Origin of the sequence: Streptomyces sp. NPDC047042, assembly GCF_040644035.1 — a bacterium.
Taxonomy (GTDB): Bacteria; Actinomycetota; Actinomycetes; order Streptomycetales; family Streptomycetaceae; genus Streptomyces.
Genome location: NZ_JBEYVP010000017.1, coordinates 113,155 through 219,608 on the forward strand (window position 1 = coordinate 113,155; position 106,454 = coordinate 219,608).

Annotated in this window: 95 protein-coding genes, 1 tRNA gene and 4 pseudogenes; 40 read left to right on the top strand and 60 right to left on the bottom strand. The window is 69.9% G+C overall.

Translation table 11 applies throughout. The features are described from left to right. Positions 1-76 precede the first annotated feature (76 nt). From ABZ855_RS21230 to ABZ855_RS21245, 4 genes are all read right to left on the bottom strand, one after another. On the bottom strand, positions 77-904 hold the full coding sequence (locus tag ABZ855_RS21230; RefSeq protein WP_360809119.1) for a glycoside hydrolase domain-containing protein: 828 nt from the start codon (positions 902-904) through the stop codon (positions 77-79). A gap of 150 nt (positions 905-1,054) precedes the next feature. Beyond that, on the bottom strand, positions 1,055-2,536 hold the full coding sequence (locus tag ABZ855_RS21235) for a protein kinase (RefSeq protein ID WP_360809121.1): 1,482 nt from the start codon (positions 2,534-2,536) through the stop codon (positions 1,055-1,057). A 62-nt stretch (positions 2,537-2,598) separates the two neighbouring features. Then, positions 2,599-3,225 (bottom strand): hypothetical protein, encoded by a 627-nt coding sequence (locus tag ABZ855_RS21240; RefSeq protein WP_360808954.1) that lies wholly within the window; start codon positions 3,223-3,225, stop codon positions 2,599-2,601. A gap of 188 nt (positions 3,226-3,413) precedes the next feature. Next, complete coding sequence (locus ABZ855_RS21245) at positions 3,414-5,951, bottom strand: N-6 DNA methylase (protein WP_360808956.1); 2,538 nt, start codon at positions 5,949-5,951, stop codon at positions 3,414-3,416. 386 nt (positions 5,952-6,337) lie between these two features. Between ABZ855_RS21245 and ABZ855_RS21250 the strand changes: the two genes are divergently transcribed. Further along, the gene (locus tag ABZ855_RS21250; protein ID WP_360808958.1) at positions 6,338-7,213 is read left to right on the top strand and encodes a hypothetical protein; all 876 of its coding nucleotides are present in this window, start codon (positions 6,338-6,340) and stop codon (positions 7,211-7,213) included. A 39-nt stretch (positions 7,214-7,252) separates the two neighbouring features. Here ABZ855_RS21250 and ABZ855_RS21255 read toward each other — a convergent pair. After that, positions 7,253-7,564, bottom strand: a pseudogene (locus tag ABZ855_RS21255) (N-acetyltransferase); the annotation flags it as partial. A 57-nt stretch (positions 7,565-7,621) separates the two neighbouring features. Then, the gene (locus tag ABZ855_RS21260; protein ID WP_360809123.1) at positions 7,622-8,344 is read right to left on the bottom strand and encodes an HNH endonuclease family protein; all 723 of its coding nucleotides are present in this window, start codon (positions 8,342-8,344) and stop codon (positions 7,622-7,624) included. 220 nt (positions 8,345-8,564) lie between these two features. Between ABZ855_RS21260 and ABZ855_RS21265 the strand changes: the two genes are divergently transcribed. Beyond that, positions 8,565-8,759 carry an Rv0909 family putative TA system antitoxin gene (locus ABZ855_RS21265; RefSeq protein WP_360808960.1) on the top strand — a complete coding sequence of 65 codons (195 nt, stop codon included), beginning with the start codon at positions 8,565-8,567 and terminating at the stop codon, positions 8,757-8,759. Positions 8,760-8,906: 147 nt separating this feature from the next. On the opposite strand, the gene mfd is transcribed toward ABZ855_RS21265, so the two are convergent. From mfd to ABZ855_RS21280, 3 genes are all read right to left on the bottom strand, one after another. Beyond that, entirely contained in the window at positions 8,907-12,437 is a 3,531-nt protein-coding gene (gene mfd, locus ABZ855_RS21270; protein WP_360808962.1) for a transcription-repair coupling factor, read from the bottom strand. A gap of 408 nt (positions 12,438-12,845) precedes the next feature. Next, positions 12,846-13,076 (bottom strand): hypothetical protein, encoded by a 231-nt coding sequence (locus ABZ855_RS21275; protein ID WP_360808964.1) that lies wholly within the window; start codon positions 13,074-13,076, stop codon positions 12,846-12,848. A 188-nt stretch (positions 13,077-13,264) separates the two neighbouring features. Next, complete coding sequence (locus tag ABZ855_RS21280; RefSeq protein ID WP_360808966.1) at positions 13,265-13,735, bottom strand: hypothetical protein; 471 nt, start codon at positions 13,733-13,735, stop codon at positions 13,265-13,267. A gap of 288 nt (positions 13,736-14,023) precedes the next feature. On the opposite strand from ABZ855_RS21280, the gene ABZ855_RS21285 reads away from it, so the two are divergent. Continuing rightward, positions 14,024-15,124 (top strand): hypothetical protein, encoded by a 1,101-nt coding sequence (locus ABZ855_RS21285; RefSeq protein WP_360808968.1) that lies wholly within the window; start codon positions 14,024-14,026, stop codon positions 15,122-15,124. A gap of 118 nt (positions 15,125-15,242) precedes the next feature. Here ABZ855_RS21285 and aspS read toward each other — a convergent pair whose 3' ends face one another. The 3 genes from aspS to ABZ855_RS21300 form a co-directional block, all read right to left on the bottom strand. Beyond that, positions 15,243-16,553, bottom strand: a complete 1,311-nt coding sequence (gene aspS, locus ABZ855_RS21290; protein ID WP_360808970.1) for an aspartate--tRNA(Asn) ligase — start codon at positions 16,551-16,553, stop codon at positions 15,243-15,245. A 615-nt stretch (positions 16,554-17,168) separates the two neighbouring features. After that, positions 17,169-17,372, bottom strand: coding sequence for a DUF397 domain-containing protein (locus tag ABZ855_RS21295; protein ID WP_360808972.1), 204 nt, complete (start codon positions 17,370-17,372; stop codon positions 17,169-17,171). Continuing rightward, positions 17,369-18,199, bottom strand: a complete 831-nt coding sequence (locus tag ABZ855_RS21300) for a helix-turn-helix transcriptional regulator (protein ID WP_360808974.1) — start codon at positions 18,197-18,199, stop codon at positions 17,369-17,371. Before ABZ855_RS21300 ends, ABZ855_RS21295 begins: the two co-directional genes overlap by 4 nt. A 206-nt stretch (positions 18,200-18,405) precedes the next feature. On the opposite strand from ABZ855_RS21300, the gene ABZ855_RS21305 reads away from it, so the two are divergent. Continuing rightward, positions 18,406-18,888, top strand: coding sequence for an ATP-binding protein (locus ABZ855_RS21305; protein ID WP_360809124.1), 483 nt, complete (start codon positions 18,406-18,408; stop codon positions 18,886-18,888). 87 nt (positions 18,889-18,975) lie between these two features. Here ABZ855_RS21305 and ABZ855_RS21310 read toward each other — a convergent pair whose 3' ends face one another. Then, positions 18,976-21,564, bottom strand: a complete 2,589-nt coding sequence (locus ABZ855_RS21310) for an FtsX-like permease family protein (protein ID WP_360808976.1) — start codon at positions 21,562-21,564, stop codon at positions 18,976-18,978. Further along, entirely contained in the window at positions 21,561-22,379 is an 819-nt protein-coding gene (locus ABZ855_RS21315; RefSeq protein ID WP_360808978.1) for an ABC transporter ATP-binding protein, read from the bottom strand. Before ABZ855_RS21315 ends, ABZ855_RS21310 begins: the two co-directional genes overlap by 4 nt. Positions 22,380-22,826: 447 nt before the next feature. On the opposite strand from ABZ855_RS21315, the gene ABZ855_RS21320 reads away from it, so the two are divergent. After that, entirely contained in the window at positions 22,827-24,365 is a 1,539-nt protein-coding gene (locus tag ABZ855_RS21320) for an MFS transporter (protein ID WP_360808980.1), read from the top strand. Positions 24,366-24,388: 23 nt separating this feature from the next. Here ABZ855_RS21320 and ABZ855_RS21325 read toward each other — a convergent pair. Beyond that, a pseudogene (locus tag ABZ855_RS21325) lies at positions 24,389-24,773 on the bottom strand (hypothetical protein); the annotation flags it as partial. 53 nt (positions 24,774-24,826) lie between these two features. On the opposite strand from ABZ855_RS21325, the gene ABZ855_RS21330 reads away from it, so the two are divergent. Beyond that, positions 24,827-25,183, top strand: coding sequence for a hypothetical protein (locus ABZ855_RS21330; protein WP_360808982.1), 357 nt, complete (start codon positions 24,827-24,829; stop codon positions 25,181-25,183). Positions 25,184-25,214: 31 nt separating this feature from the next. On the opposite strand, the gene ABZ855_RS21335 is transcribed toward ABZ855_RS21330, so the two are convergent. The 3 genes from ABZ855_RS21335 to ABZ855_RS21345 form a co-directional block, all read right to left on the bottom strand. Further along, entirely contained in the window at positions 25,215-26,111 is an 897-nt protein-coding gene (locus ABZ855_RS21335) for a cellulose-binding protein (protein WP_360808983.1), read from the bottom strand. A 183-nt stretch (positions 26,112-26,294) separates the two neighbouring features. After that, positions 26,295-29,537, bottom strand: coding sequence for an SUKH-4 family immunity protein (locus ABZ855_RS21340; protein ID WP_360808985.1), 3,243 nt, complete (start codon positions 29,535-29,537; stop codon positions 26,295-26,297). An 8-nt stretch (positions 29,538-29,545) separates the two neighbouring features. Continuing rightward, positions 29,546-30,589, bottom strand: a complete 1,044-nt coding sequence (locus ABZ855_RS21345; protein ID WP_360808987.1) for an SMI1/KNR4 family protein — start codon at positions 30,587-30,589, stop codon at positions 29,546-29,548. 353 nt (positions 30,590-30,942) lie between these two features. Here ABZ855_RS21345 and ABZ855_RS21350 point away from each other — a divergent pair, with 353 nt between their 5' ends. Further along, complete coding sequence (locus ABZ855_RS21350; protein ID WP_360808989.1) at positions 30,943-31,596, top strand: YwqJ-related putative deaminase; 654 nt, start codon at positions 30,943-30,945, stop codon at positions 31,594-31,596. 60 nt (positions 31,597-31,656) lie between these two features. Beyond that, entirely contained in the window at positions 31,657-32,151 is a 495-nt protein-coding gene (locus ABZ855_RS21355; RefSeq protein WP_360808991.1) for an SUKH-3 domain-containing protein, read from the top strand. Between the two features lie 98 nt (positions 32,152-32,249). On the opposite strand, the gene ABZ855_RS21360 is transcribed toward ABZ855_RS21355, so the two are convergent. Then, on the bottom strand, positions 32,250-33,566 hold the full coding sequence (locus ABZ855_RS21360) for a histidine kinase (protein WP_360808993.1): 1,317 nt from the start codon (positions 33,564-33,566) through the stop codon (positions 32,250-32,252). A gap of 167 nt (positions 33,567-33,733) precedes the next feature. On the opposite strand from ABZ855_RS21360, the gene ABZ855_RS21365 reads away from it, so the two are divergent. The 4 genes from ABZ855_RS21365 to ABZ855_RS21380 all read left to right on the top strand — a co-directional run bounded on the left by ABZ855_RS21365 (position 33,734) and on the right by ABZ855_RS21380 (position 37,354). Then, positions 33,734-34,606, top strand: coding sequence for a hypothetical protein (locus ABZ855_RS21365; protein WP_360809126.1), 873 nt, complete (start codon positions 33,734-33,736; stop codon positions 34,604-34,606). An 11-nt stretch (positions 34,607-34,617) separates the two neighbouring features. Continuing rightward, a tRNA-Gln gene (locus tag ABZ855_RS21370) sits at positions 34,618-34,688 on the top strand. Positions 34,689-34,805: 117 nt separating this feature from the next. Beyond that, complete coding sequence (gene glmU / locus ABZ855_RS21375; protein ID WP_360808995.1) at positions 34,806-36,254, top strand: bifunctional UDP-N-acetylglucosamine diphosphorylase/glucosamine-1-phosphate N-acetyltransferase GlmU; 1,449 nt, start codon at positions 34,806-34,808, stop codon at positions 36,252-36,254. Positions 36,255-36,373: 119 nt separating this feature from the next. Further along, entirely contained in the window at positions 36,374-37,354 is a 981-nt protein-coding gene (locus tag ABZ855_RS21380; RefSeq protein ID WP_319212320.1) for a ribose-phosphate diphosphokinase, read from the top strand. Here ABZ855_RS21380 and ABZ855_RS21385 read toward each other — a convergent pair. Then, a pseudogene (locus tag ABZ855_RS21385) lies at positions 37,353-37,448 on the bottom strand (pentapeptide repeat-containing protein); the annotation flags it as partial. The gene ABZ855_RS21380 and the pseudogene ABZ855_RS21385 overlap by 2 nt on opposite strands. A gap of 172 nt (positions 37,449-37,620) precedes the next feature. Between ABZ855_RS21385 and ABZ855_RS21390 the strand changes: the two are divergent. The 4 genes from ABZ855_RS21390 to ABZ855_RS21405 all read left to right on the top strand — a co-directional run bounded on the left by ABZ855_RS21390 (position 37,621) and on the right by ABZ855_RS21405 (position 40,364). After that, positions 37,621-38,205, top strand: a complete 585-nt coding sequence (locus ABZ855_RS21390) for a 50S ribosomal protein L25/general stress protein Ctc (RefSeq protein ID WP_360808997.1) — start codon at positions 37,621-37,623, stop codon at positions 38,203-38,205. An 81-nt stretch (positions 38,206-38,286) separates the two neighbouring features. Beyond that, positions 38,287-38,889, top strand: coding sequence for an aminoacyl-tRNA hydrolase (gene pth / locus ABZ855_RS21395; RefSeq protein WP_319212324.1), 603 nt, complete (start codon positions 38,287-38,289; stop codon positions 38,887-38,889). Positions 38,890-38,981: 92 nt separating this feature from the next. Beyond that, positions 38,982-39,500 (top strand): hypothetical protein, encoded by a 519-nt coding sequence (locus ABZ855_RS21400; RefSeq protein WP_360808999.1) that lies wholly within the window; start codon positions 38,982-38,984, stop codon positions 39,498-39,500. Between the two features lie 123 nt (positions 39,501-39,623). After that, positions 39,624-40,364, top strand: coding sequence for an LPXTG cell wall anchor domain-containing protein (locus ABZ855_RS21405; protein ID WP_360809001.1), 741 nt, complete (start codon positions 39,624-39,626; stop codon positions 40,362-40,364). Positions 40,365-40,474: 110 nt separating this feature from the next. On the opposite strand, the gene ppc is transcribed toward ABZ855_RS21405, so the two are convergent. Next, positions 40,475-43,216, bottom strand: a complete 2,742-nt coding sequence (gene ppc, locus ABZ855_RS21410; RefSeq protein WP_360809002.1) for a phosphoenolpyruvate carboxylase — start codon at positions 43,214-43,216, stop codon at positions 40,475-40,477. A gap of 326 nt (positions 43,217-43,542) precedes the next feature. On the opposite strand from ppc, the gene ABZ855_RS21415 reads away from it, so the two are divergent. From ABZ855_RS21415 to ABZ855_RS21425, 3 genes are read left to right on the top strand one after another with little or no spacing between them, the layout of a single operon-like run. Next, complete coding sequence (locus ABZ855_RS21415; protein ID WP_319212332.1) at positions 43,543-44,556, top strand: fatty acid desaturase; 1,014 nt, start codon at positions 43,543-43,545, stop codon at positions 44,554-44,556. Further along, the gene (locus ABZ855_RS21420; protein WP_360809005.1) at positions 44,553-45,230 is read left to right on the top strand and encodes a TetR/AcrR family transcriptional regulator; all 678 of its coding nucleotides are present in this window, start codon (positions 44,553-44,555) and stop codon (positions 45,228-45,230) included. The genes ABZ855_RS21415 and ABZ855_RS21420 overlap by 4 nt, the downstream gene beginning before the upstream one ends. 57 nt (positions 45,231-45,287) lie before the next feature. After that, a complete protein-coding gene (locus ABZ855_RS21425; RefSeq protein ID WP_360809006.1) occupies positions 45,288-45,536 on the top strand; it encodes a type II toxin-antitoxin system prevent-host-death family antitoxin in 249 nt (82 codons plus the stop codon). Here ABZ855_RS21425 and ABZ855_RS21430 read toward each other — a convergent pair. Continuing rightward, the gene (locus ABZ855_RS21430; RefSeq protein ID WP_360809008.1) at positions 45,526-45,894 is read right to left on the bottom strand and encodes a VOC family protein; all 369 of its coding nucleotides are present in this window, start codon (positions 45,892-45,894) and stop codon (positions 45,526-45,528) included. The genes ABZ855_RS21425 and ABZ855_RS21430 overlap by 11 nt on opposite strands. Beyond that, positions 45,891-46,730 (bottom strand): trans-aconitate 2-methyltransferase, encoded by an 840-nt coding sequence (locus ABZ855_RS21435; protein WP_360809010.1) that lies wholly within the window; start codon positions 46,728-46,730, stop codon positions 45,891-45,893. The genes ABZ855_RS21430 and ABZ855_RS21435 overlap by 4 nt, the downstream gene beginning before the upstream one ends. A gap of 89 nt (positions 46,731-46,819) precedes the next feature. Between ABZ855_RS21435 and ABZ855_RS21440 the strand changes: the two genes are divergently transcribed. Then, positions 46,820-47,317 carry a MarR family transcriptional regulator gene (locus ABZ855_RS21440; protein ID WP_319212342.1) on the top strand — a complete coding sequence of 166 codons (498 nt, stop codon included), beginning with the start codon at positions 46,820-46,822 and terminating at the stop codon, positions 47,315-47,317. Between the two features lie 27 nt (positions 47,318-47,344). Here the strand turns inward: ABZ855_RS21440 and ABZ855_RS21445 are convergent, their stop codons facing one another. After that, on the bottom strand, positions 47,345-48,118 hold the full coding sequence (locus tag ABZ855_RS21445) for a response regulator transcription factor (RefSeq protein WP_360809012.1): 774 nt from the start codon (positions 48,116-48,118) through the stop codon (positions 47,345-47,347). Positions 48,119-48,413: 295 nt separating this feature from the next. Between ABZ855_RS21445 and ABZ855_RS21450 the strand changes: the two genes are divergently transcribed. Continuing rightward, positions 48,414-48,878, top strand: coding sequence for a GNAT family N-acetyltransferase (locus tag ABZ855_RS21450; RefSeq protein ID WP_360809128.1), 465 nt, complete (start codon positions 48,414-48,416; stop codon positions 48,876-48,878). A 17-nt stretch (positions 48,879-48,895) separates the two neighbouring features. On the opposite strand, the gene ABZ855_RS21455 is transcribed toward ABZ855_RS21450, so the two are convergent. Together ABZ855_RS21455 and ABZ855_RS21460 are read right to left on the bottom strand one after the other, a co-directional pair. Beyond that, positions 48,896-49,522: a Uma2 family endonuclease gene (locus ABZ855_RS21455; protein WP_360809014.1), complete on the bottom strand. Its 627-nt coding sequence runs from the start codon at positions 49,520-49,522 to the stop codon at positions 48,896-48,898. 88 nt (positions 49,523-49,610) lie between these two features. Then, positions 49,611-50,258, bottom strand: a complete 648-nt coding sequence (locus ABZ855_RS21460) for a TetR/AcrR family transcriptional regulator (RefSeq protein WP_360809016.1) — start codon at positions 50,256-50,258, stop codon at positions 49,611-49,613. A 51-nt stretch (positions 50,259-50,309) separates the two neighbouring features. Here ABZ855_RS21460 and ABZ855_RS21465 point away from each other — a divergent pair, with 51 nt between their 5' ends. Next, the gene (locus ABZ855_RS21465; protein WP_360809018.1) at positions 50,310-51,185 is read left to right on the top strand and encodes an SDR family NAD(P)-dependent oxidoreductase; all 876 of its coding nucleotides are present in this window, start codon (positions 50,310-50,312) and stop codon (positions 51,183-51,185) included. 170 nt (positions 51,186-51,355) lie between these two features. Here ABZ855_RS21465 and galK read toward each other — a convergent pair whose 3' ends face one another. From galK to ABZ855_RS21540, 15 genes are all read right to left on the bottom strand, one after another. Next, on the bottom strand, positions 51,356-52,546 hold the full coding sequence (galK, locus tag ABZ855_RS21470; RefSeq protein ID WP_360809020.1) for a galactokinase: 1,191 nt from the start codon (positions 52,544-52,546) through the stop codon (positions 51,356-51,358). Positions 52,547-52,590: 44 nt separating this feature from the next. Further along, the gene (gene galE, locus ABZ855_RS21475) at positions 52,591-53,556 is read right to left on the bottom strand and encodes a UDP-glucose 4-epimerase GalE (protein WP_360809022.1); all 966 of its coding nucleotides are present in this window, start codon (positions 53,554-53,556) and stop codon (positions 52,591-52,593) included. Then, entirely contained in the window at positions 53,556-54,614 is a 1,059-nt protein-coding gene (gene galT, locus ABZ855_RS21480) for a galactose-1-phosphate uridylyltransferase (RefSeq protein WP_360809024.1), read from the bottom strand. Before galT ends, galE begins: the two co-directional genes overlap by 1 nt. A 184-nt stretch (positions 54,615-54,798) precedes the next feature. Next, entirely contained in the window at positions 54,799-55,503 is a 705-nt protein-coding gene (locus tag ABZ855_RS21485) for a response regulator transcription factor (RefSeq protein ID WP_360809026.1), read from the bottom strand. Between the two features lie 249 nt (positions 55,504-55,752). Then, positions 55,753-57,417: a PQQ-binding-like beta-propeller repeat protein gene (locus ABZ855_RS21490; RefSeq protein ID WP_360809027.1), complete on the bottom strand. Its 1,665-nt coding sequence runs from the start codon at positions 57,415-57,417 to the stop codon at positions 55,753-55,755. 73 nt (positions 57,418-57,490) lie between these two features. Further along, positions 57,491-59,755: a PQQ-binding-like beta-propeller repeat protein gene (locus ABZ855_RS21495; protein WP_360809029.1), complete on the bottom strand. Its 2,265-nt coding sequence runs from the start codon at positions 59,753-59,755 to the stop codon at positions 57,491-57,493. A 358-nt stretch (positions 59,756-60,113) separates the two neighbouring features. After that, positions 60,114-61,925 carry an ABC-F family ATP-binding cassette domain-containing protein gene (locus ABZ855_RS21500; protein ID WP_360809031.1) on the bottom strand — a complete coding sequence of 604 codons (1,812 nt, stop codon included), beginning with the start codon at positions 61,923-61,925 and terminating at the stop codon, positions 60,114-60,116. 129 nt (positions 61,926-62,054) lie between these two features. Beyond that, positions 62,055-62,531, bottom strand: a complete 477-nt coding sequence (locus tag ABZ855_RS21505) for a hypothetical protein (protein ID WP_360809033.1) — start codon at positions 62,529-62,531, stop codon at positions 62,055-62,057. 83 nt (positions 62,532-62,614) lie between these two features. After that, positions 62,615-64,615, bottom strand: coding sequence for a nitrate- and nitrite sensing domain-containing protein (locus ABZ855_RS21510; RefSeq protein WP_360809035.1), 2,001 nt, complete (start codon positions 64,613-64,615; stop codon positions 62,615-62,617). Positions 64,616-64,760: 145 nt separating this feature from the next. Next, positions 64,761-65,540 carry an MHYT domain-containing protein gene (locus ABZ855_RS21515; RefSeq protein ID WP_360809037.1) on the bottom strand — a complete coding sequence of 260 codons (780 nt, stop codon included), beginning with the start codon at positions 65,538-65,540 and terminating at the stop codon, positions 64,761-64,763. A 282-nt stretch (positions 65,541-65,822) separates the two neighbouring features. Beyond that, entirely contained in the window at positions 65,823-66,938 is a 1,116-nt protein-coding gene (locus ABZ855_RS21520; RefSeq protein ID WP_360809039.1) for an N-acetylmuramoyl-L-alanine amidase, read from the bottom strand. A gap of 280 nt (positions 66,939-67,218) precedes the next feature. Further along, a complete protein-coding gene (locus ABZ855_RS21525) occupies positions 67,219-68,112 on the bottom strand; it encodes a 4-(cytidine 5'-diphospho)-2-C-methyl-D-erythritol kinase (RefSeq protein ID WP_360809041.1) in 894 nt (297 codons plus the stop codon). Next, positions 68,109-69,062, bottom strand: coding sequence for a 16S rRNA (adenine(1518)-N(6)/adenine(1519)-N(6))-dimethyltransferase RsmA (gene rsmA / locus ABZ855_RS21530; protein WP_360809043.1), 954 nt, complete (start codon positions 69,060-69,062; stop codon positions 68,109-68,111). Before rsmA ends, ABZ855_RS21525 begins: the two co-directional genes overlap by 4 nt. 52 nt (positions 69,063-69,114) lie before the next feature. Then, positions 69,115-69,900, bottom strand: a complete 786-nt coding sequence (locus ABZ855_RS21535) for a class I SAM-dependent methyltransferase (RefSeq protein ID WP_360809045.1) — start codon at positions 69,898-69,900, stop codon at positions 69,115-69,117. Further along, positions 69,897-70,802: an alpha/beta hydrolase gene (locus tag ABZ855_RS21540; RefSeq protein ID WP_360809047.1), complete on the bottom strand. Its 906-nt coding sequence runs from the start codon at positions 70,800-70,802 to the stop codon at positions 69,897-69,899. The genes ABZ855_RS21535 and ABZ855_RS21540 overlap by 4 nt, the downstream gene beginning before the upstream one ends. A 97-nt stretch (positions 70,803-70,899) precedes the next feature. On the opposite strand from ABZ855_RS21540, the gene ABZ855_RS21545 reads away from it, so the two are divergent. Beyond that, positions 70,900-71,796, top strand: coding sequence for a LysR family transcriptional regulator (locus ABZ855_RS21545; protein ID WP_360809130.1), 897 nt, complete (start codon positions 70,900-70,902; stop codon positions 71,794-71,796). A 6-nt stretch (positions 71,797-71,802) separates the two neighbouring features. Here ABZ855_RS21545 and ABZ855_RS21550 read toward each other — a convergent pair whose 3' ends face one another. Next, entirely contained in the window at positions 71,803-72,087 is a 285-nt protein-coding gene (locus tag ABZ855_RS21550) for a hypothetical protein (protein WP_360809049.1), read from the bottom strand. An 87-nt stretch (positions 72,088-72,174) separates the two neighbouring features. Here ABZ855_RS21550 and ABZ855_RS21555 point away from each other — a divergent pair, with 87 nt between their 5' ends. Both ABZ855_RS21555 and ABZ855_RS21560 read left to right on the top strand, forming a co-directional pair. Next, on the top strand, positions 72,175-72,366 hold the full coding sequence (locus tag ABZ855_RS21555; RefSeq protein ID WP_360809051.1) for a hypothetical protein: 192 nt from the start codon (positions 72,175-72,177) through the stop codon (positions 72,364-72,366). After that, a complete protein-coding gene (locus ABZ855_RS21560; protein ID WP_360809053.1) occupies positions 72,363-72,935 on the top strand; it encodes a DinB family protein in 573 nt (190 codons plus the stop codon). Before ABZ855_RS21555 ends, ABZ855_RS21560 begins: the two co-directional genes overlap by 4 nt. Before the next feature lie 4 nt (positions 72,936-72,939). Here ABZ855_RS21560 and ABZ855_RS21565 read toward each other — a convergent pair whose 3' ends face one another. After that, entirely contained in the window at positions 72,940-73,137 is a 198-nt protein-coding gene (locus ABZ855_RS21565) for a DUF397 domain-containing protein (protein WP_360809056.1), read from the bottom strand. Positions 73,138-73,204: 67 nt separating this feature from the next. Here ABZ855_RS21565 and ABZ855_RS21570 point away from each other — a divergent pair, with 67 nt between their 5' ends. Then, a complete protein-coding gene (locus ABZ855_RS21570; protein WP_360809132.1) occupies positions 73,205-73,585 on the top strand; it encodes an ATP-binding protein in 381 nt (126 codons plus the stop codon). Between the two features lie 14 nt (positions 73,586-73,599). On the opposite strand, the gene ABZ855_RS21575 is transcribed toward ABZ855_RS21570, so the two are convergent. The 4 genes from ABZ855_RS21575 to rsmI all read right to left on the bottom strand — a co-directional run bounded on the left by ABZ855_RS21575 (position 73,600) and on the right by rsmI (position 77,478). Further along, positions 73,600-74,931 carry a ubiquitin-like domain-containing protein gene (locus ABZ855_RS21575; protein ID WP_360809134.1) on the bottom strand — a complete coding sequence of 444 codons (1,332 nt, stop codon included), beginning with the start codon at positions 74,929-74,931 and terminating at the stop codon, positions 73,600-73,602. 140 nt (positions 74,932-75,071) lie between these two features. After that, a complete protein-coding gene (locus ABZ855_RS21580; RefSeq protein ID WP_360809058.1) occupies positions 75,072-75,950 on the bottom strand; it encodes a TatD family hydrolase in 879 nt (292 codons plus the stop codon). Positions 75,951-76,028: 78 nt separating this feature from the next. After that, the gene (locus ABZ855_RS21585; protein WP_360809060.1) at positions 76,029-76,418 is read right to left on the bottom strand and encodes a hypothetical protein; all 390 of its coding nucleotides are present in this window, start codon (positions 76,416-76,418) and stop codon (positions 76,029-76,031) included. A gap of 175 nt (positions 76,419-76,593) precedes the next feature. Then, on the bottom strand, positions 76,594-77,478 hold the full coding sequence (gene rsmI, locus ABZ855_RS21590; RefSeq protein WP_360809062.1) for a 16S rRNA (cytidine(1402)-2'-O)-methyltransferase: 885 nt from the start codon (positions 77,476-77,478) through the stop codon (positions 76,594-76,596). 62 nt (positions 77,479-77,540) lie between these two features. On the opposite strand from rsmI, the gene ABZ855_RS21595 reads away from it, so the two are divergent. From ABZ855_RS21595 to ABZ855_RS21605, 3 genes are all read left to right on the top strand, one after another. Next, entirely contained in the window at positions 77,541-79,283 is a 1,743-nt protein-coding gene (locus ABZ855_RS21595; protein WP_360809064.1) for a phospholipid carrier-dependent glycosyltransferase, read from the top strand. Between the two features lie 148 nt (positions 79,284-79,431). Then, positions 79,432-81,063, top strand: a complete 1,632-nt coding sequence (locus tag ABZ855_RS21600) for a penicillin-binding transpeptidase domain-containing protein (RefSeq protein WP_360809066.1) — start codon at positions 79,432-79,434, stop codon at positions 81,061-81,063. A gap of 96 nt (positions 81,064-81,159) precedes the next feature. Continuing rightward, a complete protein-coding gene (locus tag ABZ855_RS21605) occupies positions 81,160-82,851 on the top strand; it encodes a penicillin-binding transpeptidase domain-containing protein (RefSeq protein WP_360809068.1) in 1,692 nt (563 codons plus the stop codon). A gap of 167 nt (positions 82,852-83,018) precedes the next feature. On the opposite strand, the gene ABZ855_RS21610 is transcribed toward ABZ855_RS21605, so the two are convergent. After that, a complete protein-coding gene (locus tag ABZ855_RS21610) occupies positions 83,019-83,366 on the bottom strand; it encodes an SsgA family sporulation/cell division regulator (protein WP_360809070.1) in 348 nt (115 codons plus the stop codon). 170 nt (positions 83,367-83,536) lie between these two features. Between ABZ855_RS21610 and ABZ855_RS21615 the strand changes: the two genes are divergently transcribed. The 6 genes from ABZ855_RS21615 to ABZ855_RS21640 all read left to right on the top strand — a co-directional run bounded on the left by ABZ855_RS21615 (position 83,537) and on the right by ABZ855_RS21640 (position 88,547). Then, positions 83,537-84,616: an energy-coupling factor ABC transporter permease gene (locus ABZ855_RS21615; RefSeq protein ID WP_360809072.1), complete on the top strand. Its 1,080-nt coding sequence runs from the start codon at positions 83,537-83,539 to the stop codon at positions 84,614-84,616. A gap of 1 nt (position 84,617) precedes the next feature. Continuing rightward, a complete protein-coding gene (gene cbiQ / locus ABZ855_RS21620) occupies positions 84,618-85,379 on the top strand; it encodes a cobalt ECF transporter T component CbiQ (protein WP_360809074.1) in 762 nt (253 codons plus the stop codon). Next, a complete protein-coding gene (locus tag ABZ855_RS21625) occupies positions 85,376-86,167 on the top strand; it encodes an ABC transporter ATP-binding protein (protein WP_360809076.1) in 792 nt (263 codons plus the stop codon). The genes cbiQ and ABZ855_RS21625 overlap by 4 nt, the downstream gene beginning before the upstream one ends. A 28-nt stretch (positions 86,168-86,195) precedes the next feature. Further along, positions 86,196-86,672: a MarR family transcriptional regulator gene (locus ABZ855_RS21630; RefSeq protein WP_360809078.1), complete on the top strand. Its 477-nt coding sequence runs from the start codon at positions 86,196-86,198 to the stop codon at positions 86,670-86,672. A 229-nt stretch (positions 86,673-86,901) separates the two neighbouring features. Beyond that, a complete protein-coding gene (locus ABZ855_RS21635) occupies positions 86,902-87,306 on the top strand; it encodes an organic hydroperoxide resistance protein (protein ID WP_360809136.1) in 405 nt (134 codons plus the stop codon). Positions 87,307-87,365: 59 nt separating this feature from the next. Further along, positions 87,366-88,547: a serine hydrolase domain-containing protein gene (locus ABZ855_RS21640; RefSeq protein ID WP_360809138.1), complete on the top strand. Its 1,182-nt coding sequence runs from the start codon at positions 87,366-87,368 to the stop codon at positions 88,545-88,547. 6 nt (positions 88,548-88,553) lie between these two features. Here the strand turns inward: ABZ855_RS21640 and ABZ855_RS21645 are convergent, their stop codons facing one another. Then, positions 88,554-88,832, bottom strand: coding sequence for a DUF1876 domain-containing protein (locus ABZ855_RS21645; protein WP_360809080.1), 279 nt, complete (start codon positions 88,830-88,832; stop codon positions 88,554-88,556). A gap of 323 nt (positions 88,833-89,155) precedes the next feature. On the opposite strand from ABZ855_RS21645, the gene ABZ855_RS21650 reads away from it, so the two are divergent. Both ABZ855_RS21650 and ABZ855_RS21655 read left to right on the top strand, forming a co-directional pair. After that, positions 89,156-90,649 (top strand): metallophosphoesterase family protein, encoded by a 1,494-nt coding sequence (locus tag ABZ855_RS21650; RefSeq protein WP_360809140.1) that lies wholly within the window; start codon positions 89,156-89,158, stop codon positions 90,647-90,649. Positions 90,650-90,669: 20 nt separating this feature from the next. Next, a pseudogene (locus tag ABZ855_RS21655) lies at positions 90,670-90,750 on the top strand (RidA family protein); the annotation flags it as partial. Positions 90,751-90,761: 11 nt separating this feature from the next. Here ABZ855_RS21655 and ABZ855_RS21660 read toward each other — a convergent pair. The 5 genes from ABZ855_RS21660 to ABZ855_RS21680 all read right to left on the bottom strand — a co-directional run bounded on the left by ABZ855_RS21660 (position 90,762) and on the right by ABZ855_RS21680 (position 93,568). Next, complete coding sequence (locus ABZ855_RS21660) at positions 90,762-91,037, bottom strand: hypothetical protein (protein WP_360809082.1); 276 nt, start codon at positions 91,035-91,037, stop codon at positions 90,762-90,764. 153 nt (positions 91,038-91,190) lie between these two features. Then, entirely contained in the window at positions 91,191-92,042 is an 852-nt protein-coding gene (locus ABZ855_RS21665) for a DMT family transporter (protein ID WP_360809083.1), read from the bottom strand. After that, positions 92,039-92,524 (bottom strand): YbaK/EbsC family protein, encoded by a 486-nt coding sequence (locus tag ABZ855_RS21670; protein ID WP_360809085.1) that lies wholly within the window; start codon positions 92,522-92,524, stop codon positions 92,039-92,041. The genes ABZ855_RS21665 and ABZ855_RS21670 overlap by 4 nt, the downstream gene beginning before the upstream one ends. Positions 92,525-92,534: 10 nt before the next feature. Further along, a complete protein-coding gene (locus tag ABZ855_RS21675) occupies positions 92,535-92,726 on the bottom strand; it encodes a DUF397 domain-containing protein (protein WP_360809087.1) in 192 nt (63 codons plus the stop codon). Continuing rightward, the gene (locus ABZ855_RS21680) at positions 92,723-93,568 is read right to left on the bottom strand and encodes a helix-turn-helix transcriptional regulator (protein WP_360809089.1); all 846 of its coding nucleotides are present in this window, start codon (positions 93,566-93,568) and stop codon (positions 92,723-92,725) included. Before ABZ855_RS21680 ends, ABZ855_RS21675 begins: the two co-directional genes overlap by 4 nt. 175 nt (positions 93,569-93,743) lie before the next feature. On the opposite strand from ABZ855_RS21680, the gene ABZ855_RS21685 reads away from it, so the two are divergent. Then, positions 93,744-94,649, top strand: a complete 906-nt coding sequence (locus tag ABZ855_RS21685) for a hypothetical protein (RefSeq protein WP_360809091.1) — start codon at positions 93,744-93,746, stop codon at positions 94,647-94,649. Between the two features lie 101 nt (positions 94,650-94,750). Here the strand turns inward: ABZ855_RS21685 and ABZ855_RS21690 are convergent, their stop codons facing one another. Together ABZ855_RS21690 and ABZ855_RS21695 are read right to left on the bottom strand one after the other, a co-directional pair. After that, positions 94,751-97,006, bottom strand: a complete 2,256-nt coding sequence (locus ABZ855_RS21690; RefSeq protein WP_360809092.1) for an MMPL family transporter — start codon at positions 97,004-97,006, stop codon at positions 94,751-94,753. A 171-nt stretch (positions 97,007-97,177) separates the two neighbouring features. Beyond that, positions 97,178-97,783, bottom strand: coding sequence for a TetR/AcrR family transcriptional regulator (locus ABZ855_RS21695; protein WP_360809094.1), 606 nt, complete (start codon positions 97,781-97,783; stop codon positions 97,178-97,180). 225 nt (positions 97,784-98,008) lie between these two features. On the opposite strand from ABZ855_RS21695, the gene ABZ855_RS21700 reads away from it, so the two are divergent. Then, the gene (locus tag ABZ855_RS21700) at positions 98,009-101,344 is read left to right on the top strand and encodes a S41 family peptidase (protein ID WP_360809096.1); all 3,336 of its coding nucleotides are present in this window, start codon (positions 98,009-98,011) and stop codon (positions 101,342-101,344) included. 178 nt (positions 101,345-101,522) lie between these two features. Here ABZ855_RS21700 and ABZ855_RS21705 read toward each other — a convergent pair whose 3' ends face one another. The 4 genes from ABZ855_RS21705 to ABZ855_RS21720 all read right to left on the bottom strand — a co-directional run bounded on the left by ABZ855_RS21705 (position 101,523) and on the right by ABZ855_RS21720 (position 105,254). Continuing rightward, complete coding sequence (locus ABZ855_RS21705; RefSeq protein ID WP_360809098.1) at positions 101,523-101,759, bottom strand: hypothetical protein; 237 nt, start codon at positions 101,757-101,759, stop codon at positions 101,523-101,525. Between the two features lie 92 nt (positions 101,760-101,851). Then, on the bottom strand, positions 101,852-102,727 hold the full coding sequence (locus ABZ855_RS21710) for an SDR family oxidoreductase (RefSeq protein WP_360809100.1): 876 nt from the start codon (positions 102,725-102,727) through the stop codon (positions 101,852-101,854). Then, on the bottom strand, positions 102,724-103,683 hold the full coding sequence (locus ABZ855_RS21715; protein ID WP_360809142.1) for an alpha/beta hydrolase: 960 nt from the start codon (positions 103,681-103,683) through the stop codon (positions 102,724-102,726). The genes ABZ855_RS21710 and ABZ855_RS21715 overlap by 4 nt, the downstream gene beginning before the upstream one ends. A gap of 50 nt (positions 103,684-103,733) precedes the next feature. After that, complete coding sequence (locus ABZ855_RS21720) at positions 103,734-105,254, bottom strand: NAD(P)/FAD-dependent oxidoreductase (RefSeq protein WP_360809102.1); 1,521 nt, start codon at positions 105,252-105,254, stop codon at positions 103,734-103,736. Positions 105,255-105,426: 172 nt separating this feature from the next. Between ABZ855_RS21720 and ABZ855_RS21725 the strand changes: the two genes are divergently transcribed. Further along, positions 105,427-106,056, top strand: coding sequence for a MerR family transcriptional regulator (locus ABZ855_RS21725; protein WP_360809144.1), 630 nt, complete (start codon positions 105,427-105,429; stop codon positions 106,054-106,056). Positions 106,057-106,454 lie beyond the last annotated feature (398 nt).

The window sequence follows — 106,454 nt, forward strand, 5'->3', positions numbered from 1 at the left end:
CAAGCCATTCGACCAACGATTCACCGGGACTTCGGGCACCGCCCGCTCCGGGCGGCCTCGGGCCTCGGGCCTCGGCTCAGCCGGTGATCGCCACCGGTGCGTCCCACGCGTCACGGTCCACGGTGATCGTGTACCCGTTGCGCGTCTCCTTGCTGTTGACCATGTACTGGTGGGCCCGGCTGTGGTTGGTCCACTGTGTGGCGCCGAAGGGCCAGTCCGCGGTGGTGGTGTTCTGCTTGTCCCACAGCGCGTACCACATGTTGCCCGGCAGGTTGGTGCGGTCGGTGGCCTGGGCGATCGCCTTCGCGCTGGAGCTGGTGAAGCCGTAGTAGCCGGAGCGGTACGTCTTGGCGTTCAGTGTCTTGGTGAAGGCGCGTACGTACGTCAGTACGGCGTCGTTGCACGCCTTGTTCGTGATGTCGTACGCCTCCATGTCGAGGTAGACCGGGCTGCCGGCCTTCATGCCGAGCGCCGAGGCCTTGGCGACCGCGTCCGCCGCGTCCGTCGCGCCGAGGGAGGCGGCCGTGGCGGCGGTGAGCTTCTCGGGGCTGGAACCGGTCTGGCAGGACGGCTGGGCGCCGACGTACAGGGGGATGAGTTTCCAGCCCTGCGCGCTGACCGACTTCACCCAGGACGCGGTGAGGTTGGGCTGGGCGCAGCCGCGGTTCTTGCCGCCTATGTAGACGGCGGCGGCGCCGTAGAGGCCGCCGTGCCAGGCCTTCATCGCGGCGACGGAGGGCGCGGTGCAGGTGTCGAACGCGCGGCCGGTGTAGGTGCGCTGGGCGGGCCAGGTGGTGGCGGCCATCGAGGACTGCGCGGCGAGTCCGGCCCCGGCGACGACGGCCGCACCGGCCACCGCCCAGGCGATGTACCTGCGCTTCTTGGACTGCCGGTGACTGGACACCACGTGAAACCCACCCCTGGTATGCGACATGACGTTTTTGAGACATGAATTTGAGACACGAAGCAGGTCGCAACGTAACCGGCGCCGTACCCCTGTTCGGGAAAGGTCGGCCCCGCGGACCCACAAGATTCACTCAAGGCACGGCAAACCCTAGCCGCGCACCTGTCCCAGCCACTCCAGGGTGCGTCGGATCTCCGCTGCCAGCGGATGGCCGGGGCCGCGCAGGCGGTCCACGTCGTGGAGGAGGCGGGCGAGGGTGTCGCGGGCGGCGTTGCGGTCGCCGAGGGCGAGCAGGAGGTGGCCGATACGGCGGCGGACGTCGAGGGAGAGTTCCGGGTCGCCGGCGACGTACTGGTTCTCGTAGTACGGCAGGAGGGCGCGATATTCGGCGAGGGCCGCCGCGGGTTCGCCCAGCTGTTCGAGGCATTGGGCGGCGTCGTAGCGGAAGCGCAGCGACTGGGGGTCGGCCTGGCCGGCCTCGGCGGCGCGTTCGTCGGCGAGGCGGCGCAGTTCGGGCAGGGCGCGCCGGTACTGGCCGTCGTCCATGAGGGTGGCCGCGTACTGCTTGCGCAGGGTGCGGACGACCGGGGAGTGCTCGCCGTGCTGTTCGGCGGCGGCGGGCAGGATCGCGCCGAGGATGTCGACGGCCTGGGTGATGCGGCCCTCGCCGAGGAGGCGCTTGACCTCGTCGACGGCTCGGGCGACGTCGGGCCGCTCGGCTGCCGGGGCGGCCGTCGGCTGGGGTGCGGGGGTGCGGGCGCGGTCCGGCCAGGGGGCGTGCGGGCGCAGGAAGGGGCGGGTGGGGTCGAGGGGCGCGCCGGTGGGCATACCGCGCGCCGGGAGGAGCAGCGCCAGATGCTCGTACACCTCCTGCGCGGAGGCAGGCCGGTGCTGCGGGTCCTTGGCGAGCAGTCGCAGGACGAGCGCTTCCAGTGCCTCGGGCACCTCGGGTCTGAGGCGGCGCACGGGCAGCGGCGGTTCGTAGAGGTGCCGGTGGAGCACCCCGAGGGCCGTCGAGCCGGAGAACGGCACGTCTCCGGCGAGGAGTTCGTGGAGGAGTACGCCGAGTGCGTACAGGTCCGTGTAGGGGCCGACCGCGCCGCCCATCGCCTGCTCGGGGGCCATGTAGGCGGGCGAGCCGATGGGTGAGCCGGTGTGGGTGAGGCGGGTGGTGTCGGTGTCCATGACCGAGGCGACGCCCAGGTCGAGGACGGTGACCGTGCCGTCCTGCTTCACCATCACGTTGCGCGGCTTGAGGTCGCGGTGGACGATCGGCACGGCGTGCACGGCGCTCAGCACGGCGCACAGTTGCGCGGCCACGGCGACCGCCCACTGCCAGGGGTACGGGTCGTGTTCGGCGAGGTGGTCGGAGAGGTCGGCGCCGTCGACGTACTGCATGACGAGGAACAGTTCCTCGTCATCGCTGCCCGCGTCGTGCACGGTGACGAGCCCGGGGTGGTCGACCTGGGCGGTCACCCGGCACTCACGTACGAAGCGGCGGCGCAGTTCGTCGGCCTCCTGGCCCGCGACCTTGTCCGGGCGCAGCAGCTTGACCGCGACGCGCCGGTCCAGCCGCTGGTCGTACGCCGTCCAGACCTGGCCCATGCCGCCCTGTCCGATGAGCGTGGACAGTTCGTACCGGTCGGCGATGACGCGGCCCGTCGAGGCCGACGCCGACGCCGATGCCACCACGCTCACCGTCCGCCCCCGTGCTCGCCGTTGCCGTTGCCGTTGCCACTGCCGTTGGTGTCGTGCTTGCGCAGGTAGTCGCTGAGCTCGTCGAGTTCGGCGCGCACCTGGTCGATACGGGCGTGCGTGGGGCGCTGGGGCTGGGGTTGCGGCTGGGGTATCGGCGTGTGGGGCATGGGGGGCTGCGGCCCGGACTGCATGTTCGCGTACGGCGACGGCGACGGCGCCGGGTAGCCGTACCCGGGGGGCGGGGGCGTGCTCCCGGGCTGGGGCTGGGGCTGGGGCTGGGCGTAACCGGCGTACTGGCTGCGGCGGTTGTCCGGTCGTATGTCCATGATCAGGAAGTAGGCGCCGGCCACGGCGCCCAGGAGCATCACGACGGCGAGGGCGATGTCGCCCTTGGGGTCGTTCTCCTCCACCGTGCCGACCACGGCGAAGCACACGACGGCCAGCGGCAGGCTCAGCCAGGCCGCCGCCCAGTTGAACCACCGGCCGCGCAGGATGGCGACTCGGAACAACGGCAGGCACGCCAGAACGCCGCACGAGAGGAAGGCGGCGACGGTGAACAGCACGCGCAAGGTGATGACAGTGCCCGCGCTGCGGGTTGGCGGCGGCGCGCCGGGGCCGTACATGACTGCTCCTGGACCGGGTGGTGCCAACAGGGGACGGGCGTACGAGTGACAGGTTCGACGTAGGAGTTCGAGCGTATAGCCCGACACCGACAACAGGTCCGGGTTGTACCGAACCGTTGTCAGCGAGGTGCCGACGCGGCGTCAGCGGGACATCGGCCGGGACATCGGCCGGGGCGTCTGTCGGGGCCTCAGTCGGGGGCGACGCTTCCGTCCGTCAGCCCGTCGTACATGCCCCGCACGAGTTGTCCGCCGAGCCGGTTCGCGTGGCGCAGGGCCGCCTCGAACTCGGCGAGTGCCCTGAACCGTGTGCCGTAGCGCCGCTGGTCGTCCAACGGCAGCCGGGGCAGCTGCAGCCGGCGCACGTCGAGCCGGGTCGCGGTGGAGGCGTAGCTGCTGGCCTGCCGGTTGTTGGCGCTGCCGCGCAGGAAACCGGCGAGGAACCACGGGTCGAGGGCGGCCGGATCGGGCCGCAGGAGGACGAGGCTGCGGCCGAGCACGGCTCCCGCCGTCGCGTCGTCGACCACGCGCGCGACGGACCCGCCGCCCAGCACCGGCACGACGACATCCCCCGCCGCCACCCGCACGGCCTCCTCGTCGCTCTCGGGCAGCGTTCCGGAGGGAGCGGTTCCGGCAAGGACGTCGCTGTCGGTGAGCACGGGCACACGCGCGTTGCCGCCGTTTCCGCCCGTACGCATCACCAGGGCGCCCCCGCGCGCGAGTTCCCCGATGGTGATGAGGGGCCAGCGCCCCGGCCGGCCGGCCTCGGCGGGTCCGGAGGGGGCGGCGGGCGCGGGCGGGGTGAGGTCTGCGGTCAGCCGCAGGGTCTCGCCGAGCTGCTCCCGCACGTCGCTCAGGTGTTCGCTGTCGCCCACGGTGGCGGGCGGGAGGTGACGGGCGGGGGCGAGATCGACGTCGTCGTCGAGAAGCTCGATGACGGGCACGGCGCGCGCCACCCCCGGCTGTTCGACCGCCGTACCGGCCCGCTCGAAGGGCCGCCAGGCGTCGAGCACGGCGGCCCGCACCGCCTCCCAGTCGAGCCCGCCGCGCCCGCCCTGTCCACCGTTCTCGGGGACCGTCCCGGTGTCGACGAGCAGCACCTCCGGCTGCGCCGACGCCTTGTCCGGCCGCCGCAACACCCACAGGTGCAGCGGGATGTTGTACGGGGGTGCCGCGCCGACGGGCAGCGCGATCACCGCCCGCAGCGCACCGCGCCGCAGCAGATCGGCCCGGATCCGCCGCCCCGAACGCCGGGAGGCCGCAGCCGGCGGCATCAGCAGTACGGCGGTGCCGCCGTCCCTGAGCCGGGCGAGCGCATGCTGCACCCAGGCCAGCTCGGACTCGTTGCGGGCCGGAAACCCGTACTCCCAGCGGGCGTCGTACGCGAGTTCGTCATGCCCCCAGTTGCGCTCGTTGAACGGCGGATGACAGAGGACGACGTCGGCCCTGAGCCCCGGATACGCGTCACCGCGAAGGGTGTCCCCCACCGCCGTTCGCACCACGTTCCGCCCCTGCAGCGCGAGCCGGAGCGCGGTGAGCGCGGCCAGCTCCGGCGCACTGTCCTGCCCGTACAACTCCCGCTCGGAGTCGTCCCGTTCGGCTTCTCGAGCCCCGCGTGCCGGAAGGGCCCGCAGCAGCGCGCCGGTGCCACAGGCGGGGTCGAGCACGGTACGCGCCGGCCCGGCGAGCTCCCCCATGAGCCGGGCCAGCTCGGCCGGGGTGAGCGTGTACTGCCGCGGGTTGGCATCGAGATGCCGCCCGACCAGGAACTCGTAAGCCTGCCGCGCCCCCATCTCGGCGGCAAGCTCGGCGACACCCCGGAGGAGGGGGACGGAGGGGAGGAGCTGGGGGCCGGTGGGGGTGGTTACGGCGGGGGCGGCAGGGGTGGCGGGAGTCGCGGGGGCGGTGTTTGCGGGGGGTACCGCCTGTCCTGGGGGTGCCGCGTGTACGGCGGAGGCGGCCGGGGTGGTGTGCACAGGGGGTGCCGCGTGTACGCCGGAGGCGGCCGGGGCGCTGTGAACCCCGGTCGGGCTGTGTACGCCGGGTGGAGCGGGGGCGGTGTGAACCCCGGACACGGCGGGGGTGCTGTGAACCCCGGACACGGGAGGAGAGGCGTGAACCCCGGCCTCGGGAGCGGAGGTGTGAACCCCGGGCGGAGTGTTCACGGCTCCCGGCGCATTCACATCCTGCGGCCCATTCACAGCCGCCTCGCCCCGCCCACCCGGCGGAGTGTGAACCCCTCGAACACCAGCCGCACTGTGAACACCCTGTGCGACACCGCCCGTGTGAACTCCCCGCACAGCAGGCGAGCTGTGAACACCCCGCTTCCCGGCGATGCCGAAGCGCGGCGCGATCACCTGTTCCAGCTCGGCGGGCAGGCGGGCGGCTACGCGTTCGTCGGAGACGGCGCCGAGCTCCAGCCAGACGGTCGGGCGGTCATGGATCAGTAGCAGGACGCAGCCCGCGTGGACGAGGGCGGTCGCCGGGCCCTCGGGGTGACCGACGAGTTGCTGCCAGACGCGTTCACGGAGGGGTACTTCGGCGAGTTTCCCCTGGCGGCGGAGCCAGGACTCGACTTCGGCCAGGGCGAAGGCGGGGCTGGCCTCGGTGCCGCCGACCGGCTTGGGGAAGTCGGCGTGACGGCGACGCCAGTTGCTCACGGCGGCGCGTCCGACGCCCGCGAGCCGTGCGATTCCGGCGGCGGTCACTTCCGTGGCGTTGTCCTGCACGCGCCGCGCTCCCCTCGTCCCGTGCGTGACTCGCGGCGTTCCCCGTACGGCTCTGGTCAGCCGCACTCAGCCGTGGTCGCACACCCTTCGTTCACATGTGGCGCCGAGCATACCGGCGTGCGCAAGATCTGCGCATTCACGGCGTGTACCGATAGCGACACGTGAATCGTGTTGACTCGGTTCACACGTTCTGCTGTCATTGACCCAGCGAACAGGATCGACCGGGGATCCGCCGGAAACAGCCGGTTCCCCTCTCGCCTCCCAGCCGGATGGTGGTGGCGCAGCACAGGGGACTGCGCCACCACCACCCACCACCCGCCATCTCCGCCCACACACCACCGACCCCCACCCACACGCCACCACCACCGCAACCCGGAGGAACCGTCATGCGCCGAAGCACTCTTGCCGCCCTCTGCCTCACCGCCGTCACCCTCACCGGAGTCGTCGGCTGTCAGTCGAGCGAGAACACGGCCTCCGACAAGGTGGCCGACAAATCAACCGGTACGACGACAACTGGTACGACAGCCGGTACGACAACCGGTAAGGCAGCCGGCGGGACGGCCGGCGCCAAGACGGCGGACGACTCGGCCGCCAAACCGAAGGACCCGTTCGCCGGGCTCACCGCCGGCGAGATAGCCGACCGGGCGCTGACGGCGACGTCGGGTGCCTCGTCGCTCCGGATGACGGGCACCGTCCCGGACGACGAGAGCGGCGGCACCATCCACATCGACATGGCCCTCGACAAACGGGGCGACTGCGCCGGATCGATGAGCCTGAACGGTCAGGGCAACGCCGACCTCGTGAAGTCCGGCTCCACGCTCTACATGCGGTACGACGAGAAGTTCCTGCGTGCGCAGAGCGAGGGTTCGTCGAAGGAGGAGACCGACGGGGTGGTGGCCCTGCTCGCCGGGAAGTGGACCAAGATGTCCGCGACCGGCTCCGACGCCAAGGACATGGCGGGCTTCTGCGATCTCGACGAAGTGCTCGCCGAGTTCAAGGACGCCGGTTCCGGGGCCGGTTCCCAGGTGACGCGCGGTGCGACAACGACCGTCGGCGGTGTGCCTGCCGTCGTCGTCACGGAGAAGGACGGCAAGGACACGACCACGATATACGTCGCCGGCGAGGGCAAGCCCTATCTCCTCAAGGTCGACAGCAAGTCCAGGAAGGACCCGGGGACCGTCACCTTCAGCGACTACGACAAGCCCGTCTCGGCCCAGAAGCCCAGCGGAGAGATCCTCGACCTGGATGCCCTGGGCGGCTGAACCCGGCCGCTGGACCAGCGGTCGAAGCTGGACCAGCGTTCAAAGGACGTGCCGCATCCACACGTTGGGCTCCACATAAACCCCGTACCCCTGTTCCAGGTCACACCGCACCGGAGTCAGCGCCCCCGGCACCTCCACCTCGCCGGTGCGGTCGAAGGGCAGGCCCGTCCAGGCGCGCCACTCCTCCAGTGAGGCCGCGACGCACATCGACGCCGGCGCCATGGCGACGATGGTGGCGCCCGCCCGGGCGTGCACGCGCAGCCACGGGTCGTGGGGCAGTCCGTCCTCGCGCACCCGGTACGCGTACTCGGCGATCGGTGTCCGCGGCTCCAGGTGCTTGGCGCTCGGCCGGCGAGCACGAGGACGAGGACGAGGACGAGGTCATCCACCCCGCCGACGCCGACCCCCTCAGTTCGCGTGGAACCGCGCGGGCGCGTTGGTCGGGTTGCCGCCGGTGGGGAGTTTCTGGCCGCCGCATCCGGACAGGACCTTCTTCATCGCGGCCTTCTCCGCCGCCGAGACCCACAGTTCGTACTTCTTCTTCACGGCGACCTGGTTGGCGACATACGCGCAGCGGTACGCCTTGTTCGGCGGCAGCCAGGTGGCCGTGTCGCCGTCGCCCTTGCTGCGGTTGGTGCTCGCGTCGACGGCACGAAGGTTGAGCGGGTCGTTGGCCAGGGCTATGCGTTTGCTGGCGTCCCAGTACTTGGCGCCCTTCTGCCAGGCGTCCGAGAGCGCGACGATGTGGTCTATGTCGACCTCGCTGCGGCCCCGCGTGAACTCGACGTCCTTGCCGCTGTACGGGTCGGGCTTCAACTCCCCCGCGGCCACCTTGCAGTCGCCGCTGCGGAACCGTACGTCGACCAGGTCACGCTTGAGGATGTCGTCGCGGGTGTCGCACTTGTTCGAGTCGGTGTCCGCCCAGGCGCTGCCGAACCGGTCCCGGGAGTACCCGGTCTTGGGCGCCCGCCCCTTCACGGCAAGCGAGTCGACGGCGGCGAGCGCCGCACCCCCGCCGCCCCCTCCCCCACTGCCACCGGCTCCCCCGGCCCCGCCGCTCGCGCTCTCCCCGGACCCGGCGGACCCGCCGGACCCCAGGTTCTCACCGCTGCACCCGCCGACACCGAGCATCACCACGAGTACGGCGGCGGCGACGCCCCCACCCCTCAGACTCACCACGTCACGTCCCTCCCCTGCCGCCCCGTTCACGTCAACGCCTGCGGATTTCCGCTGGTCGACAGGCTAGCGGGCGACAACTTTCCCTCACAGGGGCGCCCACCGGCGCTCAAGGGGCGTATGTCGCATACCGGGCGTATCGTCGGTGCTGACTCACCTCCGGAAGGAGCTCTGGATGGGCATCTTCGACAAGTTCAAGGACCAGATGCGCGGGAAGGCGGGCCACAAGGCATCGGACGCCGCGGAGAAACAGGTCAACCAGAGGACGGGCGACAAGTACACGAGCCAGGTCGACGACGCGCAACAGAGAGCCGAGGGCGCGATGGGCATGGACCGCGACCGCGATCGCGACAGGCCCGAACAGACGTAACAGCCCCGGAGGCCTCTCGTGGGTCTTCGCCGGCCTTCGCCGGCCTTCGCAGACCTTCGCAGGCGAGGGAAGCCGCCCACAGCCCCGAACGGGCCGCGGGCGGCTTCCCCTTACTACTCTCCGCCCCTCACTGCTTACTCCGGGCGCTCACGACCCCAGGATCGACGTCAGGAACTCCCCGGTCCAGCCCAGCAACTCCCGTCCGACCAGCGGCTTTCCGCCCACCTTCGCCGTCTTGGGGCGCGGTACGAGGATCTGGTGCGCGGCGGGCTTGATGACGCTGCCCGGGTACAGGCGCTTGAGGCGCAGCTCCTGCGACTCCCTCAACTCCACCGGTGCGAAGCGGATGTTGGTGCCCTGGAGCACGATGTCGCCGACTCCGCAGGCCCGTGCGAGCATCCGCAGCCCCGCCACGAGCAGCAGGTTCTCGACCGGCTCGGGCAACTTGCCGTAGCGGTCGACGAGTTCCTCGCGTACGGCCTTGATGTCGGCCTCGGTGTTGGCGGAGGCGATGGCGCGGTAGGCCGCGAGGCGCAGGCGCTCGCCGGGGGCGTAGTCGTGCGGGACGTGGGCGTCGACGGGGAGTTCGATCTTGACCTCGAGCGGCGGTTCCTCCTCCACTCCGCCGTCCAGCGAGGCCCGGTAGTCGGCGACGGCCTCGCCGACCATCCGTACGTAGAGGTCGAAGCCGACGCCGGCGATGTGGCCGGACTGTTCGCCGCCGAGGAGGTTTCCGGCGCCGCGGATCTCGAGGTCCTTCATGGCGACGTACATGCCGGCGCCCATCTCGGTGTGCTGGGCGATGGTCGCGAGCCGCTCGTGGGCGGTCTCGGTCAGGGGCTTCTCCGGCGGGTACAGGAAGTACGCGTACCCGCGCTCCCGGCCACGCCCGACCCGCCCGCGCAGCTGATGGAGCTGTGACAGACCGAAGTTGTCGCCGCGCTCGACGATGAGGGTGTTGGCGTTGGAGATGTCGATGCCCGACTCGACGATCGTGGTCGACACGAGGACGTCGTACCGCTTCTCCCAGAAGTCGACGACGACCTGCTCCAGGGCCTGTTCGGACATCTGGCCGTGGGCGGTGGCGATCCGCGCCTCGGGGACGATCTCGCGCAGCCGGGCCGCCGCGCGGTCGATGGACTCGACGCGGTTGTGGATGTAGAACACCTGGCCCTCGCGCAGGAGTTCGCGGCGGATCGCGGCGCCGATCTGCTTCTCCTCGTACGGTCCGACGAAGGTGAGCACCGGGTGGCGTTCCTCGGGCGGGGTGGTGATGGTCGACATCTCACGGATGCCGGTGACCGCCATTTCGAGCGTACGGGGAATGGGTGTGGCGGACATGGTCAGCACATCCACGTTCGCGCGCAGCTTCTTGAGCTGCTCCTTGTGCTCGACGCCGAAGCGCTGTTCCTCGTCGACGATGACGAGCCCGAGGTCCTTGAACCTGGTCTCGGAGGAGAACAGCCGGTGGGTGCCGATGACGACGTCGACCGAGCCCTCGCGCAGGCCTTCCAGGGTGGCCTTCGACTCGGCCTCCGTCTGGAAGCGGCTCAACGCCCGTACGTTGACCGGGAATTGGGAGTAGCGCTCGCCGAAGGTGCCGAAGTGCTGCTGGACGAGGAGAGTCGTGGGGACGAGCACAGCCACCTGTTTGCCGTCCTGGACGGCCTTGAACGCGGCCCGGACCGCGATCTCCGTCTTGCCGTAGCCGACGTCGCCGCAGATCAGGCGGTCCATCGGGACCGTCTTCTCCATGTCGTCCTTGACCTCGGCGATCGTGGTCAACTGGTCGGGCGTCTCGGCGTAGGGGAAGGCGTCCTCGAGTTCGCGCTGCCAGGGCGTGTCGGGCCCGAAGGCGTGCCCGGGGGCCGCCATGCGGGCGCTGTACAGCTTGATGAGGTCGGCGGCGATCTCCTTGACGGCCTTCTTGGCGCGCGCCTTGGTCTTCGTCCAGTCGGCGCCGCCGAGGCGGTGGAGGGTGGGGGCCTCGCCGCCGACGTACTTGGTGATCTGTTCGAGCTGGTCGGTGGGGATGTAGAGGCGGTCGCCGGGCTGACCGCGCTTGGCCGGCGCGTACTCCACCACCAGATATTCGCGGGTGGCGCCCTGTACGGTCCGCTGGACCATCTCGATGTAGCGGCCCACGCCGTGCTGTTCGTGCACGATGTAGTCGCCGGTCTCGAGGGTGAGCGGGTCGATGGTCTTGCGGCGCCGGGCGGGCATGCGGGCGCCGTCCTTGCCGGCGGCCTTCTGCCCGGACAGGTCGGTCTCGGTCAGCACGGCGAGCTTGAGCTTCGTGTCGACGAACCCGAAGTCGATCGAGCCGCACGCCACATGCACGACGGAGGGGGCCAGGGAGACCAGGTCGGCCTCCAGGCGGGCGGCGATGCCCTCCCCGCCGAGGACCTCGACCGTACGGGCGGCGGGGCCGTGGGCCTCGGTGACGAACACCGCGCGCCAGCCGTCCGCGAGCCAGCCCTTGGTGTCGGCGAGGGCCTTCGCGGTGTCGCCGCGGTAGGTCTCGGGCGCGTGCATGCCGAGCTTGAGCGTGTCCGCGTCCAGCTCCTCGTCGGCGGCGAACGGCGAGACGGACCACCACATCATGTCCAGCTCGCGCGCCCGGTCCCGTACGTCGGCGATGGACCACAGGGAGGCCGCGCCGACGTCGATGGGTGCTTCGCCGCCGCCCGCGGTGGCCGCCCAGGAGGCCTGCAGGAACTCCTGGCTGGTCGCCACCAGGTCGGCGGCGCGCGTCCGCACCCGCTCCGGGTCGCACACGACGGCCATGGAACCCTTGGGCAGGACGTCGAGCAGTAGTTCCATGTCGTCGACGAGTACGGGGGCGAGGGACTCCATGCCCTCGACCGCGATCCCTTCGGCGATCTTGCCGAGCAGCTCGCCGAGCTCCGGGTGGGCCTCGGCGAGCGCGGCGGCCCGCTCGCGCACCTCGTCGGTGAGCAGCAGCTCGCGGCAGGGCGGCGCCCACAGCCCGTGCTCGGCGACCTCGAGGGAACGCTGGTCGGCGATCTTGAAGTAACGGATCTCCTCGATGTCGTCGCCCCAGAACTCCACCCGCAGGGGGTGCTCCTCGGTGGGCGGGAACACGTCGAGGATGCCGCCGCGTACGGCGAACTCGCCGCGCTTCTCGACCAGCTCGACGCGCGAGTACGCGGCGGCTGCCAGCGCCTCGACGACGCTGCCCAGGTCGGCGGTCGAGCCGGTGCGCAGCGAGACCGGCTCCAGCTCGCCGAGCCCCTTGACCTGCGGCTGGAGTACGGAACGCACGGGGGCCACGACGACGGAGACCGGGCCGGTCTCCGGGTCGTCGGCGCTGGGGTGGGCGAGGCGGCGCAGTACGGCGAGGCGGCGGCCGACGGTGTCGCTGCGGGGCGAGAGGCGCTCGTGCGGGAGGGTCTCCCAGGCGGGGTACTCGGCGACCGTGTCCGGGGGCAGCAGTGATCTGAGGGCGGCGGCGAGATCCTCGGCCTCACGGCCGGTCGCGGTCACGGCCAGCACCGGGCGCCCGGCCTCCCGGGCCAGCGCGGCGACCGCGAAGGGGCGGGCGGCGGGTGGTCCGACCAGGTCGACGTGCATACGGTTGCCGTCACCGGCGGCCTTGATCGCTTCCGCGAGGGCGGCGTCCTTGACGACGACGTCGAGCAGACCGTGCAGGCTCATGAGGGGGCTTTCGTGAGGGTTCGGTCAGGGGGCTGGGCAACGCGAGCCGCCCGACACGTGTGACGGGCCGGGGGTGTCCAAGGGTACGACGCCACGCGGACGCGCGCGGCGCCTGTGGACAACGTGCGCCCCGCCGCCCCTGGGCGCCACTCGGACAGTGACCTCAAGCAGCGATCCGAGACGGTGAACTCAGAGGGTGAAACTCACGGGTCGTACGCACGATGGCGAGCCTTCCCGGCGCGGTCCGGCCCGGCGCGAAGCCCTGCGGGTGCATGGCCTACCGGCGGCCGCCGACCCCGACGCCGGCGGCCCCCTCCACAGCGCGCCTGTCCCATTGTCGCTGGTCATCGATGCATCTTCCATGATCGGGGCGAGGGGATGTCCAACGCTGGGCGGAAGGCTATGTGTTCAGGCGCTCAGCGACGGGTTCGCCTGGGCGCAGTGGAAGCAGAGGTCGATGCCTTCGGGCTTGGCGGTTGTCAGCGTTCCTGTCACCAGTGCAACGTGTGCACAGTGCGAGCATTTGTCTACCGGGGGCTGGGCCGGCAGAGAGAAGGGGACATCGGGGAGTTCGGGGGCGGAATAGGAGCGCTCGAGGATGTCGGTGACGTAGTAGTCGGCGGCTAGCTCGCCAGGCATTTTCGTCGTGCAGAACAGGCATCGCACCTGAGGGCCCACGACCAGGGCGGAGACGCGGCAGATGGGGCATTGCACAGTGACATCAGGATGCGCTCCAGTTCGCCCCTGATTTCGTTACCGCGCTTCTTCACAAATTTCTGGATGGCAGCCAGCCCGTAGCGGACCGGCTCCATGCTCTCCTCAGCCTCCTACAGCTGGTCTTCAGGGAGGTGGGGAAGGAGGTGCTCGTCGAGAAAGTTGATCAAGAAGTTGAGTACGTTGCCGGCGTTGGCTTCGACCGCTTCAGCGGAATGCTCCAGGCCGTAGTGCTGGAGCATGTTGCGTGTCTTGGTCAGACTATTGATCGCCGTTCTCGAGCCGATCTTGATCCCGACTACGCGGTCCAGGCGGTCGAGGGCTTCCTCCATGCTGCAGCTTTTGAAGTTGCCTGAGCGGAACACTGCGAGGTTCGCGGTAGCAGGGTTTTCAAGGACCTGACTCCAGTGCTCGTGCGTGAGCCGTGCCTTGAGGAGCACCTCGGTCGCGGCGTGAAGGTGCAGCACGCCGTACTTGAGGTCCTCGTGGCTGAGCTCGTTGGCGCCCTTTCCCAGGTGGCCCACGACACTGCGGAGAAAGTCGATCCCGTTGGTCACCGGGGTGAAACGGATAGTTGTGGGCACAGCTCTCCCTTGCGGCGTGGTCGGGCTCGTCACCCCACTGTATTGGCGGGATCTACTCCTCGTATCGGCCGAGTTGGCAGTCCCACGCCGCCGCTGTGTGACGGGTGCTCGTCAACTTTCCCAATCCCGCTGGTCGCCGACGTACCACGCGGTCAGGGTGCCCTGCACGACGGCTGTCCGGGCGCCCCAGCCCGCCGAGCAAGTCCGGTGCCCGCGAACCCGAAACGCGCGTGCCCCGGCTGGGCTGCCCCTCTATCCTGGCCTGTTGCCCACCTGGAGGTAGACGCCATGGCCGCCCTGACAGACCCGCTCACCGAGGAGCAACGGCTCCTCCTCGACATCGCGTGGACGACGTTTGTCGAACACGAGCGCTTCCCCAACTTTTTCCACGTCGCCTACCGCATGCGCAAGCACGGCCACGACGCCGCGAAGGTCCTCTACAGCTTCCCCGTGATCGGCCACGACCAGGTCTCAAACGGCTACCGGGCCGTTGGATGGTGGGGGCACGGCTTCAACCCGCAGTCCGACGGGCCGGTGTACCTGACCATGGCCGGGCTCTACCACCTACAGCACGACCAGATGGCCCGCGATCTTGCCCGCGGTCTGCTGACGTACATGCAACAGATGACCTGGGAGCAGGACAAGATCCTCGACAGCCCCTTCGACATGCCCGTCATCGACGTGAACCTCGTCGACGTCCTCAAGGACATCGACGGCGCCGGTCCCCTCGTGGAGCGCATGGCGCAGATCGCCGACCGCGAGTGGCCGGGCATACGCTTCAACAGGACGACCCTTACCGGCCAGCTCGGCGCATTGCATGCCGCCGACTGCGACAGCCTCGACTTCTACCTCGCCGCTATCGCCGACCACCTGTCGCCGCCCGCGCCGCCGGAGGCGCTGTCCTTCACCGAGCCGCGCGCGTTGTTGCGCGCGCTGAGCTTCCTCGACGTCACCTACGAGCTGGTCGTTGGCGAAACCTTGGTCGTCCCGCCGCCCATGGACCGCTCCAGCCTCCTCGCCCTGGACGTCGACCACGAAGCGGCCTACAACTCCGGGCTGGTCGTCCTGACAGACATCCTGCGCGACTTCAAGGTGCCCGGCCACACCCCGGGCTCGGGCCTGTTGCGCCTGGAGAAACATCTCGCGGACAAGTTGCCCGCGCTCGACCGCGACGCGGTGCACCAGGCCGTACAGCTCCTGGACCAGATCCGTGTCATCCGCAACTCCGCCATCCACCCCAAGCCGCGGCCGGAACTCGCCGTCGCTCACCATGCACTTGGGTTGCACTTCCCGGTCCGCGACTTCACCGGCGCCTGGGACAGCGTCCGCGCGCACGCCGAGCGGGCCGTGAACAACCTGCAGGAGGCGATCCAGTCTGCCAGGCCCTGACGGCAGCCGCAGCGGGTGCGAGGGGCGAGCGGCTATACCGCCTGGGCACCGACCTGACCGGCAGCTTGCTCACAGTACAAGTACCCGTCCCGTGTCGTGGGACGCAGCCACAACCGGGTTACGGAGTAAGCCGGTTCGGCCCGCGGAACAGGAAGGTCGCCTCGCGAATCGAGTCCAGGCCGAGCATGACCATCAACACCCGGCCGAGGCCCATGCCCAGGCCCCCGTGCGGCGGGCACCCGTACCGGAACGCGTTCAGGTAGTCCTGCATCGGCTCGGTGCTCATGCCCTTCTCGGCGGCCTGCTTCAGCAGCACGTCGTACCGGTGCTCGCGCTGCGCGCCGGTGGTGACCTCCAGACCCTTCCAGAGCAGGTCGAAGCTCCAGGTCACACTCGGGTCGTCGGCGGGCCGCATGTGGTAAAAGGGCCGGATGCCGACCGGGTAGTGCGTGATGAACACGAACTCATGACCGGTGGCCTCCTTGATGTGAGCCGAGATGGTCCGCTCGCCCTCCGGGTCCAGGTCTTCCCTGACCCCTGCGGGGTCCCAGCCGCCCTTGCGCAGGATCTCGTGCGCGTCGGCCATGGTGATGCGGGGAAAGGGCGTCGTGGGCACGGTGACCTCGACGCCAAAGCGCTCGGCGATCGCCTCACCGTGCGCGTCGGCGACCTTGGCGATCGCGTGGGCGAGCATCTGCTCCTCGAACGCCATCACGTCCTCGACCCCGTCGATCCAGGCCAACTCCATGTCGACGCCGGTGAACTCGGTGGCGTGCCGGGAGGTGAACGACGGCTCGGCGCGGAAGACCGGCCCGATCTCGAAGACCTTCTCGACGCCGGCCGCGATTGCCATCTGCTTGAAGAACTGCGGCGACTGCGCCAGGAAGGCGCTGCGGCCGAAGTAGCCGAGCTTGAAGACCTCCGCCCCGGACTCCGAGGCGGTGCCCATGAGCTTGGGCGTGTGCATCTCGGTGGCACCCTGCGCGTAGGCGTATTCGCGCATGCCCTGCTCCAGGGTGGTCTGCACGGCGAACATCAGCTGGGTAGCGGAACGCCGGCGCACATCGAGGAAGCGCCAGTCCATCCGCTGCTCCAGACCGGTGTGCTCGTCGATCGGCAGCGGCGTGGCGGCCAGGTTCAGGACCTCAACCGCCTCGGGGACGATCTCCAGGCCACCGAGCTTGACCTGGGCCGCGTCGACGACGCGGCCGGTGATCCTAACGGCGGACTCGGATGTGAGGGCTTCGAGCTGGGCCTCCAGCGGCCCGCCGTCACGCTTGTGGGTCACCTGCACCATGCCGGTGCTGTCCCGCACGATGACGAACTGCATCTTTCGCTGCAGGCGGAGGGTGTTCACCCATCCGCAGACGTAAATGGTACGGCCGACGTGTTCTCGCAGGTCGGAGACGTGTACGCGGCTGTGGATCATTGCGGTCCTCCGAGGGACATCGTCATGATCCCTTGGGAGTGCGGGCGAGAAGGGCAACTCGCGGTACCACCGCACTTTCGCCGCCACAGAGTGGCGGCCTCATTCAGGCCCGGTGACGGGGGCCGGCCGGCGGGGCATTGGACCACCAAAGCGGGGGTCGTTCCTCCCCGCGCTCAGGAGGGTCTTCACCTCGGGGCGCGAGGCCGCCTTCCCAGCTACCGGCGGCTCTCTCTACTCACGCGATCCGTGGCTACTCGTCTCCGTCGACGCGTTGCCAGCAAGATACGGAGCGTGCGGCAACGGTGGCAATCAAGAAAACCCATTCGTGAGCGGACCTGCGCACGGACATGCGGTCGCGCAGCTACTCAGCGAGGTAACGGGAGGGCGTTCCCTGGATCCCTCCGACCTCGCCCCCCCCCCCACGAGCAGGCCCACCCTGGTCGAGAGGCACGCCATCAAACTGATCTCCTCGGCCCTCGGTACTCGCTGAGAAGATCGAAGCCACTCAGGCCGCGGTATTCCCGCTCGCCGTCAAGTACGGTATCGACCCGACCTCGCCCGAGGACGTACGCAGGGCCCTCGGCAAGCGCACGCCCGCCGAGGGCCCTGCCTCTGTCAGGATGCCGCGAAGTCGACGAACCCGATCCAGGCCGTGGGTTGTACGGCCAGTGCGGTACGGGTTGTGTCCTTTGAGTCGCGGACGTGGACGCTGGCGGGGCGGACAGCGACCTCGACGCACTCGCCGCCTTCCTCACTGCTGTAGCTGCTCTTGCGCCATACCAACTGGCCTATGTGTGGCTGATGTACGTGCGCGTTCATGGCTCTCCCAGCAACTTCTCTACGTACGCCAATGATTCACGAGGAGTCAGGGCCTGCGCCCGGATGATCCCGTACTTGGCCTCCAGCGCGCGGACGCGTTCCCGCTCCGTCTGCAGGCGGCTCACGTTCTGTACCTCGGCGTACGCGATCCTCCGTCCTTCCTTCGTTTCGATCAAGGTGAAGGGCCCAGCCATACCAGCGTTCTCCTCACGGTCGAGCGGCATCACCTGGATCTCGATGTTCCGCCGCTCCCCCATCAGGAGAACGTGCTCAAGTTGGCCACGCAGGACGCCTCGTCCTCCGATGGGACGCCTCAACACGGCCTCATCGATGACAAAGCTGGCCAGGGGCGCATCACGGCCGGACAAAATCTCCTGCCTGGCCAGGCGCGCGGACACTCGCTGCTCGATCAGCTCGTCATCCATAGGTGGTCGCATCATCATGAAAATGGCCCGCGCATACTCCTCGGTCTGCAAGAGCCCAGGCACTGCCTGGTTCGCGTACACATGCAGCTCAATGGCCTCCGTCTCCAACCGTGCCGCATGCCGGAAGAACGCCGGATACTGAGCCCGAGCCACCTCCTCCTTGCTCGCGCTCAACACCCCACCCGCGTCGAGCACTTCATCGGCGCGGTCGATGAACCTCGGCGGCGGAACACGTCTCCCCTGCTCGAACGACGCGATCGTCGAGGCCGAGTACCCGGTCAGCGAACCGAGCTGCGCGCGGTCCATGCCCGCCCGCTCCCGGAACAGCTTCAACTGCCGCCCGAACACGCACAGAATGCCCGTCCCGACCTCGTACTCCGGCTGCTGAACCTCGTCGTCCACGCCGCGACTCCTCCCGTACGACCACCACAGCCACCGGACTCGGCCCGCCCAACGCACAGCCCGGGAACCGGTCACGCCCAACACCACGTACAAGCGCACCGCCCACGTGTACAGCCCGCACCCGTCAGCGCATCGCTCCTGGCCAACGCTACGCAGAGTCCGCGACCGTTGACCGCATGAAGTCAGCAACTCCCCTGAACGGGCATATGCCACAGCACCCCGCGCCCGAACGCGAGTTCACCATGCGCTTCACCTCAACCCCACGCGGAGCCCGCCTCGCCCGCCGACTCGTCTCGCACCGCCTGAACGACTGGGGCCACCCCTACACCACCCCGGTCAACGAGACACTCACCCTCATCACGGCGGAACTCAGCGCCAACGCCGTACGCCACGGACACGTCCCCGGCCGGGACTTCCATCTTCAACTCACCCTGGCCGAGGGCATGTTCCGCATCGAGGTGACCGACACCCGAGCCGAGAATCAGGTCCCATCCACTCCCCAGGCCCCCGACTCCGCGTCCGAGTCCGGCCGAGGCCTGCTCCTCGTCGCCGCCCTCGCGGACGACTGGGGTGTCGCCCCTCGCCCGGCCGCCCCCGGCAAGACGGTATGGGCGCAGCTGCGCGTACCGACCGGCGGCCAGGCGCGCCTGCACCGCCATCCAGGACAGGACAAGCGGCGGCCCCGGTGAGCATCAAGAACGCTCACCGGGGCCGCCGCTCCCCCGTGTTCCCCTGTTTCCCCGTCCCCCGTTTCCCGTTCCCTCCCCTCGGGTCAATCAGTCCGTAGCGATGGCGTTCAGCACGTTCATCCGCCCCGCCCTGAACGCCGGCACCAGTGCCGCGAACAGGCCCACGAACGCCGACCCCACGAACACCCCGCCGATCGTCACCCACGGGATCTCCAGGACGTTCAGCCCTTCCAGCGCCAGCAGCTGCTGGGCCGTCGCGCCCCAGCCCATTCCCAGGCCGAGGCCGAGGAGCGCGCCGAAGAGGGCGATCACGACCGACTCCATGCGGATCATCCGGCGCAGCTGCAGCCGCGACAGGCCGATGGCCCGCATCAGGCCGATCTCCCGGGTCCGCTCCACCACCGACAGGGCGAGGGTGTTGACGACGCCGAGGACCGCGACCACGATCGCCAGGGCGAGCAGGCCGTAGACCATGTTCAGGAGCTGGCCGATCTGGTCCTTCAGTTCCTGCTTGTAGTCGCTCTGGTCGCGCACCTGGTACTGCGGGTACGGGTCGAAGGCCTTCTTCAGCGCCGCGTACGCCGCGTCCTGCTCGCCCTTCTTCGCCGAGGCGAACAGCAGGCTGCTCGGCGGGACCTTGTCGGCCGGCAGGTACTTCTCCATCGTCGCGATGGACAGGTACCGCGAGCCCTTGTCGATCGCCACGTTGTCGTCCGTGATCGCGGCGACCTTCAGCTTCGCCGTCGAGCCGCCCTTGAAGGCGACGGTCATCGTGTCGCCGACCTTCACACCGTGGTCGGTGGCGTACCCGGAGCCCACCGACATCGCGTCGTCCCCGTACGCGGCGCTCAGCGTGCCCGCCGTCGTGGCGCGGCGCAGGTCGGAGGCGTACGTCGGGTCCGCGGCCGTCAGTTCGGTCTTCTCGGCCTTCCCGGCGGGCGGGGTCAGGGTGACCTCGACCTCCTTGTAGCGGGTGACGTGGGTCAGGCCGGGCGTGCCGCGCATCGCCTTCTCCGCCTGCGGCACGATCCGCTGGTTGCCCTGGACGATGAAGTCCGCGCCGACCGACTTGTCCAGCTCGCTCGTCGCGGAGGCGACCATCGACGAGCCGACCACCGACAGACAGGCGACCAGGGCGAGGCCGATCATCAGGGCCGCGCCGGTGGCACCCGTACGGCGCGGGTTGCGCAGCGCGTTGCGCTCGGCGAGCCGGCCGACCGGGCCGAAGCCCCGCAGCAGCAGGGCGCTGAGCACCCGTACGACGACGCCCGCGAGGAGCGGGCCGATGATCACGAACCCGAGGAGCGAGAGCACGACGCCCGCGCCGAGGACCAGCGAACCGTCGCTCGCCTTGTCGGCGGTGGCCGCCAGATAGAGGGCGAAGCCGCCCGCTCCCGTCAGGACGAGGCCGATGAGACCCCGTACGAGGCCCGCCTTGCCGTCGGCCGGGGTGCCGGCGTCGCGCAGGGCGGCCATCGGGGAGACCTTGCCCGCGCGCCGGGCCGGGAGGTACGCGGCGAGGACGGTGACGACGACACCGAGGACCAGGCCGATCACCGGGGTGGTCGCCTTGACCGTGAGATCGTCGGTGGAGAGGTTCATGCCGGCCATCGCCATCAGCTTCATCAGGCCGATCGCGATACCGACCCCCGCGGCGACACCGAGAACCGACCCGACGAAACCGAGCAGCAGCGCCTCCACCAGCACGGACCGGTTGACCTGCTTGCGCGAGGAGCCGATCGCCCGCATCAGGCCGATCTCGCGGGTCCGCTGGGCGACCAGCATCGAGAAGGTGTTGATGATCAGGAAGATGCCGACCAGGAACGCGATCCCGGCGAAGCCGAGCATGGCGTACTTGATGACGTTCATGAACTGGCCGACACCCTCACGGTTCTCGTCGGAGAACTCCTTCTGCGTCTGCACCTTGAAGCCGCCGGTGGCGGAAGCGGCATCGGTGGCCGTCAGGGCCTGCGTCACGTTCCGCTTGAGCTGCGTGTCGGTGACCCCGCTCGCCGCCGTCACGTTGAGCTGGGTGAACCGGCCTGTGGCGCCCAGGAGTTCACGCTGCGCGGTGGCCGTGTCGAAGTAGACGACCGCAGCACCCGGGTTGGTCACCTTGAAGGTGGCGATGCCGACGATCCGCGCCCTGATGTCACCGGTCTGCGCGATGGTACGCAGCTCGTCGCCCATCTTCAGGTGATGCTTGTCGGCGGTGTCGGCGTCGACCATCACCTCGGTCGGCCCGCGTGGCGCGTGACCGGAGGTGATCTCCATCGAACGCAGGTCGTTGCGCGTCCAGTTGCCCGCGATGGTCGGAGCCCCGGTACTGGACCCCATGTTCTCGTTCTCACTGTCGACGACGGTCACGTTCATCGAACTGACCGCGCCCTCCGCCGACTTGACGCCCTCAGCCTGCTGCGCCTGCGCCAGCACGGACGCCGGCAGCGACTCGGGCACCCCGTTCTGCGGGGTGTCGTCGGCCTTGGCCGCCTTCGGCGACACGGTGACGTCGGAGGCGGTGGCCGAGAACAGCTTGTCGAACGTCGTGTTCATGGTGTCGGTGAAGACAAGAGTGCCGCACACGAAGGCCACCGACAGCAGCACGGCCACCGCCGACAGGGCCATCCGGCCCTTGTGCGCGAAGAAGTTGCGCATCGAGGTCTTCAGCACAGTCATGACGTACGCCCCCGCGCGTCGAAGTTGGGGGTCTGGGGGTGTCCCCCAGAAAAGCGCCGCATACGGTCGAGGACGCTGTCGGCGGTCGGCCGGAACATCTCGTCGACGATCCGTCCGTCGGCCAGATACAGCACCCGGTCCGCGTACGAGGCGGCCACCGGGTCGTGCGTGACCATCACGATGGTCTGGCCGAGCTCGTCCACCGAGCGGCGCAGGAAGCCCAACACTTCCGCGCCCGCACGGGAGTCGAGGTTCCCGGTCGGCTCGTCACCGAAGATGATCTCGGGCCGCGCCGCCAACGCCCTTGCCACGGCGACGCGTTGCTGCTGACCGCCGGAGAGCTGGTTGGGCCGGTGCTTGAGCCGGTCCTTCAGCCCGACGGTCTCGACGACCTGCGCCAGCCACCCCTTGTCCGGCTTGCGGCCGGCGATGTCCATGGGGAGCGTGATGTTCTCCAGCGCGCTGAGCGTCGGCAGCAGGTTGAACGCCTGGAAGATGAACCCGATCCGGTCCCGGCGCAGTTGCGTCAGCTTCTTGTCCTTGAGCCCGGTGATCTCGGTCTCGTCGAGGTGGATCTGCCCGGACGTCACGGTGTCGAGTCCGGCGAGGCAGTGCATGAGCGTGGACTTGCCGGACCCCGAGGGGCCCATGATCGCGGTGAACTGCCCCCGCGCGATGTCCACGTCCACCTGGTCCAGGGCGACGACGCGGGTCTCACCGGACCCGTACGCCTTCACGACCTGCCGCGCCCGCGCGGCAACGGCCGTACGCCCTCCAGTGCCCCCGTGCCTGGTGATGGTCACAGCCGATGTCACGGTATGTCTCCTAAGTCGGTCGGTGCGGAAGCGCACCGATGCCTGCTGATGCCGATGCCGATGCTGATTCCGATGCGGATGCGGATGCGTTGTCCTGCGCCGCGTGTCCTGCGCCTGCGCTGTGCTGCCCTGTGCTCTGCGTCTGAGTCTGCTGGTGGGAGGGGGTCCGGGTCTCTGGTGCCCGGCCCCGTCTTCTCCGGGGGTAAACCCCACCCCCCGAGGTCGGGAACGCCGTCCCCAGCGGCGTAAAGCCAGGTTAAGGAGGGTGGGGGTCCCGTCTCGTCCTCCGTCGGTACGAACCCTCCCCGAGCCGTAGTACGGAGGTACCCCTAGGGGCTGTCCACCTCTGGATGGAGTGCGTCTCGGGGTTGCGTCCACCCGCGCCCCGCCGACGCTCCACCCTCCCCCCTGTCCTGAGCTGGTGGCAGAGTGGTCGCCGACAGATAGATGCAGGGGGAAAGGAACCCGGTGGGCAGCAGCAGCCGCCGTACGAGACCCGCGCCGCGCGACGCGGAGCAGCAGCGCACCGGGACCCGGAAGCGGGGGGCGGTCGTCGCCGCCCTGATGCTCTCGATGGCGCTGGCCGCGCTCGACTCCACCATCGTGTCGACCGCCGTACCGCAGATCGTCGGCGACCTCGGCGGCTTCTCCGTCTTCTCCTGGCTGTTCTCGGGCTACCTCCTCGCCGTCACCGTCACCCTCCCCGTGTACGGCAAGCTCTCCGACACCTTCGGCCGCAAACCGGTCCTGATCGCGGGCAGCGCCCTGTTCCTCGCCGGCTCACTGCTGTGCGCCCTGGCCTGGAACATGGGCGCGCTCATCGCGTTCCGGATCATCCAGGGCCTGGGTGGCGGCGCCCTCCAGGGCACGGTCCAGACCCTCGCCGCCGACCTCTACCCCCTCGATCAACGCCCCAAGATCCAGGCCAAGTTGTCGACGGTATGGGCGACCGCGGCGGTGGCGGGCCCCGCGGTGGGCGGAGTGTTGGCCGGCTATGCCGACTGGCGCTGGATCTTCCTCGTCAACCTCCCCATCGGCGCGGTGGCGATGTGGCTCCTCGCCCGCCACCTCCACGAACCGCAGCGTGACACCTCCGGCCCCCGCCCGCGCGTCGACTGGGCGGGCGCGCTCGCGGTGTTCGCGTGCGGCGGCGTCCTGCTTACGGCCCTCGTCCAGGGCGGCGTGGCCTGGCCCTGGCTGTCCTGGCCGTCAACCGCCTTCTTCGGTACGGGACTTGCGCTGGCGTTGCTCGTCGTCGTGATCGAACGCCGGGCGGCGCAGCCGATCATCCCCGGCTGGGTGTGGCGGCGCCCCACGATCGCGGCGGTCAACCTGGCGCTGGGCGCGCTGGGCCTGCTGATGGTGGCCCCGACGGTGTTCCTGCCGACGTACGCCCAGTCGGTCCTCGGCCTGGCCCCCATCGCCGCCGGATTCGTGCTGTCCGTATGGACGTTGAGCTGGCCGGTGTCGGCGGCACTGAGCCAGCACGTGTACCGGCGGATCGGCTTCCGCGACACCGCGCTGCTGGGCATCGGCGCGGCGGCCCTGATCCTCCTCGCGTTCCCCTTCCTCCCCTACCCGGGCTCCCCCTGGCAGCCCACCCTCCTGATGCTGCTGCTCGGCGGCGCCCTCGGCCTCTTCCAACTCCCCCTGATAGTGGGCGTCCAGTCGACGGTCGGCTGGTCGGAACGCGGCACGGCGACAGCGTCGGTGCTCTTCTGCCGCCAGAGCGGCCAGACGATCGGCGCGGCCCTGTTCGGCGCGGTGGCCAACGGCGTACTCGCGTCCCGACTGGGCGGCGCGAGCGACCTGGACACGGTGACCCGCGCCCTGGACGCGGGCGCCGCCCCCGAGGCGACCCGCCGCGCGATCGCGGACGCCGTGCACGCGGTGTACTTCGGAGCGGCGGGGGCGGCGGCACTGGCGTTCGTGGCCCTGCTGGTACTGGCACCGCGCCGCTTCCCGGTCCTCGACAACCCCCAGTAGTACCCAGTAGTACCCAGCAGTACTCACGCCTGGATCACGCAGAACAGGTCGGCGGCGGCGTGGACATCGGTGAGGTCCTCGATGGTACGGAGGTTGTCGCACCGCGCCTCGAGGACCGATTCCCCCTCAGCGACCCGTGGGGTGCCGACGGACACGCCGAAGACCCGGAAGCCCAACCGGTGCTTGGCGGCGTTCCAGCCGCGCGTCCATTCCTCCGTGACACCACAGTCGTCGTCAGTGATCAGCAGTTCCCCGGCCGCCGACAGCAGCGTCTGGTAGCTGGTTCCGCCGCCGAGGAAACTCTCCGCGAATCGAGCACCCGGGCAATCTCCGCGGGCCCTCGTACATGGAGTGCGAGGTGTCCACGCACGCGATGACGGCCCCCTGGCCGGTGCGTTCCTCTCGCCGGTAACGTCCGGGCTCCCGACCGACCGGACGTACCAGGGGAAGCGATCATCAACATGACCAGCCGGCAGCCATCGACCACCACCCTGTGGCGCCCCACCGGCCCCAAGGAGCTGGACCTGGTCCGCGAGCTGCAGTGGCGTGCGTGGCCGCCCCGGCTCCCGGAGCAGCCGATCTTCTACCCCGTCCTCAACGAGGACTACGCCATCCGGATCGCGCGGGACTGGAACGTGAAGCACGACGGCGCCGGGTTCGTCACCCGGTTCGAGGTCGACTCCGCCTTCCTGAGCCGGTATCCCGTCCAGCAGGCCGGTGGGCGGACGATCCTCGAACTGTGGGTTCCCGCCGAGGAACTGGACGACTTCAACGCCCACATCCTCGGCGAGATCCAAGTGGTGCACGAGTTCCGCTGAGTTCGTCGGGACGCCGGTACCCTTCCTGCGCTCACTCCGCCGCCGCACGCCCCGTGAGCGTCGTCAGGCTGCTGCGCACATGGTCCATGTGGGCCTGCACGTCGTCCCACTCCTGCCCGTGCTCCCGCAGTACGCGTTCGGTGTCGCGCGCGATGCGGTCCTCCTGGGCGCGGGCCTCGGCGAGGACCTCGGCGGCCCGCACCCGCGCGTCGTCGTCGATCCGCCGCACCGACTCCTCGGCCTCCGCGAACGCCCGCTTCGCCTCGGACAGCGCCGCCTCGGCAGCCGCCACCCGCTCCATGTGCCGTACGTCCAGGGCGACTTCACGCTCGGCTACGAGCCGTTCCTGCGCCGCCCACCGCTCGGCGTACTCCTTCTCCTGCTCGGCGAGCAGCCCCGAGGTCCGCAGCCGCATCTCCCGCAGCGCGGCCAACGCCTCCCCCCGCCCCTCCTTGACCTCCCGCCGGGCACCGATGCGGAGCTCGTCGGCCTCGGCACGCGCGGCGAGCAGCCGCTGCCGGGCACGTTCCTCGGCCTCCCCGCGTACGGTGTCGGCGGCGGCCTCCGCGGCCTCCCGCAGGGCGCCCGCGCGGGCCTCGGCCGCCTCGACCAGTTCCCGCGCCTCACTCCGCCCCCGCTCCCGGACGGCGCCGGCCTCCTCGGTGCCCAACTCGAAGAGCTGCCGGGCGCGTTCACCGAGACTCTCGTACGTCTGCGGGGCGAGCCGCACGACCACCTCGCCCAACCGCTCCGACTCCGCCTCCATCTCCCTGGCCAGCACGGTCAGCCGCGCCGCCCGCTCCCAGGCGGCGTCCCGCTCCGCGGAGAGCGCGGCCGCATACGCGTCGACCTGATCGGGCCGGTAACCACGCCCCCGTCCAGCCACGAAACCGGCCACGAAACCGTGCGCCATCGCTGCGCTGCTCATCCTGCAACCCCTCTCCGCGTACGAAGTAATGATTTCGCGCACATCTTGATGGATTGGGATGAAATGTGCCTACCGCGACACTCCGGGCCGAGTCACGGCCGACACGAGCCAAGACGAGGAGACGCACGCGAAAAGGGGGCCGGTGACCACGCCGGTCACCAGCCCCCTCCCCTGAAACGGCCGCTACAGCAGCCCGTCCCACATCTGCTCCAGCAGCACCGACCACCAGCTCTCCGAAGAGCCGAGCGCCGCCGGGTCGAGCGAGGCCAACTGGGCCTGGAAATCGACGGTCCAGCGGCCCGCCTGCTCCTGGTTCAGGCCGTAGCGCAACCGCCACATCCGACCGAGCAGCGCGAGACACCGCGCGAACTCCGGCAGCCCCGTGTTCACGAACTGCGGCGCTACGGGCGCCCCGCCCGGCCCCGCCTCCACGGGCACCGCGACGATGTTCGCCGTCCCGTACTGCACGCAGAGCGCCTTGCCGAAGTCGCTGCCCATCACGAGGTACGACCCCGCATCCGACGCCGGACGGACCCCACGCTCCTGCGCCAGCTCGGCAAGCGTCGGCACCGGCCGCCCCGGCTGGGCCTGCGCCCAGAAGAACGGTCCCATGTCGGCGGGCAGCCCCGCGACGACCAGGGTGTGCGCCACGATCGGCGGGACCCCCTGCCGCGACACCGCCGCCTGATCGAACCGGAACACCCCAGGACCGAACGCGGCGGCCATCTCCTGCGCGATCCCCTCCGGCGGGATCGGCGGCGCGGCCTGCACGGGCGGCAACGGCACCCGCACCGGCCCCGGACGCGCGGGACCATCCGCGACCTGATGCAACTCGCCCTGATGCGCGAGGAGTTGAGCCACACCCTGCTGACGGCTCGCGTGATCCGTGCCGTAGAGAGCGATGCTCGTGATCCGGGCGTTCGGCCACTGCTCACGGATCATGCGCGCGCAGTACGCCCCCGGCAGCTCACAGCTCTCCAACTCCGTGTGCAGCTCGAGAACCTGGTCCGGCGGAATGTTCATCGCCCGCAGCTCATGGAAGATCTGCCACTCCGGATGCGGCATCCCCGGCGCGGACCGCCGGATCACCTGCTGCTCGGACCCGTCGGGCGCCCGATACCGAAGCACGGCCTGATAACCGGGCCCGACCGTGGGCTGCCCCGGCGGGGGGTAACCGTAGGACGGGGGCTGGGGAGCGTGGGGGACATGGGGTGCGGAATGCGCCGGCGGAGCGGACATTCCGGGGGCGTGAGGAGGAGCCGGAGGCCCGGCGAGGTTGGGCGTGGGCGGCGGCGGGAAGCTGGGCGCGGACGCGGACTGGGCGGACGCCGGAAACCCTGGGGGCGCCAGACCGGGGGCGGGCCTACCGGGGGTCGCCTGACCGCCAGGGCCGGGCAGGGGACGGCCGCCGGGAGGCATGGGGGGTTGAGGCACGTTCGGGGGCGTGCCCGGGGAACCAGGAACACCCGGAACTCCTGGTACACGGGCCCCCGGGGGAGGCGGGGGCACTCCCGGGCCGACGACAGGGGGACCGGCCAGCACGGTCTCGGCGCGGTGCACACCGTCGGGGCCCCCGGGAACGCCGGGAGCACCGGGAGCACCGGGAGCACCGGGAGCACCGGGAGCACCGGGAGCACCGGGAGCGGACGGAACTCCGGGCGCATTGGGCACGCCCGGCGCACCGGGCACGCCGGGCGCACCCGGAGGCTGCGGAGCACGCGGAGGCAGCGGGGCACCCGGGGCGCCAGGCGGACGGGGCACGTTGCCGGGGCCGCCGCCCTGATTGGGGCTGGCGAACATCGTCTCGGCCTGGTGCACACCGTCGGGAGAGTCACCCCCGGGCGAGTTGGGAATGCCCGGCGGGTGCGGCGCACCCGGAGCACCGGGCGGCTTCGGCGCACCCGGCACCTGAGAAACCCCGGGCACTCCAGGCCGACCAGGCACACCCGGCGCCTGACCCGCCCCCGGAACCCCGGGAGCCGCCGGAGGCTGAGGCACACCGGGCACACCGGGCACACCGGGCGCACCGGGTGCACCGGGCCCACCGGGCGCACCGGGCCCACCGGGCGCACCGGGCCCACCAGGTGCCCCGGGGCCGCCGAGCTGACCAGGCCCACCAGACCCACCGGGACCACCGAGCCCACCAGGCGCACCGGGACCACCCAGCCCACCAGACCCACCGGGACCACTGGGACCACTGGGACCACCCAGCCCACCAGACCCACCGGGACCACCGGGACCACCAGGCGCACCAGACCCACCGGGACCACCAGGCGCACCGAGGCCCCCAGGCCCACCGACCCCACCCGGCCCGGCGAACATCGTCTCGGCCCGATGAACTCCCTCAGGAGACGCGCCCCCAGCCGAGTTGGGAACGCCGGGTGGCGGATTCACCGCACCAGGACCGGCACCCCCGTCCGCCCCGACCCCATCCGGCCCAAACCCCGACACGAACTGCGTAGGCACATACCCACCCGCAGAACCGGAACCAGAACCAGAACCAGGAGCAGAACCAGATCCAGGAATCGGCCCCGGCCCCGCCGGAGGCGGCGCAACTCCCGCACGCGCACCCGGAGTTCCCGGCGCCCCCGGCGGAGGCGGAGCGCTCGCACCCCGGGCGCCACGCGGCGGCGGCGCCTTGCTGGTCGCCGCGTCGGCGATCTCACCCGCGTTGGGCGCGAGCGCCCGCCCCGGCGGACCGGCCGCCCCCTGCGGATACCCGTACGCGGGCCCACCCGCCCCCTGCGGATACCCGTACGCCGAACCCGGCCCCGATTCATCCCGCGAGCGCGGAACGTCCTCGCTCAGCGGCGGTGCGAACACGGTCGCCGGCAGCGGCACGGAAAGGTCCTCACCCGCGTCCACACTGGTCGTGTCAGTCCCGGCCCAGGGCGTGACCCTCGCGGCCGAAGACGCCACGGAAACCGAAGGAGACGGGGAGGGCACGCCGGCCGAGTCGGACGGAGCCCCGGCCCCGCCACCACCAGCGCCCGCACCCCCGCCATCGCCCCCGCCATCGCCACCGTCGGCGCCACCCGCCCGCCGATCGGCAATCCCCAGCTTGTCCGCCGCCTCCTGCAACCACTCCGGCGGAGTCAGCAGAAACGACGTCTGGTTCAGGTCGACCCGCGCCGGAGGCGCCGGCACCGCGTCCTCGACGGCCGCCGAACGGCCGTACTCCTCCTCGTACCGGCGAATCACCTCACCCACCGGCAGAGCCGGCCACAGCGTCGCCTCACCGCTGTCCCGGGCGAGAACGAGCCGCTGCGCGCCACCGTCCGAACGCGGACCCTCCGCACGGTCCTCCGCCCAGACCACGAACCCCAGCTCGAACTCCCGCACCCGCACCTCCCGGTGCTGGTACGACGGCACATCCCCGTTGACCCACTCCTCGGCACGCTCCTGCGCCTGCGCGAAAGTCACCATCGGTCAGTTCACTCCCCCACCGAAGCCACAGCGGACGCCGACGCCGACACAGACGCCGAAGACACCGCAGAGGCGGCCCCCACCGGAATCGCCCGCGCGAACCCGCCGTCCACCATCAGGTTCGCCACCGTCTCCAGCTCCGGCGGATTACCCGCGAGCCGCGACAGGAACTCGTCGAAGTCGTCACCGCACGGCAACAGCAACCGCTCCACCCGGTCCGCCGGCGGCCACGTCGGATCGACGTCCCGCGCGTCGTCGTACGCGCAGAACCACACCGAACCCGGCCGCTCACCCTTCACCTTCACGGCCAGCAGACCACCCTGGACGAAACCGACACCCAGATAGTCCTTGGTCAGGTGGTCGCGCAGACACTTGTTGACGTACACGAGGTCATTGACCGCCGCCTCGTCCCGCACCGTGAAGAACGGCTGGTCCACCAGCAGCCCCAACTCGGCGTCGAGCGCCGCACCCACCGGCGCACACCCGCCCGCCGCCTTCAAGAACGACCGGTACGCCCCCGGCAGCCGGTACCCGAGATCCTCCTCGACCCCCTGCACCTGCTGCTCGGTCACCGCCACCGCCGACTTCGGCAACGCGAAATGCGCGGGCCGCGTCTCCTGCAGCGGCCGCGTACCCCGCTTGAGCTGGTCGACGGCCGACGTCGCGATCCCGCCGTGATGCCGCAGCAACGCCTTCACCTCGACCGGAACAAGCTCCAACCGCCGCCCGCCGGCTACGTGGTGCCAGGTCCAGCCGTGCGGAGTCGCCACCGCCGACACCGTGTCCCACAACTCGTGCCCCGACGCGGCCAGCGCCGCGTTCGCCGACACGTAGTCCGTCAACCGCAGCTCGTCGACCCCGAAGCCCTCCGGCGGCTCGGCGATCTCCGCCACCGCACGCGCGTAGAGCGAAAAATCGGGATAGCCGCCCTCGTCGACCCGCACCCCTCTCGGATGCCGAGTGGCCCGAACCGGATCCGGGAAGTGCACGACCTGCCCGGCATAGGCCGCGTTCGGCGGCACGGCTCGCTGCCCGAGCCGACCTGTCGTCATGGCGGTTGCCCCCTGCGGCGCTCTATAAGGCCCGTACGTCAGTACGACCCGCACGTCTGTCACATCACGTCACGCCGCATCACCCCCGTACCACCTGCCAGCACATCAGTACGGACAGCGGCCCGAACAGCACTGCGGATCGCGATTGCCCGACAGCCTATGCGGTACGCCGACACCGGTCACCGGCGCCAGCCACCGGCCCCCCGCTTCCGTGACCAGCCGTCACCCTGCCGTGACGGTACGGCGAAGCCCTGGCGTGTCACAGCGCCCCAGCTACCGCACCAGCCACGCCATTTGGCACTCTGTGTCCGCCGGGAAGACGCACGGGGGAGGCACCGGAGGGGATGACGATCATGAACGGGACACAAACAGGGCCCCACACGGGAAGGCCCGCAGAACGACCGACAGCAGGCACCACAACAACACCCACACCCGGAACACCCCACACAACAGGGCCCTCCGGAACACCCGCCACACCCACAACACCCAGCACGCCCAGCACACCCAGCACGCCCGGCAGACCCGGCGGCGGCGACCCACGCGTCGGCTGGAGCAGCAGCGACACCCCCCACACCCCCACCCTCCGCCACCGCCGCGACGGCATACTCCCCACCGTCGCCGCCGCCCTCTCCGTACGCGGCACCACCCTCACCGGCACAGCAGCCCGCACCGACCAACCACCCACCCTGCACCCCCTCGTACAGGACTTCCTCGACACCCTCACCAGCACCCAACGCGACCGCTCCACCGGCCGCTGCGCCGAGGCACTCCTCATATCACGGCAAATCACCCTCGCCGACGAAGCCCGCAGCCGCCGCGCCGCCCGCAAACCCATGACCAACGGCGAAGCCCGCCGAGCACTCAAACAAGCCAAACTCACCACCCGCCGCATCCGCGAGGACGGCGACCCCCTCCACGGCAGCTTCGCCCCACCCTGCCGCTCCTGCACAGCACTCAGCGACCACTTCGGCGTCCGCATAGTCGACCCGTCAGCCCCCACCCGCTGACACACCACACCGCCCCACACCGCCCCACACCGCTCCACGACCCCGACGATCGAAGCGCACATGCACACCGACCGCACCTCCACCACCCGCTTCCCCGTAGCCGTCGACGCCGCACTACGCGCCGCCGGCTGGCAACCAGGCCGCTGGGACATAAAACAAGCCGAAATCTGGGCCGACGCCCTACGCGGCCACATCTCCCCCGCCGGCCACCGCCACGCCGTCTTCCCCGCCGCAGTCGAAGCCTGGGCCGAATTCGGCGGCCTCCACATCACACCCCCCGGCCCCGGCCGCCAGGTCGCCCCCACAGCCCTCCACTTCGACCCCCTCTACGGCCTCCACCTCGCCCGCACCCTCGCCGACCTCGGCCGCGCCCTCGACACCGACGTCTGCCCCCTCGGCGAAGAACCCGAAACCCAGTCCCTCCTCGCCATCGACACAGCAGGCCACATCTACGCCCTCGACCACACCGGCGACTGGTACCTCGGCCCCACAATCGACCACGCCCTGACCACCCTCATCACAGGCATGGAACCCACCCGCCTAACAGCCCCCTGACGGACCGCAGGGCCCGAAGGGCCCAAAGGGGCGCGGGGAACTGCGCGACCAGCCCCCACCGGACCCGCAGACAAACAAACCCCCCACCCAGCGGAGCGTCACGCCGGGATCACCGCCGACACCCGAAACCCCCCCGCCTCCGTCGGCCCCGACACAAAAACACCCCCCAACGCAGCAACCCGCTCCTTCATCCCCAACAACCCATTCCCACCCGAAGGAAACCGCACCTCAGCCCCCAAAACAGCCTCCGGCGGCGGCTCGTTCTCCACCTGCATAGCCACCTCATCACCCCGATGAGCCAACCGAACATGCGTCTTCGCCCCCGCCGCATGCTTATGCACGTTCGTCAACGCCTCCTGCACCACCCGATACGCCGTCTGCTCCACCTCCGCCCCGTACAACCGCACATCCCCCTCCACCGACAGATCAACAACCATCCCCGCAGCCGCCGACTGCCCGATCAACTCCTCCAACTCCGACAAACAAGGCCCATCCCCCACACCCTGACCCTCACCATCGGCAACACGAGAAGCAGCCACCGCCGCAGCAACCCCCACCGCCGCCAACGGCACCCCCTGCACCCGCCGCTCCAACCCATCCCCCGACCGCAAAACCCCCAGCATCTCCCGCAACTCCGTCAACGCCTGCCGCCCCATATCCCCCACCAAAGCCGCATTCCGCACAGCCTTCTCAGGATCCTTCCGGGCAACAGCCTGCAAAGCCGCCGCATGCACCACCATCAGACTCACCCGATGCGCCACGACGTCATGCATCTCACGAGCAATACGCGTCCGCTCCTCATTACGCGCCCACTCCGCCCGCTCCTCCGCCCGCTCCGCCAACAACTGAAGCTCCCGCTCCAAACTGTCCGCCCGCTCCCGCAAACTCTCCATCAACCGCCGCCGCGCCCCCACATACAGCCCGAGCAGCACCGGCGGCGCCGTAACCCCCAACGACGCGGTGATGGCCACGATCGGAACCAACCAGTCCCCGATCTTCAGCCCACCGTCCGCGACCCCCTGATGCGACCGCACGAACGTCACAATGAGCGTCCCCACCATCGCCATCCCCGCCAGCGCCCCGATGATCCGCCGCGGCAGCTCGGACGCCGCGAGCGTGTACAGCCCGACGATCCCCATCAGATAGCCCATCTGGGCCGGCGCCACAGCGATCGAAACAAGCACGACGGCAATCGGCCACCGCCGCCGCAACAACAACACCGACCCGGCGACAAGCCCGAACACGATCCCCACCGCCAACGGAACACCCGCGTCCCGCGCGAACCGGATCCCCTCCCCCGCGCACTCCCCGGCGGACACCAGCGCGAGCCCCGCATCCAGCCCCGCACTGCGCCACCTGGTCCACCACCACGGCCCGGTCAAGGCCGCGGTGTGCTCTTCCCCCGTAGTGGTCATGCGTCCAGCCTACGTTCGGCCGCACCCGGTTTTCCGGCGAGTTTCGACGACTGGCCTACACCACAGGCCGCGATCAAACAGATTCGAAACTTGCCGGAATCCCTCGAACTGCTGAATCGGACACCGTTCGACCCCGGAAGCGGCGATTCCGCCAGGAGGGTTTGCCCATGGAACATGCATGTGGCAAGTACGCGGACTTCGAGGGGCTGCGGGAGCAGGCGCTGGCGTTGCGACGGGACGGGCTGAGCCGCCGCCAGATCCGCGACCAGCTCCGCGTCCACAACAACGACATCCTCAACCGCCTCCTGGAGGGCGAGCCGCCCCCGGAATGGACGAAGCGCCCGAACGCGAAGGACGACCTGCGCCACCGGGCGAGGGAACTCCGACTCCAGGGGTGGACGTACGACCGGATCCAGATGGAGCTGGGGTGTTCGAAGAGCTCGATCTCGCTCTGGGTACGGGATCTGCCGAAGCCGGAACGGACGCGGACTCCGGAGGAAGCTTCAGCAATCGCAAAGCGAGGTTGGGAAGTAACGCTGCGGAAGCGGGAGGAGGAGCGGCAGAAGACCAAGCAAGCCGCAGCCTCCGCCATCGGCGAACTGTCCGACCGCGACCTGTTCATCGCAGGCGTCGCCCTCTATTGGGCCGAGGGCACGAAGGACAAGCCCCACGCCCGACGCGAGCGAGTCACATTCGTCAACAGCGATCCCAACGTGATCAGCCTCTTCCTGGCCTGGCTCGACCTTCTCGAGGTCGAACGGGAACGCATCAGGTACCACGTGATGATCCATGAGTCGGCCGAAGTAGAAGCGGCCGAGAAGTACTGGGCAGAGCTGGTTCAGGCCGACCGCAGCGCGTTCGGCAAGACGGCCCTGAAGCGACACAACCCCAAGACGGTGCGCAAGAATACGGGCGCCAACTACCGGGGCTGCCTTGCACTCACCGTGCGGCAAAGCTCTGAGCTGTACCGTCGCATCGAAGGCTGGTGGTACGGCATAGTAGGGGGCGCAACCAAGCCCGATTCCGAGAATCGGGCATAAAGGGCGAACTATCCCGGGTCGTCTAAAGGCAGGACAAATGGTTTTGGTCCATTGAATGAGGGTTCGATTCCTTCCCCGGGAGCCCTACCAGAGTGGGCCCTGACTGCACAGTCAGGGCCCACTCTCATGTCCCCCACGAAACCCCCCGGTATCCTGCGGATGTCCACCCCACCCCCTCCGCAGCCGAAGGGCACCACCCGTGAGCGCCAATCGCCCCGCCGCCGTAGTCGTACTCGCAGCGGGTGAGGGCACCCGTATGAAGTCGGCCACACCCAAGGTCCTGCACGAGCTCTGTGGCCGTTCGCTGGTGGGTCATGTGCTCGCCTCCGCCCGTGAGTTGGACCCCGAGAACCTGGTCGTCGTCGTGGGTCACGCCCGTGAGCAGGTCACCGCCCACCTGACGGAGACCGACCCCGACATCCGTACCGCCTTCCAGGCCCAGCAGAACGGCACGGGTCATGCCGTTCGGATGGGGCTGGAGGAGCTTGGCGGGGCCGTGGACGGGACGGTGGTGGTCGTCTGTGGCGACACCCCCCTCCTCACCGGGGCGACCCTCCGTGCGCTCGCCGGCGCGCATTCCGCCGACGGCAACGCGGTGACCGTGTTGACGGCGGAGGTGCCGGACGCGACGGGGTACGGGCGGATCGTGCGGGACGGCGGGTCGGGTGCTGTGACGGCGATTGTGGAGCACAAGGACGCGACCGACGCGCAGCGGGCGATTCGTGAGATCAACTCGGGTGTTTTCGCGTTCGACGGGCGGTTGCTCGCGGACGCGTTGGGGAAGGTGCGGACGGACAACAGTCAGGGTGAGGAGTACCTCACCGACGTGCTCGGGATTCTGCGTGAGGCGGGGCATCGGGTCGGGGCCTGTGTGGCGGCCGATCACCGGGAGATCGCGGGGATCAACAACCGGGTGCAGTTGGCGGAGGCGCGTCGGATCCTCAATGAGCGACTGTTGACCGAGGCCATGCTCGCCGGGGTGAGCGTGATCGACCCGGCCAGTACATGGGTCGATGTGACGGTCACCTTTGAGCAGGATTCGATCGTCCACCCGAACACGCTGCTGCAAGGGTCCACGCATCTCGCGGAAGGTTCCGAGGTGGGGCCCAATTCGCGGCTTAAGGACACTCGCGTGGGCGCCGGGGCGCGGGTGGACAACACCGTCGCGGACGGTGCCGTCGTGGGGCCGCAGGCGACTGTGGGGCCGTACGCCTACCTACGTCCTGGAACCCGTCTTGGTGTGAAGTCGAAGATCGGTACGTACGTGGAGACGAAGAACACGTCGATCGGTGATGGTACGAAGGTGCCGCATTTGTCGTATGTGGGGGATGCGACGATCGGTGAGTTCACTAACATCGGTGCGGCTAGTGTGTTTGTGAATTATGACGGGCAGGACAAGCATCACACCGTTGTCGGGTCGCACTGCAAGACGGGTTCGGACAACATGTTTGTGGCGCCTGTCACGGTCGGGGATGGTGCGTATACCGCGGCCGGCTCTGTGATCACGAAGGATGTGCCGCCCGGTTCGTTGGCTGTGGCCCGAGGCCAGCAGCGGAATATCGAGGGTTGGGTGGCTCGTAAGCGGCCGGGTAGCGCGTCGGCGAAGGCGGCTGAGGCGGCTTCTCGGGAGCAGGGCGAGGGAAGCTGACCGGAAACGGGTAGGTCGGACTCGGGCTACCGTGATAGGTGCACACCCGCACACCCCCAGCTGAGCAGGCCTGTCAGGGCTGATCACGGCTGAGACACCACCTCTGAGGAGACAGTGCTGTGACCGGGACCAAGACGACCGGGGAGAAGAAGATGATGTTCTTCTCCGGCCGCGCCCACCCCGAGCTTGCCGAGGAGGTCGCCCAGCAGTTGGGGGTCGGGGTTGTCCCGACGAAGGCCTTCGATTTCGCGAACGGTGAGATCTACGTTCGTTACGAGGAGTCGGCGCGTGGCGCGGACTGTTTCGTGATCCAGAGCCATACGGCTCCGATCAATCAGTGGATCATGGAGCAGTTGATCATGATTGACGCGTTGAAGCGGGCTTCGGCTCGTTCGATCACGGTGATCGTGCCGTTCTACGGTTATGCGCGGCAGGACAAGAAGCATCGTGGGCGTGAGCCGATTTCGGCGCGTCTGGTGGCTGATCTGATGAAGACGGCGGGTGCGGACCGGATTCTGACCGTGGATCTACACACGGATCAGATCCAGGGTTTCTTCGACGGTCCGGTCGATCACCTGTTCGCGTTGCCGCTGCTGGCGGACTATGTGGGCGCGAAGGTGGACAAGGGCAAGTTGACGGTTGTGTCGCCGGACGCGGGTCGTGTGCGGGTGGCGGACCGTTGGTGTGACCGGTTGGGTGCGCCGCTGGCGATTGTGCACAAGCGGCGTGACAAGGATGTGGCGAACCAGGTGACTGTCCACGAGGTCGTGGGTGAGGTCAAGGGTCGTGTGTGTGTGCTGGTGGACGACATGATCGATACGGGTGGGACGATCGTGGCGGCGGCGGACGCGTTGTTCGCGCATGGCGCGGAGGATGTCATCGTGACGGCGACGCATGGTGTGTTGTCGGGTCCGGCGGCTGATCGGTTGAAGAACTCGCGGGTGAGTGAGTTCGTGTTCACGAACACGTTGCCGACGCCGGGTGAGCTGAGTGCTGATCTGGACAAGATCAAGGTGTTGTCGATCGCGCCGACGATCGCGAGTGCGGTGCGTGAGGTGTTCGAGGACGGTTCGGTGACGAGCTTGTTCGACGAGCACTGAGGTTCGTGCGACTGAGGTTCGTGCGACTGAAGTTCGTGCGACTGAGGTCGGTCCGTTTTCCCGTTTCGCGGGATCTGGTGGATCGCTTCTGCATGATCGATTTTTCTGCGGCCTCTCCCGCCGAGTACTCTGTCCGAGTTGCTCGGCGAGGGAGGCCGCGCCCGTGTGATCACGGGGTGGTTGTCCGTTATCGACGCGCTCTTCGTAGCAGGCCGTTCGTGGCCGGGTGACCTGTCCGTCTCTCACCTGTACGAGGAGTGCACAGCATGTCCGAGGTAAAGCTCGCCGCCGAGACCCGCACCGAGTTCGGCAAGGGTGCGGCGCGTCGCATCCGCCGCGAGGGCAAGGTTCCCGCGGTTGTCTACGGCCACGGTGCCGACCCCGTCCACATCGCGCTTCCGGGTCACGAGCTGCTGCTCGCGCTGCGTACGCCGAACGTTCTGCTGACCCTGGACCTCGAGGGCCGCTCCGAGCTGGCGATTCCGAAGGCTGTGCAGCGCGACCCGCTGAAGGGTTTCCTCGAGCACGTCGACCTGCTGACCGTGAAGCGCGGCGAGAAGGTCACCGTCGAGGTCTACGTCCACACCGAGGGTGACCTGGCGCCGGGTGCGTACCTGCTCGAGCACGTGCTGAGCACGCTGACCGTCGAGGCCGAGGCGACGCACATCCCCGAGTCCGTCACGGTGTCCATCGAGGGCCTGGAGGCCGGTGCCTCCATCCTCGCCAAGGACATCCCGCTGCCCTCGGGCACGACGCTGGCGATCGACGAGGACGCGGTCGTCCTCCAGGTTCTCGCCGCGCAGGCGGAGGAGGCCCCGGCCGACGCCGAGGCCGAGGGCGCCGAGGCCTGATTTCCCCGGAGTCTTTGTTCGGCGGCCGCCGCTCCCACCAGGGGCGGCGGCTGTCGCGTATCCAGGAAGAGCTGAGGAGAGATGGACGTGACGACCGACGCGGGCGCCCCCTGGCTGATCGTGGGGCTCGGCAATCCCGGGCCGGAGTACGCGATGAACCGGCACAACGTGGGGTTCATGGTGGCCGATCTGTTGGCGGCGCGGATCGGTGGGAAGTTCAAGCGGGCGGGCAAGGCTCAGGCGCAGGTGGTCGAGGGGCGTGTGGGGCCGGTGGGTCCGGCGAACCGGCGGGTGATTCTGGCAAAGCCGATGTCGTTCATGAACCTGTCGGGTGGGCCGGTGAACGCGTTGCGTGAGTTCTACAAGGTGCCGCTGGATCGTGTGGTGGCGGTGCATGACGAGCTGGACATCGATTACGGGGTGTTGCGGCTGAAGCTGGGTGGCGGTGACAACGGTCACAACGGTCTGAAGTCGATGACGAAGGCGATGGGCGCGGATTATCACCGGGTGCGGTTCGGGATCGGGCGTCCTCCGGGTCGTATGCAGGTGGCGGATTTCGTGCTGAAGGACTTCTCGTCGGTGGAGCGCAAGGAGTTGGACTTCTTCGTGGACCGGGCGGCGGACGCGGTGGAGTGTCTGGTGACGGAGGGGTTGGAGCGGGCGCAGGGCGCGTACAACTCCTGAGCACGGAGAGTGACGGGGGTGGTGGGGGAGATACGTGGGTACAACTGCCGACTTTGTCGGGCAGGAGTTGACCGATCGCAGGACCATGGCCAATGATCCCGGCCATGCCGGCCACCGCTCATCGTCGTAAGTCCGCGTCCTTGGCGCCGCGGCTGGGGCGTCTTGGGCGGTGGGGGCGGTTTGTGGTGATGGGTGCGGTCGCGGTGCTGATTCTGATCGCGGGTGTGTGGGCGTCGTGGGGGACGGCGCAGCATGTGGTGCTCAGCAAGGGGCGTGAGCAGGGCACGATGACGGTGGCGTCGTGCGACGACGATAGGTGTACGGGTCCGTATCGGCCGGTGTCGGTGGGGTCGAGGGCGCGGGAGCGGGTGGTCCTGGACGCGTCGGTGGGGGCGCGGGAGGGCCGGACGTACACGGTTGTGGTGAAGCCGGGTACGAGTGATGTGGTGCGTTCGGGGCCGGCGGGGATGTTGTACGCGTGGGTTCCGCTGGGTGGGGGGTTGTTGCTCGCGTCGGTGGTGGTGGCGGGTGGTTTGGGGCTGACGCGGGTGGGGTGGGCGATGGCTGGTTCGGGAATCGCACTGCTGACGGCGGCTTTTGTGGCTCTTTGAGCCGGTTTCGCTGTGAAGAATCGGTGCGTTGCCTGGCTGTGATTGACCGCAGGTCAGTCGGAAGTGGAAGCTGAGCCGCCCCCTCCACATCTTCTCCGCTCGATTCTCGAAGATGGACTGCCCATGCGTACCCTCATCCGCGCCGGCGCGTTGACCGCCGGTGTTTCGGCCATGTTGTTCCTGGGACCGGCCGCCCACGCTCTGTCCCTCGCCACGCCTCATGGTGACAACGGCACCGTCAAGATCCATGACGCCACCACCGGCGAGGAGCTGCACCAGAACGAGCCGCACGTCTGCGCCTTCTACCTCGATGCCTTCGGTTTCGACTCGGTCCAGGAGGTCGACTGGCACATCGAGGCGTGGGCCCCGACCGAGGGCGGGACGGTGAAGTCCGGCGAGATCACTCTGGACGACCAGGGTCATGGTCGTACGGAGGACCTGTCGCTGCCGGACGGGCACTACAAGCTGTTCTGGAAGTTCGAGGGCGAGAACGGCGCCGCGAAGCACAAGGTGTTCTGGACGGACTGCGAGGACTCCGCGTCGCCCTCGCCCTCCGAGAGCAACGGGGGTGGCGGCGCGACGCCGTCCTCGTCCCCGTCGCCCTCCTCGACCGTCTCGGCCTCCGCTTCGCCGACGGACACGGAGGGGGTGACACCGTCGCCGAGTTCGTCCGGGGAGGGTTCCGGCCCGGCGGTGGACACGTCCGCGTCGGCGTCGGCGTCCCCGTCGGGGCAGGGTGGCGCGGGTGATCTCGCGGAGACCGGCAGCAGCGCCCCGGCCGGTCTGCTGTCGGCCGCCGCGCTCGCCCTGGTCGGGGCCGGCGGGTACCTGGTGCTGCGGCGCCGCAAGGCCGCCGGTAACTGACGTATGGACGGCTTCGTACGGCTTCGTACGGTGTGACGATGCCCCCGAGTGTCCGCCCGCCCAGGCGGCGGATTCTCGGGGGCATTGTCGTGTCGGGGTCGCCGTGTGGGTCAGCCGGTGTTGCGCAGGCCTGCCGCTACTCCGTTGACGGTGAGGAGGAGGGCGCGGGCGAGGAGCGGGTCGGGTTCGGCGCCTGCCGCTGCGGCGTCGCGCTGGCGCTTGAGGAGGGTGACCTGGAGGTAGGAGATGGGGTCCAGGTAGGCGTCGCGGATGGAGAAGGTCTGCTTGAGGACCGGGGTGGCGTCGAGGAGTTCGTCCTCGCCGGTGATCTTCAGGACCTCGCGGACGGTGAGTTCGTGCTCGGCCTCGATGTCGGCGAAGACGTGCTGGAGTTCGGCGGGGACGAGGGTCTCGACGTAGTGGCGGGCGATGCGCAGGTCGGTCTTCGCGAGGGTCATCTCGACGTTGGAGATGAAGTTGCGGAAGAAGTGCCACTGTTCGTGCATCTCGTCGAGGACGGTGTCTAGGCCTGCCTCGCGCAGTGCCTTTAGGCCGGAGCCGACGCCGAACCAGCCGGGGACGATCTGGCGGGACTGGGTCCAGCCGAACACCCAGGGGATGGCGCGCAGTCCGTCGAGGGAGACGCCGGAGCCGGGGCGGCGGGAGGGCCGTGAGCCGAGGTGCAGGTCGGCGAGCTGGTCCACCGGTGTCGAGGCGAGGAAGTACGTCGGCAGGTCCGGGTCCTCGACGAGCTTGCGGTAGGCCGCGTGGGCGGCATCGCTCACCACGTCCATCGCGGCGTCCCAGCGGGCGAGGGCCTCGTCGGACTGGCGGGGAGCGGTGTGCAGGGCGGACGCCTGGAGGGTGGCGGCGACCGTCAGTTCCAGGTTTTCCCGGGCCAGTGAGGGCACGAGGTACTTGTCGGAGATGACCTCGCCCTGCTCGGTGACCTTGATCTCGCCCTCGAGGGTGCCCCAGGGCTGGGCGAGGATGGCGTCGTGGGAGGGGCCGCCGCCTCGGCCGACGGTGCCGCCGCGGCCGTGGAAGAGGCGCAGCCGGACGCCGTAGCGGTGGGCGACGTCGCGCAGGCGCCGCTGCGCCCGGTGGATCTCCCACTGGCTGGTGGTGATGCCGCCGAACTTGGAGGAGTCGGAGTAGCCGAGCATGACTTCCTGGACGTCGCCGCGCAGCGCGACGAGGCGCCGGTAGGACGGGTCGGAGAGCATGTCCTCGAGGATGGTGTCGGCGGCCTTGAGCTCGTCGGTGGTTTCCAGGAGGGGCACGATGCCGATCTTGGCCCAGCCGCCGTGGAGGTCGATGAGTCCGGCTTCGCGGGCCAGGACGGCGGCGGCGAAGACGTCGTCGGCGCCCTGGCACATGGAGATGATGTAGGACTCGACGACTTCGGGTCCGAAGACCTCCAGGGCCCGCTTGACGGTCTGGAACACGCCGAGGGTCTTCTCACCGGCCGCGTCCACCGGCGCCGGGGTGGGTGCGAGGGGCCGGCGGGAGCGCAACTCCTTCGCCAGCAGCTTGGCGCGGTACTCGCGAGGCATGTCCACATACCGCCAGGACTCCTCGCCGAGGCGGTCGAAGAGCTGGCCGAGGGCGTGGTGGTGGGCGTCGGCGTGTTCGCGTACGTCCATGGTGGCGAGCTGGAGGCCGAAGGCGGCCAGGGTGCGGATGGTGCGGTTCATCCGGCCGTCGGCGAAGAGGCCGCCGCGGTGCTCGCGCAGGGAGGTCTGGATCAGGGTGAGGTCGCTGAGGAGTTCGCTGGTGCCGAGGTAGTCGCGGCCGTCCTCGTGCGGGGTGCCCTTGGCGAGGCGCTGCTTGGTGTTCTCGAGCTTCTGCCGGATGCAGGTGGCCTTGAGCCGGTAGGGCTCTTCGGCGTTGAGTCGCTTGTAGCGGGGGCTGATCTCGGGCAGCGCCTCCAGGTCGGCCTGGAGCGAGGTGAGCAGTTCCTCCGTGGCGCCGGTGTAGCGGATGGAGTTGGAGAGGAAACCGCGCAGTTCGTCGATCAGTTCGAGGGCGTCGTTGATGCCGTGTTCGTGCTGGAGGATGAGGACGTCCCAGGTGACCTGGGGGGTGACGTTGGGGTTGCCGTCGCGGTCGCCGCCGATCCAGGTGCCGAAGGTGAGGGGGCGGGTGGCGTCGGGGAGGGTGACGCCGACGCGCTGGAGTTCGGCGGTGAGGTCCTCGAGTACGTCGCCGACGGCTCCGGCGTGCAGTTCGTCGAGGTAGTAGATGGCGTTGCGGGCTTCGTCGGCGGGTTCGGGGCGTACGACGCGCAGTTCGTCGGTCTGCCAGACGAGGTCGATGTTCTCGGCCAGACGGGTGTCGTAGCGGCGTCGGTCGGCCTCGATGACGGGGGTCTCGAGCAGGGCGGCGATGCGGCGCAGCTTGTTGAGGACGGAGCGTCTGGCGGCTTCGGTGGGGTGGGCGGTGAAGACGGGGCGAACGTTGAGGTTCTTGACCGTGGCGCGGAGGTGGTCGGGGTCGGCGTCCTTGAGGCGGTCGGCGGTGCGGGCGAGGAGGCCGCCTTCGGCGGCGCGTCGGGCGCGTAGTTCGCGGCCTCGGTGGACCTGTTCGGTGACGTTCGCGAGGTGGAAGTAGGTGGAGAAGGCGCGGACGAGCTTGGCGGCGGTCTCCAGTTCGGTGCCGCGCAGGAGTTCGGCGGCGGCCTCGCCGTCCTCGCGGGTCAGACGGCGGACTTTCTCCACGAGTTCCAGCAGCTCAGGGCCTTCTTGGCGGACGAGGGTCTCGCCGAGCAGGTCGCCGAGGCGCCGGATGTCGGCGCGCAGTTCGCTGCTGGTGGTCGTGGTGGCCTGGCCATGGTCGTCGGCACTGCTCACAGGTGCGGCTCCTTGCAGTGTGGAGGCTGGGCGGGAGGGTACCCGGACGGCGTCCGGACGGCCCGGGGGCCGTGCCGGGGCCGCCTCGGGGAGGCTTGGGGGCGGGGCATCCGGGAAGAAATGAGAGCGGACCGCGCTGTCCGACCGACTCAAGGATAGGTGTCGAGGGGGGCGCGCAGGATTTTGGGCTCTTGCCGCCGGGCGACGCGCTGACATACTTACGACGCCGTAGGTTACGCAACCGTAGGGAGCCTGAGGATCCGAGGGCGCCCTCGGATTCCGAACTCCGGTATCTGACTGGACCCACCACCCCCCAGGGGACGCGTATGACCACCTCACCTTCCGACGCGCTCGAAGACGCTGGGAAGACGCCCGACGACTCCTCACTGCCCTCGGCCACGCTGGGTGGCGAACAGAAGCGTTCGCTCGAACAGATCACGCTTCTCCTCTTCATCATCGTCCCGTTCCTCGCGGTGCTGGCGGCGGTGCCGCTGGCGTGGGGGTGGGGGGTGAGCTGGCTGGACCTCGGCCTGCTCGTCTTCTTCTACTACCTGGGCTGTCACGGCATCACGATCGGTTTCCACCGGTACTTCACGCATGGCGCGTTCAAGGCGAAGCGGCCTTTGCGGATCGCGCTCGCGATCGCGGGGTCGATGGCGGTGGAGGGTCCGCTGGTGCGTTGGGTGGCGGATCATCGCAAGCATCACAAGTTCTCGGACGCGGAGGGTGATCCGCATTCGCCGTGGCGGTTCGGGGAGACGGTTCCGGCGTTGCTGCGGGGGCTGTGGTGGGCGCATATCGAGTGGATGTTCGATGAGGAGCAGACTCCGCAGGACAAGTACGCGCCCGATCTGATCAAGGACCCGACCATTCGGGCGATCTCCCGTCAGTTCATCTTCTGGGCGATGCTGTCGCTGGCGCTGCCCGCGCTGATCGGCGGTCTGGTGACGATGTCCTGGTGGGGCGCGTTCACCGGCTTCTTCTGGGGGTCGCTGGTCCGGGTCTGCCTCCTCCACCACGTCACCTGGTCGATCAACTCGATCTGCCACGCGGTGGGCAAGCGCCCGTTCAAGTCGCGGGACCGGTCGGGGAACGTGTGGTGGCTGGCCGTCCTGTCCTGCGGTGAGTCCTGGCACAACCTGCACCATGCCGACCCGACGTCGGCGCGGCACGGTGTGATGCGCGGGCAGGTCGATTCCTCGGCGCGGCTGATCCGCTGGTTCGAGAAGCTCGGTTGGGCCTATGACGTGCGCTGGCCGTCACGCTCGCGTATCGATTCGCGGCGGAACACGGACCAGGACGGCTCTCGGCGCCGGAAGGAACCGGCGAAGGCGGCATGATTGACGGCGTGGCGACCGACTCCAGCAGCATTCCGAGCAATGAGAAACCGCGACGCCCCCGCCGCACCCGGATGACGGGTGCGGAGCGCCGGGCGCAGTTGCTGGAGATCGGCCGCACCCTGTTCGCGCAGAAGGGCTTCGAGGCCACGTCGGTGGAGGAGATCGCGGCCAGGGCCGGCGTCTCCAAGCCGGTGGTCTACGAGCACTTCGGCGGCAAGGAGGGCCTGTACGCGGTGGTCGTGGACCGTGAGATGCGGCGCCTGCTGGACATGGTGACGAGCTCGTTGACGGCCGGCCACCCGCGTGAGCTGTGCGAACAAGCAGCCTTCGCGCTCCTCGACTACATCGAGGAGTACACGGACGGCTTCCGCATCCTGGTCCGCGACTCCCCGATCCCCCAGTCGACGGGTTCCTTCGCGTCGCTGATCTCGGACATCGCCACCCAGGTGGAGGACATCCTGGGCCGCGAGTTCAAACGCCGGGGCTTCGACCCCAAGCTGGCCCCGCTGTACGCCCAGTCGCTGGTCGGCATGGTCGCGCTGACCGGCCAGTGGTGGCTGGACGTACGCCGCCCGAAGAAGGCGGAGGTGGCGGCGCACCTGGTGAACCTGGCGTGGCACGGCCTGGACGGCCTGGAGGCGAAGCCTCGCCTGATCGGGCGCCGGAAGGCTTGAGGGTGACTGTGAAGTGCTTCGCCTGACGGTGAGGGCAGGCTGTGCAACCGTGGCCGCGTGACTGAGATCCCGATCGGCCAGGCCGGTTCCCAGCTCGACGAGCTCGTCCGCCGCGCGGCGGACGGCGAGACGATCGCCCTCACCGACGACGAGGGGGTGACCGCGCTGCTGGTCTCTGCCCAGGTCGTCGCCGGCCTCGAGGACTCCCTGGCCGCTGCCGACTGCCGGCGCCGCAAGGCGGAGGGCACCCTCGGGCCGGGCATCCCGCACGCCGAGGCCGGGCGGAGGCTCGGACTCAGGCCGTAGGCGTCGGCTCCAGGAACTCCAGGCGGTTGCCCACGGGGTCCTGGGTGTAGAAGCGCAGGTGGCCCGGCAGGGTGTCGTCCCAGGTCACCCGCACCCCACGGGCCTCAAGGCGGGCCGCGTACGCCTCGATGTCCGTGACCCGCAGGCCGGGGTGGGCCTTGCGGGCGGCCCGGAATTCGTTCTCGACCCCCAGATGGAGCTGGACGCTCCCCGCCCGGAACCAGCAGCCGCCGCGCGCGGCGAGGACCGGCGGTTTCGGGATCTCGGCCATGCCGAGGACGTCGACATAGAACGCGCGCAGCTCGTCCTCCGCTCCGGCCGGCGCGGCCAGCTGCACATGGTCGATGGCGGCGATCATCGCCCGGCCCCCGCTCCCCCGCCCTTGCGGGCGACGGCGAACAGGCGCTGGAAGGGCAGCACGGTGCCGTACGGCTCCGTCGGGTACACGGCGCGCAGCAGGTCGCGGTACTCGGTGACGAACGCGTCCCGGGCCTCCGGGTCGTCCGCCAGGGCGGTGAGTACGGGCCGCAGGCCGGTCCCCTTGACCCAGTCGAGCACGGGGTCCTCGCCCTGCAGGACGTGGAGGTACGTCGTCTCCCACACGTCGGTCTCGCAGCCGAGGCGGGCGAGGCGGTCGAGGTAGACGAGGGGTGCGTGGACGGAGTCCTCGCGGCGCAGTACCTCGCCGAGGCGGCTTTTCCAGCGGGCGCCGGTGCCCAGTTCGCGCATCAGGGCGTGCAGGGGCGCGTCGAGGTTGTTCGGCACCTGGAAGGCGAAGGTTCCGCCGGGGGCCACGGCGTCGAGCCAGGCGGGGAAGGCGTCGAGGTGGCCCTCGACCCAGTGGAGGGCGGCGTTGGAGACGATCAGGTCGTACGTCTCGGTGGGCGTCCAGCGTGAGGCGTCGGCGTGGGCGAAGTCGAGGTGTCCGCCGCCGGCGGTGGGGCCCGCGTACCGGGCCGCCTGTTCCAGCATCGGCGCGGAGTTGTCGTAGCCGGTGATGTGGGCGGTGGGCCAGCGGTCGGCGAGGACGGCGGTGACGTTGCCGGGGCCGCAGCCGAGGTCGGCGATACGTGGATGCCCCTCGGGCTGTCGCGTGGGGAGGTCGGGGATGCGGGCGAGGAGGTCGGTGAAGGGGCGGGCGCGGTGGTCGGCATGGCGGAGGTACTGGGCGGGGTCCCAGGTGGGGGTCGTCATGGCAGCCACCTTCCCGCCGAAAGTATCTCGATGTCAAGAGACTTGATGCCAAGAGACTTCACATCGACACAACCACTACACTGATCGCCATGGAGGACGAGGTCGATCGGCTGGTCTCCGCGTGGCGCCGGGAACGCCCGGACCTCGACGTGGAACCGCTCGAAGTGCTCAGCCGGGTCAGCAGGCTCGCCCGGCATCTGGACCGTGCGCGCCGGCTGGCGTTCGCCGAACACGCTCTGGAGCCCTGGGAGTTCGATGTCCTGACCGCGCTGCGGCGAGCGGGGAACCCGTATCAGCTCTCCCCCGGGCAGCTCCTCACCCAGACCCTGGTCACCTCCGGCACGATGACCAACCGTATCGACCGGCTGACGAAGAAGGGCCTGGTGGAGCGTCTTCCCGACCCCAGCGACCGGCGAGGGGTGCTGGTGCGGCTCACACCGGAGGGCCAGGACAGGGCTGATCAGGCGCTCGCGGGTCTGCTGGACCAGGAGCGCGCGATCCTGGCGGAGCTGTCACGCGCGCAGCGGGCCGAACTGGCCGCGCTGTTGCGCCAGTTGACGGCGCCGTTCGACAACATCCCCGGCTGACCGAACCCGGGGGTGGCTTGTCGCCGGTCAGGCGCTGCTGCTCTCCTCGACCGCGATGCGTGTGCCGTGGCCGAGGTCGGCGGGGCCGACTCCGGCGCGCCGGGCGAGGGCGACGGCGGCGAGGGTGGAGTGGACGCCGAGTTTGCCCAGCACGTTCTGCATGTGCGTGCGCACGGTGTGCGGGGAGAGGAACAGGCGTTCGGCGACGGCTTTGCGGCCCAGTCCGGCGACCATGCAGCGCAGCACTTCGCGTTCCCTGGGCGTGAGCGACTCGACGAGCCGTTCGCTCTCGGTGCGGTGTTTGCGGGCGGCGGTCAGTTCGCGCAGCACGCCGGTGAGCAGGGCGGGCGGCAGATGCGTCTCGTCGCGCAGCACGCCCCGGATGACGGTCAGCAGCCGGGACAGCGAGCAGTCCTTGGCGACCCACCCGGAGGCACCCGCCTGCAGGGCGAGCGCGGCCCGGCGGGGGTCGTCCTTCTCGGCGAGGACGACGGTCCGTACGTGCGGATGGCCCGTACGGACGCCCGCGACCAGGGAGATTCCGTCGACCAGCCCTTCCTCGTTGCCCTCCTGCACGGGCACCGCCGGGCGGGCGCCCGGCACATTGCCGCCCAGGTCGGAGTCGACGAGCAGGACGTCGAACCGGCGGCCCTCGGCCACCGCGCGCTCCAGACTGCGCAGCGCGGCGGGACCGCTGCCGGCGGCGGAGACGTCGACGTCCGGCTCCGCGGCCAGTGCGGCGGCGAGAGACTCGGCGAAGATGCGGTGGTCGTCGACGACCAGGACTCGGATGCGAACCACTGAAACCCCCTTCCCCGAGCTCCTCAAGAGCTGGGGACACCCAATCGTCGGGGGGACAACCCGTGCGGACACGACGCCCGGAGCAGTCCCCGGCTGCTGTTGCCGGCCTGGGACGGGGCCGCGGTCACCGACCGCACGGCCGCCGCCGTGCGATGACTGCTACCCCCGCTCCGGGCGTCGTACCCGGCTGTCTCGCCCCCTGATCAGCACCGGCCCCCACCGGTGCTGTTCATCAGGGTACGGCTGGGAGGCAGGAGCGGAAGGTAATTCGCAGAACTGATTGGCCAGCGCGTTTATGGTGTGCCGCATGTTTCGTATGGAGACAGAAGTCGACAAGGAATGGCTGTCCCTGCTCCGGTCGCGGTTGCGCGAGGCGAACACGGCGGCGTCACCTGTCCTGCGCGCCCTGCGGGGCACCCCTGCCGAGCGGGAACTGCCGCTGCACGTATGGGCGTTGGACGAGGAAGGAGACCTGGCCGGAGGCCTGGTCGGCCACACCTGGACGACGTGGCTGCATGTCACGTACCTCTGGGTGGACGCCCGCCACCGGGGCGCGGGCCTGGGCTCCCGGCTCCTCGCGGAAGCGGAGCGCGTGGCGCAGGAGGAGCGCGCGTGCGACCACGCACGCCTGGAGACGTGGGACTTCCAGGCACCGGACTTCTACCGGAAGCAGGGGTACGAGGTGGTGTGCGTGATCCCGGACTATCCGCCGGGGGTCACGGAGTACACGCTGACCAAGCGGTTGCCCGCAGGGGCTTGAGGGGCGGTTGGTGTGCCTCAGAGTTCCTCGAGCGCTTCCAAGCTGATGTCGACGTCGATGTCATAGGGGACTGTGAGCTTGAGACGGTCGTGGTGGATGCCGGTGAGGGCGTACGTCTTGTTCACGGGGTCGATCTCGTAGGCACGGACGACCGGGTGCTGGGTGGGGTCGGCCATCTCGACGAGCCAGAAGTACGGGATGCCTGCGGCGGCGTACTTGCGGGGCTTGGTGTCACGGTCGCGGGCTTCGGAGTCGGGGGAGACGACTTCTACGGCGAGCAGGACGTCCTTGGCTTCGAACCGGGTCAGCTTCGGTCCGGTGACCGCTTCCGCGCGGATGACACTGACGTCTGGCTCCGGACCGTTACGGCGGTCCAGGACGACGGTCATCTCGCGGCGGACCTTCAGCCCCTTGGGAACCGTTCGGCGCAGGCCGGTCACCAGCAGGTCGATCATCGTGCTGTGAAAATCCCGCTGCGGACTCACAAAAACCAGGCTCCCGTCGATCAGCTCGGTGTGCGGCGGGAGGTCGGGGAGCGTGAACAGGTCGTCCACGGTGTATCCGTCCTGGGGCGGCACCGGCCAGCGGCAGCCGGGCTCAGCGGTCGGCTCGGCGACGGGCTCGGCGACGGGCTCGGCGGTCATGATTCCTCCCATGGACGGAATTCTCGGCCTGCCCTCTCACGGTAACGGGCGGATTCCGAAGCCGTCATCACAAAGGGTGACGTGGCCATCAGGAGCCCTGATCTTCGTCCGTGACCATGTGGACGAGGGTGTCGACGAGTTCGTCGGCGGTGGTGTGCCACTTGTCTGTGTCGAGGTGGCCGCTGAGCTCCATGCCCGCGATGCCGTGGGCGCCGGCCAGCAGCAGGGCGCCGTAGCGCCGTGCGTTCCGCTCTCCCGCGAGGGCGGCGACGATGTCCAGGAACTCGTCCTGAAAGCGTTCGGCCGCGCGGTCGGCCACGGCCGGGTCCCCTTCCGGCCCGCACAGCTGACGCCGGATGCGATCCATCCCGTCGCCGAGTTGCCCAGGAAGGTTCGCGCGCCGCCTGAACAACACCTGGTACAGGTGCGGCTGCCTGCGCCCGACGTCGATGAGGGCGCAAAGAGCGCCGCGCAGCTTCTCGGAGGCGGACAGGGCCGGGTCGGTCCGAAGGGCGTGCACCTGGTCGCCGATCCGTTCCCAGCTTTCGGCCGCGACGGCGGTCAGCAGGCTGTCCTTGCCCGTGAAGTGCCGGTACGGCGCTCCCCGGGTCACGCCTGCCCGTGCGCCCACCTCGCGCAGGGTGACCGCTTCGGGGCCGCCGAGGTCGAGGAGTTCGGCGGCCGCGTCGAGCAGAGCGCGGCGGGTGGCGGCGGCGGACTCGGCACGGGTGGTCATGACGCCCATCATACAGTTGACAGTGTCATCTGAACCGGTACCGTAGCCAAGGTGACATCGTCATCTGAAACCCAGAAGCTGATCGTCGTAACCGGAGCCTCCACGGGCATGGGCGCGTCAGCCGCCCGCGAACTGGCTCGCCAGGGATTTCACGTCCTGGCCGGCGTGCGACGCGACCGTGACGCCGACGCCATCCGATCGACCGGCGTCGAGCCGGTCATCCTCGACATCACCGAGTCCGAGCAGGTGGAGGCACTCGCCGCGCGGGTCGCCGACGACCCGCGGGCGCTGCACGCGCTCGTCAACAACGCCGGCGTCCAGGTGAACGCCCCGGTCGAGGCCCTGCCGATGACGGAGTGGCGGCGGGTGTTCGAAGTCAACCTGTTCGGCCACATCGCCGTCACCCAAGCGCTCCTGCCCGCGCTGCTGCGCAGCAAGGGTCGTGTGATCAACATCAGCTCGGTCGGCGGCAAGTACGCCATGGCCACCTACGGCGCCTACGCCGGCGCGAAGTTCGCCCTGGAGGCGGTCAGCGACTCGCTGCGCCGGGAGGTCGCTCCGCTGGGCGTACAGGTGGTCGTGGTCGAACCCGGCGGCGTCCGCACGGAGATGGCTGCCCGCGGAGTCGAGACGGCGAACCACCTGGCTGCCCGGATGACGCCGGAACAGGACGAGCGCTACGGCAGCCTGGTCCGGGCGAACAACAAGTTGATGACCTCGGGCACCGCTTCAGGCCTGACCGCCGACGCCGCCGCCCGGGTCATCGCGAGGGCCGTGACGACACGCAGACCGCGCACCCGGTACACCGCCGGCCGGGATGCCGCCCTGATCATGCGCCTGGGCCCGATGCTGTCCGACCGCACGCTAGACCGTATCCTCGCCGCCAACCTGCGCCGCCACTACCCGAAGGCAGCCGTTGGCCGATGAGGACTCCGCGAATGACTCAGTCCCCTGTGGTGCGACCACCGATGAGCTCACAGCCGACGGCCCGCACAGCGTGCGCGCTCGCTCTGTGAGCCCGACAGTCCATCCGGCTTCCCTGGCGATCCGCTGGAAACAGTCGGCCAGGGAATCCTCGCGAACCCCTCGGCCCGCCGTCACCGGACCCGCCGCGCCCCCGCCGAAGGCACCGCCGCGAACACTCGGGGTGCTGTGTAACCGGCGGCGGCGAATGCCTCCTCCACCGCCTTTGCGATGCGGTCCGCTTCCCCCGCCTCGACCAGGACGATCGCCGAGCCGCCGAAGCCGCCGCCCGTCATGCGGGCGCCCAGGGCGCCGGACTCGACCGCTGCGAGGACGACCAGGTCCAGCTCGGGGCAGGAGACCTGGAAGTCGTCGCGGAGGGAGGCGTGGCCCTCGGTGAGGATCGGGCCGATGGCGCGGGTGTCGCCGCCGGATTTCAGGAGGGCGACCACGCGTTCCACGCGGTGGTCCTCCGTGACGACGTGGCGGACCAGGCGCCGCACCTCTTCGTCCGCACCGGCGTCGGACAGTTGGGCCAGGGCCGCGTCCAGGTTCTCGTACGCGACGTCCCGCAGGGCGGTCACGTCGAGCAGGGCCGCGCCCCGCTCGCAGCCCGCGCGGCGCTTGCCGTACTCGCCCTCGCTGTGGGAGTGCTTGACCTGCGTGTCCACGACCAGCAGGCGCATGCCCTCGGCCGCCAGGTCGAAGGGGATCTGGTCCTGGGAGAGGTCCCGCGTGTCGAGGAAGAGGGCGTGGCCCTCTGTGCAGCATGCCGAGGCCGTCTGGTCCATGATGCCGGTCGGGGCGCCTACGTACACGTTCTCCGCGCGCTGGCAGAGGCGGGCCAACTGCCAGCCCTGCAGGCCCAGTTCGTACAGGTCGTTCAGGGCCAGGGCGACCACCACCTCCAGTGCCGCCGACGACGACAGGCCCGCGCCCGTCGGTACCGTCGAGGTGAGGTGGATGTCAGCGCCGGCGGAGACCGACTCGTGGCCCGCGTCCAGCAGCGCCCAGATCACGCCCGACGGGTACGCCGTCCAGCTCTTGTCCGACTCGGGGGCAAGGGCGTCGACCCGCAGCTCTACGACCCCGCCCTCGATGTCCGACGAGTGCAGGCGTACGACGCCGTCCGTGCGGCGGGAGACCGCTGCCAGGGCCGTGTGCGGGAGGGCGAAGGGCATGACGAAGCCGTCGTTGTAGTCGGTGTGCTCGCCGATCAGGTTGACCCGGCCGGGCGCCGCCCACACTCCCTCCGGTGCCGATCCGTACAGCTCCTCGAAAACCTCGGCGACCTCGGCAACCTCGGCGACATCCGCAGTCGTCATGCCCTCTACCTCTTGCCTCTCGTATGTTCCAGTACCGCGTACCGCTAGTTACCGCTGTGCCGCTGCGCGAACTCCCAGGCGTCCGCGACGATTCCCGCCAGGTCGGCCCGGGACGGGTTCCAGCCGAGGCGGGTCCGGGCCCGGTCGGCGGAGGCGACCAGGATCGCCGGGTCGCCGCCCCTGCGCGGGGCCACGACCTCCGGGATCGGGTGGCCGGTGACCCGGCGTACCGTCTCGACGACCTCGCGGACGGAGAAGCCCTCGCCGTTGCCGAGATTGCAGATGAGGTGTTCGCCCGCTGTGGCGGCGTCGAGGGCCAGCAAGTGGGCGTCCGCCAGGTCCGCCACGTGGATGTAGTCCCGTACGCAGGTGCCGTCGGGGGTCGGGTAGTCCTCGCCGTAGACCGAGATCGCGTCCCGCTTGCCCTGCGCGACCTGGAGGACCAGGGGGATCAGGTGGGACTCGGGGTCGTGACGCTCGCCCTGGGTGGCGTACGCGCCGGCCACGTTGAAGTAGCGCAGCGACACCGCGGCCAGGCCGTGGGCCGTCGCCTCGCTGGTGATCATGTGGTCGACGGCCAGCTTGGTGGCCCCGTAGGGGTTCGTCGGGGACGTGGGGGCCGTCTCGACGATCGGGGTCGTCTCCGGCTCGCCGTACGTCGCGGCGGTCGAGGAGAAGACCAGCTTGCGTACGCCGGCCTCCCGCATCGCCGAGAGCAGCGCCATCGAGCCGCCGACGTTGTTGTCCCAGTACTTCTCGGGCTTGACGACCGACTCGCCGACCTGGGAGGAGGCCGCGAAGTGGAGCACGCCGTCGAAGGAGGCGTCCAGCCACTTGGCCGCGTCCTTGATGTCGCCCTCCACGAACGTGGCACCTGCCGGGACGCCCTCCCGGAAGCCCGTCGAGAGGTTGTCGAGGACGACGACCTCGTGGCCGGCCTCCAGCAGATGCTGGGCGACCACCCCGCCGACATAGCCCGCACCGCCGGTGACCAGGTACTTACCGCTCATCAACTCGCTACCTCTCGCAGTCGCTGGGCCGCGGACTCCGGCGCGATGTCGTTGATGAACACGCTCATCCCCGACTCGGAGCCCGCGAGGAACTTCAGCTTGCCGGAAGTACGTCGAATGGTGAAAAGCTCGAGGTGCAGCGCGAAGTCGTCGCGGTTGACGCCCTCGAACTCCTCCAGCATGCCGAACGGCGCCTGGTGCCAGGCCGCGATGTACGGCGTCGGCGGCTCACCCTCGCCGAAGATCCGGTCGAAGCGCCTCAACAGTTCCAGGTACACCTTGGGGAACTCTGTGCGGGCGTCCTCGTCGAGCCCGAGCAGGTCCGGGACGCGGCGGCGCGGGTAGAGGTGCACCTCGTAGGGCCAGTGGGCGGCGTACGGCACGAAGGCGACCCAGTGGTCGGTGGACAGGACGAGGCGCTCGCCCGCGAGTTCCTTCTCGACGATGTCGTCGAAGAGGTTCTCGCCGCCCGTCGCCTCCTTGTGCGCGGCCACCGAGCGGAGCATCAGGGCCGTACGGGGGGTGGTGAAGGGGTACGCGTAGATCTGGCCGTGGGGATGGCCGAGGGTGACGCCGATCTCGGCGCCGCGGTTCTCGAAGCAGAACACCTGCTCGACGGCGGGGAGGTGGGACAGCTCCGACGTCCGGTCGGTCCACGCCTCCAGGACCAGCCGCGTCTGCTCCTCGGTGAGGTCGGCGAACGTCGAGTTGTGGTCGGAGGTGAAGCAGACCACCTCGCAGCGCCCGGAGTCGCCCGCCAGCGAGGGGAAACGATTCTCGAAGACGACCACGTCGTACGACGAGTCCGGGATCTCGCTCAGCCGGTCGCCCTGGGTCGGGCAGAGCGGGCACTCGTCGGCCGGGGGGTGGTAGGTGCGGCCCTGGCGGTGCGAGGCGATCGCCACGTCATCGCCGAGCAGCGGGTCCCGGCGTACCTGCGACGTGGTGACGGTGCGCTCCAGGGGGCGCCGGTCCACCGCGTCACGCACTGTGTCGTCGCGCAGGTCGTAGTAGATGAGCTCACGACCGTCGGCGAGCCTCGTCGAGGTCTTCTTCACGCCGGACTCTCCATCCGTACCCATACCTAGCTTCAAACAGAACCGAACACATCAAATCATAAATCCACAACCATGGGTATGGCCATACCGTCCGTGAAAGCCGTTCGCGCAAGGCGTCCACGACACATGAGCGGAGCCGGAGTTCACGGGAACTCCGGCTCCGCGGTCTGGAAGGCGACGCTTGTCAGAAGGCGCCCGGTTCAGGGGGCGGCGAGTGCTGCTGCACGGGGCCCGCCCGGTCCAGCAGTCCCGTACGGGCCGCCAGCGCCGCCGCCTCCAGCCGCGACCCCACTCCCAGCTTCATCAGCACCCGCTGGACATGCGTACGAGCCGTACTCGGGGCGATCCCCATGCCGGCCGCGATCAGCCGGGTGTCCTCGCCCTCGGCGACCCGGACCAGGACCTCGACCTCCCTCGGCGTGAGCATCTGCAGGAGACGCTGGCCCTCGTCGTCGGGCTGGGCGGCGGGGTTGAGCAGTTCGCTGAACGCACCTTGGAGGAGTTGCGGAGCGACCGCCGCCTCGCCCGCCCTGGCCTTCATGATGGCGCGCTCGACGCCTTCTATCCGCTCGTCGTGACGCACGTACCCGGAAGCCCCCGCGGCGAAGGCGGCGGCGATGCCGCGCGGGCTGGGCACCGGGCCCAGCACCAGGACCGCCACCTGCGGACGCTCCCGCTTGATCCGCACCACCGGGTCGAACATGCCCGGCTCGGCCGGTGTCGCCGTGCCCAGCAGGCACACCTCCGGCGCGCGGGTGATCACCAGTTCCGCCGCGCCCGCGGCGGGCGCCGCCGCGGCGAGCACCCGGTGCCCGCGCAGCTTCAGCGCCGAGGCAAGAGCCTCGGCGAGGAGTCGGTGGTCGTCGACCACCATCAACCGCACACCCATCGAGCCACCCCCCAGTCCCCCCAATGGTTGTCCCCTTCTGGATGCCCATTGGTCCACACGGAAGGGAGCCCCCCGGCTCCCCCCGCTTTCTATGCCCCCGGAAGCTACACGCTTGTTCGACGTTGCGCTTCCCCTACTGGTGAGAAGTGCCCCGGATCGCCGAAATTCCTCGCATTCGAGGGTGATGAGTAGTAAGTGCCGTGCCCCACCCCTGAACAGGGAGGCAAGCAGGGTAGTGGGCAGGCGGGCTCAGTTCGAGCCGGTGCCGTACGCGATCGCCAGATACCTGGGCCCGCCTGTGCTGGAGGGCTTGTGGGCGTAGACCTGGGACATGTAGAGGCGGCCGTCGGCGTAGATGATCTCGGCGAAGTCGGGCTGCATGCTGAACTCGACCTCGCGCACCGCCTTCGTCGCCGGGTTCCGCATGAGCGTCGTCTGCGCGAAGGAGCCGCTGTCGATGCTGACGACCTCGCCGCCCTTGTCGTAGGGCGGGCGCTTGTACGCGATCACGTTGCCGTCGGCCATGGTGAGCGGGGAGATGGTCCAGCCGTCGCCTGCGTCGGCCCGCTGACCGTCCAGTTCGCCGGTGGCGAGGTCGAAGGCGACGATCTCGTTCGTCTTGCTGTACTCGCCGGTGCCGTCGTGGCTCTCGGTCGGGAGATACAGCTTGTCGTTGCCGACGGCCAGCTTGGTGCAGTACTCGATCCGCGAGACACCCTCGCACTCGGCGGCGTACTTGTCGCCGGGCGCCGAGATCTTCGTACGCAGCCGGCCGCTCTTGTTGTCGATGGAGAAGAAGTCCGAGATGCCGCTGCCGTCCCCGGCGGAGCGGTTGATGTCGGCGGCCACGACCAGCGGGTTCGTCGACACGATGCTGGCGTCCTCGATGCCCTTGGCCATCGCGTACTCGGAGAGCACCTTGCCGGAGACGGGGTCGATGGTCTGGATGGCCAGCTGCCGGGCGCCGTACGAGCCGCACTTGCGCACCGCGACGAGTTTCTCGCCGCCGCCGTAGCCCGCGTCGTAGCAGGAGTCGCCGGGCTTCGGGGCCCACAGGGACTTGCCGGTGATGTCGAAGGCGGCGCCGCCGCTGGTGCTGCCGACCGCGACCGTGTTCGCGCTGATCGTCACGTTGTCGAGGTTGATCACCTGGTCGCCGGACTTGACCGTCCGCGTCCACAGCTTCTTGCCTTCGTCGAGGTCGATCGCCGCGACCTGGCTGCAGCCGTGCGAAGGCTTGTCCTTGGTCGGCATGGCGGGCTCGTACACGATCGCCGTCTGGTGGCCGGCGGTGGTGTGGCGGCTGGCCTCGCAGACCGGGCCGGGCAGCGGGACCGTCCAGAGCCTGGTCCCCTTCACGGGGTCGTAGCCGACGATCTCGGCCCGGCCGCTCTTGGCGTACACGGTGTCGGTGAGCCAGGAGCCGACGACGGTGGCGCTGTTCTCATCGGCGCCGACGGCGGGCTCGGGGACCTGGAAGAGGACCTTGGAGGCGGTGTTCGCGGGCGCCTTGTCGGCACCCTTGTCACCTCCGGCGCCCTCGCCGCCCTCGCCGCCGCCGGTTCCCGCCGTGGCACCGGCGGTGTTGTTCTTGTCGCCGGCCTTGTCGTCCGCCCGGCCGTCCTTGGAGGAGGAGTACCAGACACCGCCGCCGATGATCAGCGCGATCGCGGCGACGGCCGAGACGATGATGACCGCCTGGGCGTTCAACTTCTTCTGGGGAGCTGGAGGTTGAGGGGGATGGACGGGCTGTGGCTGCTGCGGGTAGCTGTAGCCGTACGGCGGTTGGGGCTGCTGCGGCTGTTGGGCGTACGGGTTCGGCTGCTGGGCGTACGGGTTGGGCTGCTGGGGATAGCCGTAACCGGGGGGCGGCGGGGGCTGGTTGGGCGGCGGCGGGGGCGGCGGCTGGGTCATGACGTGCGTACCTCGGGAGCGGAGAGAAGAGAGGGGAGAAGCGAGCGGAGAGCGGAGGGAGCGGCGGGGTTTGTTACTTGCCGTAGGCGAGCATCAGCTTCTCCTTCAGCTCGTCCCTGCCGCTCAGCCGGGTGGTGGAGAGGTAGAAGCGGCCGTCGGCCCAGTCGTACGCCTTGGAGTAGAAGCCGTTCTCGACGTCGGCGGCTGCCGTCGGGTTCTTCAGGAGCGTCGTCGGGGTGTGGCTGTTGCCCGTGACGGGGATCGACACGACCTGGCCGCCGGCGTCGTACGACGGCTCGACGTACGCGATGAGCCGGCCGCCCTCGATCTTCAGCGGCAGCATGGTCTCCGCGGCCGGTGACTTGACGCGCCACTTCTCCTTGCCGGAGGCGAGGTTGATCGCGACGATCTCGTTGGCTTCGCCGGTCTTCGCCTCGGTCGGCAGATAGAGGGTGTCGGCGTCGGCGGCGACACCCTGACAGCCCTGGAGGTCGCGTTCGAGAAGCGCCCAGCCGCACACCGGTGCGAAGGACTCGTTGACGGAGACCTCGGAACGGAAGCTGCCGTCGGCCTTGAGCGTGGAGATGTTCCACGACTTCTTGTCCTCGTCGGTGAGGTAGAGGACGACCGGATCGACGGAGTACGTCCGCCCGACCCGCCAGCCCTTCGGGATCGGCCGGGTCCACCTGGCCGCTCCGGTTCGCGGGTCCAGTTCCTGCACCTCGTCGTGCTCGGTGGAGGTGGAGGCCCCGCAGGACGACACGACGATCAGCTTCGCGCCGCCCGCGAAGGCGGCCGGGAAGCAGGCGGCCCCGTACTTCACCTTGTCGAACAGCTTGCGGCCGGTGTCCAGGTCGTACGCGGTGCCGGACTGTGAACGCCCGACCATCAGGGTCTTCCCCGTGAGGGTCAGTTCGACGCTGAGCGCGCTGTCGAACAGGGCTCCGTCGGCGACCTCACCGCTCCAGCCCTTCGCACCCGTGTTCAGGTCGAGCAGCTGGAGCTTGTTGCACTTGGCGCGCGAACTGGCGCCGCTCATATAGGCGACCACGATCTTGTCGTCGGCCGACTTCTGCGGGGTGACGGCGCAGATCTTCTGCGGGAAGGTGATCGGTCCCCAGGCGGTGTTCCCGTTCCCGACCCGGAACGCGAACACCTGCTTGTACGCCACCTTCACGGCCACCTTGTCGGTGATCCACATGCCGTTGGCGTCGGCACCGGAGGCGGGCGCGTCCGGTGCGTCCTTGGACCAGAGCACCTTCGCCTCACCGGCCTGGCGGCCCGCGTTGAGGTTGTCGGGGTCGGCGCCGGCCACATCGCCACCGTCGTCGCCGCCGCTGTCGTCACCGGGGTTGACGGGCCCGGAGGCGGGCACGGGCAGCTTGGGGTCGGCCAAGGCCGGCTTCTTGTCGTCACCGTCGCCGCTCGTCACAGCGAACACCGTGCCCCCGACAACGAGCAGCGCGGCGACCGCGGCCCCGAGCATCAGCGCGGGACGCCGCTTGAGGGGGCTGCCGTTTCGGTCGCCTGAACCGCTGCCGGGTGGCAGCTGCGGCGGCGGGGGGACGGGGGCGCCGGGGAACTGAGGGGGCTGCTGCTGGCCGGGGTAGCCGAAGCCGGGGGCGGCGGCGTGCCCGTAGGGGCCGGACTGGGTGCCGTACGGGGCGGGTTGCGTCCCGTAGGGAGCGGGTTGGGCGGCGTAGGGGGCGGGTTGCGTCCCGTACGGGCCCGAGTCGGCCTCGTACGGGCCGGACTGGGCGTCGTACGGGCCGGGTTGCGTCCCGTAGGGGCCGGGTTGGGCGTCGTACGGGCCAGGTTGGGCGTCGTACGAACCGGACGGGGTGCCGTACGGGCCGAATGGGGTGCCGTGCGGGCCGGACTGGGTGTCGTGCGGGCCGGGTTGCGTCCCGTAGGGGCCGGGTTGGGCGTCGTACGGGCCAGGTTGGGCGTCGAAGGGGCCGGACGGGGTGCCGTACGGACCGGACGGGGTGCCGTACGGGCTGGAGGTTGACGGCGGGGCATAGGGGGCCGGCGCGGAGGCGGGCGCCGGGGCGGAGGCGGGCTGCTGCGGGTAGCCATCGCCGGGCTCGGGCGTTGGCGGGGCCGGGGGCAGGGGTGGCCGGCCCTGCGGGGGCGGTGGGGTCCCGTACGGCATCGCCTGCTGCGGAGTGCCCGGCGGCACGCCCGGCCCGCCCTGGGGGGCCGGAGACGCCTGGGGCTCCTGGGGGACCTGGGGCGCCTCGGGCGGCTGCGGCGGTACCTCCGGCGGCGGGCCGAAGCCACCCTGGGGCGGCCCGTAGGGAGGCCCCACGGGCGGTTGGCTGGGCGGCTGGGTCATCAGCGCGCTCCCCCTTCAGCTGATTTTTAGCCACGCCCTGAGGAACGCGGAAGGCGCGGAGAGGCGCGGACAGGCAATGGAGCCGCGCGGGAACCGCACTCGGATACGTATACGTGCTCAGGGAGTTCTCAGAGGGCTCTTTCTACCACTCCGTGGCACTCCCGCACCGGACCGTATCCGCCCCCGCCCGCCTCTGTTCCCAAGGGCGAACCGGCCCGTGATGCCACTGTTATGCGCGTTCACGTGCCCTTCACGCCACGTCTGTGAACTTCACGCTTCGCGCGGGTTGGCCCCTGTGCACCTCCGTGCCACCTGTTCCTCGACTGTCCCCCTCGACTGCTCCTCGACTGCTCCTCGACTACGACTCGTCCGCGAGTTCCAGCCACCGCAGTTCCAAGTCGTCGCGTTCGCCCGAGAGTTCGCGAAGTTCGGCGTCGAGTTTGGCGACCTTCTCGAAGTCGGTCGCGTTGTCGGCGATCTGGGTGTGCAGCTTGCTCTCCCGCTCGGAGATCTTGTCCAACTGCCGCTCGATCTTCTGGAGTTCCTTCTTCGCGGCCCGGACGTCGGCGGCGCTCTTCTCGGCGACGGGCCTGGCGGCGGGGGCGGCGGCCTGGATCGCGGCAGCGGCGACCTCTTCCATCCTCTGCCGCCGCTCGAGGTACTCGTCGATGCCGCGCGGCAGCATACGGAGGGTGGCGTCGCCGAGGAGGGCGAAGACGCGGTCGGTGGTCCGCTCGATGAAGAACCGGTCGTGGGAGATGACGACCATGGAGCCGGGCCAGCCGTCGAGGAGGTCCTCGAGCTGGGTGAGGGTCTCGATGTCGAGGTCGTTGGTGGGCTCGTCGAGGAAGAGGACGTTGGGCTCGTCCATGAGGAGGCGCAGGATCTGCAGCCGCCGCCGCTCACCACCGCTCAGGTCCCCGACCGGGGTCCACTGCTTCTCCTTGCCGAACCCGAACGTCTCGCACAGCTGCCCGGCGGTCAGCTCGCGCCCCTTGCCGAGGTCGACGCGGTCGCGGACCTGCTGCACGGCCTCCAGGACCCGCAGGTTCGGGTTGAGCTCGCCGACCTCCTGGGAGAGATAGGCCAGCTTGACGGTCTTGCCGACGACGACCTTCCCGGCGGCGGGCTGCTGCTCGCCGTCGCTGCGGGAGGCCTCGGCCATGGCGCGCAGGAGGGAGGTCTTGCCGGCGCCGTTCACCCCGACGAGGCCGATGCGGTCACCGGGGCCGAGCTGCCAGGTGAGGTGCTTGAGGAGCACCTTGGGGCCGGCCTGGACGGTCACGTCCTCGAGGTCGAACACGGTCTTGCCGAGCCGCGAGGACGCGAACCGCATCAGCTCGCTGCTGTCCCGGGGCGGCGGTACGTCGGCGATCAGCTCGTTGGCTGCCTCGACGCGGAAGCGCGGCTTCGACGTACGGGCGGGGGCCCCGCGGCGCAGCCAGGCCAGCTCCTTGCGGACGAGGTTCTGCCGCTTGACCTCCTCGGTGGCGGCGATGCGCTCGCGCTCGGCACGGGCGAAGACGTAGTCGGTGTAGCCGCCCTCGTACTCGTACACGGCGCCTTTCTGCACGTCCCACATGCGCGTGCAGACCTGGTCGAGGAACCAGCGGTCGTGGGTGACGCAGACGAGCGCGGAGCGGCGCTCGCGCAGATGCCGGGCGAGCCAGGAGATGCCCTCGACGTCGAGGTGGTTGGTGGGCTCGTCGAGAACGATCAGGTCGGGCTCGTCGATGAGCAGCTTGGCGAGCGCGATGCGGCGCCGTTCACCACCGGAGAGCGGCCCGATGACGGTGTCGAGCCCCTGCGGGAACCCGGGGAGGTCGAGCCCGCCGAAGAGCCCGGTGAGTACGTCCCTGATCTTGGCGTTTCCGGCCCACTCGTGGTCCGCCATGTCCCGGATGACCTCGTGGCGGACGGTGGCGGTCGGGTCGAGCGAGTCATGCTGCGTGAGCACGCCGAGCCGCAGTCCGCCGGAGTGGGTGACGCGCCCGGTGTCGGCCTCCTCCAGCTTGGCGAGCATCCGGATGAGGGTGGTCTTGCCGTCGCCGTTGCGCCCCACGACACCGATCCGGTCCCCCTCGGACACCCCGAGCGAGATCCCGTCGAGCAGGGCACGGGTCCCGTACACCTTGCTGACGTTCTCGACATTGACGAGGTTGACGGCCATTTCGCTCCTGAGGTGGGGTGGATCGACCTTCCAGGGTAGTGGGCCGGGTGGGTGAGGTCGGCGGGCGGATTCCCCGGGGTCACGAAGGAGCGCGGCGCGGCCACTGTCAGCGACGGGGTATGGACTGTCTCAGGAGCCGAGGAACACCGTGCAGGTCCCCGAGCGCTCGAAGACGGCTCCGGCGACCTTCGGCAGCTTCGTTCCCTTCGCCCGTACGTAGGCCGGGCTGGCGTCCGGTGCGAACCCGGCGTCCATCGCCTCGGTCAGTACCTCGTCGGGGGTCTTCTTTCCGGCGGGGACGAGCTGGTTGTCGCCGGTGAACGCGGGCACGCGGTCGCACGCGAGCGAGAACTCGACTCTGAACGGATATCCGTCCAGCGCCTTGAGGGCTCCGTAGGTGATGTCCCGCGCCTCTGCCGGAAGCCGGACCTGGTGATCGGCCAGAGCCTGTTCGAGGCTGACATCGGCGGCATCCGACGGAGACTCGTACGGAAAGGGCCCGGCCTGCTCGGCCGAGTGCAGCCCGCCCACGTCACAGGCGGCAAGGCTCGCGATGAGCAGTACGCCCACGAGGAGGGCGGGTATCCGGGTCAGGCTGTGGAACACGAGTCTCCTCCTGGCCGATGGGGAATCCAGGGGGACGGTACCTGTTGGGCGCGAGGGGGTGGTTGACGGCGGGGGGTCGGGGGCTACTCGCCCCGCTGCCGCGGAATCACCGCGGGGCCGGGAGCGGGGGAAGGGGAAGGGGCGGGCACCGGTGTCGGCAGCTCGTGCCCGTACTCGTCCTCGTGCACCGGCATGTCGTCGCGCAGCAGGTTCTCCGGGATGAGTACGGCCGCGGTGACGCCGCCGGTCGGGGAGTTGCGGAGTTCGACGCGGAGGCCCTGGCGGTCGGCGAGGCGGTTCACCACGAACAGGCCGATCTGTTTCGCGTCGAGGAGGTCGACCTTCTCCGAGCGGAGTTTGCGGTTGGCGTCGGCCAGTGCGTCCTCGTTCATGCCGAAGCCGCCGTCCTCGACCTCGATGACGACACCGTCGCGCATACGGGCCGCGCGCAGCTGCACCTTGGTGCTGGGCGGGGAGAACGAGGCCGCGTTCTCGACGAGTTCGGCGAGGAGATGGATGACGTCGGCCACCGAGCCGCCGTGCAGGGACACGCGCGGGGCCGCCCAGATCTGGACGCGGTTCGCGTCCTCGATCTCGGCCACCGCCGCGCGCAGGGTGTCGCCCAGCGGAATCGGCTCCCGCCAGCCGCGGCCGGGCGCGATGCCGGACAGGATGAGGAGGCTCTCGGAGTGGCGGCGCATCCGGGTGGCGAGGTAGTCGACGCGGTACAGCTCGTGCAGTTCGGCGGGGTCGCGCGGGCGCTGCTCGAGGTGGTCGAGGATGTCGAGCTGGCGGTGCAGCAGCACCTGGCTGCGGCGGGCGAGGCTGACGTACACGCCTGAGATGCCGCTGAGGAGTTCGGCGCGCTCGGAGGCCGCCTTGAGTGCCGCCCGCTGTACGGCGGTCAACGCGGTGCCGACCTGGGCGAGTTCATCTCCGGCGAGGCGTCGCATCGGGGCTTCGGCGTCGATGTCGACGCCGTGTCCGGCGTGCAGTCGCCGCATGGCCTGCGGGAGCCGGCGGCCGGCGACTTCGAGGGCGGAGTTTCGCAGGTCGAGCAGTTCGACGATGAGGCCGCGCCCGACGGAGACGGAGACGAGCAGGGACAGCAGTACGCCGACCAGGCCCAGGACCACGGCGATCCCGGAGGCGCCAAGGGTGTCCCAGCCGAACGGGTTCGCCTTGGCGGCGGCTGCCGTACCGGCCTCGGTCTCGGCCTTGGCGAGGGAGGTCAGTACGGCGTTCGCGGAGCCGTCCCAGCCCTTCAACAGGCCGTCGGTGACGGCCGATCGGCCGGGTCCGGCACTGAGTACGCGGTTCTCGATCCCCGCGAGCCGACCGTAACTGTCGCTCTCCAGAAGGGTGTTGTACGCCTTCTGGTGCTCGGGCCGCAGATCGGCGACCGCGGGCTTCAGCAGTCCCCGCTGGACGGTGACCGCGCCGACGAAGAGCGCGTACTGCTCGGCGGTGAGTTTCCCGGCGGCGCCGCCCGCCGCGAGGAGCGCCTGCTCCTGGGCCAAGGCCTCGCGGGCGCGGGAGAGTTCGAGGACGACGCGGGGTTCGGAAGCGGTGGTGGTGCTGTTCTCCCCGGTGAGCGCGCCGGTGACGGCGAAGGCGTCCTCGATGATGCCCGTGTAGGCGGTGTAGGCGGTGTACGTGGTCTGGGTCGCGCTTTTTGTCCTGCGCAGCGCGTTCAGGCCGTGCGCGTCGGCGGTGAGTTTGCCGAGGCGGTCGGGGAGGGCGGAGTTGAGGAGTGCGGCGTCGGAGCTGGTGGCGTTGACGCCGTCGAGCAGGGCGTCGGAGGCGTTGTCGGTGGCCGCCTGGGCCCGCGTCAGGATCTCCCCGTCGCCGGCTGCGGCGGCGGTCCGCTCGGCCTGTATCGCGGTGACGAAGTCGGCGACCGGGGCGAGGAGTTCGGAGTTGACCTCCTTGGCCCGTTCGGCGTCACCGATGGTGGACGCGGTGGTGACCGCGGCGAAGCTCCACAGAGCCATGAGCGAGACGACGGGCAGCATCAGCAGGGCGACGATCTTCGCCCGAACGGATCGGGGCCGCAGTCGCCGGACGGCATGAGCCATACGCATGGTGAACCTCGTTGCCTGTATACCCCGGTCGCCTATCCAGCCCGTCCGGCGTTTGAGGACGAGCGCGTTCAGCGCGAAAGCGGGGGTCTGGGGGCGGCAGCCCCCAGGGATGGGACGGGTAGGGGCGGCGGGGGCGAGAAAAAGGTCAGGCGGTGGACAGCTCGACCTCGCGGAGCAACTCCGCCGCGACCGCCGCCTCCGCCCGCTTCCCCGTGGGCGACAACGCGACATACGCCGAGGCAAGGAACAGGAACGACCCCAGCAGCACGGCCAGCGGGAACAGGAACTCGGTGGCCGTGGCCCCCGCCAACTCCGCACTGCTGGGCGCGAGCGTGACCTCGACCGCGAACATCGCCGTGTAGTGCATGCTGCTCACCGCGAGCCCCATGACCAGCGCGGCGATCGTCGCCAGCACGGGCCCGCGCACGATCAGCGTGAGCGTGAGCGCGGCGGTCGCGGCGACGACGGCGATCGCGACGGAGGCGATGACGAGCAGCGGGTCGTACGAGATGTCGCCGTGCAGGTTGAGCGCGTACATACCGGCGTAGTGCATGGCGGCGACGCCGAGGCCGGTGCCGAGGCCGCCGAGGACGACGGACCTTACGGGGGAGCGGCCGTACCCGGCGGTGAAGACACCGGCGGCGACGACCGCGATCGCGGTGAGGAGGCTGAGGACGGTCAGCGGGACGTCGTAGCGGATGGGGGTGCCGGTCACGCTGAAGCCCATCATCGCGACGAAGTGCATGGTCCAGATGCCGGACCCGATGGCGACCGAGGCCAGCGTCAGCCAGTTGCGCTTGGAGACGCCGTCGGATTCCAACGCCCGTACGGTGCAGCGCAGTCCGAGTGCGGAGCCCAGGCAGGCCATCGCGTAGGAGAGGACGGGGGTGACCCATCCGGCGCTGAAGTGGTCCATGTGGCCCATGGGGAGTTCCTCTCGACCGAGACGCGGGCAGCGGGCAGCGGGCAGCGGACCGCGCTCGGGAAGTACCGCCGGTGGCAGGAGCCCGGCGAATGGCTGATCAACTCCCCTGGTCACTTCCGACGGTTACTTCCGACGGTTACTTCCGACGGTTACTTCCGAAACGGACCAAGGGGGTGACTGACTGTCCTCGACTACCGTGGGCCAGCTAACAGTTGACCAGCATGTTTGCTCATATTCATCAACGAGGGGCCGGCTACCGCCGACCCCTCGACACCCTTCCTGTTACTTGCCGGCGGCGACGGCCGTGCGGACCTCGCCCAGCAGGTCGTACATGGTCTGGCCGGGGCAGTCGGTGGCCAGCCAGTCGCGGTGGCCGCTGATCGCGTTGACGTCCTTCGTGACCCCGTTGACCGGGTTCACATAGGTCAGCTCGGCCTGCGGGTCCAGGCCCTTGTAGCGGGCGATCACCTTGATCAGGCGGATCAGGGACGCCTTGGCCGCGTCCGTCGGCGGCTGGTCGACCAGCGTGCCGATGAGGGCGATGCCGAGGTTGCCGGAGTTGAAGCCGCCGGTGTGGAAGGCGGTGACGAGCTTGCCGTCCTTGTCGAAGGCCGGGATCGGGTCGTCGCCGGAGTAACGGCCCTCGTACACGGCGCCCGCCTCGTCGATGAGGAAGTGGTAGCCGATGTCGCCCCAGTCGAGGGTGATCGCGTGGTACTCGTAGATGCCGCGCACGGTCGACGCCGGGTCGGGGTCGGCGTTCGGGGTGTCCGTGTGGTGGACGGTGACCGTCTGGAACGGGTAGTACGCCTCGGGCGAGTTGACCTTGCCGTCCTTGTACCGCTTGGACTCGTCGGCGCCCCACGCCGGCCGCGACAGGTACTGCACGCCGCGCACCCGGGTCGGCTCGGTCGGCACCCGGAAGGTCTTGCCGGCCCCGCCGGTCGTGTCGATCGCCAGCGACCGCGCCGCGCTCGCGCTCACGCCGTCCGGCAGCTTCAGCTCGTACGCGGTGGCGTCCCCCGCCGCCACCAGCTTCGTGCCGCCGCCGTCGACGGTCGCGCAACCCCCGCTGAACTCCTGCCACTTGCCGGGCGAGGAGGCGCCGTCCGCGAACTTGATCCCGGCGCCGTCGGCCGTACCGGTCCAGCGCACACCGACGTACGAGATCGCGAAGGCCGTGTTGGCCTGGGCGGTTCCGGTGGCGGCCTCGGTACGAGTCGCCGGGAACTTCTGCGGCTCGGTACCGGCGGTACCGGTGGTGCCGGACGCGCTGTCCGTCGTACCGGAGGCCGAACCGTCGCTCGAACCGGCCGAGGAATCCTCACCGTTGGTGGCCGCGAAGACCACCGGGGTGAGCGCGCCGCCGACGGCGACGGCACCTGCGGCGCCGATCATGCCGCGCCGGGTGAGGGGGACTTTCCGGCGATGGGTGGGGGGAGGTACGGACACGGAGATGCCTTCCAAACGTGCTGGGGGAGTTGGCAACTCAAGGGGGACCCCACGCCGTGCGCGCTCATCCAGCTCGTACGGAGCTCCGCGACGGCGAGTGCTTGAAGTTGAAAAGACCCTACGCGTCACGCCGGTCCGTCCGCGTCGCTCCATGCCAAGGAACGGTGAATTCCCTGTGCGGGTCAGACAAATGGGTTAACCCAGGGGTAACTCTGTGTGCGCGGTGTCACAGCACGCGGGCACCCGGCACCGGCCCCGCTGCCACCCGTACGGCACGACAGGTGCCGGACGCCGACAGCGCCTCCGCGACCTGCCGGGCGGCCTCCGCGTCCCGGGCGAGGAACGCCGTCGTCGGACCGGAACCCGAGACCAGAGCGGTCAGCGCGCCTGCGGCGCGACCTGCGGCGAGGGTGTCGGCGAGGGCCGGGAAGAGCGAAAGGGCGGCGGGCTGAAGGTCGTTGGAGACGGTGGCCGCCAGCGCGTCGGGGTCGCCCTCGGCGAGCGCGTCGAGGAGTCGGGGCGAGGCGACGGGCACCGGAACCTCACTGTCAGCGACCAGCCGGTCGAACTCCCGGAACACGGCCGGCGTGGACAACCCACGCTCCGCCACCGCGAACACCCAGTGGAAGGTGCCGCCGGTCTCCAGGACCGTCAGCTTCTCCCCACGCCCCATCCCGAGCGCGGCCCCGCCCACCAGACTGAAGGGCACATCGCTGCCCAACTCGGCACAGATGTCGAGGAGTTCGACCCGCGAGGCGCCGGTCCCCCACAACGCGTCGCAGGCGACGAGCGCCCCGGCACCGTCCGCACTGCCGCCCGCCATCCCACCCGCGACGGGGATGTCCTTGGCGATGTGGATGTGCACGTCGGGCGTACGGCCGTAACGCTCGGCGAGCGCGACGGCGGCGCGGGCGGCGAGATTCGTACCGTCCAGGGGCACTTGGGCGGCGTCCGGCCCCTCACAGGTGATCCGGAGCTCGGCGGCCGGGGTCACCGTGATGTCGTCGAACAGGCCGACGGCGAGGAAGACATTGGCGAGGTCGTGGAAGCCGTCGGGACGCGCGGCACCCACCGCGAGCTGGACGTTGACCTTGGCGGGAACCCGAACGGTGACGCTCACTGCTGCCCGGACTCCTCGTGGTCGTTCTCTTCTGCGGCTTTGTTGCTTTCTTGGGCTTTGTTCTCCGCGATGCGGACGAACTCCTCGACGCTCAACGACTCGCCGCGCGCCTGCGGGGAGACCCCGGCGGCGACGAGGGCGCTCTCGGCGGCGGCGGCCGACCCGGCCCACCCGGCGAGCGCGGCGCGCAGCGTCTTGCGCCGCTGGGCGAAGGCGGCGTCCACGACCGCGAAGACCTCGGTGCGCTCGGCGGTCGTCTTCAGCGGCTCGGCACGCCGGACGAGCGAGACGAGCCCGCTGTCGACGTTGGGCGCGGGCCAGAAGACGTTCCGGCCGATGGAACCGGCCCGCTTGACCTCGGCGTACCAGTTCGCCTTCACCGAAGGAACGCCGTACACCTTCGACCCGGGCGGCGCCGCGAGCCGGTCGGCGACCTCCGCCTGCACCATGACGAGGGTCCGCTCGATGCTCGGGAACGTCTCCAGCATGTGCAGCAGCACGGGCACGGCGACGTTGTACGGCAGGTTCGCGACCAGCGCGGTGGGCGGGGGGCCCGGCAGCTCGGTGACGCGCATGGCGTCGGAGTGCACCAGCGAGAACCGGTCGGTGCGGTGGGGCATCCGGGCGGCGACGGTGGCGGGCAGCGCGCCCGCGAGGACGTCGTCGATCTCCACGGCCACGACCCGCTCGGCGGCGTCGAGCAGCGCGAGCGTGAGCGAACCGAGCCCCGGCCCGACCTCGACGACCACGTCATCGGGCCGCACACCGGCGGTGCGCACGATACGGCGGACGGTGTTCGCGTCGATGACGAAGTTCTGCCCGCGCTGCTTGGTGGGCCTGACACCGAGGGCGCCGGCCAGCTCACGGATGTCAGCGGCACCGAACAGGGCATCGGAGGAGGCGTCGGGGACGGCATCAGGGGTGGCGTCGGGGGCGGGGCTGGTACTCACGGGTCAAGGGTACGGGGGGTGGGGGGCGGCGATGGCAACTGTTCGCTCCCGGTCACCGGCGGCGACGAGCGGTGACGAGCCACGCGCGTGAGTCGAAGTGCACGCCGGTGGCGGTGGTGTGGGCGTCGAGGGTGTCGCGCAGGCGCGCCCGGGCTTCCTCGGCGGCTGTGGGCTCGAGGTCGGCGAGGAGGTCCTTGACCTCCCACAGGCGGAGTACGGCGTCGAAGGCGGTGGCGCTGTCCGCACCGTAGTGGACGGGTTCGTGTACGTCGGTGAAGGTGACGTCCGTGAAGCCGGACGCCGTGAGGATGCCTTCCGTGACGGTCGGGTCGGCGAGCGAGAACGGATCCGGGCCGCCGTCGGACGCGGCTGCCGGGGCGGTGGTGAGGGTCCGGCGGATCGCGGTGGCCCACTCGTTGCGCTCGCGCTCCTGCCAGACGAGCAGCACCAGGCGCGCGGCGGGGCGCAGAGCACGCCCGATGTTGGTGAACGCTTCGACCGGGTCGGTGAAGAACATCGTCCCGAACCTGCTGATGCAGAGGTCGAAGTGGGCGGGCGGAAAGTCGTGGGTCTGGGCGTCCGCCTGCTGGAAGGTGACGTTGGTCAGCCCCTGGTCGTCGCTGAGCCGGCGGGCCCGTTCGAGCATGGGCGCGGAGAGGTCGACGCCGACCGCGCTTCCGGTGTCGGCGGCAAGGGCTGCCTCGCGCGTGGTCTGGCCGGTGCCGCAGCCGATGTCGAGTACGCGGTCGCGGGAGCGGACGCGGGCGGCGGCTCGGAAGCGGTTGTTGTGGAGGCGCAGTTCGGCGTCGTAGTCGAACAGGTTGGACGTCACCGTCATCGGGTCCCTTCGAGGTGGGCGTCTCTGTTTCCGTCTCCGTCTCCGGTGTGCTGGAGCAGAGCGGAGGCGAACACGTCCCACAGGGGTTTCGGCAGGTCGTGTCCGGCGCCTTCCAGGATGAGCAGCTTCGCACCGGGGATCGCGTCGCGCAGCGCGTGTCCGTGCGGGAGCGGGAGGACGGGGTCGTGGTCGCCGTGCATGACCAGGGTCGGGGCCTTGAGGGAAGCGAAGTCGCGGGACGATCCGTCGAAGGACATCGCGTAGTGGTTGACGAGGGTGGACGCGTAGTCGCGCGTACGGGCGACGTCCCGCTCGGCCAGCGTGCGGGTGGCGGTCTCGTCGAAGTAGGGCGAGCCGCCCGAGCAGGCCTTCGCCGATGCGACGACGTAGTCCACCACCGCGTCGGAGTCGGCGGGGTCCGGCTCGGCGGGGATGCCGGCGGCGAGTTCGTCGGACGAGGGCGGCAGGCCGTCCTCGCCGGTGGAGGTGGAGACGAACGTCAGTGACTCCACCCGGTCGGGGTGGTCCACCCCGAGGATGAGTCCGAGTCCGCCGGCCATGGACCGGCAGACGATGTGCGCGCGCTCGATGTTGAGGGCGTCCAGGATGCCGAGCGCGTCGGCGGCCAGGTCGGTGTAGGTGTAGCCGGGCTGTCCCGGCGGGTAGCTGGTGGATCTGCCGGTGTCCCGGTTGTCGTAGCGGATCACGAACCGCTCCCCGCGCGCGATCTGCTCGCACAGCTCGGCTTCCCACCAGAGCATGGAGGCGGAGGCGCCGTCGATGAGGAGAATCGCCGGGTCGGCGGGGTCTCCGAAGGTCTCGACGCAGAGCTTGACACCGTCTTTCTCCGGCTCGGCCGCGATGTGGATGAGCTTCTCGCCGTGCGAAAGGTGATCGGTCATGAACATCACGCTAGATGTGGCCGGCCATCGCGAAAAGCGATACTTTCCGATCAAGTCAATCGTGATTGACGATGAACTCGACGAGGAAGACGAACCCGTGTTCGACGTGGAACTGCGGCATCTGACCACCCTGGCCGCCGTGGCCGACGAGGGCTCGTTCGGGCGGGCGGCGGCGCTGCTCGGGTACACCCAGTCGACGGTGAGCCAGCAGATCGCGGCTCTGGAGAAGGCCGTCGGCGGTGCCGTGTTCGACCGGCCGGGTGGGCCTAAACCGGTGCGGATCACGCCGCTCGGCGCGGTCGTACTGGCACACGGGCGGGATCTGCTTGCGCGGGCCGAGGCGATGGCGACGGCTGTCGACCGGTTCAAGGCCGGGGACGGCCGGGTCGACATCGGCACGTTCCAGAGCGTGTCCAACGCCCTGCTGCCGTCGGTCGTACGCCGGCTTCGGGACGAGCACCCCGGCTGCGACATCAGGCTGTTCGAGGAGGAGACCGACCGTCCCCAGGTCCAGGACCTCGACCTGATGTTCTTCGACGGCCGCGTGGACGGTGACGTCGAACACCGCAAGCTGCTCGACGATCCCTACCTGCTGGTGGCCCGCACCGGGACCTTCCCCGAGGGCCCGGTACGCACGGCCCAACTGGACGGCGTACCGATGGTGGCGCATCCGGCGATCTGCGACCAGGCGAGGATGGAGCAGGCACTGGCACGGCGCGGTGTCCGACCGCAGGTCGTGTGCCGTACGGCGGGCAACGAGACGGTGCTGTCGATGGTGCGGGCGGGTCTGGGTTCCGCGATCCTGCCCCAACTCGCCGTCGGCGGGGCCGACATCGCCTCGGACGCGTCGCTGCGCGTCCACGAACTCGAGCCGGCGCTCCCACCCCGAGAGATCTTCCTGCTGTGGCAGAGGGGCCGAACTCACTCACCACTCGCGGCGCGGGCGATCGAGATCGCCGGGGAGGTGGCGGGGAGGATCGGGGGGCGGTCTTGATCCTGGTCATTCCAATGAACGAGCGTTTACCCATTCTCGCTCGAACTCTTGCGGAGTCACCTCTACAGCATCGAACTCCGGCTGGTCAGAAATCTCTCGAAGATCAACCGGGAAGGCAACCTCAGAAAGACCAACGCTTGCCGTCTCATGCAATCCATCCGCCCACTCAACCTTGCCGTCACGGAGGAATTGAATTTTCCGTTTCTCGAACCCGTCTCCACCGATCTCGCTCAGATAGACCACGGGCTCATCCTCGAGGTCATGACTCCATGACACCTTGACGTACCTCACGCTGATTCCTTCCAGACCCAACGATCGACGGAGGCGGACACAATAGATCTGACGATCACATACGGGTGCGTGCGGAGGTATGACGCGGTGAAGGTCTTGCGCGGTGACTCGACCGGGGAACTGGCGCTGTCCGGGACCCGCTCGGAACTGCTGGCCCTCGGGCGGGAGTTGCGGAGCGGGCGCGGGGAGATTCTGCTGGAGAAGGTCCACGATCCGTTCCCGTACAGCAGGTCGTGGTCACGCATCACGTTCCGGCGAGCGAGAGGGAAGCGGAAATGACAAGAAGCGAGCGGCTCGCGGAGCAGTTGGACTGGTACTGGCGCCAGAACCTGCGGCCGCGGCTGGATGGTCTTACCGACGAGGAGTACTTCTGGGAGCCGGTGCGCGGCTGCTGGAGCGTCCGCCCGCGTGGCACGTCGGCCGCCGCGCCGATGTCGGAAGGTTCCGGGGAATGGACGATGGACTCCGCGTCCCCCGACACGGTGCCGGAGCCGGCGCCGGTGACCACGATTGCCTGGCGGCTGGCGCACATCATCGTCTCGTGCCTGGGCTATCGGGTCGGATGGTACTTCGGCGGGCAGAACGTCGACTCCGAGACATTCGCCTACGCGGGGACCGCTGACGAGGCGCTGAAACAGCTCGATGAGATGTACGGGAGATGGAACGCGGGGGTCCGCGAGCTCTCGGACGCCGACCTGGAGAATCCGCCCACGGTGGGTCCCGAGCGGTTTCCCATGGAGAACAGGGTCCTGCACGTCAACAGGGAGCTGATTCATCACGGCGCCGAGATTTCCCTGCTGCGCGACCTCTACAGCTGGCAGGACGGGGCCGCGGCGCGGCGCGTATGAGCGGTCACTTGTGGTGCGCCACGGGTGACTTGAGCCCCTCGACGAAGCGCGTGAAGGCTCCCTTGGGGAAGGTGAGGTTGCCGGGGGTAGGAAGCTTGGAGTCCCGTACGGCTACTCGGGCGAGGTGGTCCGCTATCTCGACGCAGGCGTCCCCCTGGCCGTCGCCGGAGTAGGACGACTTCCGCCACTTGAGTGCGTCCACGAAGACCGAGAAGGAAGCCCGGCCGAAGTCGGAGTCCGCGCCCGAGTCCTGGGAGTACTCCCTCTACATCCCCAACGACCTCCGCGCCGTCACCATCAGCCGCCGCACCCTCCGCCTCATCCTCACCCTGCACGGGCTGATCGGCCTCGTCGATGTCGCCGAACTTCTCGCGACCGAGCTCGTTTCGAACGCCGTACGGCATACCAAGGGCCCCGCCGCCCTACGCGTGCGCTGGTCAGCCGGGGTCCTGCGCATCGGCGCCTGGGACGCCGATCCCCAACCCCCGCAGCCGCCCGAGGAATTGGGGCAGCTCACCGACTCGCAAGACGGGCGCGGGATGGGAATGATCCACGCCTGTTCCGATCTCTGGGGATGGCAGCCGCTGTCCCGGTTCGGGAATCGCGGCAAGTTCGTATGGTGTGAACTAGGCGGCAAGGTCAGCGCCTGACCGTCATGAACCCCTCACCCATGCAACCGCCCCCCACAATGCGGCCAAGGCCCCGCCCCCCGCTTCACATACAGCTTCTTCGCCCGCAGCGTCTGTTCTGCCCCCGACGCGTCCTGGGGGCGGCCCGAGCCGCCCAGGCTCTGCCACGTCTGCGTGTCGAACTGGTAGAGGCCGCCGTACGTGCCCGACGGGTCCACCGCGTTCGGGCGGCCCCCTGACTCGCAGGCCGCCAGCGAACCCCAGTTCAGGTGGTCCGCCCCCGCCACCGACGTCGGCATGGGTTTCGAGCCGACCCTCACCAGCTGGGCCCGGGGCTCGCGCACCACCTCCGTACGCACCCGGCGTGGTTTCTGCTTCACCCCGTTGACCGAGCGGATGGCGAAGGTGACCCGGCGCAGGCCCGGGCGGCCCGGCTGGTCGACGACCTCCGTGCCCTTGAACAGGGTCGCGTCCTGGATGCGCCGCACGTCGAAGGGGATCGCCTCCTCGCGTACCTCCTTGGAGCCCGTCACGCGCAGCACCGTCACCGCCTGGCCGTCGCGCGGGAAGCTCGCGGGGTCCACGGACAGGGCGTCCTCGCCCCGCAAGGTGATCCCGGCTTCCCGTACCGCCTCGCCGACCGTCGCCGCGTTCGTACGGATCGTGCGTGCCCTGCCGTCCGCCATGATCGTCACCGTGCGCTCGGTGCGGACGTCGATGGTCAGTCCGTGGCGGCCGATCTTCTGGGAGCGCGCGAGGGAGAGATACGCGCCCTCGGCGCGCACCCCGAACTGTCTGAGTGCTTCCTCCACCGTGTGTGCCGTCGTCCACAGCTCACGCCGTTCACCGTCCAGAGTGATACGTACGGGTCGCCCGTAGTGGACGTGGACCTCGTCGCCGCTGGCCAGCGCCGTGCCCGGCGCGGGGGCGACGACGTCGTGGGCGCCGACCGCGACCCCCTCGTCGGCCAGCAGTTCGGTCACGTCGTCGGCGAAGGTGTGCAGGGTGCGCGGCTTGCCGTCGACGGTCAGTTCGATCGCCTTGTCCTTGGCGACGAAGGCCGTCGTACCGCCCGCCAGGAAGGCCACCACCAGCGCCTGCGGCAGCAACCGGCGGATGGTGTCGGGCCGTTCGGAGCCCTTGCGGCGCCTGCCCGCCCGCCCCTCGCGGGTTCGTTCGCCCGGCAGCTGCTGCTGGGGCAGCGTGGGCGGCGGCTGCGGCGCGGGCAGCGGCTCGTAGGCGGGGCGGTACGTGTCCTCGTAAGGCACGTTGGGCAGCGACGGCAGCACCCCGTACGCCACCGTTTCGGCGGTGTGCGGGTCGTACTCCCCGTACGGTGACGGCGACGGCGGCTGCTGTCCGCCCAGGGGGCTGTACGTCTCGTATGGCGGCGAACTGCTCACGACGACACGCTCCAGGTTCCGGCGACGGGCACCAGAACCTAGCGGAGCGGCCGTCACTCTCCAAAGCGACGCGGCTACGGAGCGTCAACGCACGTCAGTGCGCGTCAGTAATCGAAGGCGCGTGCGGTGTTCGTTGCGATGGCCGTTGCCAGGGTGTCCTCGTCAATGCCGCGCACCTCGGCCATCGCCCGCAAAGTGACCGGGATGAGGTAGGGGGCGTTCGGCCGGCCCCGGTAGGGCGCCGGGGTGAGGAAGGGCGCGTCCGTCTCGACCAGGATCAGCTCCAGGGGCGCCACGGCGAGCGCGTCGCGCAGCGGCTGGGCGTTCTTGAAGGTCATGTTCCCGGCGAACGACATGAAGTAGCCGTTCGCGGCGCAGACTTCAGCCATCTCCGCGTCGCCGGAGTAGCAGTGGAAGACGGTCCGCTCGGGGGCGCCCTCCTCCTTCAGCACCCGCAGGACGTCGGCGTGGGCGTCCCGGTCGTGGATGACCAGCGCCTTGCCGTGCCGCTTGGCGATCTCGATGTGGGAGCGGAAGGAGCGCTCCTGCGCCGCCTTGCCCTCCGGGCCGGTGCGGAAGTAGTCGAGACCCGTCTCGCCGACGCCCTTGACCTGCGGGAGCCCGGCGAGACGGTCGATCTCCGCGAGCGCCTCGTCGAGGGCCGCGTCCCCGCCGGGTACGCGCGCGCCCTGCCGGGACCAGCCGTCGGGGTCGCCGTGGACGATCCGGGGGGCCTCGTTCGGGTGCAGGGCGACGGTCGCGTGGACACTGTCGTACGTGGCCGCCGTCTCGGCCGCCCACCGGGAGCCCTTGAGGTCGCAGCCGACCTGGACGACCGTGGTCACCCCGACCGACGCGGCCTTGGCGAGGCCTTCCGCGACCGTGCCGGACTGCATGTCGAGGTGCGTGTGCGAGTCGGCGACAGCCACCCGCAGGGGTTCGGGCAGCGGCGGCGCCGAGGCGACTTGGGACTTGGCAGACATGCCCCGATCCTACGAAAGGGTTCCGAGGAGGGGGCATGCCTGCCTGGCCCGGGGGAGCCAGGGGGGAGCCAGGGGGAGCTAGCTCGCTTTGCGGTGGAACGGGTGGAGGAGGTCCGAGAGGTGCCAGTGATGATCTTCCTTCGGGGCCACGGAATCCTCGTTGGACTCCGGCACCGCCTTCGGCGCCGTTCGCTGCCGGTGCATCGAGTTCTGGACCGACGACACCTGCCCCGCCCGCATGATGCGCACGACGTGGGCGTCGCAGTTCAGGCAGGTGGGCCGGGTCAGCGGAGACGGTACGACGTGGCCGTCCGCCACGTACATGATCATCTGCGCGCCCTCGGCGTCGGTGTGGTGCTCGATCTCGTACGACTGTTCCCAGCCGTGCCCGCAGCGCATGCAGGCGAAGGAATACGACTCGTGAACGACGGCGGTGGCCGTGCTGCGGTGGCCGGTGATCTCGCTCATGCCAGCTCCTCTAGTCCGCTGGACCAAGGACGGTGCGTCCTGTGAACCAGTGGACGCCTCTACCGGCGTGAAGGCATCAGACCTGTCGAGTGTTGAAGGCGTCTTGGCCATTCCTTGTGGGAACAGCCCCGATCCGAGAGCTGCGCTTTGCCTTCCACCACCCCCCTTTGCCCCTTTATGGCGTGACCCGCGTCGCACTTCCCGAACTCCCCGCGCCCTCCGCGTTCTTCGCGGCCACCACCGCGTCGAACACCTCCCGCTTGGGCAGCCCCGCCTCCGCCGCGACCGCCGCGATGGCCTCCTTGCGCCGCTCCCCCGCCTCCTCGCGCACCCGCACCCGCCGCACCAGTTCCTCCGCGCCGAGCTCCCCGCCGTCCCGCTCGGGGGCGCCCTCGACGACGACGGTGATCTCACCCCGTACGCCCTCGGCCGCCCACTCCGCCAGCTCGGCGAGCGGGCCGCGCCTGACCTCCTCGTACGTCTTCGTCAACTCCCGGCAGACGGCGGCCCGTCGGTCCCCGCCGAATACCTCGGACATCGCGGCGAGGGTGTCGTCCAGGCGGTGCGGGGCCTCGAAGTACACGAGGGTGCGGCGCTCCTCGGCCACTTCACGGAGGCGGGAGAGGCGCTCGCCGGCCTTGCGCGGCAGGAAGCCCTCGAAGCAGAACCGGTCGACGGGCAGCCCGGACAGCGCGAGCGCGGTGAGGACGGCCGACGGGCCGGGTACGGCCGTCACCCTGACGTCCTTCTCCACGGCGGCGGCGACCAGCCGGTAGCCGGGGTCGGACACCGACGGCATGCCCGCGTCCGTCACCAGCAGCACCCGCGAGCCGCCGAGCAGCGCCTCGACCAGTTCGGGGGTGCGGGCGGCCTCGTTGCCCTCGAAGTACGACACGACCCGGCCCTTGGGCTGCACCCCGAGCGCCTGGGTGAGCCGGCGCAGTCGCCGGGTGTCCTCGGCCGCGATGACGTCGGCGCCCGCCAGTTCCGCCGCGAGCCGGGGCGGCGCGTCCGTGATGTCGCCGATGGGGGTGCCTGCCAAAACCAAGGTTCCTGTCACGTTTCCATCCTCGCAGGGCACTTCCACGGGACGCACACAGCGCCGTTCCCTACGATGGCGCGGTGACCAGTACCGCGCCCTCCACGGACATCCGGCAAAGCTCATCCTCGCCAGAGCAGCGGCCGGCGTGGCAGCAGCGGCTGCGCCGCTTCGGATACACGGCGAAGCCGAGAAGTGACGTCCGGGACCGGCTGGTGCCGCCGTACACGGAGCCGAACCCCCGCCTCTGGGCGACCCTCGGGCTGCCGCCGACCCTCGCCGACCGGATCACCCGCTGGTCGGGCTGGGTCGGCCCGCTGCTGGTGACGCTGCTGGCCGGCCTGCTGCGCTTCTGGGACCTGGGCAGCCCGAAGCGGGTGATGTTCGACGAGACGTACTACGCGAAGGACGCGTGGGGGATCATCCACCGCGGCTTCGAGGTCAACTGGGGCAAGGACGTCAACAACCTGATCCTCCAGAACGACGGGCACGTGCCGATCCCGACCGACCCGGCCTATGTGGTGCATCCGCCCGTAGGGAAGTACGTCATCGGGCTCGGCGAATGGATGTTCGGGTTCAATCCGTTCGGCTGGCGCTTCATGACGGCGCTGCTGGGCACGCTGTCGGTCCTGATCCTGTGCCGTATCGGCCGCCGTATCTTCCGCTCGACCTTTCTGGGCTGCCTGGCGGGCACGCTGATGGCGGTCGACGGCCTGGCCTTCGTGATGAGCCGCACCTCGCTGCTCGACGGCGTCCTGCAGTTCTTCGTCCTCGCCGCCTTCGGCTGCCTGGTCATCGACCGCGACAAGGCCCGCGAACGGATGGCGGCGGCGCTCCCGCCGGACGCGGACGGTGTCGTACGGCCGGACGCGCACACCGCCGAGACGACCCGCTTCGGCGTACGCCCCTGGCGCTGGCTCGCGGGCCTGATGCTGGGCCTGGCCATCGGCACCAAGTGGAACGGGCTGTACATACTGGCCGCGTTCTGCGTGATGGCGGTGCTGTGGGACGTCGGCACCCGCAAGGTCGCCGGCGCCCGGCACCCGTACGAGGCGGTCGTCAGGCGCGACCTGGGCTGGGCGTTCCTGGCGACGGTCCCGGTCGCCATCGTCACGTACCTGCTCTCCTGGACGGCCTGGATCCTCTCCCCGTCCGACGGCACCGGCGGCTACTACCGCAACTGGGCCGCGACCCAGGGCAAGGGCAGCGACTGGTCATGGCTGTTCCCGGACTGGTGGCGCAGCCTGTGGCACTACGAGCACGCGGTGTACGAGTTCCACGTGGGCCTGCACACCCCGCACAACTACCAGTCGAACCCGTGGAGTTGGCTCGTCCTGGGCCGCCCGGTCTCCTTCTTCTACGAGGCCCCCGAACCCGGCAGCGGCGGCTGCCCGACCAACGCGGGCGAGCAGTGCGCCCGGGAGGTCCTGGCCCTGGGAACACCCCTGCTGTGGTGGGCGGCCTGCTTCGCGGTCCTGTACGTCCTGTACCGCTGGCTGCTGCGGCGCGACTGGCGCGCGGGCGCCATCGCCTGCGGGATCGCGGCGGGTTACCTCCCCTGGTTCATGTACCAGGAGCGCACGATCTTCTTCTTCTACGCGATCGTCTTCCTGCCCTTCCTGTGCCTGGCCGTGGCGATGATGATCGGCGCGATGATCGGCCCACCGGGGTCGACCGAACGACGCCGGGTCGCGGGAGCGGCCGGCGCGGGCGTACTGGTGCTGCTGATCGCGTGGAACTTCATCTACTTCTGGCCGCTGTACACGGGGACGGCGATCCCGATCGACTCGTGGCGTTCACGGATGTGGCTGGACACCTGGGTCTGAGCGCTCTCCCGATCACACCTCTGACCACATTTCTGATCACAGTTCTGATCACTCTTCGGACAAGAGTTGGGACAAGAGACGGAAACTCCCCTCACACGGGCCCCTCGCGCCACTTACAGTGCAGAGGCCAACGGGGAGGGGAACTCACATGCGCAAGGGAGCAAAGGCCGCCATCGTCGGGTCCGTGTTCACGGTGATGGTCGGCGGGGCCGGGTACGGCGTGTTCAACATCGTGTCCGCGCTCAACGAGGACAGCGGGCCGCCGGCCGTGAAGACCGGGCCGCCGTCGAAGGACGAGATCGCGGAGACCAGCGAGAAGTTCTTCGCGGCCTGGGAGAAGGGGCAGGCGCAGGCAGCCGGCGAGCTGACGAACAACGCCGCGCCCGCGACCACCCTGATCAGCGACTACAAGGCGACCGCGCACATCACGGATGTGAAGATCACCCCCGGCACCGCCACCGGAGCGACCGTGCCCTTCTCGGTGAAGGCCACGGTGTCGTTCCAGGGCAAGAACAAGCCCCTCGCCTACACGAGCAGCCTGCGGATCGTCCGGGGTACGACGACCGGGCGGGCGCTGGTCGACTGGCAGCCGTCGGTCGTCCACCCCGGCCTCAAGGCCGTCGGGGACGAGCTGGTCACCGGGGAGGCCGGCAGCCCTCCGATCGAGGCCGTCGACCGGGACGGCAAGGTCCTGACGAAGGAGAAGTACCCCTCCCTCGGGCCGATCCTGGACACCCTGCGGGCCCGCTACGGCGACAAGGCGGGCGGTACACCGGGCGTCGAGCTGATGGTCAGGCACGCCGACACCAACATCGCCGACACCTCGCTGGTGACCCTCGCCGAGGGCACCCCGGGCAAGCTGGAGACGACGCTGAGCGCGAGCGCGCAGGCCGCCGCCGAGCAGGCGGTGCTCAAGTTCTCCGAGTCGTCCGTGGTCGCCGTACAGCCGAGCACCGGTCAGGTGCTGGCGGTCGCCAACCACCGTGACGACCAGTTCAACGCGGCCTTCGAGGGCACGCTCGCGCCGGGCTCCACGATGAAGATCATCACGGCGGCGATGCTGATAGACAACGGCGTGACGACGATGAACGGCCCGGCGCCCTGTCCGGCGACCGCGGTCTGGAAGAGCCAGACCTTCAGCAACCTCGAGGGTATGGACCCGAACGAGAACGCCACCCTCGCCAACGACTTCCTGCGCTCCTGCAACACCGGTTTCATCAAGCTGATCGACGGCACCGACGCGAACCCGCTCACGGACGAGTCGTTGACCGACGAGGCGCAGGAGCGGTTCGGGCTCGGCCAGGACAACTGGAAGACCGGGATCACCTCCTTCGACGGCAGCGTCCCCGCCTCCCCCGGCCCGGACCGGGCGGCCAACGCGATCGGCCAGGGCCAGGTCCAGATGAGTCCGCTGAACATGGCGTCGGTGACGGCGACGGCGATCACCGGTGAGTTCCGGCAGCCGTATCTCGTCTCGCCGGACCTGGACAAGCGTCAGCTGGCGACGGCGAAGGGCCTGCCGGCGAGTACGTCGACGCAGCTCAAGGAGATGATGCGGATGACGGCGACCCAGGGCACCGCGATGAAGGCCATGGCCGGGCTGAAGGGGGACATCGGGGCGAAGACGGGGTCCGCCGAGGTGGACGGGCAGGCCAAGTCCAACAGCTGGTTCACCGGATTCCGGGGCGACATCGCGGCGGCGGCCATGACCCAGGAGGGCGGCCACGGCGGCGACGCGGCCGGCCCGATTGTCGCAGCCGTGCTACGGACCGGAGGCTGAACTCACTCTTGTGGGACGGGACTCTAGGGTGTCCGTAGTCGTTGAGGTGGATGAGGGCATCGGGGACCCTGGGGATTTCGCGGAGGATCGGGAGCTGTGGGCAAGAGAAGGCGCGTCGCCGAGCGACGGAGTGCTGCACGCAAGACCAGGCCCGCGGTGATCGGCGGGATGATCGCCGTCGTCGTCGGCGGTGCCGGTTTCGGCGTCTACGCGCTGTTCGGCGGCGGAGCGGCGGCCGAGGACGGCTCCGCCACGGCGGCCACGGCCCCCAAGAAGCCGTCGGTGCCGACGGGCCCCGTCCCGGCGGCCCAGGTCAAGGCGATCGCCACCCAGTTCCTGACGTCCTGGCAGACGGGCAAGATCGCCCAGGCGGTGGCGGCGACGAACGACACGACCACGGCCGCCACCTCACTCCTCACCGGCTACACCAAGGATGCCCACATCACCGGTGTGACGATCACACCCGGCCCGGCGACGGGCGCCAAGGTCCCCTTCACGGTCAAGGGCACGGTGACGTACGGCGGCACGAGCAAGCCGCTGACCTATCAGAGCGCCCTGACCGTGGTCCGTCGTACGTCCGACGGGAAGCCGCTGGTCGACTGGCACGCGTCGGTCGTCCACCCCGACCTGGCGGACGGCGACAAGCTCCTCACCGGCGAGGCCGGCACCCCGCCGATCAAGGCGGTGGACCGCGACGGCGGCGAACTGACCCTCACGAAGTACCCCTCCCTCGGCACGATTCTGGACAGCCTCCGGGAGAAGTACGGCAAGAAGGCCGGCGGCAAGGCGGGCATCGAACTGCGCGTGGTGCGCGGCAAGGAGTCCAAGGCGGCCAAGTCGGCCGACAAGACGCTGCTGGAGCTGAGCAAGGGCACCCCTGGCACCGTGAAGACGACGCTGAGCCCGACCCTGCAGGCGGCGGCGGAGGCGCAGGTCGCGAAGAAGGCGAAGTCGTCGGTCGTCCTCATGCGCCCCTCGACGGGCGAGATCCTGGCGGTGGCGAACCAGTCGCACGGCTTCAACACGGCGTTCCAGGGCTCGTTGGCGCCGGGTTCGACGATGAAGGTCGTCACGTCGTCGCTGCTGATCGAGAAGAAGCTGGCGTCGGCGGACAAGCCGCACCCCTGCCCGAAGTTCTCGACTTACGGCGGGTGGAAGTTCCAGAACGACGACAAGTTCGAGATCAAGGGCGGCACGTTCAAGGCGAGCTTCGCGCGGTCCTGCAACACGGCCTTCATCAGCCAGGCGCCCAAGCTCGACAACGACAGCCTCACCAAGCAGGCGCAGCAGGTGTTCGGCCTCGGCATGGACAACTGGGCGATCGGCGTCTCGACCTTCGACGGCTCGGTGCCGGTGCAGTCGCAGGCCCAGATGGCGGCCTCGCTGATCGGGCAGGGCGGGGTGCGGATGAACCCCCTGAACATGGCGTCGGTGGCGGCGACCGTGGAGTCCGGGGTCTTCCGGCAGCCGTACCTGGTCTCCCCCGACCTGGACGGCCGCACCCTGGCGAAGGCGACACGCACCATGTCCGCCGCCACGCTCTCCCAACTCCGGGAACTGCTCCAGTACACGGCGGCATACGGCACGGCGGCGGAGGCGATGGCGGGCCTGGGCCCCGACTACGGCGCGAAAACAGGCTCGGCGGAGGTGGACGGCCAGAAACAGCCGAACGGCTGGTTCACGGCCTACCACGGCGACCTGGCAGGAGCGGGAGTGGTCATCGCAGGAGGCCACGGAGGCAGCACGGCGGGCCCGATCGTGGCAGCACTGCTGAAGGCGGGTTCCTGACGTGGCCTGCATTTCCAGCCCGTCCGCCCTTTGAGGCCCCGGCCCGCATATCCAGCCCGTCCGGCGTTTGAGGACGAGGCCCGTTCAGGGCCGTAGGGGGGTCTGGGGGCGCAGCCCCCAGGTTCAGGATGGGACGGGTAGGGGCGGCGGGGGCGAAAACCCCCACGTCAACTGGACACCCGCGCCCCAGCCATATACGTACGCCGCAAAAACCGAATCAACGCCTTCCGCTCGAACTGCACCACCGCCACACCCCCCGCAGAGTGAAACTCCACCACCGCCTGCACCCGCCCACAGGGCCAAACCCGCACCTCCCCCGCCCCCACCGGCCCCCGCAACCCCTCCTCCAACAGCTCCCGCGAAAACGACCACTCATGCGCCCCGGGCAACCCCACCCGCACCGCCCGCGGATCCGCATCCGGGTCGTACCGCAGCACCACAGGCACCGCCTCACGATCGTCGTCCTGCGTGTCCGTGACGATATGGGCTCGCGCGTACTGCTCGACTACGGACATCAGACGGCCCCTTACGCTGCGTAACCTGTGCGGAATCTATGAATCCGCTTCACCTCCCCTCCAATGTCCCATATTTTCCGAATTACGCCCCCGTCCCCCAAATCGGCCCCCGCTAATCAGTGACGCATCGCTCTTGCAATAGGTTCGCAACAAGCCACTATCATCGAACGGTGCATGTGCCTGATGGATTCATCAACGCCCCCGTCTCCGTAGCGGCCGGAGTCGTCGCCGCCGGCGCCGTCGCCGTGAGCCTGCGCGGCGCCCGGCGCGAGCTGGACGAAAAGATCGCGCCACTCGCGGGCCTGGTGGCCGCGTTCATCTTCGCCGTGCAGATGCTGAACTTCCCGGTCGCGGCCGGAACCAGCGGACACCTGCTCGGCGGCGCGCTCGCCGCGATACTCGTGGGCCCCTACACAGGGGTCCTGTGCGTGTCCGTGGTCCTGCTCATGCAGGGCATCCTCTTCGCGGACGGCGGCCTCACCGCGCTCGGCGTGAACATCACGGTCATGGCCGTGGTGACGACGGTCGTGGCCTACGCCGTCTTCCGGGGCCTGGTGAAGGTGCTGCCCAAGAAGCGCCGTTCCGTCACCGTCTCCGCGTTCGTCGCCGCCGCGCTGTCCGTGCCGGCCGCCGCCCTCGCCTTCACGCTCGTCTACGCGATCGGCGGCACGACGGACGTACCGCTCGGCCGGGTCCTCACCGCGATGGTCGGCGTGCACGTACTGATCGGGCTCGGCGAGGCCGCGATCACCGCGTTCACGGTCGGCGCCGTCATCGCCGTACGGCCGGATCTCGTCTACGGCGCCCGCGGTCTGCGCCAGAAGCTCCAACTGCGGGTCGGCGGCAAGCTGGTGGACGCGGCACCCGACCCCAAGCCGGAACTCACCCCCGACCCCGCCCCCGCCCCCGTCCCCGCCCACCGCACCCGCAACGTCTGGCTCACCGGCCTCGCCGCCTCCCTCGTCCTCGCCGGGGTCGTCAGCTTCTACGCCTCCGCGAGCCCCGACGGCCTGGAGAAGGTCGCCGCCGACAAGGGCATCGACGCCAAGGTCGAGGAACACGCCGCCGCCGACTCCCCGCTCGCCGACTACGGCGTCGAGGGCATCACCGACGGCCGGCTCTCGGGCGGCCTCGCCGGTGTGATCGGCGTCGGCGTGACGATCGCCGCCGGGACCGGCGTCTTCTGGGCGGTGCGCAAGCGTCGTACCGACGAGGACAGCCCGGCCGGCGCCCCGCGCGCGAGCGTCTGACATGGGCGCGGGGCACGCCCACCGGCTCTACCGGCACGCCCACTCGCGCGTGCACGCGCTGCCGCCGCACACCAAGCTGGCCGCCGCGTTCGCCTTCGTGATCGTGGTCGTGTCCACGCCCCGGGAGGCGGTGTGGGCGTTCGCGGTGTACGCCGTACTGCTGGCGGCCGTGGCCCGCGCCGCCCACGTACCCGCCGGCTTCCTCCTCAAGCGCCTGCTGATCGAGGTCCCCTTCGTCGCCTTCGCCGTGCTCATGCCGTTCGTGGCACAGGGCGAGCGGGTGGAGGTGCTCGGCATGTCGCTCAGCGTCAGCGGCCTCTGGGGCGCGTGGAACGTCCTCGCCAAGGGCACCCTGGGCGTCGCCACCTCCGTACTCCTCGCGTCCACCACCGAGCTGCGCGAACTCCTGCTCGGACTGCAGCGGCTCAAACTCCCGCCGCTGCTCGTGCAGATCGCGTCCTTCATGATCCGGTACGGCGATGTCATCACCGACGAGATGCGGCGCATGCGGATCGCCCGGGAGTCGCGGGGGTTCGAGGCGCGGGGAGTCCGGCACTGGGGTGTGCTGGCGAAGTCCGCCGGGGCACTGTTCATCCGGTCGTACGAGCGGGGCGAGCGCGTACATCTGGCCATGGTGAGCCGGGGATACGCCGGTTCGATGCCCGTCATCGACGAGGTGACCGCGTCCCGGGCGCAGTGGTCGTACGCCTTCGCGCTGCCCGTCGCGGCGCTCGCCGTCTGTGTGCTGGGATGGTCCCTGTGACAGCCGCGCTCCCATCCCCACTGCCTTCGTCGCCCTCCCCCTCCCTCGAGGTGGCCGGGCTGGCCTACGCCTACCCCGACGGCCACCAGGCCCTCTTCGGCGTCGACTTCTCCGTGGGGCGCGGCGAGCGGGTGGCGCTGCTGGGGCCCAACGGGGCCGGCAAGACGACCCTCGTACTGCATCTCAACGGCATCCTCAGCGGGGGCGCGGGGACGGTCACCGTCGCCGGGATGCCCGTCGGCAAGCGGCACATGGCCGAAATCCGACGCAAGGTCGGGATCGTCTTCCAGGATCCCGACGACCAGCTCTTCATGCCGACGGTCCGCGAGGACGTCGCCTTCGGGCCGGCCGCCGCCGGGATGAAGGGCGAGGAGCTGGAGGGGCGGGTGCGTACCGCCCTCGACCTGGTCGGGATGGCGGACTTCGCCGACCGGCCGCCGCACCATCTCTCCTTCGGGCAGCGGCGCCGGGTGGCCGTGGCGACCGTGCTCGCGATGGAGCCGGAGATCCTCGTCCTCGACGAGCCGTCCTCCAACCTCGACCCCGCCTCGCGCCGCGAACTGGCCGATATCCTGCGGTCGCTGGACGTCACGGTCCTCATGGTCACGCACGATCTGCCGTACGCCCTGGAGCTGTGCCCGCGCGCGCTGATCCTCAGCGAGGGCGTCATCGCCGCCGACGGGCCCACCGGCGACCTCCTCGCCGACGACGACCTGATGCGCGCCCACCGGCTGGAACTGCCCTTCGGATTCGACCCGCGCTCGGTCTCGGTGGCCCGCACTCAGTGACTCCCGAGGCGTCCGTGACAATGGTCGCGTGATCGAACAAGAGGACGCGCACAACTCCGGGTCGCCGCGCCTCGACGACCAGCTGTGCTTCGCGCTGTACGCGGCCCAGCGCGCGATGACCGCCGCATACCGCCCGTTCCTGGACGAACTGGGCATCACCTACCCGCAGTACCTGGTGCTGATGGTCCTGTGGGAGCGCGGCGAGGTGACCGTCAAGGAGCTGGGCACCGCCCTGTGCCTGGACTACGGCACGGTCTCGCCGCTGATCAAACGGCTGGAGTCGGCGGGTCTGGTCCGCCGGGAGCGTTCGACGCGGGACGAGCGGTCGTTCTCCATCGGTGTCACCGGGCGCGGCGAGGAACTCCGGGAGCGCGCGGCGCGCGTACCGCAGGCGCTGTTCGCGGCGACGGAACTGAGCGAGGGCGCGGTGGCCCGACTGCGGGGCGAACTGCGGGAGTTGGCGGAGCGGGCCCAGGTGGCGGCCGAGCGGGCCCGTCTGACCTGAGGTTACCCACGGTTCCTACCCCCGGGTAAGAGTTACCTACCTACCAGCCGGTACCTTGTGCACGATGTAGTTCGTCTTCGCAGAATCTACACGCGTCAGCGCTCACGTATTCGTCCATATATCCGTCCATATAGCCCGCTTTGGGGGAGGTTCTGTCGTGACCGACGCCGGTATCGACATCCAGGCCGGTACCACCGATGCTCGTCCGGACACCCGTCCGACGAAGATCATGTATGTCGCCGAGGCCACCGCCCACGGCGGCCGGAACGGTGACGTCACCAGCCAGGACGGCCAGATCGCGCTCAGGGTGGCGATGCCGCCGCAGATGGGCGGCGACGGCAACGGCACCAACCCCGAGCAGCTGTTCGCCGCCGGGTACAGCTCCTGCTTCCACAACGCCCTGGTCCTGGTCGGCCGCCGCGAGGGCTACGACCTGACCGGTTCCACGGTCGCCGCGAAGGTCGGCATCGGCCCCAACAAGCAGCGCGGCTACGGCCTCGCGGTCGCCCTGAGCGTCTCGCTGCCGATCCTGGACCAGGGCATCGCGTCCAAGCTCGTGGACGCGGCCCACATGATCTGCCCGTACTCGAACGCCACCCGCGACAACATCGATGTGACGATCATCCTGGGCTGAGGAATCGCGGGCGGGTGAGTGCGCGTTACCCCCGCGTGGACCTGAACGTGGGCGTGGACGTGGACGTGAACGGCACGGTGGCGGAGGGCTTCGAGCCCGTCAAAGAGGCGTTCGCGGCCAACTTCGCGACCGGCGGCGAGCGCGGCGCCGCCGTCACCGTTTACCGGGACGGGCGGCGGGTCGTCGACCTGTGGGCCGGCACCCGTGACGTGGAGGGCGACGCGCCCTGGGAGCACGGCACCGCGCAGATCGTCCGCTCGGCGACGAAGGGCGTGGCCGCCGCCGCCCTCCTGATGCTGGCCGAGCGCGGTGAACTGGACCTGGACGCGCCCGTGGGCGAGTACTGGCCCGAGTTCAAGTCGGCGGGCAAGGAGCGGGCCCTCGTACGGCACCTGCTCTCGCACCGCGTCGGCGTCCCCGTACTCGACCGACCGCTCACGCCGGCCCAGGCCGCCGACCCCGCGCTCGGCGCCGCCGCGGTCGCGGCCCAGGCACCGGCCTGGGAGCCGGGGACGGACCACGGGTACCACGCGCAGACGTACAGCTGGCTGACGAGCGAGCTGGTACGACGGGTCAGCGGGCGCCCGATCGGCGAGTGGGTCGCCGCCGAGATCGCGGAGCCCGCCGGGCTCGACCTGTGGATCGGGCTGCCGGAGACCGTGGCCGCGTCAGGGCGCGTGGGCAGGGTGGGCCGGGTCCCGACGCCGGAGACGGCGGGCCCGCACCTCAGAACCCGCCCCAAGCGGTCCGTCGCCGACGCCTACGCCGACCCGGACTCCCTCACCAGCCGCGCCTTCGCCGCGATCACCCCGCTGCCCGACGAGAACGACCCCGCGTACCGGGCCGCCGCCCTCCCCGCCTCCAACGGCATCGCCACGGCCGACGGACTCGCCCGCTTCTACGCCTCCCTCATCGGCCAAGTGGACGGCGGGACACGCCTGTTCACCCCGGCGACGGCCGAACTGGCCCGGCGCGAGCAGTCGGCGGGCCCGGACCGCGTCCTGGTCATCGGCACGCGTTTCGGCCTCGGCTACATGCTCCACGGCGCCGCCTCGCCGTTCCTGGCCCCCGGCTCCTTCGGCCACCCCGGGCGCGGCGGCGCGCTCGGCTTCGCCGACCCCGAGTCGGGGATCGCGTTCGGCTATGTGACGAACGGCTTCCGCAAGAGCGTGACGGCGGACGGGCGGGCGCAGGCATTGGTGCGGGGGGTGCGGGCCGCCCTCCTGACCGAGGGTCGCTGAACGCGCCTACCTGAGGCCCAGTGAATGCGACGTACGCCCCGACGCCTCGTCGATCTCATCGTGTGCCTTCGTCAGCAGCTTCATCGCCAGTTCGTTGAGGGCGCGCGCCCCGGCGATCTCCTCGCCGACGCGCGGCTGATTCGCGTCGGACCGGTGACGGCTGGCGTATCCGTTGGCCCGTACCTCGCTCCCGTCCGCGAGTCGTACGAGGGCCGCGGCACGTGTCCGCTGCTCGTCCTCCTCGAACTGCAACTCGACATGCCATCCCACTGCGGTGTGGGCCATGACGATCACCTCCGGGCTCACCTGCGGTACCGCTGCTTCCAGGGTGCTCCTGTCGGCCCCCGCACGCACGCGTGAGACCTCTACGCCTTGCGGCGCGTACCGATCCCGGCGTATCCCGACCGCGTCCGATGTGTGACTTTCGTCGCGATCGCCCTCCCTCCCGTGCCCCCAGGGCCCTCACCGTGCTCTCCTGAAAGCTTCCCGCTCCGCCGAAAGCCTCCCGCGCACCTCCCGCACCGACGCCAAGGAGTTGTCGTGCCCCGTACCTCCGGCCGCCACCGCGCCCACAGCGGCTGTTGACGGACCACGGGCACGTACCGATCATGCGCTGCTGTCTCCCCGCCCCGCTCGCCGCCCTCGCGGCGTTCCCCGCGCCCCGCGACCTCGTCCGCTCCGGCGCGCTCCTCACCCCCGCCGTGCTCCGGTCCGCGCTCGCCGCGCGCCGGGAACGGATCACCCGTACCGACGTCGTGACGGCCCTCAACCTGGAGCTGGTCACGCTCACCGAGGACCGCGCCGTCATCACCTGGTACACGGCCGTGCCCGGCACCGACGACGGTTTCGGCCATCTGATCCCCGCCGTCACCGAGGGCGAGGTCGTGTACGGCACCCACCCCGCGCGCCTGAATCGCACGGCGTCCGAGGGCCGCCCGACCGCCCACCACCATGTCGAACTGACGGACCTGGAACCGGGCCAGACGTACTACTACCAGGCCCGTTCACGCGGCCGGGCGGCCACCCCGACGCCCCTGCACCTGGTGCGCGGCAACGCGGTGGGCACCTCGCTGCACGGACTCGGCTCGCACGGCGGCCCCTACTCCTTCACCACCCCCGAGCCGCCTCCCGGCCGCCACCTCCTCTCCATCGCGCTCTGCAACGACCTGCACCTCGGCGAGACCACCGCGGGCCGGGTGGCCGGCGTACCGATGCTGCGCGGGGTCTCCCAGCAGCCCGGCCTGGACCCGTACCCGGAGATCATGAGCGTGGCGATGGTCGAGGAGGCCCACCGGCGCGGCGCGGACGTGCTCCTCGCGGCCGGGGACATCTCGGCAGCCGGAGCGCCCCGGGACCTGGCCGAGGCCCGCCGCATCCTGGACGGTTTCGGCACCCACGGACGGGACTACTTCGTCGTACGGGGCAATCACGACCGCCCGAGGCACCCCGACGACTCGTTCCGCGAATCCTTCGGCGAGTCCTTCCGCGACGGTTTCCTGGGCGGCGCCGACGGCCGCGGCTACTTCGCGCACGACCTGGGCGGCCTGCGTCTGATCGGCCTCGACACCTACGAGAAGAACGGCAACGGCGGCGACGCGGGCGGGCTGAGCGCAGAGCAACTGGCCTGGTTCCAGGCGGACCTGCGCAGAAACCGCGACCAGCCGACCATCGTCTTCGGCCACCACCCCCTCACCACCCGCGACTCGGTCTTCCCGATGGGCCGGGGCCAGCGTCTGGACCGCGCCCAGGCCCGCTCGATCGTCGACGCCTACGCGGCCTCCCCCGGCGTCTTCCTGCACCACGCGGGCCACACCCACCGCAACAAGCGCACGGTCCTGACCAGCGCCCCGCACGTCACCCAGCAGGAGGTCAGCGCGGTCAAGGACTACCCGGGCGGCTTCTGCCTCCTGCGTGTCCACACCGGCGGCTACGCGCTCAACTACTACAAGAACAGCAGCGTCCCGGCCCGAGCCTGGGTCGAACGCAGCCGCCTCACAGCGGGCGGCCTCTGGCCCCACCACGCCCTGGGCCGCTCGGTGACGGACCGCAACAGCATGCGGCTCCATGATCTGTCCGGGGTGCGTGCTTACACGCGGGCATGACGGACGGCTCGGACAACACCCCCGCGAAGACAGCCCAGTTCGCCTCGCCGGCCCTGCCGGGGATGCTGTCCGAAGTGGACGCGGTGGCCGTACGCCCGTGACGGTCGGACGGTCAGTCGTCGCTGGAGACCATTTTCGACCAGAACTCCCAGATCCCCCCGACCCCACGGCCGGTGGCCCGCAGGCTCTTGATGGGCGTCCGGGCCGTGTCCATCGCGAACTCCCGGCCGCCCTTCCCGCCGAGCACCCCGGCGAGGACCCCGACGGTGCACGCGAACATGATGCAGACCACCGCGAACAGGAAGCCGCTTGCGGCAACCAGACAGGTCATGAAGAGGCACAGAAGCCCGCCGATGACCGCGATCAAAAACCGTACGACCAGTTCCACAAGTTCCCCCCGAGTGCACAGCGACGCGAACGCAAGCACCGATGCGAGGGACTACCCATCTTGACTGAAACTCATACGAACCGTGACGTCTCAAAACAGACACGGGGACGGCCTGATCCCAACACTGTCGGTACCGGCCGGGACCCGGCCCGCCTACGGAGCCCCGGCGTGCAGCATCAGCCCGATCCCGAGGACGAGCAGCCCGGCTGCGGCGACCCTCGGCGCTCCGAAGCGCTCCTTGAAGGCGACGGCGCCTATCGCCGCGCCGACGATGATCGACGACTCCCGCAGCGCGGCGACCGAGGCGAGTTCGGCCCGGGTCTGCGCCCACAGGACCAGCCCGTACGCCGCCACGGACAGGGCCGCGCCGAGCAGGCCGACGGCCGCGAACGGCCGTACCGTCGCGAGGAATTGGCCCCGCCACCGGTACCACGCGTACGCGGGGACGGCGATGCCCTCCAGGGCCATCAGCCACGCGATGTAGCCGAGCGCGGATCCCGAGGCCCGTACGCCCAGCCCGTCGACGACGGTGTACGCGGCGATGGTGCCGCCGGTCGCCAACGCGGCCCCGATCGCCGCCCAGTTGGGCCGCCGCCCGCGCAGCCCCCACAGGGCGACCCCGGTAAGTCCCGCACAGGACACGGCGATTCCGGCCGCCGCCCAGCCGTCGGGCACCTCTTGCGCGAACACGGCGGCGAGGACCGTGACGAGGAGGGGCGCGGTACCGCGTGCGATCGGATAGGCCTGCCCGAAGTCACCCAGCCTGAACGACCGCATGAGCAGCAGGTAGTAGGCGATGTGGATGAGGGCGGACGCGACCAGATACGGCCATGCCCCGGCCGCGGGGACCGGAAGGAAGGGCACTGCGACCAGCCCGATGACCGTCCCGCCGCCCGCGATGAGCGTGAACCCGACCAGCTTGTCGGTGATGCGGTGCGCGAGCGCGTTCCAGCAGGCGTGCGTGACGGCGGCGAGCAGTACGGCGGCGGTGACGGCCGGTGTCACGAGGCCGCCGACTCGCGTACGTCCACGAGGGTCGCGCCGGCGTGGGCGATCAGCTCCTTCGGCTCCATCGGGAACACGGTGTACGGGGTTCCGGCGGCGGCCCAGACGACGTCGTGCTCCAGCAGCGAACGGTCCGCCAGCACACGGGTTCTGGTTTTGTGCCCGAAGGGCGGCACTCCTCCGATGGCGTACCCGGTGGTCTCCCGTACGACGTCCACCTTGGCGCGGGTGACCTTCGCGGCCATGAGTTCGCGCCGGACGAGCTCGACGTCGACGCGGGAGGCGCCGTCCATGAGGACGAGCACCGGGACGCCGTCGGCGGCGAAGATCAGCGACTTGCAGATCTGGCTCAGCTCGCACCCGATCGCGGCGGCGGCCTCGGCTGCGGTGCGGGTCTCGTCGGGGAACCGGCGGATACGGGCGTGGAGTTCGTCGAGGCCCAGCTCGTCGAGGGCCGCGGCGAAACGGGAGGACGTGGTCATGCCCGGCACGCTAGCGGCCGGACAGATGCGTCACGAACGAATTCCAGGTGGTGGGCGCGAGGGTGAGGTGCGGGGTCTCGACGGGAGTCTTGGAGTCCCGGATGTGGATGGTGACGGGGGTGGTGGCGACCTCTACGCAGTCACCGGGTTCGCCACTGCTGCTGTAGCTGCTCTTGAACCAGTGCAGTTCCGAGGTGCTCATAACGCTCCCAGCGCTTGCTCGATGAAGGCCAGCGACTCCCTCGGAGGGAGAGCCTGTGCCCGAATCATCCCATAGCGCAGTTCAAGGATCCGAAGATCCCTGGGAGTTGAGACCGGACGACCGTTGAACGCGCCGTCGGAGCGCCCAACCGCCGTACCGTCGGCGAACTTCAGCACCTCGATCAAGCCCTGCGTCCCGGCGTGCTCATCACTGTCCGTCGGCATGATCTGAAGGGTGACGTTCCGCAACCGCCCTACCTCCAGCAGGTGTTCAAGCTGTCGGCGCAACACCGGCCTCCCACCGTAGGGGCGCTCCAGCGTCACCTGCTCCTGGATGAAGTTGAGCGAGGGCACCGGCTCACGGTCGAAGACCGACTTGCGCGCCATGCGGGCGACCGTCTCCCGCTCCACCACTTCCCGGGACAACGGGGGCTGGGTCATCTCGAACAGGGCCTTCGCGAACTCCGGGGTCTGCAAAAGGCCGTGGATGTTGTGATTGCTGTACAGCAACATCTCCACCGCCCGCTCCTCCAGTTCCTTGAGCTTCCGCACCTTCTTCGGATACTGAGCCGCCTCCACGTACTTGCGCAGAGCCCGAATCGCTCCCCCGGCGTTCAGCAACTCATCGGCGTTGTAGAGGAATTCGACTCTCGGAATCCGTGACCCTCGTTCGACCTTCCGGATCAGGTCCTCGCCGTAGCGCATGGCCGCCCCGAAGTCGGCCACTGACATTCCGACGGCCTCCCGATGGAACTTGATCACCCCACCGACGACCTCGATCATCGGCGCCATCTCGTCGCCGGGCTCGATCGCCCAACCCGCCTCGTCCACGTCCTCGCTCATACCCACCTCCAACGGCGACCCGTACCCGTACGGCACTGCGGACAGGCAGGACAGACGGGACAGACAGCGCGGAGGTCACCCACATGGGTGATCATCACCCGATTGGCCGCGAGTAATCATATCCCTGAGTCATATGCTCGTCACCGTTCGTCACGAGAGGACAGATGTCACCACGATGGTCAGTTCCCCGCACGAGGCGATGCACCGGATCTTCCGCCTGGAACCAGGGCTGTTCGCACGCGTCGCCCACAAGCTCGACATCCCGGCGTTCGGCACACCGATCTCCGTCACCGAACTCCCGACCGACCTCAGTGAGACCCAACCTGTGGAGCGACGGGTGGACACGCTGTTACGGATCGACGAAGCGGACAACAGCTACATCCTCGCGGTCGAGGCGCAGGGGAAACCCAACGCGTCCAAGCACAGCACCTGGGCGTACTACATGACCTTCGTTCAGGAGAAGTACAAACTCCCGCCGCTGCTGCTCGTCATCTGCAGGGACCAGCGGACCGCCGACTGGGCGGCCCGTCCCGTGAGGTTCGGCCCACCGCAGTGGCAAGGTCTCGCACTGCAGCCGCTGGTGATCGGACCACGCGACATCCCCGCCGTCGAATCACTGGACGAGGCAACCCGCGATGTCCCCATGGCCGTTCTGTCCGCCATTCTGCACGCCGAGGAACGGTCGGCGGATGGCACACTTAAGTTGCTCGCAGCAGCGTTGAGCGCCATGGAGGCCCGCGACCCGGAACGAGCGGGGCTCCTCGCGGAATTCACCAGCCAGGGCCTGGGCAGGACCGAGGCATTCAAGATCTGGAGCGAACTCTTGAAGACCGACACTTCATTCTTCACGTCGTTGGTGGCCGAGGGACTTCGAGCCGAGGGAGAGGCGAGAGGGAAAGCCGAGGGACTCGCCCACTACCTCCTCCACCGCCTCGAACTCCGGGACATCCACCTCTCCGACGCCGACCGGGACCGCATCACCACCTGCGAGGCTCCCGACACCCTCACCCGATGGATCGACCGCGCCATCACCGCCACCTCCACCGCCGAGGTGTTCGCCGAGGATCCGGCGGCCGAGTAGAAGTAGCGCCGACAACGGGCAGGAGGGGCACCCCGCTCTGAGCGGGGTGCCCCTCCTCATCTTGCTCGGAGGCGCCAGGCCTGTCAGATGTGTCGGAGGTGTCAGACTCGGACCAGCTCCCGGTCCTCGTCCTTCGGGCGGTTGTCGTCGTCCAGGGTGCGCAGGCCCTCGCCCTCGACGTCCACGTTGGGCAGGGCGCGGTCCAGCCACTTCGGCAGCCACCAGGCCCGCTTGCCGAGCAGGGCCAGCACCGCCGGGACGATCGCCATGCGGACCACGAACGCGTCGAAGAAGACCGCGATGGCCAGGCCGAAGCCGAACAGCTTGATCATCGACTCGCTGGAGCTGATGAACCCGCCGAAGACGGCCATCATGATGACCGCGGCGGCGACCACGACCCGGGCGCTGTGCTTGAAGCCGGTCTCGATGGCGTCGGTCGGCGACTCGCCGTGGACGTACGCCTCGCGCATCCGGGTCACGAGGAACACCTCGTAGTCCATGGCGAGACCGAAGACCACGCCGACCATGAAGATCGGCACCATCGACATGACCGGGCCGGTCTCCTCGACGCCGAGCAGGCCGCCGAGCCAGCCCCACTGGAAGACCGCGACCACGGCACCGAGCGCGGCGAGGACGCTGAGCAGGAAGCCCAGGGCCGCCTTGAGCGGGACCAGGATGGAGCGGAAGACCAGGATGAGGAGCAGGAAGGCGAGGCCGACGACCAGGCCCAGGTACGGGATCAGGGCGTCGTTGAGCTTCTGCGAGAAGTCGATGTTCATCGCGGTGGTGCCCGTGACCAGTACCGTCGCGCCCGTCTCGGCCTTGACGTCGGCGCTCTCGGCGCGGATCGCGTGGACCAGGTCCTCGGTCTGGGTCGAGGACGGCTTGGAGTCGGGGATGACGGTGATCGTCGCGGTGTCGCCGGCCTTGTTGAACGCGGCCGGGGCGACCGTGACGACGTCCTTGAGGCCCTTGATCCGCTCGGTCAGCTTGTCGACGCCGGCCTGGGGGGCGGTGCCGCTGCCCTTGGCGTCGTAGACGACCATCAGGGGGCCGTTGAAGCCGGGGCCGAAGCCTTCCGAGAGCAGGTCGTAGGCCCTGCGCTGGGTCGTGGACGTCGGCTGCGAGCCGTCGTCGGGCAGGCCCAGCTCCAGCTGGGTGACCGGGAGCGCGATGGCCCCCAGACCGAGGACACCGAACAGCAGTACGGCGACCGGTCGGCGGATGACGAAGCGCGCCCAGCGGGTGCCCATGTTGGGCCCGGCGACCGGCTTGCCGTTGCCGTCCGCGCCGGCCGCAGCCTCGCTCTTCTTGCTCTTCTTGCTCTTCTTGCTCTTCTTCTGGCCCGCCGGCTGGATCTTGCGGCCCGCGTATCCGAGCATCGCCGGGACCATGGTCAGCGCGATGAGGACGGCGACCACGACCGTGCCCGAGGCGGCCAGGCCCATCTTGGTCAGCATCGGGACGTTGACGACCGCGAGGCCGGCCAGGGCGATCACGACCGTGAGGCCCGCGAAGACGACCGCCGAACCGGCGGTGCCGGTGGCACGGGCGGCCGCCTCCTCGCGGTCGTGGCCGTCGGCGAGTTCGCCGCGGTAGCGGGAGACGATGAACAGCGCGTAGTCGATACCGACCGCGAGCCCGATCATCAGCGCGAGCGTGGAGGTGGTGTCGCCGAGGTCGAGCGCGTTGGCGAGGGCGGCGATGGTGGCACCGGCGATACCGACGCCGATGATCGCCGTCAGCAGCGGCAGTCCGGCCGCGACCAGTGAGCCCAGGGTGACGACGAGGACGGCGGCGGCGATGGCGATGCCGACGATCTCGCCGATCGCGCCCGGCTCGGCCGCGGCCTGCAGGGCGTCACCGCCGACGTCGACGGTCAGTCCGGTGGCCCGGGCCTCGTCGCCGGCCTTCTCGAGCGCGTCCTTGGTCGACTCCGCCAGTTCCATGCCGGGGAGCTTGTACTTCACCGACGTGTAGGCGACCGACCCGTCCTTGCTGACGGCGTTCGTCGTGAACGGGTCGGTGACGGAGACGACTTCGGAGCCGTCGCCGAGCTGCTTGACGGTCTTCTCGACGGTCGCCCTGTTGGCGGCGTCCGTCATCTTCTGGCCCTCGGGCGCCTTGAAGACCATGCGTCCGGTCGCTCCGTCGGCGCTGGCGCCGGGAAAACGCTGTTCCAGCAGGTCGAAGGCCTTCTGGGCCTCCGTACCCGGGATCGAGAAGGAGGTGGTGCCCGCGGCGGGCGCGCTGGCCGCGCCGACGCCCGCGAGTGTCAGCAGGGCGACCCATATCAGGGCGACGAAATGCCGTCGCCTGAAGGCGAGCCGGCCGAGTTTGTAGAGGAATGTGGCCACGAGGGCGTACTCCCGGTCAGGTCGTGGGACATGCAAGGGCAGGGTCGATCGGCCTGTTGGGGTGCAGGGGTGATCAGCCCGACGACGAGAGCGGTCGCGTCAGGTACAAGTGGCTTTGCGCACAGGGGTGTTGAGCACCAGGGGGAGCTGGCCCTCGGCGGACGAGAATGTTCAGTCGGTCGACAGGCCAAGTGCGGGGAGCACCACGGCATCGAGGTACGAGCGCAAGTAGGCCTGTGTCGGAGGGAGTTCGTCGATGAGCGTGCGAGCGATGAACCCGCCGACCATCATGTGCATCACATAGGCGAGAGCCGGATTGTCCGCGCTGATCTCACCGCGGTCGATGCCACGCTGGAGCACCTTGTTGAACTCCGCCAACTCCGGTTCGATCAGCAGTTCCCGCAACGCCTGGAGGAGGTCCGGGTTGGCGTGCGCCGCCACACCCAGAGCCCGCATCAGCGCGGAGTTCTGCTGCATGGTGCAGTCGTCGTCCCGGAGGAGGAGTGCCTGGAAGTCGCCGCGCAGGGAGCCGGTGTCGATCTCGCCGAGGGCGTTGCCCCCCGGCTTGAAGTGCCTCATCGCCCTGGCGACCAGTTCGGCCTTGCCGCCCCACTGGCGGTAGAGCGTGGCCTTGCTGGACTTCGTTCGGGCGGCGACGGCGTCCATGGTGAGGGCCTCGTAGCCGACCTCCCGGAGCAGGTCGAGCGTGGCCGCGTACAACTCGGCCTCGCGCTCGGGCGTGATCCGACTACGACGCGCCGTTGCGACCTCGGTCATGTGTCTCACCCTTTCCGGCTCCGGTAGAGGACGACACGGTTTCGTACAGCTACGCCGTCCGTCAATGACGATACCGCGAGAATCAAAGAAACGAAACCGTTTCGTACGTGTCCTCGCTCACGGACCGCGTCCGGCCACACCCATGTGCGCGATTTTTCCCGAGTTGCCGGGACCGGCACGAAGTCCGAAGTTGCTGGGGCCCCGTTTGCGGAAAAGCATGGGGAGGTGAGCTATCTGCGCCTGCCCCACCTCAGCGGAGACCTGCTGTGCTTCGTCGCCGAGGACGATCTCTGGCTCGCCCGCCTCGACCAGGACGAGGATGCGGACGAGAACGCGAAAGGACCCAGTCCGGCCGGTGACGCCCGCCGTGCCTGGCGGCTCACCGTCGACCGTACGAAGATCGGGCACCCGCGTTTCTCGCCCGACGGCACGCACATCGCGTACACGAGCTGGCGCAGCCTGGTGCCCGAGATCCACCGGGTGCCGGTGGACGGCGGCCAGGCGCGGCGGCTCACCCACTGGGGCAGCGCCGACACCCAGGTCTGCGGCTGGACCCCGGACGGTGACATCCTCGCCGTCGCCTCCCACGGCCAGCCCTTCTCCTACTTCACCTGGGCCTACAGCGTCCCGGCGGGCGGCGGCCCCGGCGGCCGGCTCCCCTGGGGCCCGGTCTCCGACATCCAGGTCGCGGACATCGAGGGCGAACGCCGGACCCTCCTCCTCACGGGCACCCCGCCGCACGAACCGGCCGCCTGGAAGCGCTACCGGGGCGGCGCGACCGGCCGCCTCTGGCTGCACGGCGAGCGTCTGCTCCCCGACCTCGACGGCCACCTGCACTCCCCCATGTTCGTCGGCGGCCGTATCGCCTTCCTCTCCGACCACGAGGGCGTCGGCAACCTGTACTCGTGCGCGTACGACGGTTCCGGCCTGCGCCGCCACACCGACCACGACGCCTTCTACGCCCGGCACGCCTCCAGCGACGGCACCCGGGTCGTGTACCAGTGCGCGGGCGACCTGTGGATCGTCGACGACCTCGCCGCCGACTCCCTCCCCCGCCGCCTCGACGTACGGCTCGGCGGTCCGCGCACCGGCCGGCGTTCGTACCAGGTGCCCGCCGCGCAGCACGTCGACGGCATCTCGGTCGACGAGACGGGCCGCGCGAGCGCCGTCGTCGTCCGCGGCAGCCTGTACTGGCTGACCCACCGCGACGGTCCGGCCCGGACGATCACGGACACGCCGGGGGTACGGGTCCGGCTGCCCGAGATGCTCGGCTCGGGCGGGCAGGTCGCCTACGTCACGGACGCCGAGGGCGAGGACGCGATCGAGATCGCCTACCTGCCGAGGGCCAGCGGGGAACGGGAGCCGAGGCGGCTCGCCTCCGGCGTACTGGGCCGGGTACAGGAACTGGTGTCCGACCCGGCGGGCGAACGCCTCGCCATCGCCGCCCACGACGGACGGCTTCTGCTGATCGACGCGGCGGAGGAGTCGGCAGAGGAGTCGGCGGAGAATTCGGCGCAGGGCTCGGCGGAGGGCTCGACCGGTGAGGTCACCGAGCTGATCTGCTCCCTCAACGGGCCGGTCACGGACCTCGCCTTCTCCCCGGACGGCGCCTGGCTGACCTGGTCGCACCCCGGCATCGGCCGCTCGCTCCGCCAGATCAAGATGGCCCGGATAAAGGACCGCCTGATCGTCGACGTGACCAACGGCCGCTTCGAGGACGAGAACCCGGTCTTCACCAGGGACGGCCGCTATCTGGCCTTCCTCTCCTGGCGCGGCTTCGACCCCGTGTACGACGTCCACACCGGCGACCTCTCCTTCCCGCTCGGCTGCCGCCCCTACCTGGTCCCCCTCTCCTCCGCCACCCCCTCCCCCTTCGCCCTGTCCCCCGACGGACGCCCGGCCGCCGGTGGCCTGGACCCGGCAGAGGACGAGGGCGGCGAAGGCGGCACGGACGGGACGGTGATCGTCGAGGTCGAGGGTCTGGAGAGCCGGGTGACGCCCTTCCCGGTCGCCGCCTCCAAGTACTCCGCGCTGTACCCGGTCGCGGGCGGCGGGCTGGTGTGGCTGCGCTGGCCGATCTCGGGCGCGCTGGGCGAGACGTTCGCCAACCCGGACGACACGAGCGGGCGGCCCACCCTCGAACACTTCAACATCACCAAGGCGAAGAAGTCCGAACTCGTCGGCCACCTCGACTGGTTCGCGGTCAGCGGCGACGCCTCACGGCTGGTCGTCGTCGACGAGGACGAACTGCGCGCGGTGCCGTCCACCGACCCCGGCGACAGTGACACGACCGTCTGGATCGACCTGCGCCGGGTCATGCACGAGGTGGACCCGCCGGCGGAATGGCGCCAGTCCTACGAGGAGGCGGGCCGGCTGATCCGCGCCTACTTCTGGGAACCGCAGATGTGCGGCATCGACTGGGACGCGGTGCTCGAGCAGTACCGCCCGCTCGTCGAACGGGTCGCCTCCCCCGACGAGTTCGCCGACCTCCTGCGCGAGGTCCTGGGCGAACTGGGCACCTCCCACGCGTACGTCACCGCCGCCCGCCGCAACGAGGGCCCGCCCCACTACCAGCGCCGCCAGGGTCTGCTGGGCGCCAACTTCGTCCGCAGGGAGGGCGGTTGGATGCTGGACCGGATCCTCCCCGGCGACTCCTCCGACTCCAAGGCCCGCTCCCCGCTGGCCGGTTCGGGAATCCGGGAGGGCGCGCTGCTCACCCATGTGGACGGCCGGCCGGTGGACCCGGTGACGGGACCGTTCCCGCTGCTCGCGGGCGCGGGCGGTACGACGGTGGAGCTGACGTTCACCCCGGCGGAGGGCGAGGGGCCCGCCAGACGGGTCGCGGTGGTCCCCCTCATCGACGAACGGCCGCTGCGCTACCAGGACTGGGTGGCCAAACGCCGGGAAGTCGTACGGGAGTTGAGCGGCGGGCGGTGCGGCTATCTGCACATCCCCGACATGGGCGGCTCGGGCTGGGCCCAGTTCAACCGCGACCTGCGCATGGAGGTGTCGAGGCCCGCCCTCATCGTCGACGTACGCGGCAACGCGGGCGGCCACATCAGCGAACTGGTGGTGGAGAAGCTGACGCGCACGATCCTGGGCTGGGACCTGACCCGCAACGCCCAGCCGGTCTCGTACGCCTCAAATGCCCCCCGGGGACCGGTGGTCGCTCTGGCCGACGAGGCGACGTCCTCCGACGGCGACATGATCACGGCCGCCTTCAAACTCCTCGAACTGGGCCCGGTGGTGGGCCAACGGACCTGGGGCGGAGTGGTGGGCATGACCGGCCGCCACCGCCTGGGCGACGGCACGGTGATCACGGTCCCGATGAACGCGGCGTGGTTCGACACCTACGGCTGGACAGTCGAGAACCAGGGAGTCGCCCCGGACCTGGAGGTCCTGCGCACCCCCCTGGACTGGGCGGAGGGCCGCCACGTGGAAACAGACGAAGCCATCAAACTGGCCCTGACCCTCCTGAAGTCCAGCCCAGCGGCAACCCCCCCGGACTACAAAAACGTCCCAAACAGAACCCGCCCCAAACTCCCACCCCGCCACCCATGAACACCCCCGTCCACATCTCAACGAACGCCAGGGGCACATACGTAGGGGCGCGGGGAACTGCGCGACAAGCCCCCACGCACCCGCACTTCGCCTCAAGGGGCACGGGGAACTGCGCGAAAAGCGAAACGCAGGGCGCCCCCACCAAAGAGGGCACCCTGCGCCAACCGGTGAACCAGAACTACGACTCGTAGTCCTGGTTCAACCGATCCTCCTCATCCCGCATCGCCCGCTCCGTCTCCTCATCCCGCCCCCGCCCCGGCATCTCCTCCTGCCCCGGCCGACGCCGACCCTGCTGGCCCTCCTGACCCGGCCGACCCTCCTGGCCGGACCGGCCGGACTGACCCTTCCGGGCCTGCTGCTCCATCTTCTCCTTGGCCTGCCGAGCCTTGTCCTGCATCTCGTCCTTCATGCCCATGTGGATTCACTCCCATAAGTGGGTGAGGGGATGGGGGCTCGACCAGATTTGCACGCCAGGACAAAGCACGCATTTCGATCAGTAACGCTCAGTCACCGCCCCCGGGCCACCTCGTCCGCAGCCCCACCCGCCCCCACCAACCCGGTCCCCATCCCCTGCAACCGCCCCGAGAACCGCGCGACCTCCCGCTGCCCCACCGTTCCGATCAGCCCCGGCAGATACCCCCGTACCCCCTGCATCCCGCGCAGCCACCACTGCCCGTACACATGGCTGGACCGCCGCTCGATCCCGGCCACGAGCCGGTCGACGGCCGGCCCCAGCGGATACGTCTTGCCGGCCGGCCACGGCAACCGCTGCCGCAACTCCCGCATGACGTCGTCCTGATCGGCCCCTCGCACCATGTCGGTGTCGGTCCACGACAGATACGCGACCCCGACCCCGACACCCTTGTAGCCGACCTCGGCCCGCAGACAGTGCGCGTACGCCTCGACGCCGGACTTGGACGCGCAGTACGCGCTCATCATCGGCGCGGGGAAGACGGCGGCCGCCGACGCGATCTGGAGGAGATACCCCCGGCTCTCGGTCAGCACCGGCAGAAACGCGCGGGCGGTGACCGCCGACCCGATGAGGTTCACCTCGATGACCCGCCGCCAGGACTCCGGGTCGGAGTCGGCGAAGGGCCCGCCGTTCGCGACCCCGGCGTTGGCCACGACGATGTCGACCTTGCCGAACCGTTCCTTGACCTCCTGGGCCACCCGGGACATCGCCTCGTGATCGGTGACGTCGGCATGCCAGTACGCGCTGTCGGTGTGCAGGCGTTCGGCGACCCCCTTGAGCACGTCGGGCTCCAGTCCGACGAGCGCGACCTTCGCCCCGCGAGCGGAGAGCTTGCGCGCGAGCAGCTCACCGACTCCCCGGGCGGCCCCCGTGACGACAGCGACCTGCCCCTCCAGACGGACCCTGCTCATGCGCCCTCCTCGATACGTACGCCACCCTGAGTGCCCTGAGTGCCCTGAGTGCCCTCGGTCCGCCGCGTCCCCGACTGCCCGTAGGCCAGGACCAGTTCACGTATCACCCCGGTCACCTCCCCCGGCGCCTCGACCGGGGTCATGTGCCCGAGCCCGGCCAGCTCGGTCACACCGTGGCAGTCGGGCAGCGCGGCGGCCAGCGCCCGCGCGTGCACGGGCGGGGTGAGCCGATCGGCCGTACCGACAACCACGGCCGCCGGTACGGTCAACTCACCCACCTGCCGGTCGAGTTGAACACCCTCCAGCACCCGCGCCCACGCGTACCGCACCTTGCGCGGACAGGCGTGCACGATCCGGGCGCACGCCTCGACCATCTCCGGCGTCGAACCGGCGCCCATCGTCGCGTACTTGAGGATGCGCCGGGAGACCGGCGTGACCGGTCCGAGCGGGGCGCGCGAGCTGAGGCCGAGCCGGGTGAGCCAGGTGCGCAGCCGCCCGGCGCGCATCGGGACGACCAGCGACTCGGCGACGAGCCGCGAACTGCCGGTACTGGCCAGCAGTACGGCCGCCGTATGCTCCCGGAACCCCGGCCGCGCGGACGCGGCCAGCACGGTCATGCCGCCCATGGAGTGCCCCACGACCACGGCTTTCTCACCGGGCGCGAGGGTGGCCGCGAGGACGGCTTCCAGGTCGTCGGCGAGGGCGTCGGTACTGCAGACCGCGCTCGCCGGGCTGCGTCCGTGGCCGCGCTGGTCGTAGGCGACGACCCGGTGATCGAGGGCGAGTTCGCGGATCTGGGCGGCCCAGAAGGCGGTGGAGCAGGTCCAGCCGTGCGAGAGGACGACCACGGATCCGTGGTCCACGCCGTGCACCTCGACATGCAGCCGCGCCCCGTCGGCGGACACGGCGGTGAGCGTACGGACGGGCACGGGCGGGGTGTACGGGCCGTCCGCCACGGACGCGGGGCGCGTCGACCGTGTCGGCCGTGTCGACCTCGTGATCCGGCTCACGCACCCACCTCCACGGGCGAGTTGGCGTCACCCTGGCTCGCGGGGGCCGCCCGCAGGACCTGGTACTCGGTGAGGTCCACGCGCCGGGTCGCCCGCCGGAACTCGGACGTCGTACCGGGCCAGACGGTGGTGTTGCGCCCGTTCGCGTCGAGGTACCAGCTGCTGCATCCGCCCGTGTTCCACACCGTGCGCCGCATCCGCTCCTGGATCCGGTCGTTCCAGGCGTCGACGGCGGCGGGCCGCGCATCGAGGGCGACCCGCCCACCCAGGACGCCCAACTGCCGTACGTAGTCGGCGAGATAGTTCAGCTGGGACTCGATCATCAGAATCATGGAGGAGTTCCCGAGGCCGGTGTTGGGCCCGATGATCGTCATCCAGTTGGGGAACCCGACGGCGGACGCCCCGCGCAGCGCCCGCATCCCGCTCCCCGCCCAGGCCTCGGCGAGCGTACGCCCGTCCGCACCGACGACCCGGTCCGCGATGGGCATGTCGGTGACGTGGAACCCCGTACCGAGGACGATGGCGTCGACCTCGGCCGTGCTCCCGTCGGCCCCGACGACGGTGGATCCACGCACCTCGCTCAACCCGCTCGCCACCACATCCACATTGGGCCGGGTGAGCGCCGGGTAGTACTCGCTCGACAGCAGGATGCGCTTGCAGCCGATGCGGTAGTCGGGGGTGAGTTTGGCGCGCAGGGCAGGATCCTTGACCGCGCGGTGCATGGCGCTCCTGGCCAGCGCCTCCACCACCCTCAGCTCCCCCGGGTACCGGGTGAACGCCTGGACCTGCAACTCCCGTACGCCCCAGGAGAGTCCGCGCCGCAACCGGGTGGTGAAGGGCAGCGCCCGGTGCACGGCGCGCTCGGCGCCGCCGATGGCCCGGTCGACGCGGGGCAGCACCCAGGGCGGGGTGCGCTGGAAGAGGGTGAGGTGGGAGACGTCGGGCTGGATGGCGGGGACGATCTGGATGGCGGAGGCGCCGGTCCCGACCATCGCGACGCGCTTGCCGCGCAGGTCGTAGTCGTGGTCCCAGCGGGCGGAGTGGAAGACCTTGCCGGGGAAGGTCTCGAGCCCCGGGATGTCCGGCATCCTGGGGTCGGAGAGCGGCCCGGTGGCGGAGACGACGAGATCGGCGAGCAGGGTCCCGCTGCTGGTCTCGATGACCCATGCCAGCCGATCACCGTCCCAAGTCATCGTCTTCACCTCGGAGTTGAGGCGGAGATGGGGCCGCAGCCCGAAGGTGTCGGTGACGTGCTCCAGGTAGGCGCGGATGTGTTCCTGCCCGGAGAAGGCGCGCGGCCAGTCGGGATTGGGCGCGAAGGAGAACGAGTACAGATGGGAGGGCACGTCACAGGCACAGCCCGGATAGCTGTTGTCGCGCCAGGTCCCGCCGACGCTGCCGGCCCGTTCCAGCACGACGAAGTCGGTGACCCCTTCGCGGCGCAGCCGCACGGCCGCCCCGACCCCCCCGAACCCGGACCCGATCACCGCCACCCGCACATGTTCGTGTTCGGCCATGCCCTGCCTCCGCCTCACCCACGACCGCGCCAGCGAACACTGGCGCAATGGGGAGAGTAGAGGAGGTCCGTACTGATGGGTAGGGTCCGGAAGAGGGAAAGTTACCGCCGGTACGCCTTAAGGTTCCGACGTGGCAGACGCAGCTGAGAACGCCGAACAGCGTGAGTACCGGATGGAGGAGCTGGCCGAGCTGGCCGGCATCACCGTCCGCACCCTGCGCTTCTACCGCGAACGCAGACTGATCCCGCCGCCCCGCCGCGAGGGCCGCATCGCCTGGTACGACGACCACCACCTGGCCCGGCTGCGCACGATCTCGGCGCTGCTGGAACGCGGGCACACCCTCAACGGCATCGCGGAACTCGCCGAGGCGTTCGACCACGGCCGCGATGTCGCCGACCTGCTGGGCCTGGGCGCCCCCACCGAGGAGACCCCGGTGCGCCTCACCCCCGAGGACCTCGCCGACCGCTTCGGCCCCGAGGCCACCCCGGAGAACTTCGCGGCCTCCCTGGAACTCGGCTATCTGGGCACCGACGGCGACCAGATCGTCCACATCAGCCGCAGTCTCCTGGACGCGTCGTCGGCGCTGGTCCAGGAGGGCATCCCGCTCTCGGCCGTCCTGGCGGCGGGCAAGCGGGTACGCGACCACGCGGACGCCCTCGCCGAGATCTTCACGGACGTGCTCCTCACCCACGCCCCGGAAGCGGACCCGGCCCGTCTGCGCCCGCTGACCCAACGGGTGGTGGAGGCGGAACTGTCGCTGGCACTGGACCGCCGGATGCGCCGTATGCGCAGGGAAAGCTGATGCCTTTTCCGGTGTGAACAGCCAGGGAAATCAAGCTCCCAAACCCGGAAAACCAATTCAGGGTCACCTGCCTTTTCCCCATTCGGCCGCACATGCTCCGGACCGCACGCGACCCGGACCGCAACCCCGCCCGCAGTCCAGCCACCACAGGGCTCCTGACGTCCTCCGCGCATCCTCCAACAGGTCATCCAGGTCCCGCATGAGTACGCGTACTCATATGTGTGTGAGCACTCGGCGGGGTCTTCATTACCGGCGGTAAATGGGTTCCCGGGTTCCGCTTCTGAGGGTTGTTAAAGCGATCCGCGGTGACCTACTGTCCACAGCGTTCATTCGAAACTCACACCATTTCCACACGGGGGGAACTCGTGCGCAGAATTGCGCTGCCTGTATTTGCCGCG

Coding starts and splice junctions, on each gene's coding strand:
- ABZ855_RS21580 (WP_360809058.1), bottom strand. CDS start 75,950: ATGTCTGCCAAGTCCCAAGTCGCCTCGGCGCCGCCGCTGCCCGAACCC.
- ABZ855_RS21330 (WP_360808982.1), top strand. CDS start 24,827: ATGACCAGCCGGCAGCCATCGACCACCACCCTGTGGCGCCCCACCGGC.
- ABZ855_RS21285 (WP_360808968.1), top strand. CDS start 14,024: ATGGCCGCCCTGACAGACCCGCTCACCGAGGAGCAACGGCTCCTCCTC.
- ABZ855_RS21490 (WP_360809027.1), bottom strand. CDS start 57,417: ATGACCCAGCCGCCGCCCCCGCCGCCGCCCAACCAGCCCCCGCCGCCC.
- ABZ855_RS21685 (WP_360809091.1), top strand. CDS start 93,744: ATGGTCAGTTCCCCGCACGAGGCGATGCACCGGATCTTCCGCCTGGAA.
- ABZ855_RS21705 (WP_360809098.1), bottom strand. CDS start 101,759: ATGGGCATGAAGGACGAGATGCAGGACAAGGCTCGGCAGGCCAAGGAG.
- ABZ855_RS21500 (WP_360809031.1), bottom strand. CDS start 61,925: ATGGCCGTCAACCTCGTCAATGTCGAGAACGTCAGCAAGGTGTACGGG.
- ABZ855_RS21510 (WP_360809035.1), bottom strand. CDS start 64,615: ATGCGTATGGCTCATGCCGTCCGGCGACTGCGGCCCCGATCCGTTCGG.
- ABZ855_RS21675 (WP_360809087.1), bottom strand. CDS start 92,726: ATGAGCACCTCGGAACTGCACTGGTTCAAGAGCAGCTACAGCAGCAGT.
- ABZ855_RS21240 (WP_360808954.1), bottom strand. CDS start 3,225: ATGTACGGCCCCGGCGCGCCGCCGCCAACCCGCAGCGCGGGCACTGTC.
- ABZ855_RS21720 (WP_360809102.1), bottom strand. CDS start 105,254: ATGGCCGAACACGAACATGTGCGGGTGGCGGTGATCGGGTCCGGGTTC.
- ABZ855_RS21645 (WP_360809080.1), bottom strand. CDS start 88,832: ATGGCCCACACCGCAGTGGGATGGCATGTCGAGTTGCAGTTCGAGGAG.
- ABZ855_RS21440 (WP_319212342.1), top strand. CDS start 46,820: ATGGAGGACGAGGTCGATCGGCTGGTCTCCGCGTGGCGCCGGGAACGC.
- ABZ855_RS21600 (WP_360809066.1), top strand. CDS start 79,432: ATGCGCAAGGGAGCAAAGGCCGCCATCGTCGGGTCCGTGTTCACGGTG.
- ABZ855_RS21310 (WP_360808976.1), bottom strand. CDS start 21,564: ATGACTGTGCTGAAGACCTCGATGCGCAACTTCTTCGCGCACAAGGGC.
- ABZ855_RS21585 (WP_360809060.1), bottom strand. CDS start 76,418: ATGAGCGAGATCACCGGCCACCGCAGCACGGCCACCGCCGTCGTTCAC.
- ABZ855_RS21710 (WP_360809100.1), bottom strand. CDS start 102,727: ATGAGCAGGGTCCGTCTGGAGGGGCAGGTCGCTGTCGTCACGGGGGCC.
- aspS (WP_360808970.1), bottom strand. CDS start 16,553: ATGATCCACAGCCGCGTACACGTCTCCGACCTGCGAGAACACGTCGGC.
- ABZ855_RS21400 (WP_360808999.1), top strand. CDS start 38,982: ATGATCCCGGCCATGCCGGCCACCGCTCATCGTCGTAAGTCCGCGTCC.
- ABZ855_RS21725 (WP_360809144.1), top strand. CDS start 105,427: ATGGAGGAGCTGGCCGAGCTGGCCGGCATCACCGTCCGCACCCTGCGC.
- ABZ855_RS21340 (WP_360808985.1), bottom strand. CDS start 29,537: ATGGTGACTTTCGCGCAGGCGCAGGAGCGTGCCGAGGAGTGGGTCAAC.
- ABZ855_RS21420 (WP_360809005.1), top strand. CDS start 44,553: ATGATTGACGGCGTGGCGACCGACTCCAGCAGCATTCCGAGCAATGAG.
- ABZ855_RS21485 (WP_360809026.1), bottom strand. CDS start 55,503: ATGGGTGTGCGGTTGATGGTGGTCGACGACCACCGACTCCTCGCCGAG.
- ABZ855_RS21250 (WP_360808958.1), top strand. CDS start 6,338: ATGCGCCGAAGCACTCTTGCCGCCCTCTGCCTCACCGCCGTCACCCTC.
- ABZ855_RS21320 (WP_360808980.1), top strand. CDS start 22,827: ATGCAGGGGGAAAGGAACCCGGTGGGCAGCAGCAGCCGCCGTACGAGA.
- ABZ855_RS21335 (WP_360808983.1), bottom strand. CDS start 26,111: ATGAGCAGCGCAGCGATGGCGCACGGTTTCGTGGCCGGTTTCGTGGCT.
- ABZ855_RS21350 (WP_360808989.1), top strand. CDS start 30,943: ATGAACGGGACACAAACAGGGCCCCACACGGGAAGGCCCGCAGAACGA.
- ABZ855_RS21345 (WP_360808987.1), bottom strand. CDS start 30,589: ATGACGACAGGTCGGCTCGGGCAGCGAGCCGTGCCGCCGAACGCGGCC.
- galE (WP_360809022.1), bottom strand. CDS start 53,556: ATGAGCGGTAAGTACCTGGTCACCGGCGGTGCGGGCTATGTCGGCGGG.
- ABZ855_RS21305 (WP_360809124.1), top strand. CDS start 18,406: ATGCCACAGCACCCCGCGCCCGAACGCGAGTTCACCATGCGCTTCACC.
- ABZ855_RS21650 (WP_360809140.1), top strand. CDS start 89,156: ATGCGCTGCTGTCTCCCCGCCCCGCTCGCCGCCCTCGCGGCGTTCCCC.
- ABZ855_RS21390 (WP_360808997.1), top strand. CDS start 37,621: ATGTCCGAGGTAAAGCTCGCCGCCGAGACCCGCACCGAGTTCGGCAAG.
- ABZ855_RS21360 (WP_360808993.1), bottom strand. CDS start 33,566: ATGACCACTACGGGGGAAGAGCACACCGCGGCCTTGACCGGGCCGTGG.
- ABZ855_RS21435 (WP_360809010.1), bottom strand. CDS start 46,730: ATGACGACCCCCACCTGGGACCCCGCCCAGTACCTCCGCCATGCCGAC.
- ABZ855_RS21560 (WP_360809053.1), top strand. CDS start 72,363: ATGACAAGAAGCGAGCGGCTCGCGGAGCAGTTGGACTGGTACTGGCGC.
- ABZ855_RS21295 (WP_360808972.1), bottom strand. CDS start 17,372: ATGAACGCGCACGTACATCAGCCACACATAGGCCAGTTGGTATGGCGC.
- ABZ855_RS21455 (WP_360809014.1), bottom strand. CDS start 49,522: ATGACCGCCGAGCCCGTCGCCGAGCCCGTCGCCGAGCCGACCGCTGAG.
- ABZ855_RS21610 (WP_360809070.1), bottom strand. CDS start 83,366: ATGTCCGTAGTCGAGCAGTACGCGCGAGCCCATATCGTCACGGACACG.
- ABZ855_RS21520 (WP_360809039.1), bottom strand. CDS start 66,938: ATGATCGGCGCCGCAGGTGCCGTCGCCGTCGGCGGCGCGCTCACCCCG.
- galK (WP_360809020.1), bottom strand. CDS start 52,546: ATGACGACTGCGGATGTCGCCGAGGTTGCCGAGGTCGCCGAGGTTTTC.
- ABZ855_RS21415 (WP_319212332.1), top strand. CDS start 43,543: ATGACCACCTCACCTTCCGACGCGCTCGAAGACGCTGGGAAGACGCCC.
- ABZ855_RS21275 (WP_360808964.1), bottom strand. CDS start 13,076: ATGCCTGGCGAGCTAGCCGCCGACTACTACGTCACCGACATCCTCGAG.
- ABZ855_RS21460 (WP_360809016.1), bottom strand. CDS start 50,258: ATGACCACCCGTGCCGAGTCCGCCGCCGCCACCCGCCGCGCTCTGCTC.
- ABZ855_RS21365 (WP_360809126.1), top strand. CDS start 33,734: ATGGAACATGCATGTGGCAAGTACGCGGACTTCGAGGGGCTGCGGGAG.
- ABZ855_RS21635 (WP_360809136.1), top strand. CDS start 86,902: ATGTATGTCGCCGAGGCCACCGCCCACGGCGGCCGGAACGGTGACGTC.
- cbiQ (WP_360809074.1), top strand. CDS start 84,618: ATGGGCGCGGGGCACGCCCACCGGCTCTACCGGCACGCCCACTCGCGC.
- ABZ855_RS21695 (WP_360809094.1), bottom strand. CDS start 97,783: ATGACCGAGGTCGCAACGGCGCGTCGTAGTCGGATCACGCCCGAGCGC.
- ABZ855_RS21355 (WP_360808991.1), top strand. CDS start 31,657: ATGCACACCGACCGCACCTCCACCACCCGCTTCCCCGTAGCCGTCGAC.
- ABZ855_RS21495 (WP_360809029.1), bottom strand. CDS start 59,755: ATGACCCAGCCGCCCAGCCAACCGCCCGTGGGGCCTCCCTACGGGCCG.
- ABZ855_RS21405 (WP_360809001.1), top strand. CDS start 39,624: ATGCGTACCCTCATCCGCGCCGGCGCGTTGACCGCCGGTGTTTCGGCC.
- ABZ855_RS21680 (WP_360809089.1), bottom strand. CDS start 93,568: ATGAGCGAGGACGTGGACGAGGCGGGTTGGGCGATCGAGCCCGGCGAC.
- ABZ855_RS21265 (WP_360808960.1), top strand. CDS start 8,565: ATGGGCATCTTCGACAAGTTCAAGGACCAGATGCGCGGGAAGGCGGGC.
- ABZ855_RS21540 (WP_360809047.1), bottom strand. CDS start 70,802: ATGACCGATCACCTTTCGCACGGCGAGAAGCTCATCCACATCGCGGCC.
- ABZ855_RS21260 (WP_360809123.1), bottom strand. CDS start 8,344: ATGCTCGGTGTCGGCGGGTGCAGCGGTGAGAACCTGGGGTCCGGCGGG.
- ABZ855_RS21450 (WP_360809128.1), top strand. CDS start 48,414: ATGGTGTGCCGCATGTTTCGTATGGAGACAGAAGTCGACAAGGAATGG.
- ABZ855_RS21515 (WP_360809037.1), bottom strand. CDS start 65,540: ATGGGCCACATGGACCACTTCAGCGCCGGATGGGTCACCCCCGTCCTC.
- ABZ855_RS21430 (WP_360809008.1), bottom strand. CDS start 45,894: ATGATCGCCGCCATCGACCATGTGCAGCTGGCCGCGCCGGCCGGAGCG.
- mfd (WP_360808962.1), bottom strand. CDS start 12,437: ATGAGCCTGCACGGTCTGCTCGACGTCGTCGTCAAGGACGCCGCCCTC.
- ABZ855_RS21670 (WP_360809085.1), bottom strand. CDS start 92,524: ATGACCACGTCCTCCCGTTTCGCCGCGGCCCTCGACGAGCTGGGCCTC.
- ABZ855_RS21535 (WP_360809045.1), bottom strand. CDS start 69,900: ATGACGGTGACGTCCAACCTGTTCGACTACGACGCCGAACTGCGCCTC.
- pth (WP_319212324.1), top strand. CDS start 38,287: ATGGACGTGACGACCGACGCGGGCGCCCCCTGGCTGATCGTGGGGCTC.